The organism is Micromonospora sp. NPDC000663, assembly GCF_042898105.1.
Lineage (GTDB): Bacteria > Actinomycetota > Actinomycetes > Mycobacteriales > Micromonosporaceae > Micromonospora.
The window spans coordinates 111,413-195,540 of sequence record NZ_JBIAYR010000009.1 but is presented as its reverse complement, the minus strand read 5'-3'; the positions used below and the strand labels follow the sequence as shown (position 1 = coordinate 195,540).

The 84,128-nt window shown below is 71.6% G+C and carries 89 protein-coding genes and 1 pseudogene; 47 read left to right on the top strand and 43 right to left on the bottom strand.

Features of this window, described 5'->3' with window-relative positions; all coding sequences use genetic code 11:
- Nucleotides 1-874: 874 nt before the first annotated feature.
- From ACFY1S_RS25190 to ACFY1S_RS25180, 3 genes are all read right to left on the bottom strand, one after another.
- The gene (locus tag ACFY1S_RS25190) at nucleotides 875-1,924 is read right to left on the bottom strand and encodes a hypothetical protein (protein ID WP_387122614.1); all 1,050 of its coding nucleotides are present in this window, start codon (nucleotides 1,922-1,924) and stop codon (nucleotides 875-877) included.
- A gap of 269 nt (nucleotides 1,925-2,193) precedes the next feature.
- Nucleotides 2,194-2,676 carry an NUDIX domain-containing protein gene (locus ACFY1S_RS25185; RefSeq protein ID WP_387122611.1) on the bottom strand — a complete coding sequence of 161 codons (483 nt, stop codon included), beginning with the start codon at nucleotides 2,674-2,676 and terminating at the stop codon, nucleotides 2,194-2,196.
- A gap of 40 nt (nucleotides 2,677-2,716) precedes the next feature.
- Complete coding sequence (locus ACFY1S_RS25180; RefSeq protein WP_387122608.1) at nucleotides 2,717-4,075, bottom strand: hypothetical protein; 1,359 nt, start codon at nucleotides 4,073-4,075, stop codon at nucleotides 2,717-2,719.
- Nucleotides 4,076-4,447: 372 nt separating this feature from the next.
- Between ACFY1S_RS25180 and ACFY1S_RS25175 the strand changes: the two genes are divergently transcribed.
- Complete coding sequence (locus ACFY1S_RS25175) at nucleotides 4,448-5,680, top strand: helix-turn-helix domain-containing protein (protein WP_387122605.1); 1,233 nt, start codon at nucleotides 4,448-4,450, stop codon at nucleotides 5,678-5,680.
- Between the two features lie 62 nt (nucleotides 5,681-5,742).
- On the opposite strand, the gene ACFY1S_RS25170 is transcribed toward ACFY1S_RS25175, so the two are convergent.
- Nucleotides 5,743-6,108 (bottom strand): nuclear transport factor 2 family protein, encoded by a 366-nt coding sequence (locus ACFY1S_RS25170; protein ID WP_387122602.1) that lies wholly within the window; start codon nucleotides 6,106-6,108, stop codon nucleotides 5,743-5,745.
- Between the two features lie 137 nt (nucleotides 6,109-6,245).
- Nucleotides 6,246-6,854 (bottom strand): TetR/AcrR family transcriptional regulator, encoded by a 609-nt coding sequence (locus ACFY1S_RS25165; protein ID WP_364365755.1) that lies wholly within the window; start codon nucleotides 6,852-6,854, stop codon nucleotides 6,246-6,248.
- Between the two features lie 141 nt (nucleotides 6,855-6,995).
- Here ACFY1S_RS25165 and ACFY1S_RS25160 point away from each other — a divergent pair, with 141 nt between their 5' ends.
- A complete protein-coding gene (locus ACFY1S_RS25160) occupies nucleotides 6,996-7,682 on the top strand; it encodes an SDR family NAD(P)-dependent oxidoreductase (protein WP_364365752.1) in 687 nt (228 codons plus the stop codon).
- A 24-nt stretch (nucleotides 7,683-7,706) separates the two neighbouring features.
- Nucleotides 7,707-8,099 carry an ester cyclase gene (locus ACFY1S_RS25155; protein ID WP_387122599.1) on the top strand — a complete coding sequence of 131 codons (393 nt, stop codon included), beginning with the start codon at nucleotides 7,707-7,709 and terminating at the stop codon, nucleotides 8,097-8,099.
- An 82-nt stretch (nucleotides 8,100-8,181) separates the two neighbouring features.
- Here ACFY1S_RS25155 and ACFY1S_RS25150 read toward each other — a convergent pair whose 3' ends face one another.
- Nucleotides 8,182-9,219, bottom strand: a complete 1,038-nt coding sequence (locus tag ACFY1S_RS25150; RefSeq protein ID WP_387122596.1) for a fatty acid desaturase family protein — start codon at nucleotides 9,217-9,219, stop codon at nucleotides 8,182-8,184.
- Nucleotides 9,220-9,793: 574 nt separating this feature from the next.
- On the opposite strand from ACFY1S_RS25150, the gene ACFY1S_RS25145 reads away from it, so the two are divergent.
- Complete coding sequence (locus tag ACFY1S_RS25145; RefSeq protein ID WP_387122593.1) at nucleotides 9,794-10,225, top strand: phage holin family protein; 432 nt, start codon at nucleotides 9,794-9,796, stop codon at nucleotides 10,223-10,225.
- Nucleotides 10,222-10,689, top strand: coding sequence for a DUF3618 domain-containing protein (locus ACFY1S_RS25140; protein WP_387122589.1), 468 nt, complete (start codon nucleotides 10,222-10,224; stop codon nucleotides 10,687-10,689). Before ACFY1S_RS25145 ends, ACFY1S_RS25140 begins: the two co-directional genes overlap by 4 nt.
- 49 nt (nucleotides 10,690-10,738) lie before the next feature.
- On the opposite strand, the gene ACFY1S_RS25135 is transcribed toward ACFY1S_RS25140, so the two are convergent.
- The gene (locus ACFY1S_RS25135; protein ID WP_387122586.1) at nucleotides 10,739-11,107 is read right to left on the bottom strand and encodes a VOC family protein; all 369 of its coding nucleotides are present in this window, start codon (nucleotides 11,105-11,107) and stop codon (nucleotides 10,739-10,741) included.
- A 1-nt stretch (nucleotide 11,108) separates the two neighbouring features.
- Nucleotides 11,109-11,882: an oxidoreductase gene (locus ACFY1S_RS25130; protein WP_387122582.1), complete on the bottom strand. Its 774-nt coding sequence runs from the start codon at nucleotides 11,880-11,882 to the stop codon at nucleotides 11,109-11,111.
- Between the two features lie 98 nt (nucleotides 11,883-11,980).
- Between ACFY1S_RS25130 and ACFY1S_RS25125 the strand changes: the two genes are divergently transcribed.
- Together ACFY1S_RS25125 and ACFY1S_RS25120 are read left to right on the top strand one after the other, a co-directional pair.
- A complete protein-coding gene (locus ACFY1S_RS25125) occupies nucleotides 11,981-12,547 on the top strand; it encodes a TetR/AcrR family transcriptional regulator (protein ID WP_387122579.1) in 567 nt (188 codons plus the stop codon).
- Between the two features lie 177 nt (nucleotides 12,548-12,724).
- Nucleotides 12,725-13,105 carry a hypothetical protein gene (locus ACFY1S_RS25120; RefSeq protein WP_387122576.1) on the top strand — a complete coding sequence of 127 codons (381 nt, stop codon included), beginning with the start codon at nucleotides 12,725-12,727 and terminating at the stop codon, nucleotides 13,103-13,105.
- Between the two features lie 9 nt (nucleotides 13,106-13,114).
- Here the strand turns inward: ACFY1S_RS25120 and ACFY1S_RS25115 are convergent, their stop codons facing one another.
- The 6 genes from ACFY1S_RS25115 to ACFY1S_RS25090 all read right to left on the bottom strand — a co-directional run bounded on the left by ACFY1S_RS25115 (nucleotide 13,115) and on the right by ACFY1S_RS25090 (nucleotide 16,645).
- Nucleotides 13,115-13,495 (bottom strand): hypothetical protein, encoded by a 381-nt coding sequence (locus ACFY1S_RS25115; protein ID WP_387122573.1) that lies wholly within the window; start codon nucleotides 13,493-13,495, stop codon nucleotides 13,115-13,117.
- Between the two features lie 213 nt (nucleotides 13,496-13,708).
- Nucleotides 13,709-14,134, bottom strand: a complete 426-nt coding sequence (locus ACFY1S_RS25110; RefSeq protein ID WP_387122571.1) for a hypothetical protein — start codon at nucleotides 14,132-14,134, stop codon at nucleotides 13,709-13,711.
- Nucleotides 14,135-14,145: 11 nt separating this feature from the next.
- On the bottom strand, nucleotides 14,146-14,406 hold the full coding sequence (locus ACFY1S_RS25105; protein ID WP_387122569.1) for a hypothetical protein: 261 nt from the start codon (nucleotides 14,404-14,406) through the stop codon (nucleotides 14,146-14,148).
- Complete coding sequence (locus ACFY1S_RS25100) at nucleotides 14,403-14,780, bottom strand: DUF2089 domain-containing protein (protein WP_387122565.1); 378 nt, start codon at nucleotides 14,778-14,780, stop codon at nucleotides 14,403-14,405. The genes ACFY1S_RS25105 and ACFY1S_RS25100 overlap by 4 nt, the downstream gene beginning before the upstream one ends.
- A 231-nt stretch (nucleotides 14,781-15,011) precedes the next feature.
- Nucleotides 15,012-15,896 (bottom strand): S41 family peptidase, encoded by an 885-nt coding sequence (locus tag ACFY1S_RS25095; protein WP_387122561.1) that lies wholly within the window; start codon nucleotides 15,894-15,896, stop codon nucleotides 15,012-15,014.
- 83 nt (nucleotides 15,897-15,979) lie between these two features.
- Nucleotides 15,980-16,645 carry a TetR/AcrR family transcriptional regulator gene (locus ACFY1S_RS25090; protein ID WP_387122558.1) on the bottom strand — a complete coding sequence of 222 codons (666 nt, stop codon included), beginning with the start codon at nucleotides 16,643-16,645 and terminating at the stop codon, nucleotides 15,980-15,982.
- A 100-nt stretch (nucleotides 16,646-16,745) separates the two neighbouring features.
- Here ACFY1S_RS25090 and ACFY1S_RS25085 point away from each other — a divergent pair, with 100 nt between their 5' ends.
- A complete protein-coding gene (locus tag ACFY1S_RS25085) occupies nucleotides 16,746-17,660 on the top strand; it encodes an SDR family NAD(P)-dependent oxidoreductase (protein WP_387122555.1) in 915 nt (304 codons plus the stop codon).
- Nucleotides 17,661-17,805: 145 nt separating this feature from the next.
- Here ACFY1S_RS25085 and ACFY1S_RS25080 read toward each other — a convergent pair whose 3' ends face one another.
- A complete protein-coding gene (locus ACFY1S_RS25080; RefSeq protein ID WP_387122553.1) occupies nucleotides 17,806-18,879 on the bottom strand; it encodes a glycoside hydrolase family 43 protein in 1,074 nt (357 codons plus the stop codon).
- Nucleotides 18,880-19,140: 261 nt separating this feature from the next.
- On the opposite strand from ACFY1S_RS25080, the gene ACFY1S_RS25075 reads away from it, so the two are divergent.
- A complete protein-coding gene (locus tag ACFY1S_RS25075; protein WP_387122550.1) occupies nucleotides 19,141-19,671 on the top strand; it encodes a hypothetical protein in 531 nt (176 codons plus the stop codon).
- 35 nt (nucleotides 19,672-19,706) lie between these two features.
- On the opposite strand, the gene ACFY1S_RS25070 is transcribed toward ACFY1S_RS25075, so the two are convergent.
- Nucleotides 19,707-20,798 (bottom strand): winged helix DNA-binding domain-containing protein, encoded by a 1,092-nt coding sequence (locus tag ACFY1S_RS25070; RefSeq protein WP_387122547.1) that lies wholly within the window; start codon nucleotides 20,796-20,798, stop codon nucleotides 19,707-19,709.
- A 63-nt stretch (nucleotides 20,799-20,861) separates the two neighbouring features.
- On the opposite strand from ACFY1S_RS25070, the gene ACFY1S_RS25065 reads away from it, so the two are divergent.
- Nucleotides 20,862-21,401, top strand: coding sequence for a hypothetical protein (locus tag ACFY1S_RS25065; protein WP_387122545.1), 540 nt, complete (start codon nucleotides 20,862-20,864; stop codon nucleotides 21,399-21,401).
- A 719-nt stretch (nucleotides 21,402-22,120) separates the two neighbouring features.
- On the opposite strand, the gene ACFY1S_RS25060 is transcribed toward ACFY1S_RS25065, so the two are convergent.
- The 3 genes from ACFY1S_RS25060 to ACFY1S_RS25050 are packed head-to-tail and all read right to left on the bottom strand — an operon-like array spanning nucleotide 22,121 to nucleotide 24,968.
- The gene (locus ACFY1S_RS25060; protein ID WP_387122649.1) at nucleotides 22,121-24,178 is read right to left on the bottom strand and encodes a glycogen debranching N-terminal domain-containing protein; all 2,058 of its coding nucleotides are present in this window, start codon (nucleotides 24,176-24,178) and stop codon (nucleotides 22,121-22,123) included.
- Nucleotides 24,179-24,183: 5 nt separating this feature from the next.
- Complete coding sequence (locus ACFY1S_RS25055; RefSeq protein ID WP_387122542.1) at nucleotides 24,184-24,555, bottom strand: SCP2 sterol-binding domain-containing protein; 372 nt, start codon at nucleotides 24,553-24,555, stop codon at nucleotides 24,184-24,186.
- Nucleotides 24,556-24,593: 38 nt separating this feature from the next.
- Nucleotides 24,594-24,968, bottom strand: coding sequence for a carboxypeptidase-like regulatory domain-containing protein (locus tag ACFY1S_RS25050; protein WP_387122539.1), 375 nt, complete (start codon nucleotides 24,966-24,968; stop codon nucleotides 24,594-24,596).
- A 159-nt stretch (nucleotides 24,969-25,127) separates the two neighbouring features.
- Here ACFY1S_RS25050 and ACFY1S_RS25045 point away from each other — a divergent pair, with 159 nt between their 5' ends.
- The 6 genes from ACFY1S_RS25045 (at nucleotide 25,128) to ACFY1S_RS25020 (ending at nucleotide 30,089) form a co-directional block, all read left to right on the top strand.
- On the top strand, nucleotides 25,128-26,081 hold the full coding sequence (locus ACFY1S_RS25045) for an SRPBCC family protein (RefSeq protein WP_387122536.1): 954 nt from the start codon (nucleotides 25,128-25,130) through the stop codon (nucleotides 26,079-26,081).
- Between the two features lie 28 nt (nucleotides 26,082-26,109).
- Nucleotides 26,110-27,282, top strand: a complete 1,173-nt coding sequence (locus ACFY1S_RS25040) for a zinc-dependent alcohol dehydrogenase (RefSeq protein ID WP_387122534.1) — start codon at nucleotides 26,110-26,112, stop codon at nucleotides 27,280-27,282.
- A gap of 117 nt (nucleotides 27,283-27,399) precedes the next feature.
- Nucleotides 27,400-27,885 (top strand): GNAT family N-acetyltransferase, encoded by a 486-nt coding sequence (locus ACFY1S_RS25035; RefSeq protein ID WP_387122531.1) that lies wholly within the window; start codon nucleotides 27,400-27,402, stop codon nucleotides 27,883-27,885.
- 10 nt (nucleotides 27,886-27,895) lie between these two features.
- Nucleotides 27,896-28,240, top strand: coding sequence for a hypothetical protein (locus ACFY1S_RS25030; protein WP_387122530.1), 345 nt, complete (start codon nucleotides 27,896-27,898; stop codon nucleotides 28,238-28,240).
- A gap of 19 nt (nucleotides 28,241-28,259) precedes the next feature.
- Nucleotides 28,260-29,570: an alpha/beta fold hydrolase gene (locus tag ACFY1S_RS25025; protein ID WP_387122528.1), complete on the top strand. Its 1,311-nt coding sequence runs from the start codon at nucleotides 28,260-28,262 to the stop codon at nucleotides 29,568-29,570.
- 132 nt (nucleotides 29,571-29,702) lie between these two features.
- Entirely contained in the window at nucleotides 29,703-30,089 is a 387-nt protein-coding gene (locus ACFY1S_RS25020; RefSeq protein ID WP_357986947.1) for a DUF2267 domain-containing protein, read from the top strand.
- Between the two features lie 70 nt (nucleotides 30,090-30,159).
- Here the strand turns inward: ACFY1S_RS25020 and ACFY1S_RS25015 are convergent, their stop codons facing one another.
- A complete protein-coding gene (locus ACFY1S_RS25015; RefSeq protein ID WP_387122525.1) occupies nucleotides 30,160-31,179 on the bottom strand; it encodes an LD-carboxypeptidase in 1,020 nt (339 codons plus the stop codon).
- 165 nt (nucleotides 31,180-31,344) lie between these two features.
- Nucleotides 31,345-32,823, bottom strand: coding sequence for a glutamate--cysteine ligase (locus ACFY1S_RS25010; RefSeq protein WP_387122522.1), 1,479 nt, complete (start codon nucleotides 32,821-32,823; stop codon nucleotides 31,345-31,347).
- A gap of 153 nt (nucleotides 32,824-32,976) precedes the next feature.
- On the opposite strand from ACFY1S_RS25010, the gene ACFY1S_RS25005 reads away from it, so the two are divergent.
- A complete protein-coding gene (locus tag ACFY1S_RS25005) occupies nucleotides 32,977-33,315 on the top strand; it encodes a DUF3817 domain-containing protein (RefSeq protein WP_387122646.1) in 339 nt (112 codons plus the stop codon).
- A gap of 45 nt (nucleotides 33,316-33,360) precedes the next feature.
- On the opposite strand, the gene ACFY1S_RS25000 is transcribed toward ACFY1S_RS25005, so the two are convergent.
- Complete coding sequence (locus tag ACFY1S_RS25000) at nucleotides 33,361-33,909, bottom strand: hypothetical protein (RefSeq protein WP_357986956.1); 549 nt, start codon at nucleotides 33,907-33,909, stop codon at nucleotides 33,361-33,363.
- Between the two features lie 142 nt (nucleotides 33,910-34,051).
- Here ACFY1S_RS25000 and ACFY1S_RS24995 point away from each other — a divergent pair, with 142 nt between their 5' ends.
- The 3 genes from ACFY1S_RS24995 to ACFY1S_RS24985 are packed head-to-tail and all read left to right on the top strand — an operon-like array spanning nucleotide 34,052 to nucleotide 38,079.
- On the top strand, nucleotides 34,052-35,176 hold the full coding sequence (locus ACFY1S_RS24995; RefSeq protein WP_387122518.1) for a Vms1/Ankzf1 family peptidyl-tRNA hydrolase: 1,125 nt from the start codon (nucleotides 34,052-34,054) through the stop codon (nucleotides 35,174-35,176).
- Nucleotides 35,169-36,923, top strand: coding sequence for a thiamine pyrophosphate-binding protein (locus ACFY1S_RS24990; RefSeq protein WP_387122514.1), 1,755 nt, complete (start codon nucleotides 35,169-35,171; stop codon nucleotides 36,921-36,923). Before ACFY1S_RS24995 ends, ACFY1S_RS24990 begins: the two co-directional genes overlap by 8 nt.
- 49 nt (nucleotides 36,924-36,972) lie before the next feature.
- Nucleotides 36,973-38,079 carry an iron-containing redox enzyme family protein gene (locus ACFY1S_RS24985; RefSeq protein ID WP_387122509.1) on the top strand — a complete coding sequence of 369 codons (1,107 nt, stop codon included), beginning with the start codon at nucleotides 36,973-36,975 and terminating at the stop codon, nucleotides 38,077-38,079.
- 89 nt (nucleotides 38,080-38,168) lie between these two features.
- Here the strand turns inward: ACFY1S_RS24985 and ACFY1S_RS24980 are convergent, their stop codons facing one another.
- A complete protein-coding gene (locus ACFY1S_RS24980; protein ID WP_112587484.1) occupies nucleotides 38,169-38,399 on the bottom strand; it encodes a CDGSH iron-sulfur domain-containing protein in 231 nt (76 codons plus the stop codon).
- Nucleotides 38,400-38,583: 184 nt separating this feature from the next.
- On the opposite strand from ACFY1S_RS24980, the gene ACFY1S_RS24975 reads away from it, so the two are divergent.
- Nucleotides 38,584-39,987: a hypothetical protein gene (locus tag ACFY1S_RS24975; protein WP_387122643.1), complete on the top strand. Its 1,404-nt coding sequence runs from the start codon at nucleotides 38,584-38,586 to the stop codon at nucleotides 39,985-39,987.
- Between the two features lie 223 nt (nucleotides 39,988-40,210).
- Nucleotides 40,211-41,353 (top strand): SigB/SigF/SigG family RNA polymerase sigma factor, encoded by a 1,143-nt coding sequence (locus ACFY1S_RS24970; RefSeq protein ID WP_387122506.1) that lies wholly within the window; start codon nucleotides 40,211-40,213, stop codon nucleotides 41,351-41,353.
- 68 nt (nucleotides 41,354-41,421) lie between these two features.
- Here ACFY1S_RS24970 and ctaD read toward each other — a convergent pair whose 3' ends face one another.
- From ctaD to ACFY1S_RS24945, 5 genes are all read right to left on the bottom strand, one after another.
- A complete protein-coding gene (gene ctaD, locus ACFY1S_RS24965) occupies nucleotides 41,422-43,413 on the bottom strand; it encodes a cytochrome c oxidase subunit I (RefSeq protein ID WP_387122503.1) in 1,992 nt (663 codons plus the stop codon).
- A gap of 123 nt (nucleotides 43,414-43,536) precedes the next feature.
- Entirely contained in the window at nucleotides 43,537-44,265 is a 729-nt protein-coding gene (locus tag ACFY1S_RS24960) for an STAS domain-containing protein (RefSeq protein ID WP_387122500.1), read from the bottom strand.
- Between the two features lie 93 nt (nucleotides 44,266-44,358).
- On the bottom strand, nucleotides 44,359-44,817 hold the full coding sequence (locus tag ACFY1S_RS24955; RefSeq protein ID WP_387122497.1) for a DUF4383 domain-containing protein: 459 nt from the start codon (nucleotides 44,815-44,817) through the stop codon (nucleotides 44,359-44,361).
- Nucleotides 44,818-44,902: 85 nt separating this feature from the next.
- On the bottom strand, nucleotides 44,903-46,060 hold the full coding sequence (locus ACFY1S_RS24950) for a glycosyltransferase (protein ID WP_387122495.1): 1,158 nt from the start codon (nucleotides 46,058-46,060) through the stop codon (nucleotides 44,903-44,905).
- Nucleotides 46,061-46,079: 19 nt separating this feature from the next.
- Nucleotides 46,080-47,063, bottom strand: coding sequence for a glucosyl-3-phosphoglycerate synthase (locus ACFY1S_RS24945; RefSeq protein ID WP_387122640.1), 984 nt, complete (start codon nucleotides 47,061-47,063; stop codon nucleotides 46,080-46,082).
- A gap of 230 nt (nucleotides 47,064-47,293) precedes the next feature.
- Here ACFY1S_RS24945 and ACFY1S_RS24940 point away from each other — a divergent pair, with 230 nt between their 5' ends.
- From ACFY1S_RS24940 to ACFY1S_RS24915, 6 genes are all read left to right on the top strand, one after another.
- Nucleotides 47,294-48,304 (top strand): Gfo/Idh/MocA family protein, encoded by a 1,011-nt coding sequence (locus tag ACFY1S_RS24940; protein ID WP_387122492.1) that lies wholly within the window; start codon nucleotides 47,294-47,296, stop codon nucleotides 48,302-48,304.
- Entirely contained in the window at nucleotides 48,297-49,385 is a 1,089-nt protein-coding gene (locus tag ACFY1S_RS24935) for a zinc-binding dehydrogenase (RefSeq protein WP_387122489.1), read from the top strand. Before ACFY1S_RS24940 ends, ACFY1S_RS24935 begins: the two co-directional genes overlap by 8 nt.
- A 41-nt stretch (nucleotides 49,386-49,426) precedes the next feature.
- A complete protein-coding gene (locus ACFY1S_RS24930) occupies nucleotides 49,427-51,178 on the top strand; it encodes an ABC transporter ATP-binding protein (RefSeq protein ID WP_387122486.1) in 1,752 nt (583 codons plus the stop codon).
- Nucleotides 51,179-51,251: 73 nt separating this feature from the next.
- Nucleotides 51,252-53,543 (top strand): accessory Sec system translocase SecA2, encoded by a 2,292-nt coding sequence (gene secA2, locus ACFY1S_RS24925; RefSeq protein ID WP_387122483.1) that lies wholly within the window; start codon nucleotides 51,252-51,254, stop codon nucleotides 53,541-53,543.
- A 180-nt stretch (nucleotides 53,544-53,723) separates the two neighbouring features.
- A complete protein-coding gene (locus ACFY1S_RS24920) occupies nucleotides 53,724-54,464 on the top strand; it encodes a GAF and ANTAR domain-containing protein (protein ID WP_387122480.1) in 741 nt (246 codons plus the stop codon).
- A 145-nt stretch (nucleotides 54,465-54,609) separates the two neighbouring features.
- On the top strand, nucleotides 54,610-55,101 hold the full coding sequence (locus ACFY1S_RS24915) for a DUF2231 domain-containing protein (RefSeq protein ID WP_387122478.1): 492 nt from the start codon (nucleotides 54,610-54,612) through the stop codon (nucleotides 55,099-55,101).
- A gap of 72 nt (nucleotides 55,102-55,173) precedes the next feature.
- On the opposite strand, the gene ACFY1S_RS24910 is transcribed toward ACFY1S_RS24915, so the two are convergent.
- A complete protein-coding gene (locus tag ACFY1S_RS24910) occupies nucleotides 55,174-56,124 on the bottom strand; it encodes a DUF3500 domain-containing protein (protein WP_387122475.1) in 951 nt (316 codons plus the stop codon).
- Between the two features lie 32 nt (nucleotides 56,125-56,156).
- Entirely contained in the window at nucleotides 56,157-56,549 is a 393-nt protein-coding gene (locus ACFY1S_RS24905; RefSeq protein ID WP_364365596.1) for an ankyrin repeat domain-containing protein, read from the bottom strand.
- A gap of 64 nt (nucleotides 56,550-56,613) precedes the next feature.
- Here ACFY1S_RS24905 and ACFY1S_RS24900 point away from each other — a divergent pair, with 64 nt between their 5' ends.
- The 10 genes from ACFY1S_RS24900 to ACFY1S_RS24855 all read left to right on the top strand — a co-directional run bounded on the left by ACFY1S_RS24900 (nucleotide 56,614) and on the right by ACFY1S_RS24855 (nucleotide 62,436).
- Complete coding sequence (locus tag ACFY1S_RS24900) at nucleotides 56,614-56,991, top strand: signal peptidase I (RefSeq protein WP_387122472.1); 378 nt, start codon at nucleotides 56,614-56,616, stop codon at nucleotides 56,989-56,991.
- A 105-nt stretch (nucleotides 56,992-57,096) separates the two neighbouring features.
- A complete protein-coding gene (locus ACFY1S_RS24895) occupies nucleotides 57,097-57,552 on the top strand; it encodes a cysteine dioxygenase (RefSeq protein WP_387122469.1) in 456 nt (151 codons plus the stop codon).
- A gap of 48 nt (nucleotides 57,553-57,600) precedes the next feature.
- The gene (locus tag ACFY1S_RS24890; RefSeq protein ID WP_387122466.1) at nucleotides 57,601-58,089 is read left to right on the top strand and encodes a rhodanese-like domain-containing protein; all 489 of its coding nucleotides are present in this window, start codon (nucleotides 57,601-57,603) and stop codon (nucleotides 58,087-58,089) included.
- 126 nt (nucleotides 58,090-58,215) lie between these two features.
- Entirely contained in the window at nucleotides 58,216-58,671 is a 456-nt protein-coding gene (locus ACFY1S_RS24885; protein WP_387122637.1) for a winged helix-turn-helix domain-containing protein, read from the top strand.
- A gap of 260 nt (nucleotides 58,672-58,931) precedes the next feature.
- Complete coding sequence (locus ACFY1S_RS24880) at nucleotides 58,932-59,537, top strand: winged helix-turn-helix domain-containing protein (protein ID WP_387122463.1); 606 nt, start codon at nucleotides 58,932-58,934, stop codon at nucleotides 59,535-59,537.
- A 38-nt stretch (nucleotides 59,538-59,575) separates the two neighbouring features.
- Nucleotides 59,576-60,223, top strand: coding sequence for a uridine kinase (locus ACFY1S_RS24875; protein WP_387122461.1), 648 nt, complete (start codon nucleotides 59,576-59,578; stop codon nucleotides 60,221-60,223).
- Nucleotides 60,224-60,387: 164 nt separating this feature from the next.
- Nucleotides 60,388-60,786: a TraR/DksA C4-type zinc finger protein gene (locus ACFY1S_RS24870; protein ID WP_364365578.1), complete on the top strand. Its 399-nt coding sequence runs from the start codon at nucleotides 60,388-60,390 to the stop codon at nucleotides 60,784-60,786.
- A 48-nt stretch (nucleotides 60,787-60,834) separates the two neighbouring features.
- Nucleotides 60,835-61,707, top strand: a complete 873-nt coding sequence (locus ACFY1S_RS24865) for a DUF72 domain-containing protein (protein WP_387122457.1) — start codon at nucleotides 60,835-60,837, stop codon at nucleotides 61,705-61,707.
- Between the two features lie 137 nt (nucleotides 61,708-61,844).
- Complete coding sequence (locus ACFY1S_RS24860; RefSeq protein WP_387122454.1) at nucleotides 61,845-62,015, top strand: hypothetical protein; 171 nt, start codon at nucleotides 61,845-61,847, stop codon at nucleotides 62,013-62,015.
- Nucleotides 62,008-62,436 (top strand): DUF2267 domain-containing protein, encoded by a 429-nt coding sequence (locus tag ACFY1S_RS24855; RefSeq protein WP_387122451.1) that lies wholly within the window; start codon nucleotides 62,008-62,010, stop codon nucleotides 62,434-62,436. The genes ACFY1S_RS24860 and ACFY1S_RS24855 overlap by 8 nt, the downstream gene beginning before the upstream one ends.
- A gap of 31 nt (nucleotides 62,437-62,467) precedes the next feature.
- On the opposite strand, the gene ACFY1S_RS24850 is transcribed toward ACFY1S_RS24855, so the two are convergent.
- Complete coding sequence (locus tag ACFY1S_RS24850) at nucleotides 62,468-63,247, bottom strand: DUF72 domain-containing protein (RefSeq protein ID WP_387122447.1); 780 nt, start codon at nucleotides 63,245-63,247, stop codon at nucleotides 62,468-62,470.
- Between the two features lie 156 nt (nucleotides 63,248-63,403).
- Between ACFY1S_RS24850 and ACFY1S_RS24845 the strand changes: the two are divergent.
- Nucleotides 63,404-63,640 (top strand): annotated as a pseudogene (locus tag ACFY1S_RS24845) (hypothetical protein); the annotation flags it as partial.
- Between the two features lie 15 nt (nucleotides 63,641-63,655).
- Nucleotides 63,656-64,924: a cupin domain-containing protein gene (locus tag ACFY1S_RS24840; RefSeq protein ID WP_387122444.1), complete on the top strand. Its 1,269-nt coding sequence runs from the start codon at nucleotides 63,656-63,658 to the stop codon at nucleotides 64,922-64,924.
- Between the two features lies 1 nt (nucleotide 64,925).
- Here the strand turns inward: ACFY1S_RS24840 and ACFY1S_RS24835 are convergent, their stop codons facing one another.
- The 7 genes from ACFY1S_RS24835 to ACFY1S_RS24805 all read right to left on the bottom strand — a co-directional run bounded on the left by ACFY1S_RS24835 (nucleotide 64,926) and on the right by ACFY1S_RS24805 (nucleotide 73,247).
- A complete protein-coding gene (locus tag ACFY1S_RS24835; protein WP_387122441.1) occupies nucleotides 64,926-65,441 on the bottom strand; it encodes a trypco2 family protein in 516 nt (171 codons plus the stop codon).
- Between the two features lie 39 nt (nucleotides 65,442-65,480).
- On the bottom strand, nucleotides 65,481-68,000 hold the full coding sequence (locus tag ACFY1S_RS24830) for a CHAT domain-containing protein (protein WP_387122438.1): 2,520 nt from the start codon (nucleotides 67,998-68,000) through the stop codon (nucleotides 65,481-65,483).
- A 73-nt stretch (nucleotides 68,001-68,073) separates the two neighbouring features.
- On the bottom strand, nucleotides 68,074-68,736 hold the full coding sequence (locus ACFY1S_RS24825) for a hypothetical protein (RefSeq protein ID WP_387122436.1): 663 nt from the start codon (nucleotides 68,734-68,736) through the stop codon (nucleotides 68,074-68,076).
- Nucleotides 68,733-71,408: an FtsK/SpoIIIE domain-containing protein gene (locus tag ACFY1S_RS24820; protein WP_387122433.1), complete on the bottom strand. Its 2,676-nt coding sequence runs from the start codon at nucleotides 71,406-71,408 to the stop codon at nucleotides 68,733-68,735. Before ACFY1S_RS24820 ends, ACFY1S_RS24825 begins: the two co-directional genes overlap by 4 nt.
- Nucleotides 71,401-72,447 (bottom strand): hypothetical protein, encoded by a 1,047-nt coding sequence (locus ACFY1S_RS24815; protein WP_387122429.1) that lies wholly within the window; start codon nucleotides 72,445-72,447, stop codon nucleotides 71,401-71,403. Before ACFY1S_RS24815 ends, ACFY1S_RS24820 begins: the two co-directional genes overlap by 8 nt.
- A gap of 6 nt (nucleotides 72,448-72,453) precedes the next feature.
- Nucleotides 72,454-72,714 (bottom strand): hypothetical protein, encoded by a 261-nt coding sequence (locus ACFY1S_RS24810; RefSeq protein ID WP_139587705.1) that lies wholly within the window; start codon nucleotides 72,712-72,714, stop codon nucleotides 72,454-72,456.
- A gap of 152 nt (nucleotides 72,715-72,866) precedes the next feature.
- A complete protein-coding gene (locus ACFY1S_RS24805) occupies nucleotides 72,867-73,247 on the bottom strand; it encodes a hypothetical protein (RefSeq protein WP_387122426.1) in 381 nt (126 codons plus the stop codon).
- Nucleotides 73,248-73,385: 138 nt separating this feature from the next.
- Here ACFY1S_RS24805 and ACFY1S_RS24800 point away from each other — a divergent pair, with 138 nt between their 5' ends.
- The 3 genes from ACFY1S_RS24800 to ACFY1S_RS24790 are packed head-to-tail and all read left to right on the top strand — an operon-like array spanning nucleotide 73,386 to nucleotide 76,497.
- On the top strand, nucleotides 73,386-75,941 hold the full coding sequence (locus tag ACFY1S_RS24800) for an ATP-dependent Clp protease ATP-binding subunit (protein WP_387122422.1): 2,556 nt from the start codon (nucleotides 73,386-73,388) through the stop codon (nucleotides 75,939-75,941).
- A complete protein-coding gene (locus tag ACFY1S_RS24795; RefSeq protein ID WP_364365539.1) occupies nucleotides 75,938-76,147 on the top strand; it encodes a hypothetical protein in 210 nt (69 codons plus the stop codon). The genes ACFY1S_RS24800 and ACFY1S_RS24795 overlap by 4 nt, the downstream gene beginning before the upstream one ends.
- The gene (locus tag ACFY1S_RS24790) at nucleotides 76,147-76,497 is read left to right on the top strand and encodes a DUF3140 domain-containing protein (RefSeq protein WP_139587701.1); all 351 of its coding nucleotides are present in this window, start codon (nucleotides 76,147-76,149) and stop codon (nucleotides 76,495-76,497) included. The genes ACFY1S_RS24795 and ACFY1S_RS24790 overlap by 1 nt, the downstream gene beginning before the upstream one ends.
- A 57-nt stretch (nucleotides 76,498-76,554) precedes the next feature.
- Here the strand turns inward: ACFY1S_RS24790 and ACFY1S_RS24785 are convergent, their stop codons facing one another.
- The 3 genes from ACFY1S_RS24785 to ACFY1S_RS24775 all read right to left on the bottom strand — a co-directional run bounded on the left by ACFY1S_RS24785 (nucleotide 76,555) and on the right by ACFY1S_RS24775 (nucleotide 78,529).
- The gene (locus ACFY1S_RS24785; protein ID WP_139587700.1) at nucleotides 76,555-76,800 is read right to left on the bottom strand and encodes a hypothetical protein; all 246 of its coding nucleotides are present in this window, start codon (nucleotides 76,798-76,800) and stop codon (nucleotides 76,555-76,557) included.
- 68 nt (nucleotides 76,801-76,868) lie between these two features.
- On the bottom strand, nucleotides 76,869-77,840 hold the full coding sequence (locus ACFY1S_RS24780; protein WP_364365535.1) for a LysR family transcriptional regulator: 972 nt from the start codon (nucleotides 77,838-77,840) through the stop codon (nucleotides 76,869-76,871).
- An 86-nt stretch (nucleotides 77,841-77,926) separates the two neighbouring features.
- Nucleotides 77,927-78,529, bottom strand: a complete 603-nt coding sequence (locus ACFY1S_RS24775; protein ID WP_387122417.1) for a hemerythrin domain-containing protein — start codon at nucleotides 78,527-78,529, stop codon at nucleotides 77,927-77,929.
- A 162-nt stretch (nucleotides 78,530-78,691) separates the two neighbouring features.
- Between ACFY1S_RS24775 and ACFY1S_RS24770 the strand changes: the two genes are divergently transcribed.
- Nucleotides 78,692-79,999, top strand: a complete 1,308-nt coding sequence (locus tag ACFY1S_RS24770) for a M20/M25/M40 family metallo-hydrolase (protein ID WP_387122414.1) — start codon at nucleotides 78,692-78,694, stop codon at nucleotides 79,997-79,999.
- Between the two features lie 58 nt (nucleotides 80,000-80,057).
- Entirely contained in the window at nucleotides 80,058-80,720 is a 663-nt protein-coding gene (locus ACFY1S_RS24765) for a hypothetical protein (RefSeq protein WP_364365528.1), read from the top strand.
- A gap of 47 nt (nucleotides 80,721-80,767) precedes the next feature.
- Here ACFY1S_RS24765 and ACFY1S_RS24760 read toward each other — a convergent pair whose 3' ends face one another.
- Nucleotides 80,768-80,959: a DUF5703 family protein gene (locus ACFY1S_RS24760; RefSeq protein ID WP_053655860.1), complete on the bottom strand. Its 192-nt coding sequence runs from the start codon at nucleotides 80,957-80,959 to the stop codon at nucleotides 80,768-80,770.
- A 70-nt stretch (nucleotides 80,960-81,029) separates the two neighbouring features.
- Nucleotides 81,030-82,001 carry an aldo/keto reductase gene (locus tag ACFY1S_RS24755; RefSeq protein WP_357990096.1) on the bottom strand — a complete coding sequence of 324 codons (972 nt, stop codon included), beginning with the start codon at nucleotides 81,999-82,001 and terminating at the stop codon, nucleotides 81,030-81,032.
- Between the two features lie 186 nt (nucleotides 82,002-82,187).
- Between ACFY1S_RS24755 and ACFY1S_RS24750 the strand changes: the two genes are divergently transcribed.
- Together ACFY1S_RS24750 and ACFY1S_RS24745 are read left to right on the top strand one after the other, a co-directional pair.
- A complete protein-coding gene (locus ACFY1S_RS24750; protein WP_364365520.1) occupies nucleotides 82,188-83,240 on the top strand; it encodes an LLM class F420-dependent oxidoreductase in 1,053 nt (350 codons plus the stop codon).
- Entirely contained in the window at nucleotides 83,237-84,073 is an 837-nt protein-coding gene (locus ACFY1S_RS24745) for an undecaprenyl-diphosphate phosphatase (protein WP_387122409.1), read from the top strand. The genes ACFY1S_RS24750 and ACFY1S_RS24745 overlap by 4 nt, the downstream gene beginning before the upstream one ends.
- Nucleotides 84,074-84,128 lie beyond the last annotated feature (55 nt).

Sequence of the window (84,128 nt, the reverse complement as noted above, 5' to 3'; positions counted from 1 at the left end):
GCCACCGCCACAGCCTGACCGCCGCGACGCCGCCCGGCCGACAGGCCGGACGGCGTGTCATCCAACACCGTGAACGTTCGTGGTCACGGCACTAGCGACTCACGCATCATTGCTGTCAACTTTCGGACACCGTCGCCCGAGGTAATCGCATAGCGTTACGACCGACCCACTCTCGGTCGTCGATGGGCGGTGCGATCTGTGGCGAATAAATCGCGAAGAGTTATTCCTAAGCGGTACAAAGCCGGTGCTACCCTGCTCGCATTCCCAGCGGCAATTGTCTTTGTTCCAGTCTCGTTGATCCAACGAGACTGGCCAATGCTCGGATGGTCCGTGTCTATAGTCGTCGCCATTCCGTGTTGGCTCTTGGCGCTTGAAGCACCTACCATGTGCGGATTCCCGACACAGCGAGGCACGCCGTGTCGAAACTTCACAACCGGACTACTCTTTGGCTGCGGCAGCGCACCGGGGCATTGCTGGGGCAAAGCTTTCGCGTGGTTCGGCTGGCATAGGGCTGCCACGCCCGCCGGTCGGACGCTCCAGGCAGATGCGGGTGTGAGCACTGACGGATTTCCTCAAGGAGTGCTGCAGGCTCAGCCCGTCCTAGTGAAGATCCAAGAGGGCAGGGGGAGCAGGGCTGCGGTCATGCTGGCCACCTTGTCGGCGGCGTGTGCCGTGGTTTCCGCCGGGGCGGACATTGCGGGCCTCTAATAGCGTCACCCAGTTGGCTAGTATTGCGTCCGCCTCGGCGTGCGTGCGGCCCGGGTTCAGGTTGATGTGCTCACTCTGAATCTAGAAGGCTCTTAACACATTTAGGTCGGTGGGTCACCGAAGACCGTCTAGGTGCCGCCTGTAGGGCCGTCGCGTGGAGCGACTGTTAGGGGGCCTCGACTTCAGAGCGAGAGGTCGCAATGACGCGATAGACAGCCAGCGGGACTATGTTGAAGCCGGGCCATTGGGGCACATCCGCGAAGCCCAGCGCCCCCAAGAAGCGCATGTATGAGTTGATGAAGGCCGCCGTCCTTCCCCGAACTACATTGCCGGCGCCGTCGGTGATATTTCCGTAGGCGGGAGCTATCCGGTCATCGACGTTCGCATAGTGTCCGATCGTCCCGACGACCGTCCAGAACTGCTTACCTGTCCCATACCGAGCAAACAGAATTTCCGGGTCGCCGTCGAGGAAGTGCCTGCCCTCTTGAAGTCGGACGCCGATGCTGAGGGTGTCGCTATCTGTGGGGTATAGATTCAGATGCAGCCCGGGCATGAAAAGCCCACGTGCAATTTTAACGAGTCCGCGAAAGAAGTCCGGTCCGATTTCCTGGCTTCCGTCTTCGTTCTTGATAGGGCCAAATTCGGGGATGGCGTCCTCGATTTGATTGACTTTCTCATTTGACTTATCTGCTTTTGCTTTTGCTTTTGCTGGTCTCCCTTTGTTGGGTCGCGGTGGTGCAGCAGGCGATGCGGTGGGGACCGATCCTATTCCTTCTAGTCCCGAATGAGTCGCACCGAATCCCGCCAAGCTTGCTGCGACGTATCGAGCGTCGAAGAGTGATCCTGGTGAAGCTACGCGGACAAGGGTGCCTGGGGGTGTCGATTCTCGCAACTCATCAGATGTCCAGAAGTGTGCACCTTGAAGGTTGTCCGACAGGTCCTTTATAAGGCTGCTGGAATCTAGCGCATCCTCCAGTGTAGGGAATAGGGCGTCACCAAGAGACTTAGTGGTGTAGTTTTCCTCACCCCAGCCCTGATAATGCCCAGCGAATCCCTTAACGCCGGCCTCCGAACGCCTGTCGCTCTTCGTCGTGTTTCGCGCTTCCTCGGCGATACCCCCATCTAATTGAGCTAGCATTCCCCGAACTTTTTCGGTATCAACATAGAGAAACTCGCGAAGTATCACTTCAACCCCCACGTTCAGGCTCTGTCGCAACTGTTCACCGAGCGAGTATGCATTGCCATGCCGCCGCAGCTCAATAAGTGTCAGGCTTCCGACCCCAAGTCGGCCGCCGGCAGATTAGAGCTGAGGCGGGCGATGCGAAAGACAGGACAGCGGCATCAGCGCTGGCAGGCAACTAGCTTGCCAGCGGACAGCTAGTCTTGTCGAGCTGTAAAGGCACAGCGAGGTAGGCTTTAGGATTGACAATTAGCGCGGTCGGTCGGCGGGGGCGGCCCTTCCGAATATCCTGCATGCACCGATAGTCAGAGAGACGGTCGCCCCCCGGCAAGGAACGCCGGGGTCTGTTGGTCACGAGCATGTATCGCCGCCTGAACTCGCGTGGCGACGCTGGCGGGAAGACGCTGCTCTGCCTCCTGAGGCGCGAAGAAGGCAATGTCCTCCAACTCATGCTTGGGCATAGCGAAGCCGTCGAGGCTAGCAGCGGACCCGCAGTCGAACGTAAAGCTGATGATCGCGCGGGGTCGCTGCCCGGCGGGCGGTGCCCAGTCGACTAGGAGAAGATCGCCCACCGCCAGGGCGACCCCCAACTCCTCTCGGATCTCTCGGGCGCAGGCATCGTGCGGGTATTCGCCCTCGTCCACGTAGCCGCCGGGGAAAGCCCAGTGGTCGCGGTAGGTGGGCTTGACGAGCAGCACGTTGCCGTCCGGGTCGGTAATGAAGGCTGCTGCGGCGGCGTAGAAGGAAGCCAGGTTGGCGTACCACGTGGCGGGCTCCGTCCAGGTCACCTCGGTGACGCTAGCGGATGTGTTTACGTGCGCTCTTGCTCTAGATGGCTGCCGGCATGGCCGCGAGGGTATGCAGGATCTCGTTGACCTGGGGCGATGCCTGCTGCGGGCTGAATGTGGTAGCGAGTTCGCGGACGCGCTGTCGGACGCGCGCCGAGTGGATGCCCGCAGCATGCTGCCCGAGCTTGGAGGCCCAATCGCAGGCGGCGTCGGTGTCCCCAGCGCGGGCATAAGTCATGGCAACGAGGCCGGTGTGCAGGGCACGCGTCCGAGTGTTTTGGCTGTCGAGGATGAGCGCTTCGGGGGCGTGTCGAAGGGCCTGCGTGTACAGATGCAGCTCCCCCAGGCACCTCAGCGCGGCCCCGGCCAGGTGGGCAGGGCTGAAGTAGCCAACCCAGTGTGGGCCGGAATCTGTGCCCGCCCGATCGAGAGCACGCTCAGCCTTAGCGAGCGCGAGCTGGCAGGCACGTCGTTCGCCTGACTGTCCGTAGGCAGTGGCAGCGGTGGCATGCAGCCGAGCGAGCACGGCTGCCGGTGCGCGGCCCGCCCCGTCAATGGCTGCTTCGACGAGCCGGGCCGCCTTCCGAGCGTGCCTCAAGAAGACAGCCTGTGTGGCGAGGTTCGCCAGTAGGTGAGCGCCGTAGAGGCGGTCGTCGGCGGCCTTGGCGAGCCGTAGGCCGAGCGTCACGTGACGTTGGGCCATGGCATGTTCGCCTGCGTCGTACGACATAAAAGCGAGTTGGCCGGAGAGCGTCGCCGCTGCGCGCATGAGGTCGCGCCCCACGGCATCGGTGTAGGTGCCGTGCAGCATCGGCGCGACCTGACGCACCAGGAAGTCGACCATGACAGCACGCGTACGTGGAGAGCCGCTGCCGTGACGTCGGTCGAGATCGGTGAAGTGGTCGGCCAGCGCGTACAGCGATTGAACGTCGGTAGAGGTGACCTGTTGCCGGCCGTTCCGGCTGACCGCCTTGTCGGGCAGGTCATACCGCCAGCTAAGCGCCGCCTCTAGCGCTTTGCCGCTGTCGAACACCCCGCTGTCCTGTTGACTGAGGCGCTTGGCCAACCTCGTCCAGATCAGCTCGGCGGTATCGATCGCCCCATCGACGGTCGCGGGGTAGACACACATGCCGATGCTCTCGGCCGCGCCAAAGCCCAGCTCGGTCACGTCGACCGGGCGACCGAGCTTGCGGGCTAGGGTCTCAGCCATTGCGGCTTGGACGTGCTCTCCAGGCCGGCGACCGCGTAGCCACCAGTAGACGCTGGCCGCGTCGTACCGCCAGGTGCCCTGGTCGCGGCCGGTGTGATTGAGCTGTCGGGCAAAGGCAGCGTGAGAGTTGGCGTAACCGGCGGCCAGCAGAAGCCCTTCGAACGCCGCGTTCGTCACCGGTCGCGCCATCGTTTCGCCTCCAGGCATCGGTCAACTACCAACAGTGATGAGCCTATGGGCTGCCGAAGTCCTATGGGGACCCGCGCAACCCCGCGCAACCCACGTCCTGAGCAGCGCAACCCAGCGCATTACTTGCCTTCTGGTCCGTCGATCGGCAACCCGCTTCGCTGATCACAGGTGTCCTGGGTGCCGGCGAGGTCTGGTCGTTGCGCCCTGGCTTAACGGAGGTGGCCATGCAGGGCGATGAGTCAGCAAACAAGGGCGAGCAGTCTGAGGCTGCCGAGCAGGAGGCGGCCAAGCAGCGCCTCCTCGCCCAAGCCGAGGCGGAGCGCGTACCCGTGGAGGACACGACCCGCGCGGTCCCGGACCGGCGGTGGCGGCGTGACAGGGGATGACCTCCCAATCGGCCGCCGGGTGGTGAACTGGCGGGTTCGGCGGCAGATGACGCAGCAGATGCTTGCCGACCGGCTGCGCAGGTCGAAGAGCTGGGTGGACAAGATCGAGCGGGGCGCCCGCTCCCTGGACCGGTACTCGATGATCCAGGAGGTGGCCCACGTCCTGCGGGTCGACCCGGAGGTGCTGCTCGGCCAGCCGCGGAGCACTCCGGCGGGCGCGCCGGACGGGGTGGATGACATCCGTGCCGCGCTAGCCCGTTACGACATCCCGCACGCTCCACCGCAGACGGACGAGCTGCGACGGCAGGTCGGGCACGCGTGGTTGGCCTACCAGCACGCACACTACGGGCAGTTGGTGCGCCTGGTGCCGGGGCTGCTCGACGCCGCCCAGGGCGCGCGAAAAGCGGAGCCGCTCGTTCAGGCGTACCGGATCACCTCGTCGCTGCTGGTGAAACTCGGTGAGGCTGACCTCGCCTGGCTGGCCGCCGACCGCGCGATGGCCGCCGCCAGCGACGACCCGACGTTAGCGGCAACGGCGACGATCGCGGTAGCCCAGGCACTACGTGCCGCCAACCGCGACCCCCTGGCCCTGACCGCAACCCAAAGTGCAGCCAACCGCCTCCTCCCACCGTCATCCCGTCCCGGTGATCATGAGGTTGGCGGGTTTGGTGGAGATCAAAGCGCCCGGCAACCTCATGATCAACGGGGAGTGGGGCTGCGGCCGGCGGGGGAGCGGGCCGTGGGTGGGACGCTGCTGCTCCAGGCCGCCCTCGCCGCCGCTGGCTGCGGCGAGCACCGTCGCGCCGGCGAGCTGATTGGCCGGGCCGCGGGCGTCGCCACAACCCTTCGGGGGTACGACGATACGCACCGCACCAGCTTCGCCCCGATCACCGTGGAGCTGGCCCGGGTGCTGGTGGCGGTGGCCCGGGGTGACGCCGCCGAGGCGGTGCTGCGGCATCCGGCGATCGTGCGGCGGGAGGCGTGGCGGCGGCTGCCGGCCGAGTATCGGGGCGCGTACCTCGTCGACGTCGCTCGGGCGTACCTCCAGGTGGGTGATCTTCGCGGGGCTGCCCGCGCCCTGGTCGACGCGGACAGCGTCGCGCCGGCCGAGGTCCGGTGCCGGCCGTTGGCGCGTACCCTCATCGCCGAGGTCGCCCGGGGTCACCCGGCGCCGGCCGGCGTGGCGCGACTGGCGACGCTGGTCGGCCTCACCCGCTGACCACCGCTGGCACTGCGACGGGCTCAGTGGCGCAGCGCCCGCCGACTGCGGACGCCAAAAGATCACTGAGCTCGGATTTCCATTTCTGCCACCAACCCGTCGTCGAATCGGTAGACATGCGTGACTGTGTGATCCGCGATTGTCGCTCCGGTTTTGTCGCGGACGACCTGGTGGACGGTGACGACGATTCGCCCGTCGGCCTCCGCGGCGATCGCGGTCGGCGTGACTGTCGGTTCGATCTGGTCCCATTGCCTGCGCCAGTAGGCACTCACCTCGTCGCGGCCGTGAACGAGGCCTCCCTCCCAGCCATTTGGCCACGACACATCAGGTGTCATGGCGGCTAGCAGTGCGGGGATGTCACGCTCGTTGAATGCCGCGTAGAGGTTCGTGAGCAGCCTCTCCGACGTTGCGATTTCCGCCGAGTCCATCGAGCCAGCATGGTTGGTGGACCAGACCTCATGGAAGCCACTTCGCGGTCAGCAGAATGCGGGCGGTGGGTGGGAGCTGCTGCTCCAGGCCGCCCCGCCGCCGCCGGGTGCGGCGAGCGCCGCCGACGCGGCGCGGCTCACTGACGCAGCGCGAGGGCTCGCAGGGCGATGTCGACCGAGGCGTGGAGGTCTTCGCGGCTCGCGCCGGACGCGGCGTGGACAGCGTGCCCTTCGCTGAGGGCCATCACGAACCGCGCCAGCGCGCCGGGGTCCACGCCGTCCGGGAGGTCCCCCTCCTTCGCGGCGCGGGACAGTCGCTCTTCCACGGCCGCCTCCGTGGCGGCGCGGCCGGCGGCCAGGATCTCGGAGATGCGGGCGTTATCCGGGGAGCAGGCCAGGCCTCCCTGGATGGAGAGGCAGCCCGCCGGGTGGTCACGGTCGGTGAGGCCGTCGGCGCTGGCGCGCAGGAAGGCTTCGATCGAGGCGTACGCGGTGGGTTGGTCGAGTGCGGCGCGGGCGTTGGCCACCTGGGTGTCGTGGTAGCGGGCGAAGGCGCGCTGGAACAGCTGTTCCTTGCTGCCGAAGGCGGCGTACAGGCTCGGCCGGTTGATGCCCATCGCGCTGGTGAGGACGCTCAGGGACGCGCCCTCGTAGCCGTGTCGCCAGAAGGCCTCGGTTGCCCGGTCGAGGACGGTCTCCTCGTCGAAGGCCCGGGGGCGTCCGACGGCGGGCGTCTCAGTGCTCATGGTGTCAGTGTACCGCTTGGTACAGATCGTGACCCGGGTCACCAACCGACCAGTACAAAACCCTGTTACGGTGATGGGCAACCGAGCGGTACAAAAACAGGGGCGCAGGGCGCCCCGTCGCTGCACACGTAGGAGATACGAATGACCGTCACGCTCATCACCGGTGGCAACAAGGGCATCGGGTTCGAGACCGCCAGGCAGCTTCTCGAACTGGGCCACACCGTCTACATCGGTGCCCGCGACGTCGAGCGGGGCGAGAAGGCCGCAGCCGAGTTGGGCGCACGGTTCGTGCAGCTGGACGTCACCGACGACGCGTCGGTGAGCGGCGCGCTGGCGACCGTCGACTCGGCGGAGGGTCGACTCGACGTCCTCGTGAACAACGCAGGCATCCTCGGCGACGGCCCCGTCGACGGCCCCACCGCTCTGCGGGTGTTCGACACCAACGCGGTGGGGATCGTCCGCGTCACCGAGGCGGCACTACCCCTGCTCCGACGGTCGTCGAACCCGACGGTGGTCACCGTGTCCAGCAGCATGGGGTCCTTCTGGGCGGTCACCAACCCGGAACGGCCCGAATACAACCTTCCGGCGGCGCTCTACGCGGCTTCCAAGTCGGCGGCCACCATGCTGACGATCCAGTACGCCAAGGCCAACCCGGGCATCAAGTTCAACGCGCTGGAGCCGGGCCCCACCGCCACCGACATGACCGCCGCCCTCGGAATCGGACGGCCGGTGGCGGAGAGCGCCAAAACCGTCGTACGCCTGGCCACGCTCGGCCCCGACGGCCCGACCGGCACCTTCACCGACGAGTTCGGCCCCTTGAACTGGTGACACGGAAAAACAGGAGAAAATCTGATGACTGACAACAACCTGCGTGACTGGTACCTGCGCTACGTCGCAGACCTCAACGCCCACAAGTTCGACGGCATGGACGAGTTCATCAACGACACGGTGATGCTCAACGGCGAGCCCGGCACCCGAGACGACGTCCTCGCCGTCCAGAAGCACGACGTCGACGCCGTTCCGGACCTGCACTGGGAGGTCAAGGAACTGCTGTTCGACCGCGACCGCATCGCCGTACGCGCGATCAACACCGGCACTCCCGTGAAGGAGTGGCTCGGTGTGCCTCCGACCGGCGCGTCGTTCGAGATCGTCGAGTACGCCATCTACAAGGTCAGCGACGGTCGATTCGTCCAGATGACGGCCCTGCACGATTCGGCCGAGATGCTTCGGCAACTGACCGCCTGACAGCAGGAATCCACTGTTCGCCGCCTCCGCTCGCTCCCCCGAGCGGACGCGGCGAACAGCATCCGGTTCAGCCATCCCCGTTTCAGCGGTTGCCCGATCGGGTCGATGCGGCGCCCATTGCCCGTAGGTGTGCCAGCCCTTGCGCCCAGGACTGAATGAGGGTCGTTTCGTGGTAGGCGACGCCGTGTTCGGCGCAGAACTGGCGGATCAGCGGTTGGGCGTGATGGAGGTTGGGTCGGGGCATGCTGGGGAAGAGGTGATGTTCGATCTGGTAGTTGAGCCCACCCAGTAGTGCGTCGAGGAGCGGGCCGCCGCGCACGTTGCGGGAGGTGAGGACCTGTCGGCGGAGGTAGTCGAGGTTGTCGGCCTCGGTCAGGATGGGCATGCCCTTGTGGTTGGGGGCGAAGGAGCTGCCCAGGTAGAGCCCGAAGAGGGCCTGGTTGACCAGGATGAACACGATCGCCTGCGGAACGCTCAGGACCAGGAACACGGCCCCGAGGTAGCCGGCGAAATGCAGGACGAGCAAACCAGCCTCCGTGCGTCGGCGCTTGAGCCCACTGCGGGTGACGATCGCCCGGACGCTGGCGCCGTGCAGGTGCAGACCCTCCGCCAGCAGCAGAGGAAAGAACAGCGCCGCCTGGTGCCGGACGAACAGCGCCCGCAGGCCGCGCTGTGCCGCGGCCTGACCGGGGGTGAAGGACAGCGGCCTCACCGCGAGGTCGGGGTCGCGGCCTTCGGTGTTCGGATGCGCATGGTGGCGGTTGTGCTTGTCGACCCACCATCCGTAACTGATTCCGGTCACCAGGTTGGCGCACACCAGGCCGACCACGTCGTTTGCCCGGCGGGAGCGGAAGATCTGCTGATGCCCGGCGTCGTGACCGAGAAACGCCAGCTGCGCGAGGAGCACCGCAACGCCGGCCGCGGTGGCCGTCTGCCACCACGACGACCCGAGCCGCACGAACAGCACGCCCAGCAGTACGAGACCACCCAGCACCACCGTCACCCGCACCGCGTAGCGGCGGGGTCGTCGGTCGAGGAGACCCGCGTTTCGGACCAGGCGGGAGAGGTCGGCGTACTCACTACCCCGGTCGCTGCGGGCGCCCAGATCCGTGTCACTCACGTCGCCACTCCTTGTCAGCCACGCCGATCAGCTCGTCGGCTCCACCGTCGGCCGTGACCAGGCCCTCGCGACGTTCATCCGTGGTTCGACAGGGATCGAACGAGCAAACCGGCGCTGATGCGCCCAGTCTCCCCGCACCGCCGTGCCTCTGTACGACGAAACCGGCAGCTCATGGCAACTGATGCGCGAGCACTACCCACTCTCGTGGAACTCTGACGATCCGCTGCGGGCTTCATCGGTCGAGTCCGACAATCAGCACTATGCAGCCACGTTGGGTTCAGGGGGTAGTCATGGCACGCAAGAGAAAGGCCACCGGGAGGCGAGTGCTCATCCTTGCCTTCGCGGCCGGGACGCTGACCGGAGCGGCGGGCATGCTCACTCTGCGACGTTCCCGGCAGGATGGCTACCTCCCGGGAGGTGCTGACGCTGGGCAGCTCGACGAGAGCGTCGCTCCGCCGCTTGGCGGGCGTTTCGACGCCTCCCCTCACGGGCCTGCGAGCATGCCCGCGGCGCAGCACGGCTGACTCGGGTAGCCCTGGGACCACTGCGGTGTGCGAGAGAGATGAGAGTACCGATGTCGGAACGGCCTAGCGGAAATCCCGGCGCCGCGTCTGCTGACACGCCGGCCGCAGAGTTGGTGCAGCGGGCCACGGAGCAGATCACGCGCCTGGTGCGCGATGAGCTGACGATGGCACGGGCGGAGATGACCGCCAAGGGCAAACGCGCGGGCGCCGGCGCGGGACTGCTCGGCGGCGGCGCGATCCTCGGCATCTTCGCCGGCGGGACCGCCGTCGCCACGGTCGTGGTGCTCCTGGCCGCGATCATGCCCGACGCTCTGGCCACCCTGATCGTCACCGTGATCCTGGCCATCGCCGCCGCCATCGCCGCCCAACGCGGTAAGAGGCAGGTCAGCCAGGCGATGCCCGCCACGCCCGCGGCCACCCTGGACAGTGTGCGAGCCGACGCCGAGACGATACGTGGCGCAGCGGGTCGGAGGCAGCCATGAGCACGCCATCCGGTAACAGCGACCAGACCCGGCGGGACATTCAGCAGACCCGCGCGGAACTCGGCGAGACCGTAGCCGCACTGACCGCCAAGGCCGACGTCAAGACCCGTGCACGCACGAAAGCCACCACCGCCGTCGGCGGACTCCGAGGGCGGGTCACCGGGGCCGGGCAGTCGGCAAAGGCCAGAGCGACGCAGCTCGCCCGCACGATGAGCCAGAAGGCCTCCCAGCGCGCCACGTCGGTCAGGCAGAAATCACAGCACACCATCGGCACGGTACGAGGTTCGGCAGAAGCCGGCGCGCAGACCGCCAGCAAGGCGGAGTCGTCCCTGGTCACCTCCGCTCGCGCCATGACCACCAGGATCGGCAGCTCGGTGCGCGCGAAACCCCTACCGGTCCTGGCCGTCACCGGCACCGCCGCGACCCTGGCGGTCATCAGCTACCGACGCCGCCGGTCCCGATAAGACGGTTCGGTACGACGACACGCACCGAACCAGCGGACCACCTGAGGTGTCAGGCTGGCCGCAGGCAGAAGGGGTGTCCGGCGGGACTGGCGTAGACACGACCGCCCCGGTGGGTGGCGAGGTCGGCGTCGTCGGTGGGGCGCAGCCGACGCCCGCCGGCTTCGAGCGCCGATCTGTCCGCTGAGACGATGTCATCGGTGGCCAGGTCCACGTGCAACTGCTGGGCGCCGTCCTGCGGCCAGTCCGGCGGAACGTGCCCCGGAGCCCGCTGGATCACGACTGCGGGGAACCCGTCGACGGCCAGGAAGTGATGGTTCCCGGTTTTTGTGATCGAGCCGCCGAGTAACCGGTGCCAGAAGGCGCTCTCGGTGTCCACGTCGGCTGCGTCGATGACGATGGCGGCAAGGCTGAAGGTCATGTCACACCACCGGGATGATTCCGCCGTCGACGCGGAACTCCGCGCCGGTGAGCCACTTCGCGCGTCTGGACGCGAGGAAGGCGATCATCTCGGCCACGTCCTCCGGATCGCCGGGCCGGCCCATCGGCACGTTCAGGTGCTCCACGATCTGCTGCTTGAGTTCGTCGAGGCCGATGCCCTGCTGCTCGGCGATGTGGGTCAGGTGCTCGACGGCGCCGGCGGTGGCCACGAAGCCCGGCAGGACGCACACCACTCGGACCCCGTGCGGGCTCACCTCGGTGGCCAGCTCGCGGCTGTAGACATTCAGTGCCGCCTTCGCCGCCGCGTAGGACGCCTCGGTGCGCTGCGGCAGCCGGCTGGCGATCGAGGAGACGTGTACGACGACCCCGGAACCTCGTTCGACCATGCCCGGGACCAGCGCCCGGTCGAGCCGGACGGCGCTGAGCAGGTTCATCTCCAGGTCCGAGTACCACGACGTGTCGGAGCGTTGCAGGGTCGGCGTGGGTGCACTCGCGCCCGCGGCGTTGTTGACCAGCACGTCCACCCCGCCGACGCGGTCGTTGATCAGCCGGCCGAGTTCGGCCACCCCGTCCTCGGTCGCGAGGTCGGCGGGGAAGTGGGTGGCCGGCAGGTCCTCCGGGGGTGCACCCCGCGATGCGGTCAGAACGGTAGCTCCGGCGGCGGCAAAGCGGCGGACGGTCGCCTCGCCCAAGCCGCGGCTGCCACCGGTGACCAGCACGCGAAGCTCGTTCAGGCCGTCTTCTGAGTGGCTCATGTGTCGTCCTCTGCGGTAAAGTGAACCGGACTCCGGAAAGCTAGCATAAGCGGAGTCGGACTCAGCTTGTGGAGGATCTGTTGTCAACGTCACGGCCGATGCGCGCCGACGCCCGCCGCAACCGCGAGGCGCTGCTGACCACGGCCCGGGAGATGTTCCTCGGCGGCGAGGCCGACACCGGCGTGGAGGAGATCGCGCGGAGGGCGGGAGTTTCGGTGGGAACGCTCTACCGCCACTTCGCCACGCGCGAAGCCCTCGTCGAGGCGGTCTACCGCCAGGAAGTCGACGACCTGTGTGCCGCCCCCGCAAACCTCCTCGGCCAGCACCCTCCGGACGAAGCCCTGCGCCGTTTCCTGCTGCTGCTCGTCGACCACGCCGCCATCGGCAAGGGCATGGCCGAGGCGTTGGAGAGCATCATGATCACGGATTCCCCGGTCTTCGAAGACGCCCGCACGAAGATGGCGCAGTCGCTCGACCAGTTGCTCGCCGCCGGAGTGGCGGCGGCAGCCATCCGCGACGACGTCACCGGGCGCACCCTGCTGCGCGCGATGGGAGGCATCTGCGAGATGCGCCCCATCGGCGGCTGGCAGGAGGAGGCCCGGCAGATCACGGCGATCCTCTTCGACGGCCTGCGCCACGTCGCGCCGACGGCGCGCGCATCGTGAACGCCACCCGGTCGCTGCCCTCGATGCGCCCCATTGGCCGGGTCGCACGACGACCGGCCATTCAGCGGATTCACAGAATATTCAAAGCTTAGACGGTAGTAAATAAGATACTTGACCCTTCAACTTTCCCGGTGGTAACTTTCATCGACCGAGTCCACTGGGGAGGAAAGAGTTTTCATGCGACTGAAATCCCTCGCGCTTGCCCTGTCCACTGCGGGTCTGCTGGCTGCCGTCCCGGCCGCGTCGGCCTCCGCCGCCGCGCCGGCCGACGAGCCGTGGCCGCCCGGCAACTGCCAGCCGGGCACGTTCTGCGCCTGGCCCAACTGGGCTCCCCCGAACACCGGTCCCACCGAGACCCCGTCCCTGGTCACCACCGGCCCGTGGGTCGGCAGCGCCCCGACGAAGCAGTTCTACAACTACACGAACGCGAACGTCGAACTGGAATACCACAACACGTGGGACCCGTCGACTGTCATCACCCATTGCGCCACCCCGCGCGGCAACATCTTCTACCTTCAGGTGATCGTGACGAAGGTGAATTGGCACGGCTCCTGCTAGCGGGATTCTTCAGCTGGCGGTCGTCCGACCCCTCCGCCGGATGAGCGTGTCGAAGACGACGAGCGACAACGGCACGAAGACCCACAGCTGAAGGACCGTGTACCGACGCAGTTCCCGATCGGTGTCGACGTCGGCGAGTTCGGCATCGAGGGCACCCGGGCGCATCAGCCTGATCGCGTACCAGGCGAGCGGGGCGTAGTTGAGACCTGCGCCGACCAACCACAGGCCGATCGCCCGGGTGCCGGGACTGTTCGTCGACGCCAGCAGCCAGCTGCCCAACGCCACCATGACCACCACGCCGCCGAGGAATTCGGCCAGAATGATGCGCCGTCGACGGACGGTGCCCCGGGTGCCGTACATGTCGATGGCCGCCAGTCGACGAACGTCCATCCGCCGATGATGTCACGGGCCACCGCCGCCTTCGGCCGTCAGACGCGGTGGGCGGACGCGGCGGAGGGACCACCCGACGAGTGGTCCCTCCGCTGGTCGCTGATCGGCGGCTAGACTTCAGGTTGGCAGTTCACCTGTGCTCTGCTGCGGCGGGCGCAGACCTCGAGAGGGTGTTCCCGCACCCTCTCGAGGGGCCGTCCCATGGGACGGCGCCTACTCGCAGAAAACCCGCACGGTCGCATCGGGGGAGTCCACCTCCACTGTCACGTCGTCGAGGTGCTCCACGAGCGCCTCCAACTGCTCGGGCTTGAGCTGCGCCAGGTCGATCGGCACGCCCGAGTCGCTGAGAGAGGCGTTGGCCTTGGCCAGCGCCTGCGGGGGGACCAGCGCCGCCAGTCGTACGCCGGCCCGCAGCAGTTGCAGTGGCACCCGCACGTTGACCCGCGACGGCTCGCCGTTGTCGGTGGCGTCCACCACCACCCGCAGGTACTTCACCTTGCCCTTCGGTCGGGCGGCGTCGGGACCTGCCGCCGCCGGTGCCTGACCCCGTTCGAGGGCGGCGATGAGTTGCTCCGCCTCCTCTGCGGTGATCTTGCCGGCGGCCAGCATGTCGAGGATGTCCTTGCGTTGTTCGGTCATTCGAACCTCTCCTATCTGATGGCCACGAGCACGGCCGTGCGGCCCTGCTCGATGTCGAAGCGGGCGCCGGGCAGCGCGGAGATGACGCGCCAACCGGCGCCGAGTGCCCGCACCGCACCGATGCGGAACACCAGGCAGGCCACGATCGCCGCGAGCACGACCAGGACCACGACCGGGAAGAGCAGGAGCACCACCGGGAGCACCGGAACCCAGAAGCGGATGGGCCGGCGGTCCGGGCGGTTGACCTTGACGGTCACCAACTGCGGCATCATGGCCGGCCTTCCAGCTCGGCCAACGCCTGCTGGGCGGTGATCTCACCGCGGCGCAACCGGTCGATGACGTCGGCCCGCGACGGCGCCGGATCGGTCTCGACGAAGTCGAGCATCTGCGTGATCCGGTTGAGCCGTGACTTGATCGTCGGGTAGCTCACCCCGAAGACGCGTTCCATCTCCTTGATCGAACCGTGGCAGCGCACGAACGCCGTGACGAAGACCTGATCCTCGACGTTGAGCTGAGCCAGTTGCGGTAGCTCGAACGCGCCCTCGATCGCGACGCCGTTGCCCGCCAGCCGCACCCGCTCGACGACGAACGGCTGCCCCCGCGTCAGGCTTGTGAGTTCCTGCCAGTCCATCGCCTGATCTGTCATACCTAAATTTATAGCTTAAGAATCTTCAAGTTTCTAGAGGCACGCCTTAACTTTTTTAATGTCACGCTCGTGGTGGTGTCGAGTCGGAGATGGGTGCGCAGGCGTGACGGGGTGCGTTCGCGGTGGAGGTGCACCACGACAGCTGGCGCCGGCACCCGCTACCTGCCCGTCGGCGCTGCCGTGGCGGCTGCTGCCGTCGGCGGCCCGCGGCGGCCGCCGACGCCGCCGCGCCTATCCGCCCCAGACGACCTTGAGCGCCGTGTCGAGTGCCTGGACCGCCGGGACTGGTACGTCGGGGACCACACCGACGCCCTCCCAGTTGGTGCCGGTGACGCTGTTGATGGTCCGGGCAGTCGGCACGGTCACGAGGATGTGTTCGGTGACCGGATGGCGGGCCGTGGGGTGCGCGCCGCCACGGGTCGTCTCACCGACGACGACGGCCCGGCCGTGCGCCTGGAGGGTGTACGCCACGTCCTCGCCCCCGGAGAACGTCGTAGCGCTGGTGAGCACATGGACCGGACGGTCCACATAGCGCGGCGCGGGAAGGTGCGCGGTGGTCCAGAACTGACGCGTGGCGCCGGTGGACCGCTCGTAGAAGTCGTTGAGGTGCACCTGGTCGTCGCGGAAGAAGTAGCTGCACCACATCGCGGCTCCCTCCGGTGTTCCGCCGCTGCACGCGCGCAGGTCGAGGATGAGCGCGGAGCTGAGGGCGACCAGGTGCATGGCCGCGCCGATCGCGGCGGCGCCTTCGTCGGCGTACGCGATGCGCCGAACGTCGATGAGTCCGACGTTCCCGTCCAGGTGCTCGACCCGGCGGATTCCCTGGTTCTCCGCCCTGAGCAGCGCGCGGAACGCGGCCTGCCCCCCGTCCTCGTCCGCCGGATCGAGCGACTGCGGCTGGTCCGTCCAGAGCAGCCGCAGATGCTTGTCCGGGCACGCCTGCTGAAGGTGGGCGGTCATCGTCGCGCAGAGCACCGGCCCGTCCAGGTCGTCGTACTCGCCCGCCGCGAGACGACGTCGGATCGCGGTGTCGATGTCGGCGACCTTCGCGGGAAAGACGTACCCTGCCTTGATCCGGTCCAGGGCCTGTCGGATGATCTGTTCGTTTGAGAGCACGGCGGGCCACGGTAGACCGCGGGCCGCGTCATGACCATCGAATTTGCACAGGCCCGGGTGTCGACGATCCGGGCGCGCCGGGGTCAGGAGCGCGGCAGGAAGCCCACCAGCGACGTGATGATCGCGAGCCGCAGGGCTGATTGCAGGTCGATCTGGTAGACCGCGAGCGCCGGCTCGGACTCGTACACGGCGAGCAGGCTCGGCGGCGGTGCGGTGTAGGCGGACAGCGCGCCCGCGACGAGCAGGGCTTGCAGGCAGAACAGCTCGGCGCGCTCGCCGACCTCGGGCAGGTGCCGCCGGATGAGGTCGGCCATCACCGCGAGGTTGGCCAGTGAGGCCCGCTTGTGCCGGCGGACCACCTCGACCGAGACGTTGTGCTCGAGCACCCCGCCCTGCGCGCCGAAGAGATCACACAGCACCGTCTGGGCGGCGAGCGACCGGCTGAGCACGTCCGCCACCTGCTGGGCCCGTTCCAGCGCGGACCGGCTCGGGTCGACGCCTCGGGCCAGCTCCTGCTCCAGCTCGGCCAGCCAGGTCGTCGTCCGGTCGTCCAACAGGTCGAGCAGCACCGCTTCGCGGGACTCGAAATACCGCAGCACCGCCGTCTTGGCCAGGCCCACCCGCCGGCTCAGCTCGTTCAGGGTCACCTCGGCCACCGACATCTCGTCGAGCATCGCCGAAGTCGTGTCCAGGATCGCCTGGCGCCGGACCGCACGCTGCTCCTCGCTGCGTGCCCGCTGGAACGTCATGACGCCAACCCTAACTTAGGTACCGCTGGTCTCTTGACAGTGTACCGGCGGTACTTTACCGTTCAGGCATAACTTACCGGCGGTACATTGGGAGCTTGAGATGAACTGGACCGAGCAGCAGATTCCGCGTCAGGACGGCCGCGTCGCCGTGGTCACCGGCGCCAACACCGGGCTGGGCTTCGAGACTGCCCGCCGACTCGCCGAGCGCGGGGCGTCGGTCGTGCTGGCCGTCCGCGACACCGAGAAGGGCAAGCAGGCCGCCGCCCGGATGAGCGGCGACGTCTCCGTACAGGAACTGGATCTGACCTCGCTGGAGTCCGTGCGCGCCGCCGCGGCCGACCTGCGTGCCGCCCACCCCCGGATCGACCTGCTGATCAACAACGCAGGCGTGATGTACACCCCGAAGCAGACCACCCGCGACGGCTTCGAGATGCAGTTCGGCACCAACCACCTGGGCCACTTCGCGCTCACCGGCCTGCTGCTCGACCTGCTGCTGCCCGTGCCCGGCTCGCGAGTGGTCACGGTCAGCAGCGTCGGGCACCGCATCCGCGCCGCCATCCACTTCGACGACCTGCAGTGGGAGCGTTCGTACAGCCGGGTCGGTGCCTACGGCCAGTCGAAGCTCGCCAACCTGATGTTCACCTACGAGTTGCAGCGCCGGCTCGCCCCGCACGGCACCACAGTCGCGGTGGCCGCACACCCCGGCATCTCCAACACCGAACTCGTCCGCAACGCCCCGGCGGCCGTCCGCGCACCGATCACCTGGCTCGCCCCGGTGATCACCCAGCCGGCGGCGGCGGGCGCGCTGCCCACCCTGCGGGCCGCCACCGACCCGTCAGCCCTCGGCGGGCAGTACTACGGCCCCGACGGCCTGGGCGAGACGCGCGGCTACCCGAAGCTCGTCACGTCCAGCCCCGAGTCCCACGACCTGACCGTGCAACAGCGACTCTGGGCCGTCTCGGAAGACCTCACCGGCGTCCGGTTCCCGGTCGGCCAGGCGGCCTTCGCGGCGTGACCGCGCCACGTCGCAGGTGATCGGTCGCGGCGAGACCCGCACGGGTCCCGCCGCGACCGTCAGTTGTGGGGCCAGGTGAGCCAGCGGCGTCGAGCCGCCTTGGCGGGTGACCGTTCCCCGGTGGGTGTGCTGTGCGGCGCGCTGATCACTCGAAGAACTTGATGCTGAACCCGGTGTCGGATGTCGGGCCGGGCACGTTGGCGCGGCGGTAGGTGGTGTTGCCCCACCAGCAGAAGGTGCCTGTGTACCAGTACCGGTTCGCCCACGAGTACGCGGTGCCCTTCGGTACGGCGTGGAACATCAGCGGGAACCTCGGCCCGGCCGGCGGACTCGTGGCGATGTCGCCGTTGAGCAGCACGAAGCTGTGGTGGCCGGGTCCGTTGACGTACAGGGTGGGATCCCAGCCGGCCATCATGGTGGCCCGGTTCGAGCCGAACAGGCAGCCGTTGGACTTGTACCAGTCCCATACGTACGTCGGGTCACCGCCGACGCGCAGCCGCAGGTCGGCGAGGCAGTACTGGTCACTCCAACTGCCGTTCGCGGAGTAGACGATGTGCAGTTGCCCGTTCGGGTCCCTGATCGCCTCGGGGGACTCGTTGATGAACGGGTTGCCGACGACGCGTTCCCAACTCTCCCTCGGCTGGGAAATGATGAACCGGTTGCCGGTCGGGGTGAGCGGGTCGCTCATCCGGCTGAGGTAGATGTTCTGTTCGACGTTGGTGTCGCCGGCCCAACCCGACCAGACGAACCACCGCTGACCGTTGAAGGTGAACAGGCTGCCGTCGATGGCCCACTTGCCGCCGGGCAGCGCGAGTTGCCTCTCGGCCGTGTAGCCGCTCGCCGGCGACGCCGAGTGGATCACGTACATCCGGTGTGCGGCTGCGCGCCCGGCCGAGAAGTAGATGTAGTACCGGCCGCCGTCGGTGACGATCTCCGGGGCCCAGACCTCACCGAGGTTGCAGCTGTCCGTCCACACCTGCCGCGCCGGTGCCGCGGCCAGCCCGTCGGTCGACGAGGCCTGCCGCACGGCGATCCCGCCGTTGAGTGACTGCACGGAGATGTAGGTGCTGCCCACGCGGATCACGCTCGGGTCGGCGGCCCGCAGACCTGTCTGCCCGGCCGCCGCCGGCCCGGCGCCGGCAGCGGACAGGCCGGTGGCGAGTACGGCGGTCAACACCACGGAGAGGATGCGCGCAAGGGTTCGGTCGCCCACGTTCACGATGGGGACTCCTTTCAGCTGGCCGATCATCGGCCCCGGTCACGTCGGGTCCGTCGGTCACCCGGCAGCGGCCGGAGTGGACTGTCGGAACTCGCTGACCCTCAGGACGCTGCCACACGGCCACCCCCACGGCCACCCCTGAGAGGCGGCGACGCCTCGCTCAGCGAACTGACGACCCGGGGCTTGACCACCGACTGACCAGCGAACCAGGTCCTCCGGGCGGATTGATCATCACGAGGGCTTCGATTACCGTGCGCGTCTGTGAAGCCCACTCGCGTCGCCTCCGCCCTGTTCATCCTTACCGCTACGACGGTCCTTGCCGCCTGTGGGGGAGAGGACGCGGCGCCGACGGCCGGCTCGACCCCGCCGGCGCCCACCTCCGCCGCCCCGTCCTCGGCGGCGCCCTCCACGCCGGCCATCCCGGCGTCGGTTGCTCCGGCCACGTCGGGCGCGACGACGGGCGGGACCAGCGACAAGAAGCTGTGCGAGTCGGCGCAGAAGGCCGGCGACGAGATGAAGGCGGCCCTCATCGACATGGTGAGGACGGGTGAGCCCTCGGCTGCGGACTACCGGAAGATCCTGACCGGGCTCGACCAGGAGCTGACCCGGGTGGCCTCAACCGGCGCGGGCAACAGCAAGGTGGCCGCCGCCCTGCGCCGCTTCGGTGACGAGGCGGCCAAGGCGGCGGCCGCGCCCGACCCGGCGAGCGCCGCCGACAACCCGACCTTCGAGAAGGCCGGGGCGACCATCACCGCCGCGTGCAAGGCCGCCGGCGTCCGGGTGAACTTCTGACCAGACGTCACGGCCCCATGCCCCTGCCTGCGTGACTAGCTGGCGAAGTCGATGCCGGTGAGGGTGACCGAGCGGTGCGCGGCGAGAAGCTCGGCCTGCGCCGTGACGGCCTTGCGGGTGGCGCCCGGCAGCCTCTGCCAGGGCTGGACGGCGACCGTGAACGCCCTGCCCGACTTGCGGGGACGCCAGGTGCCGACCAGTTCGCCGTCGACCAGGACGGCGCCGGGTCGACCCAGCACCGGCCACAACTCCTTGGCGCGGGCGGCGTCCGACACCAGGGTCGCCCGGTCCTTGGCCTGCAAAAACAGGTCGTACGGGCCGAGCAGGCGCGTCCCCGTGCGCTCGGCCGACTCCAGTGCCTCCTCGTCGGCGGCCAACAGGGAGCGCACCTCGCCGTCGACCCGCACCTCGATCACGTCCTCGGGCCAGAGCGCCTTGACGTCCTTCAACGGCGCGTCCAGGTAGTCGGCCACCTGTTTCGGGGTGGCCGGACCGAGCAGGCGAAGGTACGCGCGGATGAGGTCCAAGCGGTCGTCCACCGCCGTCGCCTTCCTGAAGCCGGTGATACGCCGCAGGACCGGAGGTGAGGTGTCGAGATCCAGCTCCAGTCCGGCCCGCACGGCGGCGAGCCGGAACGGCATCTCGTAGACGTGCGTGGCGTCGCACGGCCGGCAGAACCGCAGGTACGGTTCGGGAAGCATCGTGGCCAGCCGGCCCGACGCCGTACCCTTGACCGTCGGTGCGGTGACAATGGCCCGCATACGGTCGGCCACCTCGTCGAGGGCGGCGAGGTTGCCGATGCCGGCGGCCTTCAACGGCCTGGAAGCGTCGTAGATGCGCTTGCCCGCGTCGGCGTCGGAGAAGGGCCCGACCGCCGCCGCCACCGCGCCCACGTCGGCCCGACGGTAGAGGTGGGGAGCACCCCGCACCGTCCACAGCAGGACCACGTCCCTGTCGGACAACGCGGTCACGTCGACACCGCGCACGGCGAGTGCCCACCGTGCGCCGTCCGGTCCGGTGTTCTGCACACCGATGTCCAGGATCGCGGTGTCGGCGAGCGTGCCCTCGCTCCGATCGAGCTGCTGGGCCCGGACGCGGAAGTTCATCACCTGGTGACGATCGACCATGCCTGCACCCTAGTCCGGCACAATGACACGCTCGTGCCAATGCCGGCCGCGGGGAGGAGCCCGATGGGTTACCGCTTCGAGCACGTCGACCTGCCCGAACCCGCGGCCACCGCGCGCGCCCAATACGAGGCGTGCCTCGACTCCGGCGGGTCGTGCGGCACCTGGCCCCGGTGCAGCGACGAGTACGAATCGCTGGCCGCCGCCCATCAGTTCGCCCTCAACATGGCCGGCATGGGGTTCTGCCGCGAACTGATGCGGTGCGCCGGCATGACCTACCAGGCGACACCGCGTCCCTTCCCGGACTGGCCGTTCGACGGCATCGACGACTGGCGCAACGCCGACCAGAGCCGACGGGACGCGTACAAGGAGGCCGAACGGGTCGCTGCCGCGCAGACCGAGCCCGGCATGGTCGGAATCCCCGCGTTCAAGTTCACGAGCAACGGCCCCTGGCTGGTCGGCACGACCGAGATCGAACAGGCACTGCTCTTCTACGAGGCGTCGCCGGCGGACCTGCGCGCCGAATGCGAGGCCGACGAGCTGTGGGTCGCCTGGCTCGGCTGGCTGCGGGAGGCGCGCGCCCACGGCGGTTTCACAGTCAGCTGAGCTGTCCGCAGAGCGGCGTCAGGTGGGTACCTCAGCCGGGGTTGGCGGACCCGCCTCCGCGCGGGGCGCCTCGAACTGGTTGTTCAGTTTGTCGACTGCCGCCTGCGGGCAGCGCTTGAGGCCGCCGGCCGCATCCGGTCCAGAAACTCACCCAGATCGCTGCCCGTCGTGGACGCTCCGCCTGTCTGCGCGCGTCTAGGAACAGATGCCGGGTGGGTCGTCGGGGTCGATGGTGATGCCGAGGTCGGTGCAGGGGAAGGAGCTGCCCTGGCTGTGGATGCGCCAGCCGTGGGTGGGGGTGTGGCGGAAGAGGTAGGCGCCGTCGCTCTGCTGGTTGGGGTCCCATCCGGGTGGCCCAGCCTTTCCAGCACTGCACCCGTCCGGGGTTGATGCGGTAGCCCTCGGGCAGGCCGGGCACCCGGTTCAGCGTCGCGGCCGTGACCGGGCAGCCTGTCGCCGAGGGGTCGTCGCCGCCGGTGCCGATGGCCGGGAGGTCACGGTGGCCGGCGGTGGGCTGACGGCAGTCGGGCGCGGCGACCGTGCCGGGCGACGCCGGGGAGGATCCGGCGGCGGGTTGACCGGTGGTGCAGCCGGCGGCGGTGACCGCGACGAGGGCGGCGGGTACGAGAACGCGGTGCCCGAAGGAGAGGTTCATACCTGGTGACAGGCCTCCCGGACCGGAAACGTTGCCGTCCGACCGGAAAACTTTCTGGGCCTGCCTACGTCGCCTGACCGCTGGGTTGGTCGGGGCGTTGGCGGGCGAAGGCGTCCGTGAGCCCCCAGCGGCCCGGGACGTCCAGCAGGGCGATCCGACCGAAGGCGGACGGCAGTGCCGGGTTCACGGCGAGGTGGTCCTCGTGCGGGTTGATGCCGAGCATCGTGCGGATGAGCAGCATGCACGCGCCGCTGGACCAGGCCTGTGGGCTGCCGGCGGTCGGGTACCGCACCGGGTAACGGGTGGTGTGCCTGTCGAATCCGCCGAACGCCTCCGGCAGTCGGCCCTGGAAGTAGGTGGCGGCCGACAGGACGCCCTCGGCGATCCGGGCCGCCTCGGCGCTGAACCCGTACCGGCGCAGACCCCACGCGATGAACGAGTTGTCGAACGGCCAGACCGTGCCGGTGTGGTAGCCGAGCGGGTTGTAGCGGCCCTGCCCCTCGGCGAAGGTCCGCACACCCCAGCCGGAGAACAGCGCCGGGCCCATCAGGTGTTCGGCGATCTGCGCGGCCCGCTCGCGCGGCACGATGCCGCTCCACAGCAGGTGCCCGATGTTCGACGAGAGGCTGTCGACGGGAGTGCCGTCGTGGTCCAGGGCCAGCGCGTAGTAGCCCCGGTCGTCGAGCCAGAAGTCCTTGTTGAAGCGTTCGTACAGGGCCGCCGCCTGACGTTCCAGCCGGTTGGCGTAGTCGGGATCGCCCCAGACGGTACGTGCCAGCCGCGCGCCTCGGATCTTGGCGTCGTACGCGTACCCCTGGGTTTCGCAGGTGGCCCGGGGGAAGCCCGGCAGCCGCCCGTCGGCGTACGAGATGCTGTCCCAGGAGTCCTTCCAGCACTGGTTGTCCAGTCCGGTGGCGCGGTTGCGCCGCTCGTACCAGACGTAGCCTGTCGCGTTGAGGTCCGCGTACCTGTCGATCCACTCCAGGGCGGCGCGGGCCTCCTGCTCCAACTCGACGACGAGCGCCCGGTCGCCGCTCCAGCGTTCGTACTCGTCGAGCAGCACCACGAACAGCGGGGAGGCGTCGACGGTGCCGTAGTAGGGGGAGTGAGGCTGCTCCTCGAACGCGGCCGACTCCCCGTAGCGCAGCTCGTGCAGGATCCGGCCCGGGTCCTCCTCCAGCACGTCGTCCCGGCGGGCGCCCTGGAGCGAGGCGAGGATCCGCAGGGTCGGCGGGGTCAGCGACGGGGTGACGGCGAGGGTCTGGAGGCAGGTCAGCAGGCTGTCGCGGCCGAACAGGGTCATGAACCAGGGCAGGCCGGCGGCGGGCACCGCGGCGCCGCTGAGCGAGAGCGGGGAGAAGCGCAGCGCTGCCAGGTCCACCAGGCTGCGCTGGTACACCTGCTGGAGGCTGCTGCTGTCGGTGTCCAGCGTCGGGGCCTGGGCGACCCATTCGCGGACGCTGTCGGGCAGTGTGGACTCGTCCGGGCGTAGCAGCCGCAGGGGTGAGCGCAGGTCGACGCCGTCCGGGCGCAGCGCCCGCATGACCACGTGCAAGCGGGTCGACCACTGCTGACCGGAGCCGAGTCGGGTCGTGAACCGCAGGCCGCGGGGGTCGAAGGTGGCCGGCTCGCTCGCCGTCAGAGAAACCTGGCGGTGGTACGTGCCGCGCCGGTAGCCGAGCCGCAACTCGTCCGGCTCGACCTCGCTGTAGTAGCTGCCGACCTTGTCCTCGATGTCGAACTTGATCTCGAAGATGTCGGCGAAGTCGGCCACCACCTCGAGCCGTACGTCGAGGTCCAGGTCATGGTCGCCGTAGTTGAAGAAGGTCAGGGACTCGGTCAGGTCCGGACCGATGCGCCGGCGGCGGATCGCCGACACGTCGGCCTGCACGTAGTCGACAGCCCCGCCCGGCACGACGAAGAACGTCACCTCGTAGTACTGGCTGTCGTCCACCGACAGCGCGGTCAACCGCTCCCCGTTGACGGTCAGCACCCAGCGGGACAGAAAGCGCGTGTCGGCGGAGAACAGGCCGACAGGCGTGGAGGCCGACGCCTCGACGTCGCCGCTGGCGTCGGACACGATGAACGTGTTCCCGTCGATACACGACACCGTGCCCGGGATGTCCCTCATCCGGTCACCTTCGTCGGCGCGGCCTGGGCACCCTGCCGTGCCTCGACCTGCGACGGGAACAGCTTGCCGACCCGCAACGCCAGAGACAGATCACCGTCGACCAGGATCGCGCCACGGGTGATCCCCGCCAGGCCGTTCATCTCGCCCAGCGCCATCGACTCCGCGACCTGCGCGGACACCTTGATGACAGTCCCGGCCGGCCCGTCGTCCTGCCGCACCCGCAGGCGGCCGTGGTCGATGTCCAGCCGCCACCGCTGCACCTGGTCACCGTCGCGGATGTCGAACCGGATGCTGCCCTGCACCTTGTCGAACCGTGGATCGTGGTCGGTGGCTGCCAGCCGTTCGAAGAAGGCGGTGATCGCCGACATCCGACACCTCCGCGGGTGCTGGTAGGAGCACCCGCCGGCTACCCGCTGTGCGTGCCCGCTAACCGGGCAGCCGGAACAGCGCCATGCTGACCCGGGTGGGATGGCAGCTTCACCCGCTGCCCCGGAAGCAGGCGCAGCGTGTACTCCTGACCTGCGTCCGCCAACCCGACCAGGTCGCCGGTGACCGCGTTGAAGGCCACCACCTGGGCGTAACAGTGGTACGGCCCGAGACCGTTCACCGTGTAGCGGCCCTGCTCGTCGGTGAGCGCACCGTTGTCGCCGTACTTGGGATGCGCGAGAAATGGCACCACGAGCACGCTGGCGCCGGCGATCGGCTGGCTGCTCGCCGCGTCGGTCACCACCCCGACGATCGTGCCCGGCGGGTTGAGGCGTGTCTCTGGAGCCGTGGTCACCGGGTCGTCTCGCCAAGGCGACGGCACGACGCCGACGCCTCGGCGACGTTCTGGGCAGAAACGGACACCGGAAGGGGTGCTAGGGCATAGCGTCACGGTGGCGGAGCCACCGCCGCGCCACCGCGCCGGTGGCGGCACGCCGAGCGGAGAGGACCAGACGTGGACCATGTCGACGGGGTACGCCTGCCGGAGTTGGACGGGTCCCAGCCGAAGAACGCCCTGCCGCGTACCCTCGGCTGGCTGAGCCTGGTCCTCGGCGTCGGCGCGCTGGCCGAGCCGGCGCCGCTCGCCCGCCTCACCGGGGTCGACGACTCCCCGGCGGCGGTGGCGGTCATCCGGGCCGTCGGGGCGCGGGAGCTCTCGCACGGCGCCGCCCTCGTCACCGGCCGCCACCCTGGAGGCCGGGTGTGGACCCGGGTCCTCGGTGACGCCATGGACCTCACGCTGCTCGGCCGGGCGATGGCGCAGCGGCGCGGCGAGCGACGCCGGCGGCTGGCGCTGACCGCCGCCGTGGTCACCGGCATCACCGCTGTCGACCTCGCCGTCGCCGTCGCCGCGAGGCGTACCCGTCGCGCCCGCGACCGCATGATCCGGATCAGTCTCGGCGTCACCGTCAACCGTTCGCCGGCCGAGGCGTACCGGTTCTGGCGGGACATGGAGAACCTGCCCCGGTTCATGGCACACCTGGAGTCGGTGCGCGCCGACGACCTGCGCCGCTCACACTGGATCGCCCGCGGCCCCGCCGGCCGCCGCGTCGAGTGGGACGCCGAGATCATCGACGACCAGCCGAACAAGTCCGTCGCCTGGCGGTCGATGCCTGGTGCCCAGGTGCCCAACGCCGGTCGCGTCCACTTCCTGCCCGCGCCGGGCGACCGGGGCACCGAGGTACGCGTGCAGCTCGCCTACGCGCCGCCGGCCGGATCGCTCGGCCGCGCCGTGGCGAAGCTGTTCGGCGAGGAGCCCGAGCAGCAGGTCCGCGACGACCTGCGCCGGTTCAAGCAGGTCCTGGAGGCCGGCGAGGTGGTCCGCTCCGAGGGCAGCCCCAACGGCATCTCCGTACGCCAGCAGGCCATGCAGCGTCCCGCGCAGCCGTTGCCGGCGTCCCGTCGCTGACGTACCCGAGCTCCGAAAGGGACCGACAATGAAGGCCACCGCCTGGATGGGCACCGACAGCGTCAAGGTGATCGACGTGCCCGACCCGACGATCATGAACGCGCGGGACGCCATCGTCCGGATCAGCACCACCGCGATCTGCGGCTCCGACCTGCACCTGTACCACGGGTACATCCCCGCCATGCGCAAGGGCGACATCCTCGGCCACGAGTTCATGGGCGAGGTGGTGGAGGTCGGCCCGCAGGTGCGCAACCTCAAACCCGGCGACCGGGTGGTCGTACCCTTCCCGATCGCCTGCGGGCACTGCTCCTCGTGCCAGCGTGGCCTCTACTCGGTCTGCGAGAACTCGAACCCCAACGCCGGCATCGCCGAAAAGATCATGGGCCATTCGCCGGCCGGCATCTTCGGCTACTCCCACCTGCTCGGCGGGTACGCCGGCGGCCAGGCCGAGTACGCGCGGGTGCCGTTCGCCGACGTCGGCCCGCTCAAGGTGCCCGACGACGTCCCCGACGAGCAGGCGGTCATGCTCGCCGACGTGTTCCCGACCGGCTACATGGGCGCCGAGATGTGCGACATCAAACCCGGTCAGGTGATCGCCGTGTGGGGCGCCGGGCCGGTCGGGCTGCTCGCCGCAGCCAGCGCCCGGCTGCTCGGCGCCGAGCGGGTGATCGTCATCGACCGGTACCCGTACCGGCTGCGACTGGCCGAACAGCACGCCGGCGCCGAGACGATCAACTACGAGCAGGACGACGTGCTCGACACGCTCAACGAGATCACCGCCGGTCGCGGGCCGGACGCCTGCATCGACGCCGTCGGCCTGGAGGGCCACCACGGCAACGCCGCGATGTACGCGTACGACCGGGCCAAGCAGGCCACCCGGACCGAGACCGAGCGGCCGTTCGCGCTGCGTCAGGCGATCCTGGCCTGCCGATCCGGAGGGGTGGTCTCGGTCGTCGGCGCGTACGGCGGCTTCGTCGACAAGTTCCCGATGGGCGCCTTCATGAACAGGTCCCTGATCATGCGAACCGGTCAGTGCCACGTGCAGCGCTACACCCGGCCGCTGCTGGACCGGATCCGGCGCGGCGAGATCGACCCGAGTTTCATCGTCAGCCACCGGATGCCGCTGCGCGACGCCCCGAAGGGCTACAAGATCTTCCAGAAGAAGCAGGACGACTGTACGAAGGTGCTGCTCTCGGTGTGAGCGGTGTGCGGTGCGGCGCGTCAGCTCCACCGGGCACTCACCCATTGCCGAGCCCTGCCACTGCCTGCCGGCGCGGGAGGGACTCCGACCGTCGCCCGGCGTGGGTAGCCTCGCGTCATGTCGAACGACATTCACCGACCTCAGGTCCGGGTCGACGTCCGTGCGGGGACGGCAGCCGATGCCGCGGCGTTGGCGGGGCTTCGATGGCGGCGGCTGACCGAGGAGGGCGGCTACACGGGCGACGACCACGACGACTTCGTGGGGCTGTTCGCCACCTGGGTCGTCGAGCACCTGTCGACCCACCTGCCGTTCGTCGCCGAGGTCGACGGCCACGTGGTCGGGATGGCCTGGTTGATGGTGTCCGACCGGGTGCCGGCCCCCACGCTCCGGCACCGCCGGACCGGGGACGTGCAAGCGGTGTACGTCGTACCGGAACTACGCGACAGCGGCGTCGGCGCGGCCCTGCTGGCCCTGGTGCTGGCCGAGGCGCGTGAGCGTGCCCTGGAACACGTGACCGTCCACTCCAGTGAACGCGCGGTGCCGCTGTATCAGCGGATGGGCTTTCAGAGCGGGCGGACCTGGCTCAGCTGGCAGCCCGAGTGAGGTGACCGACATGCCGTCGACGGAGAGTGCGGACCCGGCGCCGTCCATCGGGGACATCGTGCGGCTTCGGCCGGTGGGCGAGGCGGACCTGGCGATGTTCCGGCGGTTCTGCGTCGAGCCTGGGCTGGTCGGCCTCGACTGGGCCGGGTTCCGCCACCCCGGCGCGCCGGCGCGGCGTTTCGCCGTCGACGGCTGGCTGGGCGTCGACGACGGGCGGCTCGTCGTCGAGGTGGAGCAGGATCAGGCCGCCGGCTTCGTGCGGGCCTGCGAGTTCCGGGCCGGGCGGTGGCGCGACGGGTATCTTTACAGCCGGCTGCGCGACGATCCGCCGCCCGAAGCGCTCGCCGGGACGTGATCCCCGGGAAGGGGCACCAGTGCCGGTCTACCGCCACCCAGGCACCGTCATCACCGACCACCGTTTCCCGGTGCCGCTCGACCACGGCGACCCGGCCGGAGAGCGGATCGAGGTGTACGCCCGCGAGGTCGTGGCCACCGCGAAGCAACACGAGTCGCTGCCGTGGCTGCTCTTCCTCCAGGGCGGCCCCGGTGGCCGCTCACCGCGTCCGGTGGGCCGGGACGGCTGGCTGGACCGGGCGTTGGACGACTACCGGGTGCTGTTGCTGGACCAGCGGGGCACCGGCCGCTCGACCCCCGCCGACCGGCACACCCTGCCGCCGCGCGGCGACGCGGCCGCCCAGGCCCGGTACCTGGCGCACTTTCGGGCCGACTCGATAGTGCGGGACTGCGAACTGATCCGGCGGGACCTTCTCGGCGACGACGGTCGGTGGAGTCTGCTCGGCCAGAGCTACGGCGGCTTCTGCACCCTCACCTACCTGTCGTACGCGCCGCACGGCGTCCGCGAGGCCTTCGTGACCGGCGGCCTGCCCGGTCTGCGCAGCACCGCCGAAGACGTCTACCGGGCCGCCTACCCGCGGGTGCGGCGCAAGGTCGAGGCGCACTACGCCCGCTACCCGCAGGACGTCGAGATCGTCCGGGACGTCGCGCGGCACCTGCGGGAGCGGGAGGTGCGCCTGCCCGGCGGTGGACTGCTGACCGTCGAGGCGTTCCAGGCCATCGGCATCCTGCTGGGCACCGGCAACGGCTCGCACACCCTGCACTACCTCCTCGAGGACGCCTTCCTGCCCGGGATGCCCGGCCGGCAGCTCTCCGACAGTTTCCTCGCCGAGATCCAGGGCCACCTGTCGTACGCGAGCCGCCCGCTCTACGCCCTGCTGCACGAGTCGACCTACGGCCAGCGTTCGGTGACGCCGCGCGCCACCGGCTGGGCGGCCGAGACGGTGCGGGCCGAGTTCCCGCAGTTCGACGCCGACCGGGCGTTGGCGGCGGACCGACCGGTGCTGCTGACCGGCGAAATGATCTACCCGTGGACCGTCGCCACCGACCCGGCGCTGGCCCCGCTGGGCGAGACGGCGGAGCTGCTGGCCCGCCGTACCGACTGGCCGGACCTGTACGACCCGGACCAGTTGGCCCGCAACGAGGTCCCGGTCGCCGCCGCGATCTACCACGACGACATGTACGTCGATACCGCCGACTCGGAGACCACCGCGCGGGCGGTGCGCGGCCTGCGCCCCTGGATCACCAACGAGTACGAACATGACGGTCTGCGGGTCAGCGGAGGCCGCGTCCTCGACCGGCTGATCCGACTGGTACGCGACGAGATCTGACGCCCCGCCGGCTCCCGGCCGGACCGTCCGGGTCGGCGCGTGACCCCGTTTGTGCTCAGGGAGCCGGGGAACCCGCCCTGTTCGTCCGCCGGCAGCCCGACCGCCGGTCGCGGAGACGGAAGGGAGCGGATCATGGAGTACGAGCAGATGATCGCCACGGTCCGGCAGCGCGCCGGCCTGGGGGAGAACGAGGCCGTACGGTCCGTACAGGCCGTCCTGTCGGTGCTCGGCGAACGACTCGCCGGACAGGAGGCCGACCACCTGGCGGCACAGCTGCCGGATCCGCTGGACGGATCCGTCACCCGCAACCCGCAGGGCCGCCGGTGGGACGTCGGTGAGTTCCTCAAACACGTCGGCGACCGCGAGCAGGTCGCGAACGCGGACCAGGTGCGTCAACACGCCCAGGCGGTGCTGCGGACCGTCGCCGAGGCGCTCGACGACGACGAGCGGCACGACCTGCTCGCCCAGTTGCCCGCCGGCATCATCGACCTCTTCGGCGTGCCCACCCCACGCGGCTGAGCACCGCCACGCGACGACCGGCGCGCATGACGGGTCGGGTCCCCGCTGGCGCGCCGGTCGAGCCGCACGGTCAGCGGGGGCGGACGCCGGCCTCCACCGTCAGGGTCCCGGCTTCGGCGTCGATCGTGGCCCTCGCGCCGAGGGGAACCGTGAGCTGCCCGTCGCCGTGCCCCAGTCGTAACCCGCCCAGGACCGGCACACCAAGGTCGTACAGGCGGTCCTTCAGTACCGACGCCGCGTCCCACTCGCCTGGTTCACCGACGCTGTTGGTGATCTGCCCGATGACCACCCCGGCGACCCTGCGCAGCACGCCCACCCGGCGCAACTCGGTGAGCATCATGTCGATGCTGTACGGAGCCTCGTCCACGTCCTCGAAGAACAGGATCGCGTCGTCGAAGTCCGGCGCGTCTCCCGCACCGAGCGACGTGGAGATCAACGTCAGGCAGCCGCCGAGCAGCGGCCCCGACGCCCGTCCCGGCACCACGACGGAGGCGGCGGTCTCGGCCGGATCTCTGGTGATCGTGACGGGTGCGGTGGTCATCACCGCCCTGCGCAGCGCCTCGGCCGACTCGGGGCCGGTGCGACTGTCGTTCCAGTTGACCATCGGGCCGTAGAAGGTGGCCAGCCCGGTCTCACGCCACAGCTTGCCGTGGATGCTTGTGATGTCGCTGAAGCCGACGACCACCCGGGGATCCCGGCGGAGACCGGAGACGTCGATCCGATCCACGATCCGCTGGGTGCCGTAACCGCCCCGGGCGGCGAAGACGGCACGGATCCCGGGGTCGTTGAGCGCGGCGTTCAGGTCGGCGAGCCGCTCCGCGTCGGTGCCGGCCAGGTAGCCGTACCTGGTGAAGACGTGCCTGCCCAGCTCGACCTCCAGGCCCCAACTGCGCAGGAATTCGATGCCTCGGGCCATGTTCGTGGGGTCGGGGGTGCTGCCGGGCGACACGACCCGCACCCGGTCGCCGGGGGCCAGCGCCGGTGCCCGCAGGACGCGCCTCGCGCCACGGGGAGCGGCCTGGGCGGGCGCGGCCTGGACGCTGCCGACGAGTACGGCGGCGCCGCCGGCCGCAGCTCCCATCCCCAGCATGTGTCGACGGGACAGGGGTGCTCGCGCGGGAGTCTCTGTCGGGGTGGGGTCTGTTCCGGAAGTGGCCACAGGCGTCCCTTTCATCGTCAGCAGAGCGATGTCCGAGTTGCCACAGCCTACGACGATGTTCGATTCGTCAGGGGGTCCACAAAGGACGCTGGGCGCCTAGGGGATCGGCCACTCGTGCACCGGCCGGTTGCTGTGCATCAGGTCCACGTAGTGCCGGACCACCTCGCGCAGCGCCGCCGGACGGTCCAGGTGGTCGGCGGACTCCAGCCTGTGCAGGGTCTCCACCTGCCAGGTCGCGCCGTTGCGGCCTGTCAGGCAGCGCTGCTCGACGATGCCGAGCAGCCGGTCCCGTTCAGCCGGGTCGAGCCCCCACCGGTCCAGGCCGTGATGCGCCATCGGCAGCAGCCGGCGCAGCACCAGCTCGGTCACCGGCAGGTAGCCCAGGCCGGGCCAGAACACCTGCGCGTCGATGCCGTACCGGGCGCAGCTGGTGAAGTTCTCCTCCGCGGCGCTGAACGACATCTGCGACCACAGTGGCCGGTCCGACTCGGCCAGGGCGCGCACCAACCCGAAGTAGAAGGCGCCGTTGGCGATGGTGTCCAGCACTGTAGGGCCGGCCGGAAGCACCCGGTTCTCCACCCGCAGGTGCGGCCGGCCCCGCGACACGTCGTACACCGGGCGGTTCCACCGGTACACGGTGCCGTTGTGCAGCCGCAGTTCCGCGAGGTTCGGCACCTCACCGGCGGCGAGGGCCTGCGCCGGGTCCTCCGGGTCGCAGACCGGGAGCAGCGCCGGGAAGTAGCGGACGTTCTCCTCGAACAGGTCGAACACGTTGGTGATCCACCGTTCGCCGAACCAGACTCTGGGGCGTACCCCCTGGGCCTTGATCTCTTCCGACCGGGTGTCGGTGGCCTGCTGGAACAGCGGGATGCGGGTCTCGCGCCACAGCTCGCGGCCGAAGAGCAGCGGCGAGTTCGCGCCGACCGCGACCTGGATACCGGCGATCGTCTGGGCGGCGTTCCAGTAGTCGGCGAACTGCGCCGGGCTGACCTGGAGGTGGAACTGGGTGCTGGTGCAGGCCGCCTCCGGGGTGATCGTGTCGGCGGTCACCGCCAGCCGCTCCACCCCGCTGATCGCGATCGGCAGATCCTCGCCACGGGCCGCGAAGATCTGTTCGTTGAGCAGCGCGTACCTGGGGTTCGCGGAGAGCGTCTCGGCGGTCAGGTGCTCCGGGCGCAGGGTCGGCAGGATGCCGATCATCACCATGTGCGCACCGATCGACCGGGCCTTCTCCTCGGCGGCGTTGAGGCTCGCCCGCACGTCCTGCTCGAAGGCCGCGGTGCCGGTGCCGGTCAACCGCCTCGGCGGCACGTTGATCTCGACGTTGAACTGGCCCAGCTCGGTCTGGAACAGCGGGTCGGACACGGCGGCCAGGACGTCCGTGTTGCGCATCGCCGGCATCGAGGCGTCGTCGACCAGGTTCAGCTCGATCTCCAGCCCGGTCATCGGCCGGTCGATGTCGAAGCGCGACTCGCGCAGCATCTCGGCGAAGACGTCGAGGCAGAGGCGGACCTTCTCGCGGTAGCGGGCCCGGTCCTCCCGACTGAAGGTTCGTACGCCGACGTCCTCGCCCATGGTCACCACCCTGTCACCGCTGGTTCCTCCCAACCTCGCACGGCCCGGCGGGCGGGGGAAGACCCGATGGTCTCTTCCTACCCAGCTGCCCGCCCCGATAGCCCAGCCGGAGCGCCCCGATAGCATTGCGGGCCGAAAGGTGGTGGCGTGGGGATGCGCGAGAAGGTGACCCGACTGTTCGTCGCGGCGGCGATCGCCGAGGCGTGCTCCTGGCTGGCCCTGCTGGTCGGGATGGCGGTCAAGTACGGCCCGCCGGACAACGAGCTGGGCGTCAAGATCTTCGGGCCGATCCACGGCGGCCTGTTCGTCGCGTACGGCCTGCTGGTACTGGCCGTGGCCCGGCTGCGCCGGTGGAGCCTGCCGGTCACGTTCGTGGCGCTGGTCAGCGCGGTGCCGCCGTTCGCCACAGTGATCTTCGAACGCTGGGCCCGCCGCCGGGGGATGCTCGGCACCGAGCGTGTGCCGGAGCGCGAGCCCGCCCCGGTCGGCTGACCCGTCGCCGCTGCGGGCCAGGCCAGCCGACCGGGCCCGGTCAGGTCAGGTCAGCGCGGAGCAGGCCACGATGCCGGTGAGCAGCAGCGCGCCCAGCACCGCCTGCAACAGCAGCGGTGGGCCGAGGTGCGACCAGAGCGTCGCGGTACGCGGGGTCAGCAGCTGACCGGTGGTGAGGTTGACGATCCGCTCGATGCGCGGCGGCAGATCCGGGTCGCGTTGCGGGCGCAGGGTGAGCTGCACGTGGTCCGCCGGGTGCAGCGCGCTCTGCGGCAGGTGGCCGTGCAGCTCGACCTCGCACAGCTGACCTGCGGTGTTGCGCAGCCGCACGGGGGTCACCAGGTATTCCGGGCCCTGCTTCAGCTCCTTCCACCGCCGCCGGGTGCCGCCTCCGCCGAAGGAGAACAGCGTGCGCAGCAGAAGGGCGGGCAGCCTGGCGATCGCCGCCGCGGCGAGTACGGCCACCAGCACCGGTTGCCCGACGCGTATCTCCCGGGTGTAGCCGTCCAGCAGGCGGATCAACCGTCCGGTGACGATCCGCTCCGTCGGGTGCACGATGCGTCGGGTATCGAGTCCGCTGTCCATTTCCACCACCGAGAGTCCGCGTCCGTTCACTGATCGTATCGATGTCCTCGGTTGAACGACGTGAATGAAACCTGGTCACGGGCTCACGGCGGCGAGGTGACATCCCGGGCGAGCAGGGTAAGCGGGGGGCCGAGCTGGAAAGGGGTCGAGCATGCAGCTGTCCTTCCTGCGCCCGCTCTACGACCACCCCGGGCCGTGGTGCTCGGTGTACGTGGACGCCTCCGCCGACACGGAGGACGCCCACGAGGCGCTGGCCCTGCGCTGGCGTGCCCTCGAACGCAGCCTGGCCGACCAGGGCGCCGACGAGGCGAGCATCGCCGCGTTGGACCGGGTGGTCCGTGGCCACGACCCGATGGTCGGGGACTACGGAATCGCCGTCTTCGCCAGTCACGGCCGGGTGGTGCTCTCCGAGTACCTGTCCGCGCCGCCACTGCGCGATCTGGCCCACTACGGGCCGCTGCCGCACGTGATGCCGCTGCTCGCCCAGCGCGGCGAGCAGGTGGCCTGGGTCCGGGTGCTCGCCGACCGTACCGGCGCGGACGCGGTCGCCATCAGCGCCGGCGGAGTGCCCCGACGGGCGCACGTCGTCGGCCGCGAGACGTTCCCGCTCCGAAAGCCGCAGCCCGGGGGCTGGTCCCAGGACATCTACCAGAAGGCCGCCATGGAGGCGTGGCACCACAACGCCGGAGACGTCACCGCGGCGACCGTGGAGCTGGCCGAGAAGGTCGGCGCGGAGGTGGTGGTGGTCGCCGGCGACGTCCGGGCCACCGGCATGATCGCCGCCCAGATGCCCGAGCGCTGGCAGGACCTGATGGTGCGGACCGACGCGGGCTCGCGGGCAGCCGGCGCCGACCAGACGCTGCTGGACGACCTCACCGTGCAGACCATCGCGGAGGTCGCCGACCAGCGCATCGCCGCCACGCTCGACAAGTTCGGTGTGCAGGAGGACGTCGGCGGCGGCCTCGACGCGGTCGTCTCGGCGCTGCAACGCAACCAGGTGGACACGATGCTCATCGTGGACGACCCGTCGGCGAACGGTGAGCTGTGGATCGGTCCGGAACCCACCGAGATCGCCGTCGACCCGGGGCAGCTGGCCGCCATGTCGGTGACCGACCCCCAGCGGGTACGCGCCGACGCGGCGCTGGTCCGGGCCCTCGTCGGCACCGACGCGGCGTTGACGGTGCTCGGTCCGGACGAGGCACCCGACCTCGTCGACGGTGTCGGGGCGGTCCTGCGCTATGTCGACCCCGGCACTCCCGGGCGCGGCAATGGTTGAGCGGTTCGTGGCCGACCTCGTGGTGCAGCGGCTGCTGGCCTGGCGGGTGCCCCGCGTGTTCGGCTATCCGGGCGAGGCGATCGCCCCCCTCGTGGAGGCGTTGGAGCGTACCGGCGGTGATCCGGCGTTCATCCCGGCCCGCCACGAGGAGACGGCCTCGTTCATGGCCACCGGGCACGCCAAGTTCACCGGCGGCATCGGTGTCTGCCTGGCCACCCAGGGGCCCAGCGCGGTCCAACTGCTCAACGGCCTGTACGACGCCAAGCTGGACAGCAAACCGGTCGTGGCGATCGTCGGCGAGGACATCTCCGGACCGCTCGGCGGTGCCCACCAGGAGATCGGCCTGAGCCGTCTCTTCGGGGACGTGTGCAACCAGTTCGTCCGCTACGGCCGCAGCCCGCAGGAGGTGCCGGGACTGCTGGACCAGGCATTCCGTACGGCGGCGGCGACCCGCAGCCCGACCTGCGTGGTGCTGCCCCGGCAGTTGCAGGAGGCCCTGGTGCCCGACCTGCACACCAACGCCGTCGGGGTGATCTCGGCGACGCCAGGTGAGCCGCTGGCCCGGGTCCTGCCGCACGAGGTGGACCTGGAGGCCGCCGCGCAGTTGCTCGGCGGTGGCCGGCGCACCGCGATCCTCGTGGGCCAGGGCGGGCGGGGCGCGGCCGCCGAGATCGTCGAGCTGGCCGACCGCCTCGGCGCCGGGGTGGCAACCTCGCTGCTGGGCAAGCCCGTCCTCGACGAACGGCTGCCCTTCCACGCCGGGGTGCTGGGGGAGGTGGGCACCCCGGCCGCTGCCGAACTGATGGGCGGCTGCGACACGCTGCTGCTGGTCGGCACCAACGACCCGTGGACCGACTACTTCCCGATGCCGGGACAGGCCCGCACGGTGCAGATCGACATCGACGGGCGGCGCATCGGCACCCGCTACCCGGCCGACGTGCCGCTCGTCGGCGACGCCGCCGAAACCCTGCGGGCGTTGCTGGCCCGGGTGCCCGACCGGCCCAACCCGCAGTGGCGCGCCACAGTGGAGAACTCGGTGGACCGCTGGCGGGCCGACGCCGCCGAACGGGCCGCCGCGCCAGCCGAACCGATCAACCCGCAGCTGGTGCTCCAGGAGCTGTCCAGCCGGCTGCCGGGCGTCGGCGCGGTCGCCGTCGACGTCGGCTCGGTCCTCCACTGGTACGCCCGGCACCTCGTCCTGCCGCCAGGTGTCAACGCGCAACTGTGCGGCACCCTCGGCTCGGTGGGCTGCGCCCTGCCGTACGCGGTGGCCGCCAAACTGGCCGCACCCGACCAGCCGGTGGTCGCGCTTGTCGGCGACGGCGCCATGCAGCTCAACGGGCTCGCCGAGCTGATCACCGTGTCGCACCACTGGCAGCGGTGGCGCGACCCTCGACTGGTGGTGCTGGTGCTCAACAACCGGGACCAGAACGGTATGGCCGGCGGGCGGCAGCCGTCGAACGATCCGACCCGACGTCGACCCGACGTGCCGTACGCCGGCTGGGCCCGGCTGCTCGGGATGCACGGCGTCCGGGTGGACCGGCCCGAACTGGTCGGCGCGGCCTGGGACGAGGCCCTCGCCGCGGACCGTCCCTGCGTACTGGAGGCGGTCGTGGACCCGGCGGTGTCGCTGGCGCCGCCGGACCCGGCGTTCGCCGACCTGCGCGGCCTGTACGCCGACGGGGCGGCGGCCCGGAAGGTACGGGAACAGACCGAACGCACTGTCGCCGCGCAGGATGTCGTTTAGCGGTCCTGCTCAGGGGCATCAGAAGCGGCCCAACGACGCTGGAGGTCCCATGCCGGAGCCCGCCGACCGCCGCTACGGTCCCGCACCACTACCGCAGCCGCGCGGTCCGCTGTCCGCGGCGGTGACCGATGCCCTGCGGCGTGCCCCGCACGACCTGCCGGCCAGCCTCGGCGCCGACCTCGACCCCGAGGACCCGCTCACGGACGAGGACCTGCAACTGACCCTGTTCCTCTGCTACGAGCTGCACTACCGGGGCTGGCGGGGCGTGGACGACGACTGGGAGTGGCAGCCGACGCTGCTGGGCCTGCGTGCCCGCGCCGAACGGCCCTTCGAGGCGGCGCTGCGCCGGCTGGTCGGTTCCCCGCGGGTGCCCGCCGCCGGAGTGGCCGCCGGGCTGGCCGAGCTGGTCGCCTCCGACGACGGGCCGTCGCTGGCCGCGACGCTCCAACGGCGCGCCGACCTCGCCCAGTTCCGCGAGTTCGTCGTGCACCGTTCCGTCTACCACCTGCGCGAGGCGGACCCGCACAGCTGGGCCCTGCCCCGCCTCGGTGGCGAGGCCAAGGCCGCCCTCGTGGAGATCCAAACCGACGAGTACGGCAACGGCCGGCTGGACCGGATGCACTCCGAGCTGTTCCGGCGCACCCTGGACCGGCTGGGCCTGGACACCGGGTACGGCGCACACGTGGACGCGGTGCCCGCTGTGACGTTGACGACGAACAACCTCATGTCGCTGTTCGGCCTGCACCGGCGCCTGCGCGGCGCGGTGCTCGGGCACCTGGCGGCCTTCGAGATGACCTCTTCGCTGCCCAACCGCCGCTACGGCAACGGGTTGCGCCGGCTCGGCTTCGACGAGGTGGCCACCGGCTTCTACGACGAGCACGTCGAGGCCGACGCGGTGCACGAGCAGATCGCCGCGCACGACATGTGCGGTGGCCTGGTCCGCGCCGAACCGGCCCTGGGACCGGACGTGCTGTTCGGCGCGGCGGCCGGCCTCGCGGTGGACCGGCTGTTCGCCGCGCACCTGCTGGACAGCTGGGCCGCCGGACGCAGCTCCCTGCGTCCGACCGTGCCATCCACCCCGCCCACCCTGCCGCCGACCGTCCCGCTGGTGGCGGCGACCCCGATGGCTCCGCCGGCCCCTACCGCGCTCGTCTGAGCCCAGAGGGCTCAGCACGCTGGATTCGCCGTGTCAGGTGCGGGTTGTCCCCACCCTGCGCGGTGTGACCCGGCGGCGACGACCCACTGTCACCCCTCGCGGGTGGTGCCCGCCCGGAAGTTGATCGCCTTGTGGGTGCCGTCGCAGAACGGCTTGAGCGCCGACTTGCCGCAGCGGCACAGCGCAACCGTGCCCCGGCGCGCGTCGATCCGCTCGCCGTCGGGCGTGACGAGGGCGAAGTCGCCGCGGACCAGAAGCGGTCCGTCCTCGTACGGGGTGATCGTGGCGGCGGCGGGCTCGCTGGTGTCGTCGGTGCGCATGGCCCCGGAAGTGCCCGCCCTGGCCGGCCCGAAACCCGAGGGACCGAACGCCGGTGATGACCGGCGCACCCCACCGACCAGCGGATTGTGCCGCCGGGAGGGTGATGCCCCGTTTGAACCCCATCGGGACGGGAAGCCGGGCCGCGTGGTGAGCGAACGAGGCAAGGTGGGGCCGGTGCACAAGGTGCGCAAGGGGCTCACGGCCGACGGCGCCGGTCTGGCCGGCGACCGGGTCGTGGCCGTGGGCAGCGCCGCCCGGGTGCTGGTCGCCGCCACCGCCCGCGCGCTGAACGGCACGGACTGCGCCGACCTGGGCCACCCCGGGCCGATGTCGCGGTTCCCCGGCACACCCGAGCCGGTCCGCCGGGCCGCCGTCAGCCGGGCCGCGGGGCGGGTCGCCCTCACCGCCACCCAGGTCGACGAGGTGGACGCCGCCCGGGTGGCCCGCTGGTTCGTCGACCAGTACCCCCGTCGGCGCTACCCTGGCCTGCTGATCGGCTCGCCGCACGGCGCGGTGGCACACCTCGCGGTTGCCCTCGGCGTTCCGTGGCTCCCGGCCGGTTTCGAGATGACCGCGCACTGGTCCGACGGCGCGGTGGACCGCCCGGCGGACGCGCTGGAGCACGGCGCGGCACTGGCCACCCGGCTGCTCGCCGCGAACCCCGACCTGCACCTGCGCCAGGTGCACTGCCCGGCCAGCCGGGGATCCCTGACCGGGGCGACCGTGTCGCTGACCGCCGCCTGGCAGGCCCTACCGGCCGCGTACGGGCAGTTCCTGACCGACCGGCTCGCCCCCGGCGCCCCGGTCGTGCTGGTCCGTGACGTGCGGACCTGGCCGGTGCTGGAGCACGGCCCCCGGCACAGCTTCCAGGTCGGCTGCCCGGCCAGCGGGCTGGACCCGGTCGACTTCCACCCGGACAGCCACGCCCTGCGCCAGGTGCTGCGCTCCGTCGGCGGCGACGCCACCCGGTGGGAACCGCCGCAGGTGTCCGCGCCGTCCGGTTACGCCGAGCACGACGTCGAATCGGGGTTCGAGCTGTCCGCGCGGGACTGGGCGGCCCGCCGCGAGCACCCGCTGCACCGGGTGCTCGTACCCCGTCCGGCGGCGCTCAGCGCGGGGGTCGCCGACCTGTACCGGCGGTGGCTGCGGGGCGCCGGCAAGACCGGTGACCGGTTGGTGGTGGAATGCGGCAGGCTGCTCGATCCGTGGCAGGTGGTGCGGGCGGGGCTGGTGCCGTACTGGTGCGAGAACGCCACCCGGCGCAGCGTCGACGAGGCCGAGTGGTGGCTGGCCGGCAGCGAGGCGTTCACCTCGGTGGACGTGCTGCCCGAGCCGCCAGGCGTGCGCTCGCCCGCCCTGGCCGGCCTGCCGCAGTGGCTGGCGGTCGCCGGGTTCGGTCGCCGCCGTCGGGCGTTGGACCGCACCTCCGCCCGGGGCTACCCGGTCACGTCGGTGCCCACCCGCCGGGCCACCGAGGTGCTCCGCTCCCAGCCGTACGACCTGCCCGCGCCGCCCCCTCTGGGGGCCGCCGAGGCCCTGTCCACGCTCCGCGACAGCGGCCGCCACCAGGGGTTGCTGGTCTCCTGAGACGGAGGACGCCGAAACATCCTCGCGAACCCGGGGTCCCGTGATTGAGTACCTACGGAGCGGGAACATCGCTGGCTGCGACGCCTTCATCGCGTTGCGTGCACGGCGTTGTCGCCCGCTGGCATCCCAGTCACTGACCCACTTTCCGGCCCGGTGCGTGGCTCGTCCACGCGCACGACCGGTTTCCCGATTCGGGCGGGGGACCTTCCTGAGGGAGGCGCGGATGTTCGGACAGACCAGCACGACCACGACCACACCACCACCCACCGAGCGGGGTCTGGAAGACCTCGACGCGGCGGCGCTGGCGTACGCGGCCCGGATCGAGGGGCTGCCGCCGGAGCGCCGGCAGGAGGCACGGGACGACCTGGTCCGCTTCGCGCTGCCGTTCGCCGGCCGGCTGGCCCGCCGCTACCGGGGGCGCGGAGAGCCGCTGGAGGATCTGGAGCAGGTGGCCCGCCTGGGGCTGGTCAACGCGGTCGACAGGTACGACCCGGAACGGGGCTCCTTCACCGCGTACGCCGCGATCACCATCGTCGGCGAGATCAAGCGGCACTTTCGGGACCGCACCTGGGGTGTGCACGTGCCCCGGCGGCTGCGCGACCTGATCCTCGAGGTCGGTCAGGCGACCGCCGCGCTGACGAGTGAGCTGTCCCGGGCGCCCACGGTGGCCGAGCTGTCGGCCCGGCTGGAGACGCCGGAGGAGGAGATCCTCGCCGCGCTGGAGTCGGCGGCCGGCTACAGCCCGGCGTCGCTCAACGCGCCGGTCGGCGGGGAGAGTTCCGCCGAGTTCGGCGACCTGGTCGGGGAGTCCGACAACGCGCTGGAATCAGTCGACGACCGGGTGACGGTCAGTGGCCTGCTGCACCGGCTGCCCTGGCGGGAACGGCGCATCCTGGCCATGCGCTTCTACGGCAACCAGACCCAGGCGGAGATCGCCGCCCGGTTCGGCATCTCGCAGATGCACGTGTCCCGGCTGCTGTCGCGGGCGCTGACCTGGCTGCGTCAGGCGATGCTCGCCGACGCGCCGCCGCCGTGGCAGAACGGCGCCGCCGAACCGGACCCGGGCAAGACCCGGATCTCGGTGAAGCAGAACGGCGACCGGGTGGTGGTGGAGGTCGGCGGCGAGATCGACCGCGACGGCGCGGACCAGCTGCGCCGGGCCATGCTGGAGGCGGTCACCGGCCAGCCCAGCGAGGTGGTCGTCGACCTGGTCGGCGCGGGCGGCTTCGACGCCGGCGGGATCGCCGCGCTGATGGCCGGACGGGACGCCGCGGAGCGTACCGGGGTGCCGCTGCGGCTCACCCGGGTCCAGCCAGCGGTACGCCGTTCGCTCACCGCCGCCGGCCTGGCGCCGGCCCGGGACTGACCCAGCGCCGACAAGCGACGAGAGGGCCGACACCCCGTGGGTGTCGGCCCTCGTGCGTCGTACGCCGGTCAGCGCTCCTCGGGGTTGCCGTCGCTGTGCGGGTGCCGCCACCGCTCGTGCGGCTTGGGCGCGTCCTCGGCGTCCTGGGGCGGGTCGCTCTGCTCGAAGCTCGGACGCCTTATCCCCTCGGGTTCCGGCACGTCCACCGGGCGCGCGCCGGAGCGGGGCGCCGGCTGGTACTCGGCGGCGTCGCGGGCGCCGTGCGCGCCCTCGGTGGCCGGCGACTCCGGAACGTGGTGCTCCATGTGCAGCTCCTCGGCGAACTGCTGCGGTGGCTTCGTGGTGCGCTGCGGCAGGTCCCGGCCCAGGTCGGAGACGAGCGGGCCGTACTTGAGGTCGAACGCGGGCCGTTCGGAGCGGATCCGGGGCATCTGGTCGAAGTTGCGCAGCGGCGGTGGGCAGCTCGTGGCCCACTCCAGCGAGTTGCCGAAGCCCCATGGGTCGTCCACAGTCACCATCGCCCCGTACCGCCAGGACTTCCAGGCGTTGTAGATGAAGAACAGCGTGGACAGGCCGAGGACGAAGGCGAAGATGCTGGAGATCATGTTCAGCGTGGTGAAGCCGTCGCTGGGCAGGTAGTCGGCGTATCGCCGGGGCATGCCCTCGTTGCCCAGCCAGTGGTGCACCAGGAACGTGCCGTGAAAGCCGATGAACATGGTCCAGAAGTGGGCCTTGCCGAGCCGCTCGTCGAGCAGACGTCCGGTCATCTTCGGCCACCAGAAGTAGTAGCCGGCGAAGAGGGCGAAGACCACGGTTCCGAAGACCACGTAGTGGAAGTGCGCCACGACGAAGTAGCTGTCGTGGGTGTGCCAGTCCGCCGGCGGGCTGGCCAGCAGCACCCCGGTGAGCCCACCGAGCAGGAAGGTGACCAGGAACCCGATGGAGAAGAGCATCGGTGTCTCAAAGGTCAACTGTCCCTTCCACATGGTGCCGATCCAGTTGAAGAACTTCACGCCGGTGGGCACCGCTATCAGGTAGCTCAGGATGCTGAAGAACGGCAGCAGCACCTGACCGGTGGCGAACATGTGGTGCGCCCAGACAGTCATCGACAGCACGGTGATCGCCACGGTGGCCAGCACCATGCCTGTGTAGCCGAACAGCGGCTTGCGGGAGAAGACCGGGATGATCTCGGTGATGATGCCGAAGAACGGCAACGCGATGATGTACACCTCGGGGTGGCCGAAGAACCAGAACAGGTGCTGCCAGAGCATCGGCCCACCGGTCGCCGGGTCGAACACGTGCGCGTTGAGCAGCCGGTCTGCCGAGAGCGCCAGGAGCGCGGCGGCCAGCAGCGGGAACACCAGGATCACCAGCACGCTGGTGAACAGCATGTTCCAGGTGAAGATCGGCATCCGGAACATCGTCATCCCGGGTGCGCGCAGGGTCAGGATCGTGGTGATCAGGTTGACCGCGCCGAGGATGGTGCCCAGCCCGGAGACGACCAGGCCGAGCACCCACATGTTCGCGCCCACACCGGGGGAGTGCTCGACGCTGCTCAGCGGGGTGTAGGCGGTCCAGCCGAAGTCCGCCGAGCCCTGCGGGGTGAGGAAGCCGCCGATCACCATGAGGCCGCCGAACAGGTACAGCCAGTAGGCCAGCGCGTTGAGCCGGGGGAACGACACGTCCGGCGCGCCGATCTGGATCGGCACGATGAAGTTGCCGAACCCGAAGGCGGCGGGGGTGGCGAACAGCAGCAGCATCACCGCGCCGTGCGAGGTGAAGAGCTGGTTGTACTGCTCGGAGGAGAGGAACTGCATGCCGGGGCGGGCCAGCTCGGCTCGGATCAGCATCGCCTCCAGCCCCGCCACCAGGAAGAACCCGAAGGAGGTCAGCAGGTACAGGATGCCGATCTGCTTGTGGTCGGTCGTGGCCAGGAACTTGACCAACGAGTTGCCGGGGACCGGCGACCGTACCGGTCCGGGAAAGCCCCCGAAGCGTGCCGGTGCCAGGATCGCCGGGCCCCGGTCGCGACCGGGTTCGGTGGTTACCCGCTTGGGCATGGCTGCTCACCCCGTCGTGACGGCAAAAGGACGGGCGTGCCTACCCGACCATGTCATCATGAAACCAGGCGAGAGGGGTAATTTCGGTCAGATCGCCAGTACCGGCGGAACCACCGTGAACGTTCAGCCGACCGGCACCAGCGCCCAGACGGCCTTGCCCGGACCGGTCGGCACGCTGCCCCACCGCTGCGCCAACTCCCGCACCAGAAGCAGGCCTCGGCCACCCTCGGCGCGCAGGTCCAGCCCGGCCGGCTCAGCCGCCGCCCGGCTGCCGTCCACCACCGCCACGTGCAGGTACGGCCGGCGCAGGGTCAGCGTCACCTGCATCGGCGTGCCCGCGTGGCGGACCACGTTGCCGACCAGCTCGCTGAGCACCAGCGCGGCCGGACCGGCCGCGTCGGGCAGGTTCCACCGGGTGCACGCGTCCCCGACCAGCTCCCGGGCCCGCCGGCAGGCCCCGGCCACCGGCTCCAGGCGGGCCCGCAGCCGGGGCGAACTGGCTTCGCCGGCCATTCGGGTCGCCTCCGCGCAGTCCGGCGACACCGGGACCACCCGGCACGTCGTCGACTCCGCCAGCCAGCGCGCGGCGGCCGGTGGGGGAGCGCAGAGCACCACAGGAACGGCCGGCCACTCCTCGGCCCGCCGGGCCGTGGCCGCGAAGACCGACAGCGCCAGCCGGTCTTTCACGGTGACGTCGGTGAGATCGATCACCAGCGCGTCCGGCTGGGCGGCCAACGCCCCGTCGAGGGCCTGGTGCACCGAGCGCATGGTGCTCAGGTCGAGGGCCCCGGTGAGCTGGACGACCGCCACCGGTGCCGTTTCGCGCACCTCGCAGGTGATCCGGCTGGGCATCCGGGCTCCCTCGATTCGCTTTGTGGGTCGGGATCTGCCAACTACCCGAGGCCGCCAGGCGTCAAACCGGAACAAACGGATCGCGCGCGCACGTCACCGTCGGGCTCTTCCGGTGAGCAGGCCCAGCGCGATCATGCCGACGCCCAGGCCGAGGTGCAGCCAGCCGTCGGCGTCGTTGACCGGCAGCACGTTCGCGCCGGTGTCGTGATCCACCGCCAGCCCGTACAACCAGAGCACCAGGTAGACGGCGCCGCCGCCGATCAGGAAGGTGCGCGCGCCGCCGACCGTCCGCGCCAGCGCCAGGCCGGCCACCCCGAACAGCAGGTGGACGAGGTTGTGCAGCACCGACACCTGGAAGACGCCGAACAGGAACGCGCCCGAGCCGTGCCCGGCGAAGCGCAGGTCAGCCGTACCGCTGGTGATCCCCGGCACGAAGCCGAGCACCCCGACCAGCAGGAACACCACCGCCACAGTGGCCGCAGCGCGGCGTACCGGCGGCTTGCCCTCGGCCGGGTTGGCCCGGGCCCGGGAGTGCGCCATGGGTCCGACCATCACCGGCTCCTCGCTGCGCGGCGGGCGTGGGCGCCGCGCATACCCGGTGCCGCCGCCGGCAAACCGACGACGGCACCGGGGCAGGTCAGACCGGTTGCAGCCGGGTCGTACCGGCCATCTCGCGGACCCGCTGGTACAGCTCGACGTAACGCTGCGCCATCACCTCCGGGGTGAACCGACGCGCGGCCACCCGCCGGCACTCGTCGGGGTCGAGAAGGTCGGCGGCCAGCACGAGGTCGGCCAGCTCGTCCTCGTCTGCCGTCAACAGTCCGGTGCGGCCGTGCTCGATCAGCTCCGGCAGGCAGCCACGGGCGGTCGCCACCACAGGCGTGCCCAGGGCCAGCGACTCGACCACCGCCGTACCCCCGGGCTCCTCCCACCGCAGCGGGAACAGCGAGGCACGGGCGCTGGCCAGCAGGTCGTCGCGCTCCTGACCGGCCACCGTCCCGATCCAGCGGACCAGGTCACCGTCGACGTGCGGCGCCACCTCGTCGAGGAAGAACCGCACGTCCGGGTTCTGCCGGGCCTCGTCGCCCGCCGCCGCCAGGTCGGCCGGACGGTGGTACGGGCCGACCGGACCGGCCAGCACCAGCGGGATCCCGACCCGGTGCGCCAGCCGCGCCCCGACGTCCTGCCCCTTGCCCGGGTTGATCCGGCCGAGGATCAACAGATGCTCACCCTTGTCCGGGCGGGGCCGGCGGTCGGCGTCCACGGCCAGCGGGGTGGACAGGTGAACGTGCCCCACCGCGTGCTCCCGCAGCGCCAGCGGCGCCCGGGCCAGCTGGGACGCGGAGACGCCGTTGACCCGGACCCGGTCGCCGCCGTCCAGGCTGCCGTACAGCGCCGGATGCTTGGCCAGGTCCCAGTGCAGGGTGTGCAGGGTCGGCGGCCCGGACGGGCCCATCGCCGCCAGGGTGGCCAGCCCGACGGCCTCCACGTGGTCGTGCACCAGGTCGATGTCGTCGCGGGAGTGCAACTCGCGGACCACCCCGGCGAGGTGCGCCTGGGCGATCCCGCAGACCTGGTTGTACGGGCGCTGCAACGCGGCGAACTGCCCGTCGTCGAAGACCGACATCCGGTCGTCCACCGGCAGGGTGCTGCTGCCCACCGAGGCGAGCACCACCCGTACGCCGAGTCGCCGCAGCTCCGGCACCAACGTGGCGATCACGTTCTCGATGCCGCCGTAGCCGGGGGGTGGCACGGACAGCCACGGACCGGCGTTCATCAGGACGGTGAGACTCATCGGAGGACCTCCCGGCCACTCATGCCGCGGCCACCCGTCGGCGGGGAACCCGGTGACGCAGCTCGGCCAGCGGCGGACGCTCCTCGACGGACACGTCGCTGACCACGATCTCCCGGTCGAGGTTCGGCAGCGCGTCCGAGCCGCCCCGACGGAACTGGGTCAGCAGCGCCTCCGGCGACATTCCGGGGCTCGCCCAGCCGCGCCGCTGCAACCTGGACCACGCCGTCAACATGATCTGCGCGGACATCCGCCCGAGCGCCGCCGTGTCCTGGTGGCGGTGCTTGCGCTCACCGAGGTCGACCTGCGCCAACGCGTCCAGACCGACCAGCTCCAGCAGGTCGATGAGCATCGCCGTCTCCACGCCGTACCCGGAGACGAACGGCACCCGGGAGAGCACGTCCCGCCGGGCGGCGTACTCGCCGGCGAGCGGCTGCACGAAGCCGGCCAGCTCCGGCCAGAACAGGTTCAGCAGCGGTCGGGCCATGAGTTCGGTCACCCGGCCGCCGCCGTCCTGCTCGACGGTCGCCGTACCGACCAGGGGCCGGTGGTAGAAGCCCTTCACGAAGTCGACGGACGGGTCGGTCAGCAGCGGGCCGAGCAGCCCGCTGACGAAGTGCGGCCGGAACTCGCGCAGGTCGGCGTCGATGAACGCGACCACGTCGCCCTCGGCCGCGGCCAGGCCAGCCCAGAGCGCGTCGCCCTTGCCGGTGAGCCGGGGCAGACCCCGGGTCATGTCGTCCTGGCTGACCACCTCCGCGCCGGCAGCCCGGGCCACCTGCGCGGTGCGGTCGGTAGACCGGGAATCCACCACGATCAGCTCGTCGACCAGGGCCACCCGGTCCATCAGGTGTTCCCGGATGGTCGACACGATGGCACCGACGGTGGCCTCTTCGTTGCGTGCCGGCAGCACCACGCTGACCCGGCTGTCGCCCTTGGCGCGCAGCAGCCGGCGTGCCGGCCAGTCTGCCGCCGAAGTGGTCCGGTACGTGGCCCACGCCTCCACCACCGGTGACACGCTCGATGTCGTATCCCGCACTGGCACCCCTTAAGAATCGTGGGCGGAAAGAACCGGGTTTGGTAGTTCCCACTCCCCACCACGCGCTAACCGCTTCCAGGGCAACAGCTTGATCACGAGGGTGACGACGTCGCGTTCCCGGGGGATGAACGTTTGATTGCGCACAACCCAGGGGACTGCTCACAGCTCTCATGAAAAATTCTCGAAGGGGTTGTCGAATGCGTGCATGCCGGGTGGGTCTGATCGGCGCCGGGGGAGTGGCACAACGCCACGCCCGGGTGCTGGGCGGGTTCGATGACGTCGAGCTGATCGGGGTGACCGACGTGGTGCCCGACGCCGCGGCCGCGCTGGCCGCGGAGCACGGGACGCGCGCCTACGCCGACGTGGCCGAGCTGCTGGCCGCCGGCCCGGACGCGGTGTACGTGTGTGTGCCGCCGTTCGCGCACGGCCCGGCTGAGCAGGCGGTGCTCGACGCAGGGCTGCCGATGTTCGTGGAGAAGCCGGTGGCGGTCGACCTGGCCACCGCCGAACGCGTCGCCACCGAGGTGAACCGCCGGGGACTGCTGACCGCCGTCGGCCACCACTGGCGTTACCTGAGCGTCCTGGACGAGGCCCGCGAGCTGCTCGCCGACCGTCCGGTGCGGATGGTCAGCGGCGCCTGGCTGGACAAGGTCCCACCGGTGGCGTGGTGGGCGCGGCGCGACCGCTCCGGCGGCCCGGTGGTCGAACAGGCCGCCCACGTGCTGGACCTGGTCAGAGCACTGGTCGGCGAGGTGAGCGAGGTAACCGCGTACGGCAACGGAACGCCCCCGCCTGTCGACGGCGCGGACATCGACTCGGTGACCACCGCCGTGCTGCGCTTCACCAACGGCGCGGTCGGCACCCTCAGCGCCGCCTGTGTGCTCGGTTGGAAGCACCGCGCGGGGCTGGAGATCCTCGCCGACGGGTTGGCGCTGTCGCTGACCGAGGAGGGCCTGACCATCCGCGACGCCGACGGCGAACGGCACGTCCCGGCCGACCCCGAGGCCGCGCGGGTGGCCGTCGACCGCGCCTTCGTCGACGCGGTGCGCGGTGTCGGCGACGACGTACGCGTCCCGTACGCCGAGGCGCTTGCCACCCAGCGACTGGCGCTCGCGGTCTCCGACTCGGCCCGCACCGGCGCGACCGTGCCGCTCACCACCGCCGGCAGCCCCGCGGTGCTCACCTCCGGGGTGACAGTCGATGCGTGACAAGGTAGTGGTGGTCACCGGGCCGGGCCGCGTCGAGGTGGTGGAGCAGGACGCCGCGCCGCTGCGCCCCGGCACCTTCCGGGTCGAGACGCTGTTCAGCGGCGTCTCCGCAGGCACCGAGTTGAGCTACGTCAAGGGCACGAACCCGTACCTGAACGTCACCTGGAACGCCGACCTGGGGCTGTTCCAGCCGGGCGAGGCGAGCACCCCGTACCCGGTGAACCGGCTGGGCTACATGCAGGTGGGCCGGGTGGTGGAGAGCGAGACCCCGGCCGTCGCGGTGGGCACGGTCGGCGCTATGACGTACGGGCACCGCACCGGCTGGCTGGCCGACCCGGTCGCCGAACGGTTCGTGCCGCTGCCCGACGACCTGGACCCGCTGCTCGGCGTCTACGTCGCGCACATGGGGCCGATCTGCGCCAACGGTCTGCTGCACGCCGCCGCCGACCTGCACGGCACGGATGTGCGCTCGCTCGGCGACGGCGTCCGCGGCAGGCGCGTCGCGGTGGTCGGCGCCGGTGTGGTGGCCCTGCTGACCGCCCTGTTCGCCAGGCGGCACGGCGCCGCCTCCGTGGTGGTGCTCGACCCCACCGCACAACGCCGGGAGGTCGCCGAGGCGCTCGGCCTGGAGACCCTCGACCCCGAGGCGGACGACCCGGCGGCCGTGCTCAAGACCCGCTGGGCGCACACCGCCGGCGACCGGGGCGCCGACGTGGTGTTCCAGTGCCGGGGGCAGGCGTGGGCGTTGCAGCTCGCCCTGCGGCTGCTCCGACCGCAGGGCACGGTCATCGACCTCGCCTTCTACCAGGGCGGCGCGGACGCCGTCCGCCTCGGCGAGGAGTTCCACCACAACGGGCTGGCGCTGCGCTGTGCCCAGATCGGCCGGGTGCCGCGCGGGCTCGCCCCCACCTGGGACCGGGAACGGCTGTCCGCCGAGACGATCGAGCTGCTGCGGACGTACGGCGACGGGATCCGCAAGCACCTGGTCTCGGCGGTGGTGCCGTTCGACGAGGCGGCCACCCTGCTCACCGACCTGGCCGAACGTCGACGGCAGGAACTACAGGTGGTACTGGCCGCCTGACCCGGCGTCCGGGCGTGACGGGGCGGACTACCGTTCCCGGCATGACCGCTTCCGAGCGCCGGCCTCCCAGCCTGGCCGCGCTGCTGCCGTACCTGCGGGACCACCGCGGCACCCTCGCCGTGGTGGGCGCGCTGTCGCTCGTCGGCGCGGCGGCGTCCCTCGCCCAGCCGCTGCTGACCCGGTCGGTGCTCGACCGGGTCAGCGGTGGTCTCGGGGTGTCCGACCTCGTCGCCGCGCTGGTGGCCCTCGTGCTGCTCGGCGCGGCGATCGGCGGTCTGCGCGACTACCTGCTGCAACGCACCGCCGAGGGGCTCGTGCTGGGCACCCGGCGGCGGCTGGCCGGGCACCTGCTGCGGCTGCCCATCGCCGAGTACGACAGCCGGCGCACCGGCGACCTGCTCTCCCGGCTCGGCTCCGACACGACCCTGCTGCGCGCGGTCGTCACCTCCGGCCTGTTCGAGACGGTCACCGGGGCGGTCATGGTGCTCGGGGCCGGCACCGCGATGGTGCTGCTCGACCCGCTGCTGTTCGGTGTCACCCTGCTCGGGGTGGGCCTCGGTCTGGGCTTCGCGCTCACGTTCGCACGCCGGGTCCGTGCCCTCGCCCGCGCCGCCCAGGAACGGATCGGCGAGATGACCTCCGCGGTCGAGCGGGCCATCTCCGCGGCCCGGACCATCCGGGCCAGCCGCGCCGAGGCCCGGGAGGCCGAGACGGTCACCGGCAGCGCCCGCGAGGCGTACACGGCGGGACTGCGGGTGGCCCGGGTGCAGGCGGTGGTCGGGCCGGTGGGCTCGGTCACCGTGCAGGGTGCCTTCCTGCTGGTGCTGGGCGTCGGCGGCGCCCGGGTGGCCGCCGGCGCGATCACCGTCGGTGATCTGGTCGCCTTCGTCATGTACCTGTTCTTCCTGGCCCTGCCGCTGGGTCAGGTGCTGCGCGCGTACACCCAGTTGCAGTCCGGCCTGGGCGCGTTGCAGCGGATCGAGGAGATCCTGACCGTGCCGGCGGAGGGCGCGGCGGACCGGCCGGCGGCCGGGGGCGCCACGGCGACGCCGCGCCGACCCGCTCCGATGATCGAGTTCGACCGGGTGGGGTTCGGCTACCCCGGCGGGGCGCCGGTGCTGCACGAGGTGAGCTTCGCGGTGCCGGCCGGCACCCGGACCGCCCTGGTCGGCCCGTCCGGCGCCGGCAAGTCGACACTGCTGGCCCTTGTCGAACGCTTCTACGAGGTGAGCGACGGCGCGGTCCGTCTGGACGGCACCGACGTGCGGGACCTGCCCCGCGACGCGCTGCGCGCCCGGCTGGGCTACGTCGAGCAGGAGGCCCCCGTGCTCGCCGGCACGCTGCGCGAGAATCTCCTGATCACCACCCCGGACGCCTCCGATGACCGGTTGCGCACAGTGCTCGACGAGGTCAACCTCGCGCACCTCGCCGACCGCACCCCGCAGGGCCTGGACGTCCAGGTCGGCGAGGGAGGCGTGCTGCTCTCCGGTGGCGAACGGCAGCGCCTGGCCATCGCCCGGGCGCTCCTGGCCGGTCCGCCGGTGCTGCTGCTCGACGAACCGACGAGCAACCTCGACTCGCGCAACGAGGCCGCCCTGCGCCGCGCCATCGACGCGGTGGCCGTCCGCCGGACGTTGTTGATCGTGGCGCACCGGCTCGCCACAGTCGTCGACGCCGACCAGATCGTCGTCCTCGACGGCGGCCGGGTGGTGGCCGTGGGCACCCACGCCGAGCTGAGTGCCACCGACCCGCTCTACCGGGAGTTGGCCGCCCACCAGCTACTGGTCGCCTGAGCCGCCAGCCCGGGGCGGACATGCCGGCGGCCGGGCCGCGCAAGCGGCCGCGGATCGCGTACCGTTGCCGCTCATGGGTGTCTCGCAACGGTTCAAGAGCAAGTTCCGGCGGTTCCTCCAGCGCCCGGGCTCGACCGTCGAACTCGCTCCTCTGGAGAAGATGCTGCCGGCGATCGAGGCGCGCGAGGCCGACCTCGTCGCGCTCGACGACGCCGAGCTGACCGAGGCCGCCGGTGCCGCCACCGGTTACGAGGAGATCTGCGCCGTCGGCCGCGAGGCCGCCCGTCGGGGCCTCGACCAGCGGCCGTACGACGTGCAGCTGCTCGGCGCGATGGCGCTGCTGCCCGGCAAGGTCGCCGAGATGGCCACCGGTGAGGGCAAGACCCTGACCGCCGCGATCGCCGCGTACGGGCACGTTCGGCTCGGAAACGGGCCGGTGCACGTGCTCACCGTCAACGACTACCTGGCCCGCCGCGACGCCCAGTGGATGGAGCCGGTCTACACCCTGCTCGGCCTGACCGTGGGCTGGGTCAACGAGGCCTCCAGCCCGCAGGAGCGGCGTGACGCGTACGCCTGCGACGTCACCTACGTGTCGGTCAGCGAGGCGGGTTTCGACTACCTGCGCGACCAGCTGGTCACCGACATCGCCGACCGGGTGCAGCCGCCGCTGACCACCGCCATCGTCGACGAGGCCGACTCGATCATGATCGACGAGGCCCGGGTGCCGATGGTCCTCGCCGGCGCGGTGCCGGGCGAGCAGGACCCGGTGCACGCCGCCGCCGCGCTGGTGCGCGGGCTGCGCAAGGACCGGCACTTCACCGTCGCCGAGGACGGGCGCAGTGTGGCGTTCACCTCCGCCGGCCTGGCCGCCGTCGAAGCCAAGCTGGGCATCGACCTGTACGACGAGGAACACGTCGCGCAGCTCTCCGCCGTCAACGTGGCGCTGCACGCGCACGCGCTGCTGCACCGCGACGTGGACTACATCGTGCGCGACGGCTCGGTCGAGCTGATCGACGAGATGCGCGGTCGGGTGGCCCAGCGCCGCCGTTGGCCCGACGGGCTCCAGGCGGCGGTCGAGGCCAAGGAGGGCCTGGACGCCACCGCCGAGGGCGAGGTGCTGGGCACCATCGCCGTGCAGGCGTTCATCGCCCTCTACCCGAAGGTGTGCGGCATGACCGCCACCGCGGTGCTGGTCGGGGACCAGCTGCGGGAGTTCTTCGGCCTCGAGGTGGCGGTGATCCCACCGAACACGCCGTGCGTGCGCGAGGACGAGCCGGACCGCATCTACGCCACCCGGGCGGAGAAGGACGAGGCGCTGATCGACGAGATCCAGCGCTGGCACGCCAAGGGGCGGCCGGTGCTTGTCGGCACGCTCGACGTCAAGGAGTCCGAGGCGCTGGCCGCCGGCCTCAACGCGGCCGGGGTGCCCTGCGTGGTCCTCAACGCCAAGAACGACGACGAGGAAGCGGCGATCATCGCCGAGGCTGGCGCGTACGGCGCGGTGACCGTCTCCACCCAGATGGCCGGCCGGGGCGTGGACATCCGGCTGGGCGGCAGCGACCAGGCCGACCAGGAGCGGGTGGCCGAGCTGGGTGGGCTCTACGTGATCGGCAGCGGCCGGCACGACAGCCGGCGGGTCGACGACCAGTTGCGCGGCCGGGCCGGCCGGCAGGGCGACCCCGGTGGCTCGGTCTTCTTCGTGAGCCTGGAGGACGACCTGGTCGTCCGCCACGCCGCCGACTCGGTGCCCGCGTCGCCGCGGATGAACGCCGACGGCCTGGTCACCGACGAGCAGGTCGACTACGCGGTGGAGCACGCCCAGCGGGTCGCCGAGGGCGTCAACCACGAGATCCACCGCAACACCTGGCGCTACAGCGTGGTGATCGAGCAGCAGCGCAAGGCCCTGGCGCAGCGCCGGGAGCGGCTGCTGACCAGCGACGTGGCAGCGCTCATGCTGCTGGACAAGGTGCCCGAGAAGGCCGGCGAGATGGACGAGGACCTGCTCGCCCGGGCGGCCCGGTCGATCGCCCTCTACCACCTGGACCGGCTCTGGGCCGAGCACCTGTCCGAGCTGTCGGAGGTCCGCGAGGGCGTGCACCTGCGGGCGCTGGGCCGGCTCGACCCGCTCGACGAGTTCCACCGGGCGGCCGTGCCGGCCTTCAACAACCTGATCCCGGAGATCGAGGCCCGCACCATCGCCACGTTCACCGAGACCGAGTTCGACGAGGACTGGGAGCCCGACGACAGCACCCTGGTACGCCCGACCGCCACCTGGACGTACCTGGTGCACGACAACCCCTTCGGCTCCGAGCTCGACCGCCTGATCGCGTCGATCGGCCGGCGGCTCAGCGGCGCCTCGCGCTGAGGCTTTCGCGGGGCTCCTGCCGGCGCGCCACCCGGTGCGGCAGGAGCCCCGTTTTACGCCGTTTCGACCGGGGTTCCGCAGGGTAGTAGGGCGGGTCGGTCAAGTCGGAAGAGAGCAGACTATGACACAGGTGACGATGCCGGCTGGGCAGGCACCGAGGCGTACGGGAGCTGCGGACCAGTGAACCTGGACACGCGGGAACCCGTGGTGCACAACCTGGGCGTACTGGAGACCGCTGCGCTGCTGCGGGAGTTGACCGCCGGCCTGATCGCGCTGACCGATTTCGATGAGGCGCTGCTGGCGTTGGTCCGGGTCACCCGCGACGCGGTGGCCGGCGTGCGCTGGTGCGGATTCACGGCGCTGCGCGCCGGCGAGCCGGCCGGTGTTGCCGCCTCCGACGACCGGCTGGCAGGCCTTGACGATCTGCGCCACGGCCCGGACTCGCCGGCGATGAACGCGATCCGGCGCCGCGAGATGGTCCTCGCCGTGGACCTGGCCGGTGAGTCACGCTGGCCCGCCTGGACGGCGCGCGCCCGCGACCTCGGCGTGCGCGGGGTGATCTCCGCCCCGGTGGACATCGACGACCAGGTGATCGGTGCCATCAACCTGTACGCCGCCGGACCGAACCTGCTCACCCCGCAACACCAACTGACCGCGATGCTGCTCGCCGAGCACGCCGGCCTGCTGCTGGCCGCCGTACGGGACCGGGGCCGGCAGGCCGAGATGGCCGGCCAGCGCGACGCCGAGCTGCTGCTCGACGGCGTGGTCGGCCAGGCCGTCGGCGTGATCATGACGCAGCGGGGCTGCCCGCCGGCCGAGGCCCTGGACGTGCTGCGCACCGCCGCGTCCTCGCTGGGCATCCCGCTGCGCGAGGTGGCCGAGCGTCTGGTGCGGACGGTCTCCCGCCAGCGCGAGAGCTGACCGGACGGGCCGCTCCTCGCCGTACCCGACAGGGCACCCCGCCCGCTCTGGCGCGCGGCGGCGATTCGGGCGGCGTCGTTTCGTGAAGACGGGGCACGGGTAGCACTCTGGTACTGGTGAGCTGCGCCGACCCTGGGGAGGACGAATGCAGAGCCGGCTGCGGGTGCAGGGGCACCCCATCCAACCAATGCTCGTGACGTTTCCGCTCGGGCTGTTCGTCAGCGCCACCGTCTTCGACCTGAGCGATGTCATCGGCGGGCCGGCGTTCCTGGGCGAGGTCGGCTACTGGACCGGCGTCGCCGCCCTGTTCGCCGCCGCGATGACCGCGGTCGCCGGCATGGTCGACCTGTGGGACGTGCCTGTCGACCGTACCCGCCGCACCGCCGTCGCCTTCAACCTGGTGAACGCGGCGATGGCCGGCCTGTTCCTGGTCACCTGCCTGGTGCGCGCGCAGTCGCCGCAGCGCGGCGCGACGGTCGCGATCCTGCTCACCGAGCTTGTCGCGCTTGTCGCCGGCGGCGTCGGCGTGCGCCTGGGCGCCCGGCTCATGCGCCAGTTCGACACCGGACGCGCCGAGACCGCCAGCCTCGACGCGCTCGCCGGCTCCACAGTCGAGGTCGCCCGCCCGCGTCCCTGACCGGGCCGCCCGTACGGCGGCAGATGTGTTGCCCCCGGCGCGGGCTGCCGGCGAGGTGCTCGCCGAGGGCCGTCAGTGGGGGTGGGACTCGTGGTGGTCCGCCAGGACGTCGGCGCCGAAGTCGCTGGCGGGGCGGCGCAGGACGGTGTGCGCGTGGTTGCCGTCCTCGGTGGTGTTGTCGTACTCGATCAACAGGTCGTCGCCCTGGACCCGGTAGTAGTGGCGCTGCCCCGGACGGGTCGGGCCGGCCCAGGCGAAGTGCAGCTCGCCCCCGTCGAGACGCCTCGCCTCGCGGACGGCCAGCTCCGGTGGCAGCCGGTCCAGGTAGAGCGCCACCACCTGGTCCAGCAGTGCCCGGCCGGTCGGTCCCAGCCGGCCGGCCGGCACGCCCAGCGGCTCCAGCGGGGTGTCGACGTGGGCGCGGGTGGCGCTGATGATGTCCGTCGGCGCCTCGTCGGCGATGATCGCGGCGGATCGTCCGGCCGGGTCGAGCGCGTCGAGCAGGGCGCGGGCGAGGTCCTCCTCGACACCGAGTGGGCGGGAGACCGGGCGGCCGGCGTACCGCACGGCCGCCGGGTTGGCGCCGAAGAAGATCGGCGCGGGGGAGACCTGGTCGTCCACGACGGTCATGGTCACCGACAGGTGGTGCCCCTCCAGCCGCCACGACCAGCGGTCGTCGCGCGCCGGATCACCGAACACGGCGACCCAGTAGTCGCCGCTGTGCCGCCCGCGACGCCATCCCTCGGCGCGATCCAGGACCTCCTCCAGCGCGATGATCGCCATCGCCTGCGCGTACGCGGACGGGCTGAGCGCCGTGGCGAGCAGCCGGTGTGCGGCCTTGCGCCCGACGACGTCCATCTCGGCGAGGCTGACCCCCGGCCGGGGTCGGGGCCGGTACTCCAGCCAGCGTCGGGCGGGCTCGTCGTCGAACTGGTGGACGGCCTGGTCGCGGGCCACCGGATCGAGCGCGGCCAGCAGAGCCGTGCCGGCGGTGCGCATCTGCTCGGGCAGAGGATCTTCCACCGACCCTGTATACCTGTCGGTCGGGGTCGGCGTCAGCCGGCGCGCAGCAGTTCGGTCATCTCCGGCAGGTCGAAGAACTGGGCGGTCTCCGCCGCGGACGGGCTGCCGTGCGCCGGGTCGGCTCCGGCCGCGAGCAGCGCGCGGACGGCGTCGGTGCTGCTGCGGAAGACGGCGGCGGCCAGGGCCGTCTGGCCCCGGTCGTTGACCCGGCTGTGGTCGGCGCCGCGGCTGAGCAGGGCGGCCACCGTGTCCGGGTGGGAGTGGTACGCGGCCAGGATCAGCAGCGTGTCGCCCTTGTCGTTGGTGAGGTTGACCGGCAGGCCGGCGTCGAGCTGCGCGGCCAGCTCCTCGGTGGAGCCCGAGCGGGCCAGGTCGAACATCCGGTGGGCGAACGCCAGCGTCGCGGCGTCGAGGTCGTCGGTCACCGCTCCAGGTTAGGCCCTGGCGCCCTGATACGTTGCTCGGCCGGCGCGCGGGGAGAGGGATCCGATGGGTGAGACGGTGTACGTGGGCAACGCGGGTGTCGACGGCGCCACAAACGCCGGCTGGCTGTTGGGGCACTTCGCGCCGCCCGGGGAGGTGCGGCACAGCACCGCCGTCGAGGTGAAGTGGGGCGTGCATCCGCCGGGGCAGGCCCGGTCGCGGTGGGCGACGGGGGAGCGGCGTACCACTCTGCTCGTGCTCGTCGAGGGGTGTTTCCGGGTGGAGTTGCCGGACCGGACGGTGCGGTTGGCCGAGCCTGGCGACTACGTGGTGTGGGGTCGCGGGGTGGACCACTCGTGGTACGCCGAACGCGCGTCGGTGGTGCTGACCGTCCGGTGGCCGTCGGTGCCCGGCTACCGGGTGGACCCTCCGGTGCTGCGCTGAGGCCGACGGACGCCGTCCCACCAGACGGAATTACCTACTAAACCTATAGGCTTTGCCGGCTAGAGTACGGGGGGCACCCCACCGAACGACCCCGCGAGGACCGCCATGATCCACCACAGCCCGGAGCGTGACCTGCTCGCCGTCGCCGCCCGGTGGGCCGACCCGACCGGCTGGCCGGTGCCGCTGCGGTTCGACGCCGCCGAGCGCTGGTACGCGCGCCTCGCCGCCGACGACGACCACGAGGTGTGGGCACTGAGCTGGCTGCCCGGCCAGGGCACCGACCTGCACGACCACGGTGGCTCCGCCGGGGCGTTCCGGGTCGTCGCCGGCACCCTCACCGAGGAGACCGTCGCCGCCGGCCGGCTGCGTCCACGGCTGCTGCCCGCCGGCGCCGGCCGGCGCTTCGGCGCCCGCCACGTCCACCAGGTGACCAACAGGGGTACGACGCCTGCGGTGAGCGTGCACGTCTACCGGCCGGCACTGCGCCGGATGACCCGCTACCACCTGCTCGACGGACGGCTGCGGGTCGCCGAGGTCGCCGAGGCCGGACGCTCCTGGTGAGCGCCGCCCAGCCCCGAACCAACCCCCACGCACCGAAAGGAACCGATGATGCTGACGACCGCCGAGCACTGTCCGGCCCCCGTACCGCCGCCGGGCTCCCAGGGCATCGACGAGATCCTGGCCGCCGCCCGCGCCCGGCTCGACCGGCTCGACCCGGAACGGGCGCACCTGGCGTACCGGAGCGGCGCGCTCCTGGTCGACATCCGGCCGGCCGCCCAGCGGGCCGCGCACGGGATGGTGCCGGGTTCGCTCGCCGTCGAACGCAACGTGCTGGAGTGGCGCTTCGACCCGCGCTGCCCGGCCCGCCTGCCCGAGGCGGTCGACTACGACGTGCCTGTGGTGATCCTCTGCCAGGAGGGCTACACCTCGTCACTGGCCGCCGCCGCGTTGCAGGACATCGGCCTGCGCCGCGCCACCGACGTGGTCGGCGGGTTCGCGGCCTGGCGGATCGCCGGCCTGCCGGCTCTCGGTCCGACCCCGCTGCACCGCGCGTTCCCTCTCGCGTCCCCGGTCACCGCCGGGTCGGCGCGCCACTGACCGCCACGCCGCACCGGGCGTGGCGGTCGTACCGCCATCTCAGGAGGCACCATGTCCGTCGTCGCCATCCCCACCCGCCCCCACCACCCGGCGGCCCGCGCCGCCCGTCCGCGCACCGGCCCGACCCTGACCATCACCCTCGACCTCGCAGCCGGGCCGCTGACGCCGCGACTGGCCCGGCTGGTGCAGCTCATCGGGGAGCTCGCCGAATCCGGTGAGGGCCAGCTGCGCGCCGTCGCGGACGTGCCCCGGCCGCGCACCGTCGAGCAGGCCGCCGACGCGGACCACGTGCACATCCTGGCCGGCTCGCGGATGGTCCTGCGGGGCGAGCAGGTCGTCGCGCTCACCCGCATCGAGTACGAGCTGCTGCTGTTCCTGGCCGAGCGGCCCCGACGGGTGTTCACCCGCCTGCAACTGCTGTCGAGCGTCTGGGGCTACGAGCACGCGGTGGCCCGGACGGTGGACGTGCACGTCCGGCGACTGCGCGCCAAGTTGGACGGCACCGAGCTGGTCACCACCGTCTACGGGGTCGGTTACCGGTTGGCCGACGAGGCGCGGATCAGCGTGGACCACGCGCGCTGAGCACCGGCCGGGTGGCGGCCCGGACGTGACGTGACAGGCCCCGGTGAACCGGGCGGGGACCCCCGTAACGGGGCATCTCGCAGGCTCTGCTGTAATCATCTGGCTTCGTACGCAGAGCGAGCACCCGGCTCCGATGTGTTCGCCAATTGTCACATTCATGCAACGCAGCCGCCTCTTGACCCTCGCCCGGACGCCGGGAAGCATCGATGAAGCGGCGTCCCGGGCCGTGGGGAGATACCCGGACAAGCCCAAGGAGGACCATGTCGGTCAGCCCCGCCTCGTCGCGCGCCGGATGGCATACGTCCCAACCCACGGTGCCCGGTCGACCTCCCGGCGGTCAGCGCCGCCCGGCGAACACCGCCGCGCCGATGCTCACCGTGACGCTGTCCATCCCCCTGGCCTGTGAGGAGTCGCTGACCCCGCCGGCGCGCCGCCTGCTGGAGGCGGCCCGCGAGATGCTGGAGCGGGGCGAGGCCGTCATCACCAGTTCGGTGCCTGTCGACCGCCGCCCCGACAGCGTGCCGGCCAACCGGGCACCGGCCCGGGCGGTCAGCCCGACCATCCCCGCCCTGCACATCCTCGCCTCGTCCCGCTCGGTGCTGCGCGACGACGAACCGCTGCCACTGACCCGCCTCGAGTTCGACCTGCTGCTGCACCTGGTCGCCCACCCCCGGCGGGTGTTCACCCGACTGCAACTGCTCAACGCGGTCTGGGGCTACGAGCACGCCGGTGTCCGTACCGTCGACGTGCACGTCCGCCGGCTGCGGGGCAAGGTCGGCGTGGACGTCCCCCTGGTCACCACCGTGTACGGCGTCGGCTACCGGCTGGCCGACGACGCCCGGGTCACCATCGACCGCACCGGCTGACCGCCGCCGCCGCGCCACGGTCGGGGCAGGATGGTCCGGTGCGCATCCGTCCCATCTCGCCCGAGCTGCTCGTCGACGAGCTGACCGGCCGTCTCGTCGACGCCGCGGCCACCGCCGAGCCCGCCCGGCTGCGGGTGGCCGTCGACGGCGCCCCCGCCGCCGGCCCGGACGAGTTGGCCGCCGCGCTTGTCGACCCGCTGCGCGCCCGCGGCCGCCCGGTGCTGCACGTACGCGCCACCGACTTCCTACGACCCGCCTCGCTGCGCTTCGAACTCGGTCGGACCAACCCGGACGCCTACTACGAGAGCTGGGTCGACGAGACCGGACTGCGCCGCGAGGTCCTCGACCCGGCCGGCCCCGGTGGCACCGGCCGACTGCTCCCGTCCCTGTGGGACGCCGACGCCGACCGGGCCAGCCGGGCCCGCTACGTCGACCTGCCACCCGGCGGCGTGGTCCTGGTCAGCGGCGCGCTGCTGTTCGGCGGCGGCCTGCCCTTCGACGTCACCGTTCACCTGGCGCTGTCGCCCGCCGCGCTGCGGCGCCGCACCGAGGCGGCCGGGCACTGGACCCTGCCGGCCTTCGACAGGTACGCCGAGGAGGTCGTCCCGGCCAGTTTCGCCGACGTGGTCGTACGGGCCGACGACCCCCGCCACCCGGCCCTCGTGGAGCCCGGCGGGGACGCCTGACAACCACCGAAAACTGGCCGGTTTGATCGACTCGTCCGGCGGGTACTCGCCCGGCTCACAGAGCGCGGGTGACAGCCCGCGTACCGGATGCGACCGTGACCGGGGCCCCGCGCCGCCGGCACCCGGTTCACCTTGAGCCACTGGCCCAGGAAAGGCAGGCAGCGATGCTCGTCCACGACACGGTCGGTACGGGCCGATCCCAGACGGAGATCGACCAGATCCGGCAGTCCCTGCAGGCTCGCTACGACGAGCTGACCGCCGAGTACGAGCAGGCCGTCCTGCAGAGCCAGGTGCTGCGGCTGGTGGAGGTCGGGGACACCGCAGGCGACGACCAGGCCGACAGCGGCACCAAGACCGCCGAACGGGACACCGCGCAGTCCCTCCTGCGCACCATCCTCGACCGGCGCGCCCAGTACGAGCACGCCCTGGGCCGGCTCGCCGAGGGCACGTACGGCTGGTGCGAGGGCTGCTCGGCGGCGATCCCGGTGGAGCGGCTGGAGATCTTCCCGGCCGCCACCACCTGCGTGACGTGCAAGCAGACCCGCGAGCGGCGGGCCGCCTGAGCGAGGCCAGCGGTTGCCGGTCGGTCCGCGACACGATGGACTCCACAGATGGGTGACATCCTCGTGGGCACCGCATCCTGGACCGACCGCACACTGCTGGACTCGGGCTGGTATCCGCAGACCGCGGACAACCCGGAGAAGCGGCTGGCCTACTACGCCAGGCAGTTCCCGCTGGTCGAGGTGGACGCCACCTACTATTCGCCGCCCGCCGAGGCGACCGCCCGGCTGTGGGCCGAACGCACCCCGGACGGCTTCACCTTCAACATCAAGGCGTTCAGCCTGCTGACCGGGCATCCCACCCGGGTCAGCGCGCTCTACAAGGACCTGCGGCCCGAGACCGAGAAGAAGAACGTCTACCCCGACGACCTGCCGGCGCAGTCGTACGAGGAGGTGTGGACGCGCTTCCTGTCCGCGCTGGACCCGCTCGTCGAGGCGGGCAAGCTGGGCGGGGTGCTGTTCCAGTTCCCGCCCTGGTTCACCATCAAGCGGGCCAACAAGCAGTACCTGCTGGAGGTGGCGAAGCGCTGCGCGCCATTGCGGCCGGTCTACGAGTTCCGGCACGCCTCCTGGTTCGACGGCGACAACGCCGACGAGACAGTGGCGTTCCTGCGCGAGCACCACCTCCCGTACGTCTGCGTGGACATGCCGCAGGGTCACCGCTCGTCGGTGCCGCCGGTGCTGGCCGCCACCGCGGACCTCGCGGTGGTGCGCTTTCACGGCCACAGCGACAAGTGGACAAGCAAGGACATCCACGAGAAGTTCGGCTACCACTACTCCAAGCGGGAGCTTGCCGACTGGGCACCGAAGCTGCGCGAGCTGGCCGACGACGCCGGACGGACCCACGTGCTGATGAACAACTGCTACCGGGACTACGCGCAGACGAACGCCAAGACGCTCATCGGGCTCCTCGACGCCGACTGACCTCCCGTCTCACCCGAACGGGGTGAGGTCGGCTCACCCACCCCCGCGGCAGTGTGGACTCGGTGCGTGCGGACGCCCCTCGGGGTGGGCCCACGCCGGAGACGACACGGAGGTGACGGGGGATGACGGTTCGATTGGTGACGGATCGACGGCGCGGTGCCGTCCTGCACGTGGTCGGCGCGGCCGACGACGCCCGGCGCGCGCCGCAGCGCAGTCCGGTGCGGGCCCGTCGTGGCCCGGTGGGGCCGCCCCGCCGCGACGACGACCGGCGGTGGGAGACCACGGAACGGAGGTCGACCGATGGCTGACACCATGATCTCGGCGTTCGAGTCCTCGCTGGACAAGACGAACCTGATCCTCAAGGACATCGAGACCGCCTACGGCTGGCCGAAGGATCGGCGCAACCAGTCGTACGCGGCCCTGCGCACTGTGCTGCACCTGCTGCGCGACCGGTTGCCGGTGAACGAGAGCGTCGAGTTCGCCCAGCAGTTGCCGGTGCTGGTCCGGGGGATCTACTTCGACGGGTGGAACCCGTCGGACGTCCCGATCAAGCTCAACCGCGACGACTTCCTCTACGAGGTCCGCCAGGGCTTCCCGTACGACGTCGACGGCGGCCCGGAGCGTGTGACGCAGGTGGTGCTGGACACCCTGCGCCGGCACATCACCCAGGGTGAGTGGCAGGACGTGAAGGAGACCATGCCCAAGGATCTCGCCACCTTCTTCCCGTGAGTCGTGAGGTCGTGGGACGCCTCGGGCGCACTCAGCCGTCCGAGGTGTCCGCCTCGGCGGGCGACGGCACCCGGGACACCGGGTGCCCGGCCCGCCGGGCCAGGCCGGCGAAGGTGACCGCGTCGGTGACGGCGGCGCCGCCCGGGTCGTTGTTGAAGTAGACGTACGCCGGCTCGTCCGCACCGAAGGCGTCGTTCAGCCGGCCCGCCCAGGAGCCCAGGGCGGTACGCCCGTAGTGCGGCCACGGACGGGCCCGCCCCTCGTGCAGGCGCAGGTAGCCGAAGTCGGTGGTCCGCCAGCGCGGGGCGACCGGCCGACCCAGCCGGTCCGCCCAGACCAGCGCCGCCCTGCGGCGTTCCAGCACCGACCGGGTGGCGGCGGTCCACCACGACGGGTGCCGGGGCTCCACCGCGACGCGTACGTCGGCCGGGAACAGCTTCAGCGTCGCGTCGAGCGCGTCGACGTCCGCCCGCAGGTTGGGTGGCAGTTGCAGCAGCACCGGGCCGAGCCGGTCACCGAGCGCCGTTGCCCGGCCGAGGAACCGGGCCACCGGTTCGGCCGGCTCCCGCAGCCGCTTGATGTGTGTCAGGTAGCGGCTCATCTTCACGGCCACGCAGAAGTCCGCAGGGGTCCGCGCCCGCCAGGCGGCGAAGGTGTCCCGCTCCGGCAGCCGGTAGAACGCGTTGTTGACCTCGACGGTGGCGAACCGGTCCGCGAAGTGCTCCAACCACAGCCGCTGCGGCAGCGCCTGCGGGTAGAAGCGGCCCCGCCAGTCCCGGTACTGCCAGCCGGACGTGCCCACCAGAATCACCCCACCATCCTGGCATCGTCCCCGCCGCAGGTGAACTGCCCGTGTCGCCCCGGTTCGGCGTCTACGGTGAGGGTTAGAGAAGATCGCGCGTGGGGTACCACCCGCAGCACGACGGACCCCGACGTATGGCGGGGCGGCACACCCGAGGGAGTACCGATGGCACTCAACGACGATGACATGCAGACCACGGGCGGCGGCGGCCTGGAGGGTCCGGCCGACGGCGGTGCGACCCCGGGTCACCAGGATGGTGGCGCTGACGGTGGCGCGGAGGGTCCGGCCGATGGTGGCGCGACCCCGGGCCAGCAGGATGGTGGCGCTGACGGTGGCGCGGAGGGTCCGGCCGATGGTGGCGCGACCCCCGGCCAGCAGGACGGCGGCGCCGACGGCAGCGCCCGGTAACGGCCCGTCATGACGCATCTCGACCCGCCGGGCGGCCACGGCCGCCCGGCGGTTTCGTCCGCCGCCGAGGCGCTGGCCCGCTGCGTCTCGGTCGAGCCGGCCAAGTTCGCCGCGGCGCACTGGGGACACACTCCACTGCTGTCCCGCGCCGCCGAGCTGCCCGACCCGGCCGGCTTCACCGACCTGTTCAGCCCCGCCGACGCCGACGAGTTGCTCAGCCGGCGCGGTCTGCGTACCCCGTTCCTGCGGGTCGCGAAGGACGGCCAGCTCGTGCCGGCGGCCCGCTGGACCGGCGGCGGCGGCGCCGGCGCGGAGATCGGCGACCAGGTGCTCGACGAACGGGTCCTGGAGCAGTACGCCGCCGGGGCCACACTCGTGTTGCAGGGGCTGCACCGGATCTGGCCGCCGCTCGTCGACTTCGCCCGCGACCTGGGGCTCGCCCTCAACCAGCCCCTGCAGATCAACGCCTACCTGACGCCGGCGGGCAGCCAGGGCTTCGCCACCCACTACGACACCCACGACGTGTTCGTGCTCCAGGTCGACGGCCGCAAGCACTGGCGGATCCACCCTCCGGTGCTGCCCGACCCGCTGGAGAAGCAGCCGTGGGGCGGCCGCGCCGACGAGGTGTCGGCCACCGCGCAGGGACCCGCCGCGCTGGACGTGGTGCTCGCCCCCGGCGACGCCCTCTACCTGCCGCGTGGCTGGCTGCACAGCGCGCAGGCGCAGGACGCCAGCTCGCTGCACCTGACCGTGGGCATCCGGGCCCTCACCAGGTACGCGCTGGTCGAGGAGTTGCTCGCCCTGGCCGCGGAGGACCAGCGGCTGCGCGCGAGCCTGCCGTTCGGCACCGACGTCGCCGACCCCGACGCCATCGAGCCGGAGTTGACCGAGACGGTGGAGGCCCTGCGGGACTGGCTGCTGCGCGCCGACCCGGCCGCCGTCGCCACCCGACTGCGTCAGCGTGCCTGGCCGGCCGCCCGACCGGCGCCGATCCGACCGCTCGCCCAGGCCGACGCGCTTGCCGCGCTGGACGCGGACTTCCGGCTCACCCCGCGCCCGGGCCTGCGCTGGCAGCTCGTGCCGCACGGAACGGAGACGGTGGCGTTGCGGCTGTTCGACCGCACCATCACCCTGCCCGCCTCCTGCGAGCCGGCGGTCCGTGCCGTGCTCACCGGTACTGTCACCCGCGTGGGCGACCTGCCCGGCCTGCCCGACGACGCCGACCGGGTCACCCTGGCCCGCCGCCTGCTCCGCGAGGCCGTCCTGGTCCCGGCGTGAGCTAGCCGACCGGGGCCGCGATCAGCTCGATCCGGAGGGTGTTGGTGACCTCGTCGATCAGCTCGCCCTGTGCCCCGAACGAGATCGTGCCCTGGTCGGTGACGCCGAAGACGAGTTCCACCGCGCCGGCCTTGAGGACCAGCGGGTCGTCACCCCCGGCGCCGGCGGCGACCACCGCGCGGATCGTGGTGATGGCGTCCACGAGGGTCGCCTCGATTGCGCTGTGACGCAACTCGTGCCGTTCCTGCAGATCCTCGGCGACGAGTGTGATGTCGATGGTGTGGGTCCTCTGGTGGGACTGACTGCCGCCCACCGTGACCTTCCAGCCGATGACAGGCACCCGGAGATCCAGGCCGCCGCCATGTTTCGTGGTGACGACCGCGCTCAGGATCAGCTGGACCGAGCTGACCCGCAGGTCCCTTCCGGCGTCGCTCGTCGAGATGCCGGCCTGCTGTACCGCGTTCTTCACTGCCGACACCAGCTCGTCGACCGGCACGCTGCCGTCGCTCACGTCCATGCCCCGCCCCTGCCCTTCTGCGCGATTGGGTGCCGGCCGTCAGACGGCGGCGGTGGCGAACGGGTCGCCGTAGACGGTGTAGGCCAGCCAGGTCGGGTCGAGTCTGTCGTCCTGCTGGTCGGTCCGCGCGGCGAGGGCCGCCGCGCCGAGCGTGGCGCCCTCGGCGAGGGACCTGTAGAACGCGGTCGCGAAGCGTACCGAGCTCTCCGAGCGCACCGCCCACAGCGTGCCGACGAACGCGCCCGCGCCGGACGACATGAACTGCTGCGCCCAACCGAGCATCCTGGTGTACGTCGGTGCCACGCCCGCGCTCCGGCAGGCGTTGATGAACACCAGCGGGCCGGCGTCCGCCAGGACCTTGCGGATGCTGGCCTCGGCGAGCAGGGCCGGCTTGAAGCGTCCGCCGTCCATGTCGATGAACGAGCCGTCCGACGAGAACGTGTTGTGGCAGGCGAAGTGGGTGGCTCCCAGCGACCCGGAGTTGATCAGAGCGAGGAGTTCGTCCGCCCTGGTTATCGGTTCGCCGTCACCCGCCCCGAGGATCGCCCGGATCGCGGCGACCTCCTCACGCGCCCCGGTGGGCGCCCTCGTCGGCACCACGAAGCGAGGGTTGCGCAGGCCGATCGTCGACGTCCGGTGCTGCCCGTACGTGCGACGCACGACCGGAACCCGCTCGACGAGGAAGCCGGCATCACGCTGGGCGCTCAGCGGATACAGCAGTTCCCACGGCACCACGTCGTAGTCGGTGGCGATCGTGAACGCGCGCATGTCCGCGCCGACCTCCCAGAACTGGTCCCGGACGTCGGCTGGCACCAGCTCCGACCACAGCTGGATGCCGGCGGAGCGGATGATCGCGCGGGTCATCGCCGCGCTGTCGCGCGAACCGTCGCCGGCCACCTGCTGAAGCTCCCGGATCGCGTTCTCCACGGCGGCGTTCGGGCTGTTCGTGACCGATTCGACGACCGGGGCGAACAGCGCCGCGTCGGACCGCAACTGGAAGGTGCAGCGGGTGCCGTCGAACCGCACCTCCATCGTCACCTCGCCCGGCCGCGCCTGTGGTGCAGCCATCGACGCGGTCCTCGACGGCCCGTCGCGGAACGACCCGCCGTCCACCACTGACACCTCGACGGGCACCTCGGCGAGGAAGGTGCCGCCGGCCCAGGCGGTCACGTCGATGCGATGCCGCCCCGCCGTACGCCCCCCGAACCCGAACCGGATCGGCGCCGGGTCGTCGTGCGGCTCGACAAGCACGGTCTGCTGGAGCGGTCCGTCGACGTGCAGGCCGGGGGGCGCGTGGACGGTCACGGTGACCGGAGTGCCGTCGTCGGCGACGAGGAGACGCGGCATCGGTGCCCTCGCGGCGTCCGGCGGAGTCGACCGCCCCTCGGTGACGATGCGGACCTCGACGCTCAGTTCGTGGCCAACCGGGACCTGGGCGGGTGCCCGCGCCACCAGCAGCCGCTCCGGTTGCCGGGCGGTGTCAGGAGTCGACGAGACCGGGGGTTCCGACGAGGTGGGCGGTCCCGATTGGGTCGGTGGCCGCCACCTGCCCTGCACGGGCACGGAGCGCGACAGCAGCGGCACGTCCAGGTCGTCGAGCAGCCAGTCTCGCTGCCGCTGGTCCCACAGGTGGTGGCGGCCCTCGTCGTCCAGGTCCAGATCCGCACTCACGGAGAGCAGGGTGACGCCGCCGGGCAGGGCAGTCTCGCGGGCGAACAGCCGGTCGACGGCCGCCTTGGCGTACGCCACCTCGTCGATGCCGAACTGCCTCGTGATCGGTCGGCTCCGGGCCAGCACGAGGTCCAGGAGCGGAACCCTGTCGGTCGTGAGCGCGGCACGGACGACCTCCGCCGGGTCGGTGACCCGGAAGCGGACGGTGAACGACGCAGTGAAGTGGTATCGCTCGTCCCTACTGGGCAGCAGGCCCTCAAGGAGCACCATCCGTTCGCTGATGTCGACCTCGTAGCGTGTGGTGAACACGCCGTCGGCCATCGGCTGGCCGCTGTCGGCGACCGTCAGGCGTCCGCCGCTGTCCGCGTAGACGAACACCGCGTGGGGCCACGTTGCCGAATGGCGAAGGCGCAGCCGCACCGGCTCTTCGCTGAGGATCAGCGGGACCGCCGGCCGGGTGCCCTCGATGTTCGTCCCGTACGACGAGGCGAGCCCGTCGACGAGTTCCCAGATGTCCGCCGCCATAAGGCGTGGATCTATGCGCCGGACCTGACGGTGGGCGAGCGGCCGCAGAGATGCGGGAAGGTCACTCCCGGGTGGCAGGACGGCCTCGCCGACCAGGACGGGAACGACCGGGAACGACCTTCTGAGGGCGATCTCGATCTGGCGAGGGAGTTGGTCGGACGGGTCGCGCAGACCCTCGGTGGCGCGCGGTCCCGGTCCGATGACGACGATCAGCGCCGCCGCGTCGGGCAGGCGACGCCCGAAGTCACCGGGGAAGTCACGGATGACGTTGTCGACGCCGAACCGGGCGGTCAGCGCGTCGTCGACCAACCGCCCGACGATGCTCCCGTCGTCGGCGCGGTAGCTCAGATAGAAGCTGACCATTTCGCGTACCGTAGCGGAGATCGGGAGCGGATTGGTCGCACCGACCGTCGGCTATTCGACATCCGACACCGGGTCAGCTTCCGAGGATCAGCAGCAGCGCGGTGGCCACCACCCCCGCGCCGAGCACCACGGTGATCGGGCGCGGCCCGAGCACCGCGTGCCGGCGGTCGGCGAGCACCCGTGCCGGCACCAGGCCGATCAGTGGCCCGAGTAGGGTCACCACAAGCGCCAGCACCGGCATCCCGACGGCCAGGTCGCCCCCGTACCCGACGCCGAGCGCCCGCGCGCCGGTGCCCAGGGCGTACGCCAGCACCGCGCCCGCCACTCCGCAGAGCGCGAGCAGCGGGTTCACCGAACCGGGCAGCTCGCCGGGCTGGCCGGCCCGGTCGAGCAGGTCCCGGGCACGGCTGAGCAGCAGCACCGGGTCGGTCGCCCCGGTGCCGTTGGTGGGCGCGGGCGGGCCGCCGAGGCGACGGTCGCCCAGTCGGGCGCGTACCTGCTGCCACAGGTGCGCGGCCTCCGCGTCGACGTGTTCCTGCTGCTCGCGTGCCGCGACCAGTTCCTGCTCGGCGGCGCGTACCTGGTCGGTGGCGTCGGCGACGGCCTGGTCGGCCGCCGCGCACTGCCGCTCGTACCAGGTGTGCGCCTCGGCGCGCTGCTCGCGGACCCGGGCGGTCAGTTCGGCCAGTCGCCGTAGCTGGGCGGCGTACGTCTCACTGGTCACCGGTTGGTTCATCGCGACGGTCCATAGGGGATGATCACCTGTCCGGTGCGGTGCACCGCCCGGTCGAAGAAGAGCCCCCGCCACGGGCGGGGATACCAGTCCGGGCCGCCGGTGCCCGGGTAGAGCGAGGCGCCCAGCTCACCGCCGTGCGCGTCGAGCGCCACCCAGGCGCCGATCTGGTCGGTGCGGGCGGCCGGGCCGCCCAGGTCGGCGCGCATCCGGGCCACACCCCGCCACCAGGCCAGCACGTGGGTGCGGCGTTCCGGCCCGTCGTGCAGGATCCGGCGCAGCTGTTCCAGGCCGGTACGCCGACCGGCCGGCGCGGCGAGGGTGCCGGCCGCCGCGTCGACGGCGAACAGCAGCAGGTAGTGCGGGCTGCCCGCGCCGCCGAGACCGTCGGCCGTCTCGGCCATCAGCTCGCCGACTGTCTCCTCGTCGTACCAGTTGGCGTCGTCGGCCAGGTCCTCGTAGAGGGCGCGGGCGATCGGGTCGGCGTCCGCGTCGAGGCAGGCGATGGAGAAGCGCGCGGTGCCGCTCGGGTGTTGGCGGGCCAGGGAGCGGGCCGCCGCGTCCAGCACGGCGCACGCCTCGTCGACCCTTGTGCCCAGCACCGCGAGGTTGCGTCCGGGGGCGCGGGGGAGCCGCAGCGCCGCCGAGCGGGACTGCACGTCGATGATCTCGCCGAGCAGGGCCGCCGGGCTGCGCGGGGCGCTGCCGTCCGCCGGGGCTTGCAGCGCGCGGTAGTCCGGGGCCTCGGCAAGCCGGGGGATCGCGTCGCCGTCGAAGAGCCGCGCCGGTGCCGCGTCGGCCGGACGCATCCGCCACAGCCGGTGCTGGAGTTGGCTCCACGTCTCCCAGTCGCTTGCCGACGGGATCCGGGCGACCTCGTTGCCCTCCACCATGCCCGACTCGGCATTGACCACCGCGTGCCAGCGGGGCAGCGACTGCGCGGCGTCGTTGCGTTCGGCGAGGATCCGCAGTGCCTTGGGCAGCGCGATGCGTAACGTGAACTGGGCGACCAGCGCGGGACGGCCCCACAGCGCCTCGATGCCCCGCACGTCCTGCGAGGCGAGCACCAGGTGGATGCCCTGCGAGCGGCCCCGCCGCGCCAGGTCCTCCAGCAGGTCGGCCGCCTCCCGGGCGACGACGTCGCGCCCGGCCAGCAGCATCTGGAACTCGTCGACCACGGCGACGATCCGGGGCCAGTGCCCGGTGGGGTCGACCGCGCGCAGCTCGGCCAGCTTGGTCACCTCGTGCTTCTTCGCCGCGTCGGCGCGGCGACGCAGCTCCTCGGTGAGGAACCGCAGCAGCGCCAACCCGAACTCCCGGTCGGTGTTGACGTTGATACCGACCAGGCGCATGTGCGGCAGCCAGCTCGGGTCGCGCCGGCCCTGCGCGAACCGGGCGAACGACACCCCCTCCTTGAAGTCGAGCAGGTAGAACTCCAGCTCGGAGGGGGAGTAGCGGGCGGCCAGCGCGCCGATCCAGGCGAAGATCAGGTTGGTCTTGCCGGTGCCGGAAGGGCCGCCGATCAGCGCGTGCGGCGGGTAGTCGCCAAGCGTCAGGCGGACCGGGCGGCCCTGCGGCCCCTCGCCGATCGGGGCGGTCAACCCGCTGGCCGAGTCCTCCCGCCACATCTGCTCCGGCGGCGGGAGCAGGTCGGTGAACGGCGTCGGCGGTGGGCCGGCGTTCACCCGGGCCGCGATCTCCCGGCAGGTCTCGGTGACAAGCGTCGCGGGCGGCGGTGGGTCCAGTCGGACCGGCAGCCCGGACGGCCCGCCGATCAGGGCGCCTGACGCCCCGGCCACCACCCGGGTCACCGTCGGGTCGTCGGGCAGCGGGATGCCCCGCACCACCAGGTGCACCCCGCAGGCCGCGCCGGCCCGTACCACGCGTTCGAGCTGGCCGCGTTCGTGCCTGCTCAGCTCGTCGCCGCCGAGCAGCACCGCCACCCGCCACGGTTCGGGGCGGCGGCCGGTCGCCGAGGCCAGTTCCCGCAGCGAGCCGTGTTCGCCGGCCAGCACCGTCTCGTTGATCCGGCGGATCTGCTCCACCAGGTCGTCGAGCAGCCCGCCGAGGCCACCCGGGCCGACGAAGGTGAGCAGCCCGGCCGTGCCCAGCGGGGCGAACCCGGCCAGGCCGCCGCCGAGGTGCTCCGGGTCGTACCCGATCAGCCGGACCGCCCCGGGGTCGGCGCGGCCGGCGGCGCGCAGCAGCAGCGCGGACACCACGGCGTCGCAGCCGGCGCGGTCGTCACCGGAGAGGTGGACGTGCCCGGCGTCGAGCAGCGGCACCAGCGCCGGCACCGGGTCGACGTCGTCGAGGTGGACAGTGCCGATCCGCAGCGCTCCCGGCGGCTCGGCGCGGCGGGTGGGGGTGGGTGTCCACCCCGGCCAGTCGGCGCCGGCGCAGCCGGGCGCCTCCCGCAGGGCGGCGTCGGCGGCGTGCCGGGCGAGCTGCGCGATGCGGGCGGAGTGCCGGGCGTCGATCTCGGCGAGCCGGCGGTCGCGTTGGGCGCCCACCCGCTGCGGTACGGCGGCGGCCGCCCGCCGGACCCGGGTCAGCCGCTCGCGACCGGCGGTCAGGTCGGCCTGGGCGGCCGACAACCGGGTACGCGTCGCGCCCAGCGCCTCACCGAGGGTCTCCCGGATCCGGGTGGCCAGTTGGCCGCGCCGGTCAGCCATCGGAACCCCGGCGGGTGGGCGCGTCCCGCCACGGGCTGCCCGTTCGCGGCGGCAGCCCACCGGAACGCTGGGTGCCGTTGCCCGCCGGTCGTTGACCCGCGCCGCCGGTGCGCTGGCCCACGCGTGTCGGCTGTCCCGTGCCCGTCGGCTGCGGCCCGGCGCCTGGCTGTCCCGCGCCGCCCGGCCGTGGCTCGGCGTGCGCGGGCAGGTCACGGCCGAGTCGGGTGAGCAGCAGCCCGGTCGCCACGCCCGCGGTCACCGCCGAGTCGGCGGCGTGTGGTGGCTCTCCCGAGGCGCGTGGCGGCGGCATCCGGCACACCCGGGTCAGCAGCGTCTCCAGCACCGGCGGCGGCAACCCGGGCAGCAGATCGCGGACGCGGCCGTCCAGCTCGCCGCGCAGCCGGCCGAGGTCGGCGGCGCGGGGCGGATGCCCCAGCAGTTCGCCGGCCAGTTCCCGTAGCAGCGGCGGTGCCAGCGCGGCCAACCCCAGCCCCACGTCGGCGGGGGCGCGGCGCAGCTCGGTACGCAGCCGGTCCCGGTCACCCGCGCGGACGCCGCCGACGACCCGGCGCAGCAGCTCCCGCGGGTCGTTCAACCGCTCGTCGGGTTCGTCGTCGGCGCCCTCGCCATCGCGCCCTCCGGTCAGCTCCGCCACCCGCACCGACCACCAGCGGCGCATCCGGACCTGCTGGGCGGACTCCGGCGGCACGGCGGTCGGCCCGGCGTCCGGCGGCGTGTCGTGTCGGGGAGCGCGCTGCTCCTGCCGGGGCGGGGGAGCGCCGTCCCCGGCCAGGCCGATCGCGGCCAGGTACGCCGAGAGCTGCTCCTGGGCCACCCGCAGCGCGTACCCGGCGCTCTCGGCGTGCTCGGTGGCGGCGGACAGCTCCGGCACCCCCATCGGGTTCGCCGATTCCTGGCGTACCCAGCGCAGCCGCTCCGCGGCCAGGCCGAACTTCTCCAGTGCCTGCCCGAGCAGGGCCACCGGGAACTCCTCGCTGGCGGCGCGGACCTGCCCACCGACTTCCTCGATGATGGACATGGCGGCCTACAGGGTGGCGACGTAGAGCTGCGCCTGCTCCACCGCGACGAGTGTCGCGGCGAGACAGTCCTCCAACTCCTGGCTGGCCTGGGTCAGCGAGGCCTGGGCCGCCTCGACTGTCTCGTGCCCGCTGCCCTCCAGGGCGCCGGCCAGGGTCTGCTGCGCCTCGGCCAGTTTCTCGCCGGCCGCCTGCACGGCTGTCTGCCCGTCCCCGATCTGTTGGAGGGCGACATCGATGGCAGCCTTCAGCTCGGCGACGCTCGCCACTGCGGAACCTCCTGGGGGCGGGGAGATCTCCATTAGAGCCTATCGGCGTCGCGGAAAGAACATCCGCCCTGTCGGTGTTCCTGCCCGCCTGTCCGGAAGGCCCCCGGAAGCGCCGGGAGTCCGTTCTGTGGGAGTCCCAGTGCGAGAACTTCTCAACTCTCGCGGAGCCAGCGCGGCCCGTACACCTCGGCGCCCAGGGCCGTGACCCGCTCGCGCAACTCCCGGTCGGCGGTCACCACCAGCCGCCGGCGCCGCGGAGCGCCCGCGACCAGATCGACCACGCTGTCGTCGCCCGAGCCGGGAGCGGAGACCACCCGTACGACGTCCGTGCCGGGCACGTCCCGCGCGGCGCCCTCGACCACCAGGACCACCTCGACGGGCGCGGGCAGCCGGGCCGGCAGCCCGACGGTCGCCACCGGGGCGAGGGAGTCGCGCAGCCGCGCGGCGGCCCCGGCGCGGTCCCGCCACCACCCGTTCGGGCGTGAGCCCACCACGTTGGCGCCGTCCACGATCAGCAGCGGGGTGTCATCCATGTCGCCAGCCTGCCACCACCGGTGGGGTGCGGGCCGGACGCCACACCCGAACCGCCCGCGTGCCCGGTGCGGCGTTTGTCGGGCCCCGCGCCGGGTAGCCCCTGCCGACCGTGCCGCGCCCGACTGCGGAGGACAGACATGATGGGACCCGGTGACCTCGGCTCCGACCCGTGGGACGAATTCCTGGCCCGGTACTTCGGCCGGGGTGAGGGAGGACGCCGACCGCCGCACCGGGTCGACATCACCCGCCTGATGACTGCCGACGCCCGGGAGATGCTGGCCGACGCGGCCCGCCGGGCGGCGCAACGGCACAGCAGCGACCTGGACACCGACCACCTGCTCTGGGCGGCGCTGCAACGCGAACCCCTGCGGGACCTGGTCCGGCGTGCCGGCGCCGACCCGGACACGCTGCTCAACGCGCTCGGCGGCAAGGGCGACGGCGCGCCGCGCGGCGAGGTGCCACCCAACCTGTCGTTGACCCCGGCGGCCAAGCGGGCGCTTCTCGACGCCCACCAGCTGTCCCGGGCGATGGGCGCCAACTACATAGGCCCCGAGCACATCCTCATGGCGCTGCCGCTCAACCCGGAGTCGCCGGCCGGCCGGATGCTGGCCGCCGGCCGGATCCAACCCGAGTCGTTGCAGGCCGCCAACGCCGAGCGCGGCCCGATGAACGGCCCGAAGCCGGACCGCGGCACCCCCACCCTCGACCAGTACGGGCAGGACCTCACCGACCTGGCCCGCAACGACCAGATCGACCCCGTGATCGGGCGGGCCGACGAGATCGAGCAGGCCGTCGAGATCCTGTCCCGGCGTACCAAGAACAACCCGGTGCTGATCGGCGAGGCAGGTGTCGGCAAGACCGCAATCGTCGAAGGGCTGGCCGAGCGGATCTGCGACGGGGACGTGCCGCAGACCCTGCTCGGCAAGCGTGTCGTCCAACTGGACCTGGCCGGCCTGGTCGCCGGCACCCGCTACCGGGGCGACTTCGAGGAGCGGCTGAAGAAGGTGATCGACGAGATCCGGGCGCACCGGGACGAGCTGATCATCTTCATGGACGAGATCCACACTCTGGTCGGCGCCGGTGGCGCCGGCAGCGAGGGCGGGATGGACGCGTCGAACATGCTCAAACCGGCACTGGCCCGCGGTGAGCTGCGCGTCATCGGCGCCACGACCCTCGACGAGTACCGCAAGAGCATCGAGAAGGACGCCGCGCTGGCCCGGCGCTTCCAGCCCGTGCTCGTGCCCGAGCCCGGCGTCGACGACACGATCGCCATCCTGCGGGGCCTGCGCGACAGGTACGAGGCACACCACCAGGTGCGCTTCACCGACGAGGCGCTCGTCGCGGCCGCCGAGCTGTCCGACAGGTACGTCACCGACCGGTTCCTGCCGGACAAGGCCATCGACCTCATCGACCAGGCCGGCGCGCGGGTGCGGCTGCGCACCCGCACCCCGGCCTCCGACGTGCGGGAGCTGGAACAGGAACTCGACGAGGTACGCCGGGACAAGGAGCAGGCCGTCACCGACGAGCAGTACGAGCGCGCCTCGGCGCTGCGCGACCGGATCTCCGAGCTGGAGGAGGAGATGCGCCGCGCCAACGGCGACGACGGCGCGACCTCCCAGGTGCCCGAGGTGGGCCCGCAGGAGATCGCCGAGGTGGTCTCCCGGGCCACCGGCATCCCGGTCAGCCAGCTCACCGAGGAGGAACGCGACAGGCTGCTGCGCCTGGAGGGCCACCTGCACGAGAAGGTCGTCGGCCAGGACGACGCGGTCACCGCTGTCGCCGAGGCGGTCCGCCGCTCCCGCGCCGGGCTGGCCGACCCGGAGCGCCCGATGGGCAGTTTCCTGTTCCTCGGCCCGACCGGCGTGGGCAAGACCGAGCTGGCCCGCGCGCTGGCCGAGGCGCTGTTCGGCGAGGCGGACCGGATGGTGCGCGTCGACATGAGCGAGTTCCAGGAACGGCACACGGTCAGTCGGCTCGTCGGCGCCCCGCCCGGGTACGTCGGCTACGAGGAGGCCGGCCAGCTCACCGAGGCGGTGCGTCGCCGCCCGTACGCGGTGGTGCTGCTCGACGAGATCGAGAAGGCCCACCCGGACGTGTTCAACATCCTGCTCCAGGTGCTCGACGACGGGCGGTTGACCGACAGTCAGGGCCGTACGGTGAACTTCAAGAACACCGTACTGATCATGACGAGCAACCTCGGCTCGGAGCTGATCACCGGCACCCAGCGGGCCGTCGGGTTCGGGACCGGCGCGCCGGGCAGCGAGCAGGAGAACGACGAGCTGCGCGAACGGCTCATGCGCCGCCTCCAGGAGAACTTCCGGCCGGAGTTCCTCAACCGCATCGACGAGGTGATCATCTTCCGTCGGTTGGAGGCCGAGCAGCTGCGCGACATCACCGCTCTGCTGCTGGAGGAGACCCGCCGCCGGCTGCACGCCCAGGACATCCAGGTCGAGTTCACCACCGCCGGCATCGACTGGCTCGCCGAGCACGGCTACCAGCCGGAGTTCGGGGCCCGCCCGCTGCGCCGGGTGATCCAGCGGGAGGTGGACAACCACCTGTCCCGGATGCTGCTGGAGTCGGCTATCTCGCCCGGACAGAAGGTCACAGTGGACGCTCGCGACGGGTCGCTCGCCTTCGACGTCGCCGCTGGCGAGCGGGGGTACACCGCCGCCACGACGACACACCCGCGATGAGCGGGGAGCGACGAGGCGAGCCCGGGGAGCCGCACGAGGACGCGGACTCCGAGCAGGCCCGGGACGAGGACGACCATCCCGACCCGATCCTGGCCTCGCCCACCGCGAACCCCCGCCGTACGCGGGTGCCACCGGAGGGCCTGCACCCGAAGACCGACCAGGACGACCCGGAGACGTCCGACCGCCGCCCGCGAGAGGAGACCTGATGGTACGCGAAGCTCGGCTCGACCCCGAGGTGGAAGTGCTCTGGGAGGACTTCCACGCCGAGGTCAACGTTCCGTCGGAGCAGTTGCGCACGTGGCTGCTGACCCGGGGGTCCGGTGAGGAGTCGTTCGGGTCCAACCCGACCCTCGACCTGCCCCAGCCGGGCCGGGAGATCCTCAAGGTGCTCAACAAGCGCAAGGTCGACCTCACCCCGGAGGACATCGAGGTGATGCGGGAGGCGGTCGAGCGGATCCGGGAGCTGATGGACGCCAAGCCGCCACGCGGCAACGCCGACGACACGTGGCGGCACTCCCTGCTCGACCTGGGTCACGACCCGCTCGTCGAACGCTGAACGGCGCCACACGCCTGCGGTGCCGTCCCGGTTCGGAACGGCACCGCAGGCGTCATGTTACTGGCCCTGGTTGGGCTCCAGGCTGCCGATGGTCAGCCCCGCCGCGTCGGCCGCGGCGTCCCGGTCCCCGCGGGTCTGGTCCTCGCGGCTGAGCAGATTGGCGTACTCGGTGACGTCGGCCGGGTCGGGCACCTCCGGCAGACGGCGCAGGAACGCCTCCACCTCGCGGGTGGCGGCGGTGTGCGCGGCGGCCGCCTGGCGCAGCAGTTCCCGGTCGTCGGCGGGCGGGTAGAGGTCGGTCATGCCCGCCGGTTACCCCGCCAACGGCCGTTCGCACCGCCGGCGGCGGATCATCACCCGCCCGGGTGGACTCACACCCCACTGGGCTGGCGCACACCGAACCCCGGATTGCGCAGCAGCCAGTCCAGGTAGGTCGGATGCGGCGCCAGCGAGTCGGTGTACGCCGCCTTGGCCATCTGCAACACGAGCGGGGCGCTGCGGGCGGCGGGGGAGTCCGGGTGCCAGCCCAGCAGCAGCCGCCACCGCAGCGGGACCCCGGCCAGCCGGCGGGTGACCAGCCCCGCCACCGGCCGGAACGTGGCCTGGCACAACGCCACCGCCACGCCCGCCTCCACCAGGTCGACGCAGCCGCGGATGTCGGTCTCGTACACCTTGCGGGGGGTGAAGCCGGCGCGGGCGCAGGCGGCGGCGAAGCAGTCGCTGAAACAGCCGTCACCGGGCGCTGCCACCCACTGCTCATGACGCAGGTCGCCCAGGCTCACCTCGTCGTGGCCCGCCAGGGGGTGGGTCTCGGGCAGCAGCACCAGCACCGGGTCGACTGACACCTCCCGCCAGCTCAACCCGAACCCGGCCGACGGGCTGGCATCCCCGCACACCCCCGCCAGCGCGAAGTCCAGCCGACCGCCCGCCACCAGCTGCGCCAGCTCGTCCACCGACCACGAGGCGTACGTGGTGATCTGGGCGGGTGGATGCTCGGCGGCCAGCCGGTGCACCAGCCGGCCCAGGATCGGGCTGTTCACCCCGCCGAACCGGTAGCACGGCGGGGCGTCGCCGGAGCCGGCCAGCCGGGCCGCCTCGTCCTGCAACCCCTTCATGGCCGGCAGCAGCACCCGGGCGCGGGCCAGCACCAGCTCACCGAGCGCGGTGGGACGCGCGCCGCGCCGGTCTCTGTCGAACAGCGGACCGCCAAGCGTCCGTTCGATCCGCTGAAGCTGGGCGGTGAGCGCCGGCTGAGCCAGGCCGAGCGCCGACGCCGCCTTGGTCACGCTCCCCGTCTCCGCGATGGCGCAGACCACCCGCAGGTGACGCAACTCCAGGTTCATACGGTGACGGTAGGACTACGCCGCAGCCGGCGGAAGAGCCCGAAGGTATCGGTGAGATTGAATGCACAGACGGGCGTCGCCGCCGGTCACCCGCGCGGTGGCTCCGGCAGGTCCGCCAGGTACGTCGGCCGCCGGGTCACCGCGTCGCGGACCTTGTCCACCACACCCACCGCCGGCTCGACGATGCGGTTCCACGGCGGGGTCGCCGGAGTGCCCGGGTGCGGCCGGGTCGGCGCCGCCTCCTCGGCGATCTCCAGCCGGTTGCCCAGCCGGATCAGCTCCTCCGCGGTGGCCACCTCGCGCAGCTCGGCGACCAGCGCGCCCACCCCCTGGACGTGCCGGCGCACCCGCGCGGCGACCTCGGTCACCGTCTCGTCCGACAGCCCCTTGAGGACTCCCAGCAGCGCCGCGTCGGCGTTGATCTCGGCGTCCACCCGCTCGTCCGCGTTCGGCAGCGCGGCCCGCGCCGCGGGCAGCAGGTACTGCTCCTCCGCCGACAGGTGCCGCGACAGCGCGGCGGTGAGCACGGCCAGGCCCTCCTGCGGCGTGCTGTCCGGGCCGGTCAGATGGTCCAGCAGCGTCAGCAGCTGCTGGTGCTCCCGGTCCACGATGTCGGCGATGCTGCGGCCACCGGGACGGTAGCCCTCGTCGGGCGCGGGCGGCAGCGGCGGCAGGGGAACGGCGGACATGGTGCCCTCCTCGACTGGCGGGCGGAAGCTCCGGCAGGGGACGTACGGTCGACCGCGGCGATACCCGGACACGTTCGCGGCGAAACCGGACCCGTCGATGCGTCCCACCCGCGCCGCCGGTGCGCCGGCCCGTCAGGCGGCTCGGGCTGGTATGAAGAGGCGATGACGAGCGAACCCACAGCGGAGGTCGTGGACCTCTGCCGCGACCTGCTGCGTATCGATACCACCAACACGGGGGACAACGACACCAGCGTCGGTGAGCGCCGCGCCGCCGAGTACGTGGCGGAGAAGCTCGCCGAGGTGGGAGTCGAATCCGTCCTGCACGAGTCCGCCCCGGGCCGGGCGAACGTCGTGGCCCGCATCCCCGGCACCGATCCGAGCCGGGGCGCGCTGCTGGTGCACGGCCACCTGGACGTGGTGCCCGCCGACGCCGACGAGTGGTCCGTGCACCCCTTCTCCGGCGAGGTGCGCGACGGCTACCTGTGGGGTCGGGGCGCCATCGACATGAAGGACTTCGACGCCATGGTGCTCGCCGTGGTGCGGCACTGGCAGCGCACCGGCGTGCGGCCCCCGCGCGACATCGTGCTCGCGTACACCGCCGACGAGGAGGCGGGCAGCGACTACGGGGCGCGGTTCCTGGTGGAGAACCACCGTGACCTCTTCGACGGCTGCACCGAGGCGATCGGGGAGGTCGGCGGCTTCTCCTACTCGGTCAACGACAGCCAGCGGCTCTACCTCATCGAGACCGCCGAGAAGGGCATCGACTGGCTGCGGCTGCACGCCAAGGGCCGCCCCGGGCACGGCTCGATGGTGCACGACGACAACGCCGTGACCGCCCTGGCCGAGGCGGTCGCCCGGATCGGCAGGCACCGCTTCCCGGTCGTGGTCACCGACACCGTGCGGGCGTTCCTGGAGGAGGTGTCCGACCTGCTCGGCATCGAGCTGGACCCGAACGACCCGGAGACGGCGATCGCCAAGCTCGGCCCGATCGCCAACATCATCGGCGCGACCATCCGCAACACGGCCAACCCGACCCGGCTCAGCGCCGGCTACAAGGACAACGTCATCCCCGGCCGGGCCACCGCCACCATCGACTGCCGCAGCCTGCCCGGCCAGTCCGAGCTGCTGGAACGGCAGCTGCGCGAGCTGGTCGGCCCGGACATCGCCATCGAGTACGTCCAGCGGCAGCCGGCCCTGGAGACCACCTTCGACGGCGACCTGGTCGAGGCCATGTCGGCGGCGCTGCGGGCCGAGGACCCGGGCGCGCGTCCGGTTCCGTACATGCTCTCCGGCGGCACCGACGCCAAGGCGTTCTCGCAGCTCGGCATCCGCTGCTTCGGTTTCGCCCCGCTGCGGCTGCCCGCCGATCTGAACTTCTCCGCGTTGTTCCATGGCATCGACGAGCGCGTTCCGGTCGACGGACTACAGTTCGGCGTGCGGGTTCTCGACCGGTTCCTCCGCACCTGCTAGCCGTGTCCGGTAGCTGCACCCGGCGCGTTACCTCCCCATCGTGAAGGGACTGCCCCACATGACCGACCAGCACGGTGAGCTGGACGCCGCTCTCGAGCGGGTGATCGAAGCGGCCCGTCACCACCTGGCCGCCGTACGTGCCGCGCAGGGCCGCGTCGACGACGACGACGTCTGGCAGGCGTACGTCGCGTTGAACAACGCCTCCTTCGCGTACGACGAGCGTCTGCTCGACGCGTTCGGCGAGGTGACGCCGTGGGACGTCGACTCGATCGACCCGGACGAGGCCGACGAGCGTTTCGGCGGCCCCGAGGGGTCCGAGGCCAGCGACCCGCACCCGCGTGTCATCTCGGTACGCCAGCGCCGCGACTACCGGGTGCCGAGCGTCTCGGCGCTGCTGCGGGTGGCCGAGGCGGCCCGCCGTGAGGGCACCCCGGAGGACGACGAGCCGGCGCCGGTGGAGGGTGTCGGCGAGGCGGTGCTGGAGTTGCTGCAGAGCGGCGACGGCTCACTCGGCGCGCTTGACGTCCCCGAGTTGGAGCCCCTCGACGGGGTGGTCATGGTCAGCGAGGTGGGCACCCCCGTCGACCTGGAGTCGTTCGACGACGACGACGCGGTCGGCCCGTTCCAGCCCGCGGCCGACGACCGGCTGGTCGGGCGGCTCGACGAGCACCCGTTCCTGGAGCTCGACGACGACCACGACCACGCCGGGCACCAGCACTAGGCCGTGTGTCGCCCGGGGCTCACGCGAGCCCCGGGCGGCCGGCCCCCTCAGTACGACAGGCCCGGCTGCGGCTGGTTGACCCGTCGACGGCGCAGCACCACCTGGCGCGTGCCGTCGCGGAACAGCCGTACCCGGGCCAACTCCCATCCGGAGAACTCCGCCTGGATCGCCAACTGCGCCGCGGCGGTCAACCGGTCGACGTTCGGCGGCAGCCGCAGCGGCGCGTACTCGTAGTCCATGCCACCATGCTGCCCAGCCCAGCGGCCGTTCGCCACCCCTTGCGGGGTGACCGATGCCGCTACCGGCGGGTCAGCTGTCGCGCTCCGGGTAGCCCACCGGGACGGCGGAGACGTCGTCCAACGCGGTGATGATCTCCTCGGGCAGGGTGATCCGTTCCACCTGGAGCGCGCCGAGCAGCTGCCCCACCGTCCGGGCGCCGAGGATCGGCGCGGTCACGCCGGGCCGGTCCCGGATCCACGCCAGCGCCACCTCCAGCGGCGACACGCCGAGCCCGCCGGCCGCTGTCGCCACCGCCTCGACGATGCTGGAGCAGCGCGGCTCCAGGTACGTCGCCACGAACCGCTCGAAGTGCGGCGAGGCGGCCCGCGAGTCCGCGGGCCGGCCGTGCCGGTACTTGCCGGTGAGCACCCCCCGTCCCAGCGGCGACCAGGGCAGCACGCCGAGGCCGAGCGCGTCGCACGCGGGCAGCACCTCCCGCTCGACGCCCCGCTCCAGCAGCGAGTACTCCACCTGGGCGGCCACCACGGGCGCCCGGCCGGGCCAGGCGGTCTGCCAGGCGGCGGCCCGCGCGGTCTGCCAGCCGGAGAAGTTCGACACGCCGACGTAGCGGACCTTGCCGCTGGCCACCGCGTGGTCCAGGGCGGCCAGGGTCTCCTCCAGGGGGGTGTCCGGGTCGTACCCGTGCACCTGGAACAGGTCGACGTGGTCGGTGCCGAGCCGGCGCAGCGACGCGTCCAGGGTCCGCAGCAGGTGCCCGCGGGAGCCGTCCCGGCGCCGGCCGCTGCCCGGGCGCAACCCGGCCTTGGTGGCGATCAACAGCTCGTCGCGGGGCACGAGGGAGCCCAGCAGGGAGCCGATCACCGACTCGGCGTCACCGTCGCCGTACACGTCGGCGGTGTCGATCAGGTTGCCGCCCGCGTCCAGGTAACTCTTCAGCTGGGCGGCCGCGTCGTCGGCGTCGGTGTCCCGACCCCAGGTCATGGTGCCGAGCGCGAGCCGGGAAACCGCCAGCCCGCTTCGGCCGAGCGGTCGCTGTTGCATGGGTGAACCTTATTTCGAACCTGCCGCCACCGATATCCTCGCTCCCGTATCTCTGCCGGTTCTGCCGGTTCCGCCGTCCTGGGCTGCCCTGATGGAGGGGGGACCAAAGGTGTCGAGCCGGTGATCGGGTCCGTTACCGGCATTGCGTAACCTGGTGCGACCTGTGCCACGGATGGGGGAGGACCAGTGCGACTAGGGCTCAGCCTCGGATACCAGACGGCGTGGAGCACGCCGGCCGACCACCTGGCGCTGGCCCAGGAGGCGGACCGGCTCGGCTACTCGGTGGTGTGGGCGGCGGAGGCCTACGGCTCCGACTCGCCGAGCATGCTCGCCTGGATGGCCGGCCAGACCGAACGGATCGACGTCGGCGCGGCGGTGATGCAGATCCCCGCCCGTACGCCGGCGGCCACGGCGATGACAGCGGCCACCATCGACGCGCTCTCCGGCGGCCGGTTCCGGCTCGGGCTGGGGGTGTCCGGTCCGCAGGTCTCCGAGGGCTGGCACGGCGTGCGCTTCGCCAAGCCGCTGGGCCGCACCCGCGAGTTCGTCGACATCGTCAAGCTCGCCATCGCCCGCAAGGAGGTGGCGTACGACGGCGAGCACTACACGTTGCCGCTGCCGGACGGCCCCGGCAAGGCGCTGCGCCTGGGATTCCACCCGCCCCGCGAGCACATCCCGATCTACCTGGCGGCGGTGGGCCCGAAGAACCTGGAGCTGGCCGGCGAGATCGCCGACGGCTGGCTCGCCGTGTTCTACTCCCCGGAGTTCGCCGACGAGCAGCTCGCCTCCGTCGCCGCCGGGCGCGCGAAGGTCGGCAAGGAGCTTGCCGGTTTCGACGTGGTGCCGTCGGTGCCCGTGGTGATCGGCGACGACGTGGCGTCCTGCGCCGAGCTGGTCCGCTGGTACGCCGCCCTCTACGTGGGTGGGATGGGCAGCCGGCAGCAGAACTTCTACAACCAGCTCGCCACCCGGATGGGCTACGGCGACGCCGCCCGCGAGGTGCAGGACCTGTACCTGGCCAAGCGGCAGCGCGACGCCGCGGCGGCCGTACCCATGGAGTTCATCGACCGCACCTCGCTGCTGGGCCCGAAGGAGCGCGTCGCCGAGCGGATGCGCGAGTACGCGGCGGCCGGTGTCACCACGCTGTCGGTGTCCCTGTTCGTGGCCGACCGGGACAGCGGTGTGCAGACCCTGCGGACCGTGGCCGAAGCTCTCGACCTCTCGGGAGTCGGCGAGTGACCTGGGTCGAGGCCATCGTCCTGGGCATCGTCCAGGGACTTACCGAGTTCCTTCCGGTCAGCTCGTCGGGGCATCTGCGGATCACCTCGGCGATCTTCTTCGACCGGGACGCCGGGGCGTCGTTCACCGCGGTCACCCAGCTCGGCACCGAGGCCGCCGTGCTGATCTACTTCGCCAAGGACATCTGGCGGATCACCCGGACCTGGCTGGTCGGCATCCGGGACGCGTCGGTCCGTTCCAGCCTCGACTACCGGATGGGCTGGTACGTGATCGTCGGCTCGATCCCGATCGGGCTGTTCGGTTTCGTGTTCAAGGACCAGATCAAGACGGCCGGGCGCAACCTGTGGGTGGTGGCGACCACGCTTATCGTGTTCGCGTTCGTGCTGGCGTTCGCCGAGTACTGGGGGCGGCAGACCCGTACGTTGGAGAACTTCCGGATGAAGGACGGCGTGGTGATGGGTTTCGCCCAGGCCATGGCGCTGATCCCCGGGGTGTCCCGCTCCGGTGGCACGCTCACCGCGGGCCTGCTGCTCAACCTGACCCGGGAGGCGGCGGCACGGTACTCGTTCCTGCTGGCCATCCCGGCGGTGGTGATGTCCGGCGTGTTCAGCCTCGGGGACGTCTTCGAGCCGTCCGCTCCGGGCACGTCGGCGCCGTCGGTGGCGCAGATGATCGTGGCGACGGCGATCGCCTTCGGCATCGGCTACGCGGCCATCGCGTGGCTGCTGCGCTACGTCGCCCACCACACCCTGTACGTCTTCGTGCTGTACCGGGTCGCGCTGGGCACCCTGGTCTTCGCCCTGCTGCTGACGGGGACGATCAGCGCCACCTGATCAGCCTCCGCCGTACCGGCCCTCGATCCCCGCGCGGCGGGTGTCGGGGGCCGGT

What these genes read in the sequence shown, in the direction of transcription:
- ACFY1S_RS25160 (WP_364365752.1), top strand. Translation starts at nt 6,996, where the DNA reads ATGACCGTCACGCTCATCACCGGTGGCAACAAGGGCATCGGGTTCGAG.
- ACFY1S_RS24855 (WP_387122451.1), top strand. Translation starts at nt 62,008, where the DNA reads ATGGCTGACACCATGATCTCGGCGTTCGAGTCCTCGCTGGACAAGACG.
- ACFY1S_RS24890 (WP_387122466.1), top strand. Translation starts at nt 57,601, where the DNA reads ATGCTGACGACCGCCGAGCACTGTCCGGCCCCCGTACCGCCGCCGGGC.
- ACFY1S_RS25180 (WP_387122608.1), bottom strand. Translation starts at nt 4,075, where the DNA reads ATGGCGCGACCGGTGACGAACGCGGCGTTCGAAGGGCTTCTGCTGGCC.
- ACFY1S_RS24825 (WP_387122436.1), bottom strand. Translation starts at nt 68,736, where the DNA reads ATGAACCAACCGGTGACCAGTGAGACGTACGCCGCCCAGCTACGGCGA.
- ACFY1S_RS24915 (WP_387122478.1), top strand. Translation starts at nt 54,610, where the DNA reads ATGCAGAGCCGGCTGCGGGTGCAGGGGCACCCCATCCAACCAATGCTC.
- ACFY1S_RS24930 (WP_387122486.1), top strand. Translation starts at nt 49,427, where the DNA reads ATGACCGCTTCCGAGCGCCGGCCTCCCAGCCTGGCCGCGCTGCTGCCG.
- ACFY1S_RS24980 (WP_112587484.1), bottom strand. Translation starts at nt 38,399, where the DNA reads ATGCGCACCGACGACACCAGCGAGCCCGCCGCCGCCACGATCACCCCG.
- ACFY1S_RS24960 (WP_387122500.1), bottom strand. Translation starts at nt 44,265, where the DNA reads ATGCCCAGCCGGATCACCTGCGAGGTGCGCGAAACGGCACCGGTGGCG.
- ACFY1S_RS25140 (WP_387122589.1), top strand. Translation starts at nt 10,222, where the DNA reads ATGAGCACGCCATCCGGTAACAGCGACCAGACCCGGCGGGACATTCAG.
- ACFY1S_RS25010 (WP_387122522.1), bottom strand. Translation starts at nt 32,823, where the DNA reads ATGGGCGAGGACGTCGGCGTACGAACCTTCAGTCGGGAGGACCGGGCC.
- ACFY1S_RS24770 (WP_387122414.1), top strand. Translation starts at nt 78,692, where the DNA reads ATGACGAGCGAACCCACAGCGGAGGTCGTGGACCTCTGCCGCGACCTG.
- ACFY1S_RS25055 (WP_387122542.1), bottom strand. Translation starts at nt 24,555, where the DNA reads ATGTCGGCGATCACCGCCTTCTTCGAACGGCTGGCAGCCACCGACCAC.
- ACFY1S_RS24970 (WP_387122506.1), top strand. Translation starts at nt 40,211, where the DNA reads ATGTTCGGACAGACCAGCACGACCACGACCACACCACCACCCACCGAG.
- ACFY1S_RS24940 (WP_387122492.1), top strand. Translation starts at nt 47,294, where the DNA reads ATGCGTGCATGCCGGGTGGGTCTGATCGGCGCCGGGGGAGTGGCACAA.
- ACFY1S_RS25170 (WP_387122602.1), bottom strand. Translation starts at nt 6,108, where the DNA reads ATGGACTCGGCGGAAATCGCAACGTCGGAGAGGCTGCTCACGAACCTC.
- ACFY1S_RS24795 (WP_364365539.1), top strand. Translation starts at nt 75,938, where the DNA reads ATGAGCGGGGAGCGACGAGGCGAGCCCGGGGAGCCGCACGAGGACGCG.
- ACFY1S_RS24820 (WP_387122433.1), bottom strand. Translation starts at nt 71,408, where the DNA reads ATGGCTGACCGGCGCGGCCAACTGGCCACCCGGATCCGGGAGACCCTC.
- secA2 (WP_387122483.1), top strand. Translation starts at nt 51,252, where the DNA reads ATGGGTGTCTCGCAACGGTTCAAGAGCAAGTTCCGGCGGTTCCTCCAG.
- ACFY1S_RS25035 (WP_387122531.1), top strand. Translation starts at nt 27,400, where the DNA reads ATGTCGAACGACATTCACCGACCTCAGGTCCGGGTCGACGTCCGTGCG.
- ACFY1S_RS24790 (WP_139587701.1), top strand. Translation starts at nt 76,147, where the DNA reads ATGGTACGCGAAGCTCGGCTCGACCCCGAGGTGGAAGTGCTCTGGGAG.
- ACFY1S_RS24995 (WP_387122518.1), top strand. Translation starts at nt 34,052, where the DNA reads ATGCAGCTGTCCTTCCTGCGCCCGCTCTACGACCACCCCGGGCCGTGG.
- ACFY1S_RS24805 (WP_387122426.1), bottom strand. Translation starts at nt 73,247, where the DNA reads ATGGATGACACCCCGCTGCTGATCGTGGACGGCGCCAACGTGGTGGGC.
- ACFY1S_RS24765 (WP_364365528.1), top strand. Translation starts at nt 80,058, where the DNA reads ATGACCGACCAGCACGGTGAGCTGGACGCCGCTCTCGAGCGGGTGATC.
- ACFY1S_RS24955 (WP_387122497.1), bottom strand. Translation starts at nt 44,817, where the DNA reads ATGGTCGGACCCATGGCGCACTCCCGGGCCCGGGCCAACCCGGCCGAG.
- ACFY1S_RS24990 (WP_387122514.1), top strand. Translation starts at nt 35,169, where the DNA reads ATGGTTGAGCGGTTCGTGGCCGACCTCGTGGTGCAGCGGCTGCTGGCC.
- ACFY1S_RS25005 (WP_387122646.1), top strand. Translation starts at nt 32,977, where the DNA reads ATGCGCGAGAAGGTGACCCGACTGTTCGTCGCGGCGGCGATCGCCGAG.
- ACFY1S_RS24900 (WP_387122472.1), top strand. Translation starts at nt 56,614, where the DNA reads ATGGGTGAGACGGTGTACGTGGGCAACGCGGGTGTCGACGGCGCCACA.
- ACFY1S_RS24880 (WP_387122463.1), top strand. Translation starts at nt 58,932, where the DNA reads ATGTCGGTCAGCCCCGCCTCGTCGCGCGCCGGATGGCATACGTCCCAA.
- ACFY1S_RS25125 (WP_387122579.1), top strand. Translation starts at nt 11,981, where the DNA reads ATGCGCGCCGACGCCCGCCGCAACCGCGAGGCGCTGCTGACCACGGCC.
- ACFY1S_RS25145 (WP_387122593.1), top strand. Translation starts at nt 9,794, where the DNA reads ATGTCGGAACGGCCTAGCGGAAATCCCGGCGCCGCGTCTGCTGACACG.
- ACFY1S_RS25070 (WP_387122547.1), bottom strand. Translation starts at nt 20,798, where the DNA reads ATGGTCGATCGTCACCAGGTGATGAACTTCCGCGTCCGGGCCCAGCAG.
- ACFY1S_RS25165 (WP_364365755.1), bottom strand. Translation starts at nt 6,854, where the DNA reads ATGAGCACTGAGACGCCCGCCGTCGGACGCCCCCGGGCCTTCGACGAG.
- ACFY1S_RS25040 (WP_387122534.1), top strand. Translation starts at nt 26,110, where the DNA reads ATGAAGGCCACCGCCTGGATGGGCACCGACAGCGTCAAGGTGATCGAC.
- ACFY1S_RS24950 (WP_387122495.1), bottom strand. Translation starts at nt 46,060, where the DNA reads ATGAGTCTCACCGTCCTGATGAACGCCGGTCCGTGGCTGTCCGTGCCA.
- ACFY1S_RS25130 (WP_387122582.1), bottom strand. Translation starts at nt 11,882, where the DNA reads ATGAGCCACTCAGAAGACGGCCTGAACGAGCTTCGCGTGCTGGTCACC.
- ACFY1S_RS25085 (WP_387122555.1), top strand. Translation starts at nt 16,746, where the DNA reads ATGAACTGGACCGAGCAGCAGATTCCGCGTCAGGACGGCCGCGTCGCC.
- ACFY1S_RS25110 (WP_387122571.1), bottom strand. Translation starts at nt 14,134, where the DNA reads ATGACCGAACAACGCAAGGACATCCTCGACATGCTGGCCGCCGGCAAG.
- ACFY1S_RS24835 (WP_387122441.1), bottom strand. Translation starts at nt 65,441, where the DNA reads ATGGACGTGAGCGACGGCAGCGTGCCGGTCGACGAGCTGGTGTCGGCA.
- ACFY1S_RS24895 (WP_387122469.1), top strand. Translation starts at nt 57,097, where the DNA reads ATGATCCACCACAGCCCGGAGCGTGACCTGCTCGCCGTCGCCGCCCGG.
- ACFY1S_RS25155 (WP_387122599.1), top strand. Translation starts at nt 7,707, where the DNA reads ATGACTGACAACAACCTGCGTGACTGGTACCTGCGCTACGTCGCAGAC.
- ACFY1S_RS24985 (WP_387122509.1), top strand. Translation starts at nt 36,973, where the DNA reads ATGCCGGAGCCCGCCGACCGCCGCTACGGTCCCGCACCACTACCGCAG.
- ACFY1S_RS25090 (WP_387122558.1), bottom strand. Translation starts at nt 16,645, where the DNA reads ATGACGTTCCAGCGGGCACGCAGCGAGGAGCAGCGTGCGGTCCGGCGC.
- ACFY1S_RS25030 (WP_387122530.1), top strand. Translation starts at nt 27,896, where the DNA reads ATGCCGTCGACGGAGAGTGCGGACCCGGCGCCGTCCATCGGGGACATC.
- ACFY1S_RS25135 (WP_387122586.1), bottom strand. Translation starts at nt 11,107, where the DNA reads ATGACCTTCAGCCTTGCCGCCATCGTCATCGACGCAGCCGACGTGGAC.
- ACFY1S_RS25120 (WP_387122576.1), top strand. Translation starts at nt 12,725, where the DNA reads ATGCGACTGAAATCCCTCGCGCTTGCCCTGTCCACTGCGGGTCTGCTG.
- ACFY1S_RS24865 (WP_387122457.1), top strand. Translation starts at nt 60,835, where the DNA reads ATGGGTGACATCCTCGTGGGCACCGCATCCTGGACCGACCGCACACTG.
- ACFY1S_RS24830 (WP_387122438.1), bottom strand. Translation starts at nt 68,000, where the DNA reads ATGGTCAGCTTCTATCTGAGCTACCGCGCCGACGACGGGAGCATCGTC.
- ACFY1S_RS24780 (WP_364365535.1), bottom strand. Translation starts at nt 77,840, where the DNA reads ATGAACCTGGAGTTGCGTCACCTGCGGGTGGTCTGCGCCATCGCGGAG.
- ACFY1S_RS25020 (WP_357986947.1), top strand. Translation starts at nt 29,703, where the DNA reads ATGGAGTACGAGCAGATGATCGCCACGGTCCGGCAGCGCGCCGGCCTG.
- ACFY1S_RS25065 (WP_387122545.1), top strand. Translation starts at nt 20,862, where the DNA reads ATGGGTTACCGCTTCGAGCACGTCGACCTGCCCGAACCCGCGGCCACC.
- ACFY1S_RS25115 (WP_387122573.1), bottom strand. Translation starts at nt 13,495, where the DNA reads ATGGACGTTCGTCGACTGGCGGCCATCGACATGTACGGCACCCGGGGC.
- ACFY1S_RS24870 (WP_364365578.1), top strand. Translation starts at nt 60,388, where the DNA reads ATGCTCGTCCACGACACGGTCGGTACGGGCCGATCCCAGACGGAGATC.
- ACFY1S_RS24815 (WP_387122429.1), bottom strand. Translation starts at nt 72,447, where the DNA reads ATGTCCATCATCGAGGAAGTCGGTGGGCAGGTCCGCGCCGCCAGCGAG.
- ACFY1S_RS24935 (WP_387122489.1), top strand. Translation starts at nt 48,297, where the DNA reads ATGCGTGACAAGGTAGTGGTGGTCACCGGGCCGGGCCGCGTCGAGGTG.
- ACFY1S_RS24775 (WP_387122417.1), bottom strand. Translation starts at nt 78,529, where the DNA reads ATGTCCGCCGTTCCCCTGCCGCCGCTGCCGCCCGCGCCCGACGAGGGC.
- ACFY1S_RS24760 (WP_053655860.1), bottom strand. Translation starts at nt 80,959, where the DNA reads ATGGACTACGAGTACGCGCCGCTGCGGCTGCCGCCGAACGTCGACCGG.
- ACFY1S_RS24800 (WP_387122422.1), top strand. Translation starts at nt 73,386, where the DNA reads ATGATGGGACCCGGTGACCTCGGCTCCGACCCGTGGGACGAATTCCTG.
- ACFY1S_RS25015 (WP_387122525.1), bottom strand. Translation starts at nt 31,179, where the DNA reads ATGCTGGGGATGGGAGCTGCGGCCGGCGGCGCCGCCGTACTCGTCGGC.
- ACFY1S_RS25105 (WP_387122569.1), bottom strand. Translation starts at nt 14,406, where the DNA reads ATGATGCCGCAGTTGGTGACCGTCAAGGTCAACCGCCCGGACCGCCGG.
- ctaD (WP_387122503.1), bottom strand. Translation starts at nt 43,413, where the DNA reads ATGCCCAAGCGGGTAACCACCGAACCCGGTCGCGACCGGGGCCCGGCG.
- ACFY1S_RS25100 (WP_387122565.1), bottom strand. Translation starts at nt 14,780, where the DNA reads ATGACAGATCAGGCGATGGACTGGCAGGAACTCACAAGCCTGACGCGG.
- ACFY1S_RS24755 (WP_357990096.1), bottom strand. Translation starts at nt 82,001, where the DNA reads ATGCAACAGCGACCGCTCGGCCGAAGCGGGCTGGCGGTTTCCCGGCTC.
- ACFY1S_RS24785 (WP_139587700.1), bottom strand. Translation starts at nt 76,800, where the DNA reads ATGACCGACCTCTACCCGCCCGCCGACGACCGGGAACTGCTGCGCCAG.
- ACFY1S_RS24840 (WP_387122444.1), top strand. Translation starts at nt 63,656, where the DNA reads ATGACGCATCTCGACCCGCCGGGCGGCCACGGCCGCCCGGCGGTTTCG.